The organism is Pseudomonas sp. MF06569 (genome assembly GCF_059862735.1).
In genome coordinates this window covers 107,736-194,793 of sequence record NZ_JCBCUZ010000007.1, presented here as the reverse complement: position 1 = coordinate 194,793, position 87,058 = coordinate 107,736, and the positions used below count along the sequence as shown (strand labels likewise).

Here is an 87,058-nt window from a genome sequence, read left to right as displayed (position 1 = left end):
CAGGGTGAAGCCTTGAGCTTGACTGAGCTGAATGATCGCGCGCTCTTCAACGCTGAGTTCGGAATAGGACATAGGGGCAGCACCGTACCGGAAAGGTCAGGTGTTGCACTCAGTTTTCGCGGCCGCCCATTTATTAAGGCTGAGCCACAGGCCATTGTAAATCGATCAATAACGGCCGGTAACTTTGCGGCCACTTCTGTGTTCATGTTGGATTACCCTTGAAAGGGTCACCCTTTTGCAGGGCTATTTTATAGTGAAGATATAGATGAGATATCTAATTGGCGTGTTGTTGTTGATGCTGGTCAATGTCGCCAGCGCTGTAGATTGTCAAGCGGGTGGTTCCGCCTGGACGAATGTTGAAGTTAATGATCTTAGAGCTGACGCTATCTTCTTCGGTGGTACTGTTGCTGTGGAAGGCGGGAGACTTGTGACGACTTTAGGTGTTGCCTGCAGGCAGCTAGGCGATGAGAGGGTGGAAATATGGACTGCTTACGATCCTGTTGCATTGGAATCGCGATATGCTCATTTCAAAACTGGCTTAAAATTGGATGGTAGTTATTACACATCACCTGTGCGCAGTATTCTTATAGGGGACCAGCTACTGGGGAATACATTGGTGGTTAGTAGAGGGAACCCTTATTTAACGGTTGATTCGCCGCCTAATGGTTATATTGAAATACCTGCGGGAGCCAAGGTGTTGACGTTTCGTCTGTGGGTAAAGGTCTTTAGAGGGGCAGTGAAAATCAAGGAGGTCTTTGCGCAAGTTCATGTGTATTCGAGGTTTGCAATCAATTTAAATCCCTCAACCTGTACGATTAATAACAACAACCCAATTAATGTGGACTTTGGTTCGGTGGATCCTGTTGCAATCGGGGGGGATATACCTGCCGGCACACCCTACAGGCAAGGTGTCACTTTGAATTATTCATGCCCTGAAAGGGGTATTGACTCACCCATAGATATCAAGCTGGTGGGGGCGGCCTCTTCGTTTAACTCAAGTGCCCTTGCCACAACTAACCCTAATCTTGCCACAGGCATGCATCGTCTCAGCGCATTAGTCCCTCCGGGAGGTTCTTTCAGGACTCGCATAACGAACAGTTCAGGTAGCGACACGGTGTTGTTTACGCTATTTCGCAAACCCGGCAGCTTCCCTGCCGCAGGGCCTTTCACGGGGAGTGCCACGCTGGTATTGAGTGTGCCTTGAACCTGGCCGGCTTGGGTCGGGGACAGTTAGGTGTGCCGCTGTTGTTGCTGGCAATGATGATGTTGCCCGTTGCGCCGTTTCTTGCCAATCGATCGTTCATGCCGTTTTTTACAGTGTTGTTTATATTAAAGAGGACTGTATGAGATATCTGACTGGGCTGATGTTGTTGATGCTGGTTCACGCCGCCAATGCACGCGATCCGGAGTGTCGGGTAAATGGCGGTAATTGGGTGGATGCGTCAATACACGGGTTTAATGTGTATGTTGATGTCAGTGCGAACATGGGCACCGGGAAAATCTTGTTGGATGGTTACACGATGGATTGCAGGCATGGAATGTCGATTTTCCCTCCCTTGACCCCCATTCAATACACAAGGACCGCTCTCAATGCGGTCAGGCTTGAACCCAGATACAGTAGTTACGGGGGAGGGTTAAATGTCGAGGGCGTCAATTATCCAATACCGATAAGGCTTGGTATTCTCCTCGCGGTACAGAGACTTGAATCTTATGTGAGTGTGTCGGGTCGGCCATATTTGAATATTTCAAGTGCGCCGGGGCAATACGTCAATATTAGATCAGGGGATAAAATTGCAATAGTTGAGTTGGACATGGCTATGTATTTATCCTCAACGTTTGTCAGGGGATATAATACATTTGTCAATGTGTTTGCCCGCAACTCACTCAACTTGAGTCCGTCCACCTGCACGATTAACAATAACAATCCCATAGATGTCGATTTTGGCTCCGTGGACCCGGTTGTGATCGGGGAAACGCCACTGGGCTCGCCCAACACACGAACGGTCACGCTCAACTATACCTGTCCTGACCCGGGTATTTACTCCCCCATAAACGTCACGTTCAGGGGAACTGCCTCCTCGTTCAACTCAAGTGCCCTTGCCACCAGCAATGCCAATCTGGCCACCGCCTTGCTGCGTAGCAATGTAGTCGTCCCTACAGGAGGTTCGTTCAGGGGCACTATCAGCAACAGTTCAGGGAGGGACACGGTCGTGTTTTCGCTTATTCGCAAACCTGACAGCTTTCCTGCCGCAGGACCTTTCACGGGGAGTGCCACGCTGGTAATGAGTGTGCCTTGAACCTGGCTGACGCGTGCGCAAACGAAGGTTTCAGTCGTATTGGCCAAAGTTGGAAGGTTTCTTGCACAGGCAGGCTCTACGGCGCACATGGCGTCAAAAGTTTGCTAAAGGTTTGTCGCAATGTCACTGGATCGCTCTCAGTTAATCAACACCGCGCGCAGCGGTCTGGCCGGCCTGGGTCGGGGACAGTTGGGTGTGCCGCTGTTGTTGCTGGTGATGCTGGCAATGATGATGTTGCCCGTTCCGCCGTTTCTGCTGGACGTGTTTTTCACCTTCAACATCGCGCTGTCGATTGTGGTGCTGCTGGTGTGCGTTTACGCCCTGCGGCCGCTGGACTTTGCGGTGTTTCCCACCATTTTGCTGGTCGCCACCCTGATGCGGCTGGCCCTGAACGTGGCCTCGACCCGGGTGGTGATGCTCCACGGTCATGAAGGTCACGCCGCCGCAGGCAAGGTGATCCAGGCCTTCGGTGAAGTGGTGATCGGTGGCAACTACGTCGTCGGTATCGTGGTCTTTGCGATTTTGATGATCATCAACTTCGTGGTCGTGACCAAGGGTGCCGGGCGTATCTCCGAAGTGAGCGCCCGCTTTACCCTCGACGCCATGCCCGGCAAGCAAATGGCAATCGATGCCGACCTCAACGCCGGTCTGATCGACCAGAACCAGGCCAAGGCCCGCCGTCAGGAAGTGGCCCAGGAGGCCGAGTTCTACGGCTCGATGGACGGTGCCAGCAAGTTCGTGCGCGGTGACGCCATCGCTGGTCTGCTGATTCTGTTTATCAACCTGATCGGCGGCATGGCCGTCGGTATCTTCCAGCACGGCATGACCTTCAGCGAAGCGGGCAAGGTGTACGCCTTGCTGACCATCGGTGACGGTTTGGTGGCGCAGTTGCCGTCCCTGTTGCTGTCTACCGCTGCCGCGATCATGGTGACCCGTGCTTCGGGCTCCGAAGACATGGGCAAGCAGATCAATCGCCAGATGTTTGCCTCACCCAAGGCACTCGCCGTGTCGGCAGGCCTGATGGCTGTGATGGGGATGGTGCCGGGCATGCCGCACTTTTCCTTTCTCAGCCTGGCCGCAGTCGCCGGTGGCGTCGCGTACCTGATGTGGAAGAAGCAGAACGTCGTCAAGGTCCAGGCCCTGCAGGAGGTCAAGCGCCAACAGGAGCTGTTGCCATCGCCTGCCCGCGCCCAAGAGACCAAGGAGCTGGGCTGGGATGACGTGACGCCCATCGACATGATCGGCCTGGAGGTTGGCTATCGGCTGATTCCGCTGGTTGACCGCAATCAGGGTGGCCAGTTGCTGGCGCGGATCAAGGGTGTGCGCAAAAAGCTGTCCCAGGATCTGGGCTTTCTGATGCCCACCGTGCATATCCGCGACAACCTCGACCTGGCCCCCAGTGCGTATCGCCTGACCCTGATGGGGGTGATCCTGGCCGAGGCCGAGATCTACCCGGACCGCGAGATGGCGATCAATCCGGGGCAGGTGTTCGGCACGCTCAACGGCATTACCACCAAGGATCCGGCCTTTGGTCTGGAAGCGGTGTGGATTGAGGTCAGCCAGCGCAGTCAGGCGCAATCGCTGGGCTATACCGTAGTGGACGCCAGTACGGTAGTGGCGACCCACCTTAACCAGATTCTGTACAAACACTCCCATGAGTTGATCGGTCATGAAGAAGTGCAGCAGTTGATGCAACTGCTGGCCAAGTCTTCACCCAAGCTGGCTGAAGAGCTGGTGCCGGGCATCCTGAGCCTGTCCCAACTGCTCAAAGTGTTGCAGGCCCTGCTGGCTGAACAGGTACCGGTGCGTGACATTCGCAGCATTGCCGAAGCCGTCGCGAACAATGCCCATAAGAGTCAAGATACTGCCGCTTTGGTTGCCGCGGTGCGGGTCGGGTTGTCGCGCGCCATCGTGCAAAGCATTGTAGGCGTTGAGTCTGAGCTGCCTGTGATCACCTTGGAGCCAAGGTTGGAACAAATATTGCTCAATAGTTTGCAGAAGGCCGGACAAGGCCAGGAAGAGGGCGTGTTGCTGGAGCCAAGCATGGCAGAAAAGCTCCAGCGCTCGTTGATCGACGCTGCTCAGCGTCAGGAGATGCAAGGTAATCCAGTGATTTTGTTGGTGGCAGGCCCGGTACGCGCGATGCTTTCGCGTTTTGGCCGTCTGGCGGTGCCCAACCTGCATGTACTGGCTTACCAGGAAATTCCTGACAACAAGCAGGTCACGATCGTTGCAACAGTAGGCCCTAACGGCTGAGGGTTTGGTTTATGCAAGTGAAGCGATTTTTCGCCGCCGATATGCGTCAGGCCATGAAGCTGATTCGTGATGAACTGGGGGCGGACGCCGCCATTATTGGCAACCGCCGGATAGCCGGGGGCGTTGAGTTGACCGCGGCCCTGGACTACAAGCTGTCCGCGCTGGCACCCCGTGTACCGAACATTGAGCTCGAAGAAGAGCTGCGCAAGACCCAGTCGCGGATTGTCTCGGCCCAGGCCGAGTTGAGCCTGCGCGGTGAGGGCGAGGCGGGGGACAACCGTCAGTTGTTTGCCGGTCTGCCGCTGACCGCCGCCGAGCCGTTGATCGAGCCGACCCTTGAAGAGCCGCCGCGCCCTGCACCTGCGCCAGCCGCACCGACCATTGATCAGCGCGCATTCGACAACATGCGTCATGAACTCAACGGTTTGCGCGAGTTGCTCGAAGTGCAGCTCGGCTCGCTGGCCTGGAGCCAGTTGCAGGATGCCAAGCCTGCCCAGGCCAATCTGTGGCGTCGCCTGCAGCGTATCGGCCTGTCCGGGCCGCTGTCCCGTGATCTGCTGGCGCAAGTGGCCGGCATCGAGGAGCCGCGTCAGGCCTGGCGGATGCTGTTGGCGCACCTGGCGCGCATGATTGCCACGCCTGAGCTGGAACCGCTGGAAGAGGGCGGTGTGATCGCGATGGTCGGTCCCGCAGGGATGGGTAAAACCACCACGCTGGCCAAGCTGGCGGCGCGTTATGTGCTCAAGTACGGCGCGCAGAACATTGCCCTGGTGAGCATGGACAGCTTTCGAATTGGCGCCCAGGAGCAACTCAAGACCCTGGGCCGGATTCTCAACGTACCGGTGACCCACGTGGCCCCCGGTCAGTCGTTGGGCCAGACCCTTGAGCCACTGGTGCGCAAGCGCGTGGTGCTGGTGGACACCGCCGGGCTGCAAGCCAGCGATCCGGCGTTGCGCCTGCAGCTGGAAAGCCTCGCGGGGCGAGGGATCAAGGCCAGAAATTATCTGGTACTGGCCACCACCAGCCAGAAACAGGTGCTGACGGCGGCGTACCTCAGTTACAAGCGTTGCGGGCTGGCCGGTTGCATCCTGACCAAACTGGATGAAACGGCAAGCCTGGGCGAAGTGTTGAGCCTGGCGATCAGCCACGGGTTGCCGGTGGCGTACCTCACCGATGGTCCAAGGATTCCGGATGACCTTCACCTGCCGCGCCGTCACCAGTTGGTGAGTCGCGCAGTGAGTGTGCAAATGCAGGAAGAACCCAGCGAAGAAGCCATGGCCGATATGTTCGCTGATATCTATCACAGCCCTCCCAAGCGGGTAGGCTGAGGTAGTCAAGATTACGTTGCAATGTACCTACATCTGATGGTCTGAAGGTTTTGTTCCAATGGGGAACGGGCAGCCAACGCATGTAGCCGCGTCTAAGTAAGACAAGGTAAAAAAAGATCATGGGCAGCATGCATCCCGTACAGGTGATCGCAGTGACCGGCGGCAAGGGTGGCGTCGGTAAAACTAACGTCTCAGTCAACTTGTCCATCGCATTGGCCGAGCTGGGCAGGCGCGTTCTGTTGATGGACGCGGACCTTGGACTGGCGAATGTCGATGTCCTGCTGGGCCTGACCCCCAAATTCACCCTGGCCGATGTGGTCGAGGGGCGTTGCGAGCTGCGCGATGTCTTGCTGCAAGGCCCTGGCGGGATTCGTATCGTGCCGGCGGCTTCAGGCACCCAGAGCATGGTGCAGCTGAGCCCGGCGCAACACGCCGGTCTGATCCAGGCCTTCAGCGACCTCGGCGACAATCTGGATGTGCTGGTGATCGACACCGCTGCCGGGATTGGCGAGTCGGTGGTCAGCTTTGTGCGCGCCGCCCAGGAAGTGCTGCTGGTGGTCTGCGACGAGCCGACATCGATCACCGATGCCTATGCGCTGATCAAGCTGCTCAATCGCGATTACGGCATGAACCGCTTTCGCGTATTGGCGAACATGGCCCAGAGCCCGCAGGAAGGGCGCAATCTGTTCGCCAAATTGACTAAAGTCACCGACCGTTTTCTCGATGTGGCCCTGCAATACGTGGGCGCCGTTCCGTATGACGAATGCGTGCGCAAGGCCGTACAAAAACAGCGGGCCGTCTACGAAGCGTTCCCGCGCTCCAAGTGCTCCCTGGCGTTTAAAGCCATCGCCCAGAAAGTCGACACCTGGCCGCTGCCCGCCAACCCCCGCGGGCATCTGGAGTTCTTTGTCGAGCGTCTGGTGCAGCAAGCAGGGGGGCGCTTTTAATGACCGCCAGTGGCTATCGCATGTACAGCAAGGCGTCCCGTGACAGCCAGTACGAGCTGATCGAGCGCTACGCCCCTTTGGTCAAGCGCATTGCCTATCACCTGTTGGCGCGCTTGCCGGCCAGCGTGCAGGTGGACGACCTGATCCAGGCCGGGATGATCGGGCTGCTCGAGGTGTCGGGCAAATACGACGCCACCAAGGGAGCGAGTTTTGAGACCTATGCCGGGATTCGCATTCGTGGCGCCATGCTCGATGAAGTGCGAAAAGGCGACTGGGCCCCGCGCTCTGTCCACCGCAATACGCGCATGGTCAGCGATGCAATTCGGGTAATTGAAGCAAAAACCGGTTGTGACGCTAAAGATCATGAAGTTGCGGCCGAACTCCAGTTAAGCCTTGATGATTATTACGCCATCTTGAATGACACCCTGGGCAGCCGTCTGTTCAGTTTCGACGACTTGTTGCAGGACGGCGAACACGAAGGGCTGCATGAGGATGGCGCAAGTGCTCACCCGGAGCCGTCCCGCGATCTGGAAGACGAACGCTTCCAGGGCGCGCTGGCCGATGCGATTGCCCATCTGCCCGAGCGTGAGCGGCTGGTGTTGGCGCTGTACTACGACGAGGAACTGAACCTCAAGGAAATCGGCGAAGTGCTGGGGGTCAGCGAGTCCCGTGTGAGCCAGCTGCACAGCCAGTGCGCAGCGCGGCTGCGTGCACGCCTGAGCCAGTGGCGAGCGCACTGACGGGAACACGCGTACTTATTGTGGGAGCGGGCTTGCTCGCGATGGGATCGACACGGTGAATCAGAAAAACCGCGCCGCCAGCATCGCGAGCAAGCCCGCTCCCACAGTCGATTCTGGCGGTGTTTGAAAACGAATTGATTGAATGGCGTGTCCCCAGACCGGGCGCGTTTAAGACTGCTTGGAGGTCGAATTGGACAAGAACATGAAAATCCTTATCGTTGATGATTTTTCAACGATGCGGCGGATCATTAAAAACCTGTTGCGTGACCTGGGGTTCACCAACACGGTCGAGGCGGACGACGGCATCACGGCGTTGCCGATCCTCAATCTGGGTCACATCGACTTTTTGGTGACCGACTGGAACATGCCGGGCATGACCGGTATCGAGTTGCTGCGCCACGTGCGCGCCGACGAAAAACTCAAGCACTTGCCGGTGCTGATGGTGACCGCCGAAGCCAAGCGCGAGCAGATCATCGAAGCCGCCCAGGCCGGTGTTAACGGCTATGTGGTCAAGCCGTTCACGGCTATCGCACTCAAAGACAAGATCGAGAAGATCTTTGATCGCATCGGTTGATCGGTTGCCTTGGGGGCGCTATGGAGCATAAAGAATCTACACAGGGCGATTTTGAGTCGACCCTGAAAAAACATGCTCACGAATTGGTCGAAAGCCTTGAAAGAGGCCAGTTTGGCGATGCAGTGCAGCTGATTCACGAACTCAACCAGACCCGTGATCGCGGGTTGTATCGCGAAGTCGGCAAACTGACCCGTGAACTGCACAGTGCAATTGTCAATTTCCATATTGATCCGAGCATGCCGCAAGCCGAAGAAGTGTCGCAGATCACGGATGCCACGGAACGCCTGGCTTATGTTGTGAAGCTCACGGAAGCGGCCGCCAATCGAACCATGGACCTGGTGGAAAACAGCACGCCGCTGGTCAACGGCCTGGGGCAGGAAGCCAAGGCCCTGAGTGCAGACTGGGGTCGCTTCATGCGCCGTGAAATCGGTGCCGAGGAGTTTCGCGAGCTGGCGCGTCGGGTTGACAGTTTTTTGACGCGTAGCGACGAGCAAAGTCAGGTCGTGTCCGCCAACCTCACCGACATCTTGCTGGCCCAGGATTTCCAGGACCTTACCGGTCAGGTCATCAAGCGGGTAACGCAACTGGTCACGGACGTTGAAAGCAATCTGCTCAAACTGGTGCTGATGGCCAGTCAGGTAGACCGCTTTGCCGGCATCGAACACGACCGTGATGCGTTGCGTGCTGAAAATAATTCGCAAAAAAACCAGGCCAAGGGTGAAGGTCCGCAGATTCATGCCGATACACGTAATGACGTCGTATCCGGTCAGGATGATGTAGACGATTTGCTGTCCAGTTTAGGTTTTTAGGACTCGATAGACGTGCGGGCGCTGTTGCCTGGCGTCGCGGGCCTTTCTCAAGGAGCACGTACATGAGCTTCGGCGCCGATGAAGAAATCCTTCAGGATTTCCTGGTTGAAGCCGGCGAAATTCTGGAGTTGCTGTCCGAGCAACTGGTCGAGCTGGAAAGCCGACCGGATGATGCGGACCTGCTCAATGCCATTTTTCGCGGTTTTCATACTGTCAAAGGGGGCGCCGGCTTCCTGCAGCTCCATGAATTGGTGGAGTGCTGTCACATCGCCGAGAACGTCTTCGACATCCTGCGCAAGGGTGAACGAGGCGTCGACGCGGAGTTGATGGACGTGGTGCTTGAGGCACTGGATGCGGTCAACGGCATGTTCAGCGAAGTACGCGAGCGCAGCCCGATCACCGCGGCGACCCCCGAGTTGCTGGCGGCGCTGGCGCGTCTGGCAGAACCTGCCACCGCTCACGTGGTTGCAGCACCTGAGCCTGTGCCGGTGGCGGTAGTCGCAGCCCCGGTGACGGATATCACCGACAGCGAATTTGAACAGCTGCTGGAATCCCTCGATGCGGTCAAGGCCGCTGCCCACGAGCCCGAGCCGGTTGTCCCGGCAGACATCTCGGCGGGTGACGAAATCAGCGACGCCGAATTTGAGTTGCTGCTTGACCAGTTGCACGGCAAGGGCCAGTTTTCTGCGGATGCCGCAGTGGTCGGCGCAGTGCCCGACGAAGCGCCAGCAGCCGTAGCTGAAGTCAGCAATGAAATCACCGACGATGAATTCGAGGCCTTGCTCGATCAACTACATGGCAAGGGTGCGTTCAACACCGACGCACTGGGCGCTGCGACCGCCGAGCCTGTTGCCGCGGCCGAGGAGCCAGCGGGCGACCCGAACCTGATCAGCGATCACGAATTCGAAGCCCTGCTCGATGAGATGCATGGTAAAGGCAAGTTCAGTCCGGACTCCGCAGCCGTTGTCGCTGCGGCTGTGCCCGCCAAACCGGTTGCGGCTGCGCGTGCCGCCCCGGCCCGGGCGGCAGCTGCACCGTCGGAAAAGCCCGTTGCCTCTGAGGCAGAAACCACCGTGCGGGTCGATACCGCACGGCTGGACGACATCATGAACATGGTCGGCGAACTGGTGCTGGTGCGTAACCGTCTGGTGCGCCTGGGCCTGAACAGCCATGACGAGGACATGGCCAAGGCCCTGTCCAACCTCGACGTGGTCACCGCCGACCTGCAAACCGCAGTGATGAAGACCCGGATGCAGCCGATCAAAAAAGTATTCGGTCGCTTCCCGCGGCTGGTGCGGGATCTGGCGCGTCAGTTGAAGAAAGAAATCAGCCTGGAATTGGTGGGCGAAGAGACCGACCTGGATAAAAACCTCGTCGAAGCCCTGGCCGATCCACTGGTCCACTTGGTGCGCAACGCCGTCGACCATGGTTGCGAAACCCCGGAAGAACGTGCTGCTGCAGGCAAGCCAAGCTGCGGTCGGGTGGTGCTGTCGGCAGAGCAGGAAGGCGACCATATCCTGCTGTCGATCTCCGATGACGGCAAAGGCATGGATGCCAATTTCCTGCGCTCCCTGGCGGTGAAAAAAGGCCTGATGGACAAGGACGCAGCCGATCGCCTGAGCGAAAGCGACTGCTACAACCTGATTTTTGCACCGGGCTTTTCCACCAAGACCGAGATCAGCGATGTGTCCGGACGTGGCGTGGGCATGGACGTGGTGAAAACCAAGATCGCTCAGCTCAATGGCTCGCTGAGCATCGAGTCGGTGCTGGGTCGTGGCTCGAAAATCGTCATCAAGGTGCCGCTGACCCTGGCGATCATGCCAACCCTGATGGTGATGCTGGGCAACCAGGCGTTTGCGTTCCCGCTGGTCAACGTCAACGAGATTTTCCATCTCGACCTGTCGCGCACCAACGTGGTCGACGGCCAGGAAGTGGTGATCGTGCGCGACAAGGCCCTGCCGTTGTTCTACCTCAAGCGCTGGCTGGTGGCGTCTGCCGCCCACGAAGAACAGCGCGAAGGGCATGTGGTGATTTTGTCGGTCGGTACCCAGCGCATCGGTTTTGTGGTCGATCAACTGGTCGGCCAGGAAGAGGTGGTGATCAAGCCGTTGGGCAAAATGCTCCAGGGCACGCCAGGCATGTCGGGCGCCACCATTACCGGTGATGGCCGTATTGCCTTGATTCTGGATGTTCCGAGCATGCTCAAGCACTACGCATCACGGCGTATTTGATTCTGGTGAGCCGGGGCTTTTGCGCCCCGCACCGCCTAACGGAGTGTTTATGGTAGTCAAGGTCCTGGTGGTGGATGATTCCGGTTTTTTCCGCCGCCGCGTCTCGGAAATTCTGTCGGCTGACCCGACGATTCAAGTGATCGGCACCGCCACCAATGGCAAGGAAGCCATCGATCAGGCGCTGGCGCTCAAGCCGGACGTGATCACGATGGATTACGAGATGCCGTTGATGGATGGCATCACGGCCGTGCGTCATATCATGCAGCGCTGTCCGACCCCGGTATTGATGTTTTCCTCGCTGACCCACGAGGGCGCCCGCGTGACCCTCGATGCGCTGGATGCCGGGGCGGTGGATTTTTTGCCGAAAAACTTCGAAGACATCTCGCGCAACCCCGAGAAGGTCAAGCAGATGCTGTGCGAAAAGGTTCACAGCATCTCGCGCAGCAACCGCCGAATGTCCAGCTACAGCGCGCCAGCGCCTGCGGTCTCAGCCCCTGCGCCTGTGCCTCGGCCTGCCCTTGGCGGTTTTGTGCCCCCCGCGCCGACCGCCTCGTTGCCCCCTGCGCGCACCACGCCGATTGCCAGCCGTGGCGCGCCTGCACCGGCATCAACGTCGGGCATGCCCAAGCGCAAGGCCTACAAACTGGTCGCCATCGGCACCTCGACCGGCGGGCCGGTGGCCTTGCAGCGGGTGTTGACCCAGTTGCCGGGCAATTTTCCGGCGCCGATTGTGCTGGTGCAGCACATGCCGGCGGCGTTTACCAAGGCGTTTGCCGAGCGCCTGGACAAGCTGTGCCGCATCAGCGTCAAGGAAGCCGAAGACGGCGACATCCTGCGCCCCGGCCTGGCCCTGCTGGCACCGGGCGGCAAGCAAATGATGATTGACGGTCGCGGCGCGGTACGCATCCTGCCGGGTGACGAGCGTTTGAACTACAAGCCGTGTGTGGATATCACCTTCGGTTCGGCTGCCAAGTCCTTTGGTGACAAAGTTTTGGCGGTGGTCCTGACCGGTATGGGCGCGGACGGCCGTGAAGGTGCCCGCATGCTCAAGCAGGGCGGCAGTCAGGTGTGGGCACAGGACGAAGCCAGCTGCGTGATTTACGGCATGCCGATGGCCATCGTCAAAGCCAACCTGGCCGACGCGGTGTACAGCCTTGATGACATCGGCAAACACCTGGTGGAGGCCTGCCACTGATGGATGTGCTCAGCCTGATTGGCATCATCATGGCGTTTGTCGCGATCATCGGCGGCAACTACCTGGAGGGCGGCCATCTCGGCGCCCTGGCCAATGGTCCGGCAGCGCTGATCGTGCTGGGCGGGACGGTGGGCGCGGCACTGTTGCAGTCGCCCATGAGCGCATTCAAGCGGGCGATGCAGACCGTGGTGTGGATCTTGTTTCCGCCGCGTATCGACATGGCGGGGGGCATTGACCGTGTCGTCAACTGGAGCCTGACGGCGCGCAAGGAAGGCTTGCTGGGCCTGGAAGGCGTGGCCGACACCGAGCCCGACAATTATTCGCGCAAGGGCCTGCAGTTGCTGGTTGACGGGGTTGAGCCAGAAACCATTCGCAGCGTGCTGGAGGTCGATTACATGACCCAGGAAAGCCGCGACATCGAAGCCGCCAAAGTATTTGAAAGCATGGGCGGTTATGCGCCGACCATCGGCATTATCGGCGCGGTCATGGGCCTGATCCATGTGATGGGCAATCTGGCCGATCCGGGACAACTGGGCAGCGGAATTGCGGTGGCGTTTGTGGCGACCATTTACGGGGTAGCCAGTGCCAACCTGGTGTTGCTGCCCATCGCCAGCAAGCTCAAGGCCATTGCCATGCGCCAGTCGCTGTACCGCGAAATGCTGCTCGAAGGCATCCTGTCGATTGCCGAAGGCGAGAATCCGCGCTCAATCGAACTCAAGCTTCAAGGCTTCACGGGTTAACTATGAGCCGTCGCCGTCGCCCTGCGGATGAACACATCAATCACGAGCGCTGGCTGGTGTCCTACGCGGACTTCATCACCTTGCTGTTTGCCTTCTTCGTGGTCATGTACTCGATTTCCTCGATCAACGAAGGCAAGTATCGGGTGATCTCCCAGGCGCTGGTGGGCGTGTTCAATGACACCGAGCGCAGCATCAAGCCGGTGCCCATTGGTCAGGAACGCCCGCTGACGGTCGCGCCTGCCGAACCCTTGATCAAAGACAGTGAACATACCGACGCGGGCCTTGGGCAAGTCCCCGATGACCCGCTTAAAACCATTGCCAATGACATCACCCATGCGTTTGGCGACTTGATCGCGTCCAAACAATTGACCGTGCGCGGCAATGAGTTGTGGGTTGAAATCGAACTCAACTCAAGCTTGCTGTTCGGCAGTGGCGACGCGATGCCCAGCAATGCAGCGTTCACCATTATCGACAAGGTGGCAGCGATCCTGAAGCCGTTCGAAAACCCGATTCACGTCGAGGGCTTTACGGACGATCTGCCGATCCGTACTGCGCAATATCCCACCAACTGGGAACTGTCGTCGGCACGCTCGGCGAGCATCGTGCGCATGCTGGCGATGCAGGGCGTGAACCCGGGGCGCATGGCGTCGGTGGGTTACGGCGAGTTCCAGCCGGTGGCCAATAACGCAACCCCGGAGGGGCGTGCGCTCAACCGTCGGGTGGTGCTGGTGGTGTCGCGTAACCTGGAGGTGCGTCGCAGCCTGACCGGTACGGGAACCGCCAACGCGACACCGGATGCCGCCCTCAAGCGTGCTGGCACACAAACTGCACCGCCACAGACACAGCCACTGGTTAGAGGGAATGCCGTCAATTCCCCGTCACCAACCCTATAGTCTCGGCCGGCACGCATGCAGCCGGGAGGAACAACTGAATGAGAGTCTGGGCAGTAGCCAATCAAAAAGGTGGGGTCGGCAAGACCACCACATCCATCGCTCTGGCCGGTTTGCTGGCAGAAGCGGGAAAGCGGGTGGTTGTGGTCGATCTCGACCCGCACGGCTCCATGACCAGTTATTTCGGGTATGACCCCGATGGTCTGGAACACAGCGTGTATGACCTCTTTCTGCATCAGGGCCAGGTGCCGGAAGGTCTGGCTGCGCAATTGCTGCTGCCCACCAGCCACGAGAAGATTGCCTTGCTGCCGGCGACCACCGCCCTGGCGACCCTGGAACGTCAGGCGCCGGGGCAAAGTGGCCTGGGCCTGGTGATTGCGCGCAGCCTGGCGCAACTGTGGCAGGACTATGACTACGCCATCATCGACAGCCCGCCGATCCTGGGTGTGCTGATGGTCAACGCATTGGCGGCCAGCCAGCAATTGATCATTCCGGTGCAGACCGAGCATCTGGCCCTCAAGGGCCTGGAGCGCATGGTCCACACCCTGCGCATGATCAATCGCTCGCGGGCGCAGGAACTGCCGTTTTGCATCGTGCCGACCTTGTTTGACCGCCGTACCCAGGCCTCGATGAGCACCTTGCGGGTGTTGCGCGACGTGTATCCCGACACCCTGTGGCAGGGCTTCATCCCGGTCGACACCCGCTTGCGTGATGCCAGCCGGGCAGGGCAGACGCCTTCGCAGTTCGATGACAAGACCCGGGGGGTAATCGCCTATCGTGCGTTGCTCAAGCACGTACTGACCCGCCAGCTTGCCCCTCAGGTGGCTTGAGGTGGACGGTTATTCAAGTATCGGTCCCGTGTGGCCGATAACGTCTACAAGTCTCTGTCGCGAGGCTGTTGAGTGGGGCACTTTATGACGCAGCCGATAGCACTTTCCAACCGCTCGCAAGTGGCGTTGCAGTCGTATCTGGACGACTTGCTGTTTGATGCAACCCAGGCGCTGGAGTCGGTTGAACCCGCTGCGCCGGAACTTGAACCGGCCACTGACGCGCCTGTTGAAGCGCCGCTGGCCATGCCGGTGGAACTCTCGCAAGTGGGCGTGCCCGCCGAAGCGCTGGCCCATCCGTTGGTCGAGGTTCATCGGCCAAGTGCGCCCGGTGCGCATTTGCCGATACCCGATGATGGCCGCCCCGCGTGGGCCGCAGAACCCTTCGAGTGCCTGCTGTTCGACGTGGCCGGGTTGACCCTGGCGGTGCCGTTGGTGTGCCTGGGTTCTATCTATTCGCTGGCCGGTCGTGAACTGACGCCGCTGTTTGGTCAGCCGGACTGGTTCCTGGGGATACTGCCGAGCCAGAGCGGCAAGCTCAACGTGCTGGATACCGCGCGCTGGGTGATGCCCGAGCGCTATCGCGATGATTTTCGCGAGGGCCTGCAATACGTTATTTCCGTGCAGGGCTACGAGTGGGGGTTGGCGGTGCATCAAGTCAGCCGCTCATTGCGCCTGCATCCGAACGAAATCAAATGGCGCTCCCAGCGTGGGCAGCGGCCGTGGCTGGCGGGCACCGTGATTGAACACATGTGCGCATTGCTGGACGTGGCGCAATTGGCCGAGTTGATTGCCAAGGGCAAGCAGTAATTATTTAAATCAGCGGTATTCAGTCAAGGGTTTGGTGTATGAAACAGTCAGCCGCACAACAAAGTAGTGAAGATCCAATCCTGCAATGGGTGACCTTCAAGCTGGACAACGAGACCTACGGCATCAATGTGATGCAAGTCCAGGAAGTGCTGCGTTACACCGAAATTGCCCCGGTCCCCGGTGCGCCTTCCTACGTGCTGGGCATTATCAACCTGCGCGGCAACGTGGTGACGGTCATCGATACGCGTCAGCGTTTTGGCCTCTACAACGCAGAAATCACCGACAATTCGCGCATCGTCATCATCGAAGCGGACAAACAAGTGGTCGGGATTCTGGTCGACAGCGTGGCCGAGGTGGTTTACCTGCGTCAGTCTGAAATCGAAACGGCGCCTAATGTGGGCAACGACGAGTCGGCCAAGTTTATCCAGGGCGTATGCAACAAGAACGGCGAACTGCTGATTCTGGTTGAGCTGGACAAAATGATGACCGAAGAAGAATGGTCGGATCTGGAGAACATCTGATTGATCCTTGAGGTGGCGGTAATCGTCCTGGGCCTGTTGTGGGCCGTGACCCTGTGGTTGTTCGTGAGCCATGTGCGCCGTCAGCGCGTGCTCGCGGCGCAGCAGGTTGCGGGCGATGAGCAGCGTGACCGGCGCCTCAGGGAACTGGCGCGGCGGCTGGACACCTACCAGAACGGCAATGTGCAAATGGGTGAAGACCTGCACGAGCTGCGCGCGGTGGTCGCCCCGTTGCCCGAGAAGCTGACCCAGCTGGAACAGCGCGACCCCACCAGCCTGTCGTTCAACCAGGCAGCGCGCCTGGTCAGCATGGGCGCCAGCGTTGACGAACTGACCCAGGCCTGTGGTTTGACTCAGGCCGAGGCCGAGTTGATGAGCAAGATGCACAAGGGCTGAACCTGCATCTGCATCTGATCCTGTGGGAGCGGGCTTGCTCGCGATAAGGTCGACGCGATTAAGTTGAAAGACCGCAGCGCCTGCATCGCGAGCAAGCCCGCTCCCACAGATCAGTTCATGGCGTCTTCTCCTGCAGCGCCTGTTTCAACGCTTCAATCATTCGCACCCTTGGCCCTTGTGCATGACTGATCAGCATAATCCTGCGGTCATAGCGTTCGTCACCCACAGGCTCCACGACACAACTGTCCGTCCAGCGCTCAATCCCCGACCAGCAAGGCACCAGGCTGACTCCCAACCCCTGCGCGGTCAGCAGGGCGATGGTTTCCAGCGCATCCAGATCCAGCAGGGCGGCTGGTTTGAGCCCCTGGTCTTGCAGGTACTGGACGGCATGGCGGCCCCCCCACGCATCCGGGTCATATTGGATATACGGGCAGTTTTGCAGGCGCGCGTCGATGCCCTGGGTTGAGTGCTCATTGGAGATAAACACCAAGGGTTCCTTGCGTAGCAATACCCCATCGAAGGTCTTGGCCAGCGTGAACGGCGGCGCGACCACTATCGCGGCATCCAGTTCGTTGGCCTCCAGCGCCTGATACAGCGAGCGGGATGTCCCTGGAACGATCACCGGTTTCAGTTGGGGAGTTGAGCGGGTCAGGCTGCGCAAGGCCTGGGGCAGAAGGCCCGTGAGTACCGTCGAAATCGCACCGATGCGCAAGGGACCGGTCAGGCCCAGGGCGTCGACGTCACTTGCCAGAAGCGCCACTTCATCGACGATGCTTCTGGCCCTGGGCAGCAATTCCACGCAGGCCAGGCTGGGCTTGGCCTCGTGGCCGACCCGCACCAGAAGCTGGAGCCCCAATTGCCGTTCGAGCGCCACAATACGCTGGCTGACCGCGGCAGCCGTCAGGTTTTCCAGGCGGGCCGCCTTGGCGATTGACCCGCATTCCACCACGGCGATCAGGCTTCTGAGATAGCGCGTATCCATAAGAATTTCTTTCTTTTATGGAAAAAATAACAGGTTATCTCTTTTGAATGGCGCACTGCATGATTTCCTGCAGGGGCATTGGGCTATTTCAAGTTTCAGGAGGTTACTGTGCAATCACTCTTTCATTTTGCTTATCACGTTCACGATCTGGGCTCGGCGCGCCGCTTTTACTGCGATGTGCTGGGCTGCGCGGAAGGTCGCAGCACTGATACGTGGCTGGACATCGATTTTTTCGGCCATCAATTGTCCTTGCACCTGGGTGAGCCGTTTGCCGTCAGCAACACCGGTAAAGTGGGCGATCACTGGGTGCCCATGCCGCATTTCGGGGTGGTGCTGAGCATGCCTGACTGGCTGGCCTTGAAAGAGCGTCTGATGGATCGCGGCGTGGAGTTTGTGCTGGAGCCGACCCTTCGTTTTGTCGGGACCCCGGGGGAGCAGGCGACGATGTTTTTCCTCGATCCTTCGGGCAACCCCATCGAGATCAAGGGTTTTACAGAGTGGGCGTCGGTGTATGCCCAGTAACGCAGTCATGAGCAGAGGTTGAATACAGCATGAGCTTTCTCGACACGGCGGACGCCCACTCGATTGCCGAACAGGTCCGTACCGCGCACCTGAGCCCCGGCAGAGTGGCCGAGCATTTTCTGAACCAGACAAACGCCCGTGAGTCTGCGATCCGGGCGTTCGTCGCCCTCGACCCGCAGGTGGTGCGCAAACAGGCACAGGGGCTGAGCAGCCCCGGGATCAACGGCTTGCTGGCCGGAGTGCCGATTGGGGTCAAGGACATCATTGATACCCGCGACCACCCCACGGGTTTTTACTCCCCGATCTATGACAACAACTGGCCGTCTCGCGATGCCCATGTGGTTGCGCTGCTGCGACAGGCGGGAGCGGTGATCATGGGCAAGACCCACACCACCGAGTTTGCCTATATGCAAACCGGGCCGACCCGCAATCCCCATGATCTGGACCGGACTCCAGGCAGCTCCAGTGCCGGTTCTGCTGCAGGCATGGCCGCGGGTTTCTTTCCTGTGGCGCTGGGCACGCAAACGGCGGGCTCGCTGCTCAAGCCTGCGTCCTATTGCGGGCTGTATGCGTTCAAACCTTCCTATGGGCTGGTTTCGCTGGAAGGGATCAAACCCTTGGCGCCCAGCTTCGACACGCTGGGCTGGTATGGCCGGTCGGTTCGCGACCTGGCGCTCGTCGCTCAGGTACTGGTGCCCGGTTTGCCGCAATCGGCTCGGGAGAGCGGCAGCAGGACGTTCGGGTTTTGTCGTACTGCGCGCTGGGACCAGGTGGACCCGATGGTGGCTGACGCTTTACTGGCGGCGGTCCAGAGGTTGAAGGCTGCAGGCCACACCGTGACCACAGTGGACCTGCCGGATGATTTTGCGAACGTGTTTGACGACCACCTGTTGATCAATGACTGCGAGGGCGCACGGTCGCTGTCCAAAGAGTGGCAATCGAGCCCTGAACTGCTGAGCCCGTCAGTGGTGGCCATGATCGAGCGGGCCAGGGGTACGACATGGGAGCATGAGTCAGCGGCCAAGGCTCGCCTGGCTGCGCAGGCACCGAGACTGCAGGCGATTTTTGCACCCTTCGATGGGATGCTGAGCGTTACCTGCGGCATGGTTGCGCCCCTGGGCCTGGAAACGACGGGTCCTTCGGACTTTTGCAAATGCTGGATGGCATTCGGGCTGCCTCAAATCAACATTCCCTTACCCAGGCAGCCGGGTGAACTGCCGGTGGGGTTGCAACTGATTGGTGGTTTTCGTCAGGACAGTGTGCTGCTTGAGGCTGCGCAGCAGGTGGACAGTGCCTTGCGATCGTGAGGGTGCCAAACCATGCCCTGTGGGAGCGGGTTTGCTCGCGAGGGTGTCGACACGGTTTGACTGACTGACCGCTGTGCCGTCGATCGCAGCCTTCGTTCCTCGGCAGCGACTACAAGGTCTGAGGCTGTCAGGGGGTGATATCCCGCTCTTGCGGCTCGGCATCCGGATCAAACCCTGTCGGGAATTTGCCTTTGAGCTGCCAGGCAAAGGCAATGATTTCTGCCAGGGTTCGGTACAACTCCTGCGGGATGCTGTCGCCCAATTCCATGCGCGCCAGTAATTTGACCAGCTCGGCATTTTCATAGATCGGCACCCCATGCTCGCGGGCCAGTATGAGGATGGCTTGCGCCAATTCATCGTCGCCTTTGGCGGTGAGGGTAGGGGCCTGTTTGCCGTCGTATTTGAGGGCTATCGCCTGGCGGGGTACGGACTCTGTGTTCATGCGGTTTCGTCCACCCAGCGTTGTTCCAGTCGGGTGTGGCCGCTCTGTGGCGGGGTGCCCTGGTGGCAGTCCAGATCGGTCACGCTCAACCCTGCGTCGTTCAAACGCTGGCGCAAGTCGCCCAGCTGGCTCTCGATCAAGTGCGCCGTAGAGGCCTGTTCGGCCCACAGCTGGCCCGACAGGTTGCCGCGCAGCAGCTGCGCCTGCACATGCAGCGGACCCAGAGGTGCGAGGTCGAAGGCCAGTTCTACCCGCCACAGCGGGTCCTTGATTTCCCGGGGCTCGGGTGTGTCTTGTGGCTCTTTTTCGGGCGGGTCTTCTCGCTGAAACTTGACCTGCAAAGGCACGATGTCGTGCGCATTGCGCATGGGGATTTCCAGTTGCCATGTGGTCAGCACGCCGCCATCGGCCGTGCGTCCGCTTTGCTCAAGACTCGACAACTGATGACTTTGCAGGCGTGAAATGGCCGCCGCTGCCAGTTTCAGCAAGTTTTCCAGGCTGTCTTCATGTTCGCCGCTCTGCACCGAACGCTGGGGCAGGGGGAAACCGCCCGGCTGCGGCTTGGCGCTGACCTGGCCGAGCATGCCCAGGGCATTGCGCACAAAGGTCGGCAGTGCCTGGGCCTGGGTGCTGGCAGCCATGCCGGGATTGAAACCGGTACTGGCCGGTACGCCGGGCAGAATCTGCGCAATCAGTCGCAGCAACGTGGCCTTCATGTCCGGAGCCAGTGCTTGTACCTGACCGCTGAGCAACTTGGCTTCCAGGAATGCGCCGCTGTTGAGCAAAGCACTGCTCAGTGCTTTGGGGCTGCTCAGTTGCGAGGGTGTAGGCAATTGAGCCAACAGCGTGTCGATAGAGGCACGTAGTTCAGGAGGCATCTGTGCGTTGGGCGGCAGTTTTTGCAGGGCGCCGAGCAGTCCCTCCAGTGACCCTTGGCGGCTTTGTTGGATTGCGAGTTGCTGCGTGACGGCCAGTTGCTCCTGGCGCCCACTGAGCGGGACAAAGTTCAGGCTTTGCGCATCGTGCACCCGGGCGCTCAACAAACTGCCGATCCGCAAAGGCTGCGGGCTGTCCAGGGTCAGGGTGCTGCCGCTCAAGGCGCTGTTGAGCAGTGTGACCAACGAGCGATAGATTGCCGGTTGCCCGGCGGGTTGGGCCAACGCCTGGGTGGTCAGCACTTTGCCCTGGAGCAGCGTGCCCACGGGGACTTGTTGCGTATCAAGGCGGGTCAGGGTGGCGACGCTGCTACTCAGTGCCTGTTGCAGGCTGATCGCAAGATTGCCTGCTGAAGGCTGGGTCACGGCCAACTGTGTGCCCACGGGCAAAGGAAAGTTGCTGCTGGCCTGGACGTTGGTTTCCCGACCACCGGCCAGGGTCAGCTTGAGCAGCAACTGGAACGCCAGATCGTTTTGCTTGAGCGATATCACTTCTGCCTGGGCACTTTGGCCGGGTCTTATCAGGCCTTCGGCAGGCTGTAACAACGTGAGCACTTCACCGCCCACAAGACCGGGGCGCAGACTACTGGGCGTGGTTTGTGGAATAGGTGGAATATTCATGTCGCCTTTCATCGTAACAACCTGTCGAAATTGCCCTCTTTAGCGTAGGACATGGCATGTATAATGCTGCCCCGTCGTTCAGAGGGCATGAAAACATTGCAATTGTTTGATCCAGCTCTCTGAAACCGGCCGCAAATGCATTTATTCTGCATCACTTTAACGGCCGCGCCTGAGCCGACTTGAACCGTGAAGGCCTCAATTACGTGACCAGCCCTCTTTTAGAAGCCGTATCGCTCGCCTGTGAGCGTGACTGGCGGATGTTGTTCGAGAACCTCGAATTGCGTCTGGCCAGCGGTGACATGTTGCAAATCAGCGGCCCCAACGGCAGCGGCAAAACCAGCCTGCTGCGATTGTTGGCGGGCCTGATGCAGCCGACGGCGGGGGAAGTACGCCTCAACGGTCAGGCCTTGAGCAGTCAGCGCCATGAACTGACGACCAACCTGCTGTGGATCGGCCATGCCGCCGGGATCAAGGATTTGCTCACCGCCGAAGAGAACCTGGGCTGGCTCTGTGCGTTGCACCGCCCGGCCACCCGCGAAGCGATCTGGACGGCACTGGCGGCGGTAGGGCTCAAGGGCTTTGAAGATGTGCCGTGCCACACCTTGTCGGCCGGCCAGCAGCGGCGTGTGGCGCTGGCCCGTTTGTATCTGGACAGCCCGCCGTTGTGGATCCTCGACGAGCCTTTTACCGCGCTCGACAAACAAGGCGTGGCGCAACTCGAAGAACACCTGGCCCGCCACTGCGAAAGCGGCGGCATGGTGGTGCTTACCACACACCATACGTTGAGCCGGATGCCGGCCGGTTATCGCAATATCGACCTGGGGCAGTGGGCTGTATGAGTGTGTTCGCAACGTTGGTAACGCGTGAGGCGCGCTTGCTGTTTCGCCGTCCGGCCGAGTTGGCCAACCCCCTGGTATTTTTTGCAATTGTGATCGCCATGTTCCCTTTGGCGGTCGGACCCGAGACTCAATTGTTGCAAACCTTGTCTCCGGGGCTGCTGTGGGTCGCGGCGCTTTTAGCGGTTTTGCTCTCGCTGGACGGGCTTTTTCGCAGTGATTTTGAGGACGGATCCCTTGAACAGTGGGTCCTTTCGTCGCACCCCCTGCCACTACTGGTCTTGGCCAAAGTGCTGGCACACTGGCTGTTCTCCGGCCTGGCGCTGGTCATCCTGTCGCCACTGCTGGCCTTGATGCTGGGGCTGCCGGTAGCCTGCCTGCCGGTGTTGCTGATGTCATTGCTGCTCGGGACGCCGGTATTGAGCCTGCTCGGGGCCGTGGGGGCTGCACTGACCGTTGGCCTCAAGCGTGGCGGCCTGCTGCTGGCGTTGCTGATTTTGCCTTTATATATCCCGGTGCTGATCCTGGGCAGTGGCGCCTTGCAGGCGGCACTCCAGGGCATGCCCGCAACCGGTTATCTGCTGTGGCTTGGTAGCCTGACCGCCCTGGCAGTAACCCTGACACCCTTTGCTATAGCTGCCGGCCTGAAAATCAGCGTCGGTGAATAATGAGGTCTGGTCCCCGTGGACCAGTAAAGACCCTGGCTGGCATGACACTCGACCTGTCGTGACCGGCACCGTGATGGAAACAGCGTGATGAACTGGACTTGGTTTCACAAACTCGGCTCGCCCAAATGGTTCTATGCCATTAGTGGGCGGCTGTTGCCGTGGTTAAGCATTGCTGCCGTGTTGCTGATCACCTGCGGGGTGGTCTGGGGCCTGGCGTTTGCGCCGCCGGACTACCAGCAGGGCAACAGTTTCCGGATCATTTATATCCATGTTCCGGCCGCCATGCTGGCGCAGTCCTGCTATGTGATGCTGGCGGTGTGCGGTGTGGTGGGCCTGGTCTGGAAGATGAAAATCGCCGACGTGGCGCTGCAGGCTGCCGCGCCCATCGGTGCCTGGATGACCGCCGTGGCGCTGGTCACCGGTGCCGTCTGGGGCAAGCCGACCTGGGGCTCGTGGTGGGTCTGGGATGCGCGCCTGACCTCGATGCTGATCCTGCTGTTTCTGTATTTCGGCCTGATTGCCCTGGGCAATGCCATCACTAACCGCGACAGCGCGGCCAAAGCCTGCGCGGTGTTGGCGATTGTGGGCGTGATCAATATCCCGATCATCAAGTACTCGGTGGAGTGGTGGAACACCCTGCATCAGGGCGCGACCTTCACCCTCACCGAAAAACCGGCCATGCCCATGGAAATGTGGATGCCGCTGCTGCTCACGGTGCTGGGCTTTTATTGCTTCTTTGGCGCAGTGCTGCTGTTGCGCATGCGCCTGGAAGTGCTCAAGCGCGAGGCCCGCAGCAGCTGGGTCAAGGCTGAGGTGTTGAAGGCACTGGAGGGCGCGAGATGAGTTTTGCTTCTTTTGGTGACTTCATCGCCATGGGCCATCACGGGGTGTATGTCTGGTCGGCCTACGGCATTTGCCTGGCGGTACTGGCGTTGAACGTGGCGCTGCCGATCATGGCGCGCCGACGTTATTTGCAACAAGAGGCGCGTCGTTTGCGTCGGGAGAATATGAAGTGAATCCGCTGCGTAAAAAACGTTTGATCATCATCCTGGCGATTCTGGTGGGTGTGGGCGCTGCCGTGGCCCTTGCCCTGAGCGCCTTGCAGCAGAACATCAACCTGTTCTATACCCCGACCCAAATCGCCAATGGCGAAGCGCCACTGGACACCCGTATCCGTGCCGGTGGCATGGTTGAAGCCGGATCGCTCAAGCGTTCGGGCGACTCGCTGGACGTACAGTTCGTGGTCACCGATTTCAACAAGTCCGTGACCATCACCTACCGCGGCATCCTCCCGGATCTGTTCCGTGAAGGGCAGGGCATCGTCGCGCTGGGCAAGCTCAATGCCCAGGGCGTGGTAGTGGCCGATGAAGTGCTGGCCAAGCACGACGAAAAATACATGCCGCCTGAAGTCACCAAGGCGTTGAATGAAAGCGGCCTGTCCGCGCCTGTGCCGGCGAGTGAGGGTAAGTACTGATGTCTGGACTCTATATTCCTGAATTGGGCCATCTGGCCATGATTCTGGCGCTGTGCTTTGCCATTGTGCAGGCCATCGTGCCGCTGCTGGGTGCCTGGCGCGGCGACAAATTGTGGATGAGCCTGGCGCAACCCGCCGCCTGGGGGCAGTTTGCCTTCTTGTTGTTCTCGTTCGGCTGCCTGACGTATGCCTTCATGGCCGATGATTTCTCGGTGGCGTACGTGGCGAGCAACTCCAACAGTGCGCTGCCGTGGTACTACAAGTTCAGTGCCGTGTGGGGCGCCCACGAAGGTTCGCTGCTGCTGTGGGCCATGATTCTGGGCGGCTGGACCTTCGCCGTGTCGATCTTCTCGCGGCAATTGCCGCAAGTGATGCTGGCGCGGGTGCTGGCGATCATGGGCATGATCAGCGTGGGCTTCCTGCTGTTTTTGATCCTGACCTCGGATCCGTTCGTACGCTTGCTGCCGCAGATTCCTTCGGACGGTAATGACCTTAACCCGCTGCTGCAGGACATCGGCCTGATTGTTCACCCGCCGATGCTGTACATGGGTTATGTCGGTTTCTCGGTGGCCTTTGCTTTCGCCATTGCCGCCTTGCTGGGCGGTCGACTGGACGCTGCATGGGCACGCTGGTCCCGCCCGTGGACCATCGTGGCGTGGGCCTTCCTCGGTATCGGCATCACCCTGGGTTCATGGTGGGCGTACTACGAACTTGGCTGGGGCGGCTGGTGGTTCTGGGACCCGGTGGAGAACGCCTCGTTCATGCCGTGGCTGGTGGGCACTGCCCTGATTCACTCGCTGGCCGTGACCGAAAAACGTGGCGTGTTCAAAAGCTGGACCGTGCTGCTGGCCATTGCCGCGTTTTCCCTGAGCCTGCTGGGTACTTTCCTGGTCCGTTCCGGCGTACTGACCTCGGTGCATGCATTCGCCTCCGACCCTGAGCGCGGCGTTTTCATCCTGATCTTCCTGCTATTTGTGGTGGGCGGCTCGCTGACCCTGTTTGCGTTGTGTGCGCCAGTGGTTAAAAGCCACGTCAGCTTCAAGCTGTGGTCGCGGGAGACCTTGCTGCTGGGCAACAACCTGGTGCTGGTGGTGGCCGCGTCGATGATTCTGCTCGGCACCCTGTACCCGCTGATTGTGGATGCCATCAGCGGCGCCAAGATGTCGGTGGGCCCGCCGTACTTCAACGCCATGTTCATCCCGCTGATGGGGTTGCTGATGGTGGTGATGGCGGTGGGCATGCTGGTGCGCTGGAAAGACACCCCGGTCAAATGGCTGTTGGGCATGCTGACCCCGGTGTTGCTGGGCAGCGCCGCGCTGTCGGCGATTGCCGGCGTGGCTTATGGCGATTTCAACTGGGCCGTGCTGACCACCTTTATGCTGGCGTCCTGGGTGCTGCTGGCCGGGGTGCGCGACATTGGTGACAAAACCCGTCACAAAGGCCTGATCAAAGGCGTACGCAGCCTGACCCGCAGCTACTGGGGCATGCAGATTGCCCACCTGGGTATCGCCGTGTGCGCCCTGGGTGTGGTGCTGTCGAGCCAGAACAGTGCCGAGCGCGATTTGCGCCTGGCGCCGGGCGAGTCGATGGAGCTGGGCGGTTATCACTTCATCTTTGAAGGTGCCAAGCACTTCCAGGGCCCGAACTTCACGTCGGACAAAGGCACCGTGCGTGTGATCCGTAACGGCAAGGAAGTCAGCGTGCTGCACCCGGAAAAACGCCTGTACACGGTGCAGAACTCGATGATGACCGAGGCCGGGATCGACGCCGGTTTCACCCGTGATCTCTACGTCGCCCTGGGCGAGCCCTTGGGCGATGGCGCCTGGGCGGTGCGGGTGCATGTGAAGCCGTTTGTCCGCTGGATCTGGTTTGGCGGCCTGCTCACAGGTTTTGGTGGATTGCTGGCAGCGATGGACCGTCGTTACCGGGTCAAGGTTAAAAGCCGCGTGCGTGAAGCATTGGGCATGACAGGAGCCACGGCATGAGACGCTGGTTGATGCTGATCCCCCTGGCCGTGTTCTTGGGCATGGCGTGGTTTCTCTACAGAGGCTTGTACCTGGACCCGACCGAGTTGCCGTCGGCGATGATCGACAAGCCGTTCCCGGCATTCAGCCTGCCTGCGGTGGAGGGCGACAAGGTCCTGACCGAGGCCGACCTCAAGGGCAAGCCTGCGCTGGTCAACGTGTGGGCCACCTGGTGCATTTCATGCCGGGTCGAACACCCGATGCTGACCAAGCTGGCAGAGCAGGGCGTGGTGATCTACGGCGTGAACTACAAGGACGTCAACGCGGACGCGAAAAAGTGGCTCAAGGAGTTCCACAACCCGTACCAGCTGGACATCGACGATGCTGATGGCACCCTGGGCCTGAACCTGGGCGTGTACGGCGCGCCCGAGACATTCCTGATCGACAGCAAGGGCATCATTCGCCACAAGTTTGTGGGTGTGATCGACGAAACCGTGTGGCGCGAGCAGCTTGCGGGCAAATATCAGGCACTGGTTGACGAGGCCAAACCATGAAGCGCTGGCTAGCCGCTGTGGTGTTCGGGTTGACGTTGACGGGTATTGCCCATGCCGCCATCGACACCTACGAGTTTGCCAACGACGCCGAGCGCGAGCGTTTTCGCGAACTGACCAAGGAACTGCGCTGCCCCAAGTGCCAGAATCAGGACATTGCCGATTCCAACGCACCGATTGCCACCGACCTGCGCCGCGAGATCTTCCGCATGCTGGGCGAGGGCAAGGACAACCAGCAGATCCTCGATTTCATGGTCGCCCGCTACGGCGATTTCGTGCTCTACAAACCGGCCCTGACCAGCAAGACGGCAGTGCTCTGGTTTGGCCCGCTGGCCTTGCTGGTGGGGGGGCTGGTAGTGATTGGCGTCATCGTGGGGCGCCGTCGTCGCACAGGTCAGACCGAAAGCTCGGACACACTTTCTGTCGAGGAGCGCAAGCGCCTCGACACTTTGCTGGATAAAACCAAAGATGATTGATTTCTGGCTCGCAGCAGGCTTGCTGCTACTCATAGCCCTCAGCTTTTTATTGATCCCGGTATTGCGTGGCCGCCGCGCCCAGCGCGAAGAAGACCGCACCGCATTGAATGTCGCGCTGTACCAGGAGCGTGTCGCCGAGTTGCAGCAGCAGCGCGAAGAGGGCGTGTTGACCCCCGAGCAATTTGAAACCGGCCGCGCCGAAGCGGCCCGCGAATTGCTCGCTGACACCGAAGGCGTTGCTCCGGGTCGGGTTTCCAGCCTGGGCAAGGCCATTCCGTTGCTGGCGGCTGTGCTGGTGCCGGTGCTGGGCTTGGGGCTGTACCTGCACTTTGGTTCCAGCGATAAAGTCGAACTGACCCGCGAGTTTTCGCAACCGCCGCAATCCCTTGAAGAAATGGTCGCGCGCCTGGAGCGTGCCGCTGCTGCGCAACCGGATTCGGCCGAAGGCCTGTACTTCCTGGGTCGCGCCTACATGGCGCAAAACCGTCCGGCGGAGGCGGCCAAGGTGTTCGAGCGCGCTGCCAACCTGGCCGGGCGTCAGCCTGAGTTGCTGGGCCAGTGGGCGCAGGCGAAGTACTTCGCCGACGACAAAAAGTGGAGTGACACGCTCCAGGCACTGACCGACGAAGCCCTCAAGGCCGACCCGAAAGAAGTCACCAGCCTGGGTCTGCTGGGCATTGCCGCCTTTGAAGAGCGGCGCTTCCAGGAGGCCATTGGCTACTGGCAGCGTTTGATGGATGAGCTGCCCGAAGGCGATGCTTCACGTTCTGCCCTCGAAGGCGGTATCGCCAAAGCCCGCGAGCAGCTGCAGGCCAGCGGCGCCAAGGTGGAGGCGGCGCCGGTGGCCAAGGCGATGGCGTCGATCAAGGTGAACGTCGATCTGGCGGATGCGGTCAAGGCCAGTGCCTTGCCGGGCGACAGCGTATTCATTTTCGCCCGTGCGGTATCCGGCCCACCGGCACCGCTCGCGGTCAAGCGCGTGACCGTTGCGGACCTGCCGATTACGGTTGAGCTGGGCGATGTCGACGCAATGATGCCGCAATTGAAACTGTCCAACTTTCCTGAAGTCCAACTGATGGCACGCATCTCCCGTGCTGGTCAGCCGACGGCGGGCGAGTGGGTAGGGCGTAGCCAGCCGTTGTCCAGCAGCACTCAAGAGCTGCAACAGCTGACGATCGACAGCCCGGACAAGTAAAATTGATGCAATTCATGTAGCCGCTGCCGCAGGCTGCGATAAGGGCCGAAGGACCTTTAAGGCCATCGCGGCCTGCGGCAGCGACTACAGATTCATCATTATCAATAAGAGACTTTTTCATGAATCCACTTGCACGCATCACCCTGCTCAGCCTGGTCCTTGGCCTGAGCGCCTGTGCGGTTCATCAGCCTTATGAGCCGACGGCGCCATCAACGCCGATGCCGCAGCCGACGCCCCAGCCTTCCGGTAAACCGCTGCCGGACATGCCGATCCCCAAGGCGCCGAAACCCTTGCCACGCACCTCGGCCACCTTCGCCCCGCCGCCGGGTGGCCCCAGCCACTGGGATGCGCGCATGGGCGTTTACGTGCTGGACAACCAGACCAACATTTTCTACCGCCAGCGTGCCTACTACCGTTGGGACAACGGCTGGAGCCGTTCGGTGAGCCCCAACGGGCCGTGGGAAGAGACTGACATCAGCGGCGTACCGCCAGGGTTGAGTCGGCAATTCAAGTAGTGCTCAACGGCGACCTTCGGGTCGCCGTTTTTGTTTGTGGTCGGACGTTGGGTGCCAACCAGCACAATTTGACTCGAATCTGTATACTTCACGTCCGTTCGCGTCAGGGCTTTACGCTTCTGATGTAGGACTTATCTCCCGGCACCTGCCGGCCATTGCTGCAAGCACCGGGCTCAACGTGCTAGCGCACGCTTTGCCTTTTGACCTGGGACGCCACTTGCGTTCCGTCACTTGCCAGCCATCACTCTGACAACCCACGGACCTCTGTCCGCTATCGCCTGCCTGTCAGGAATTCCGGGTTGTTGCGCTTGCCGATTCCTGGCCTTTCGTTGCGTCAGTAGCGATTGCGCGCACATAAAAAGGAGAAAGGAATGTTTCAACTTTCCACCCTCACTGTGTTGCTGCTTATGTTTTGTTTCTATGGCCTGACTTTTCTGGTTTCTTTGCGTGTGGGTCGCAAGGAAGAAAATGTCGACGGTTATATGGTTTCCAATAACTCCATCGGTTTTGGCATGTCAGCCGCCAGCATGACGGCCACCTGGATCTGGGCGGCATCGTTTTATGCCGCCGCCACTGCGGGTTACAAATTCGGGATCTCGGGGGCGCTGCACTACGGCTTCTGGGGCGCGCTGATGATTTTGTTCATTTACCCCTTTGGCCGGCGATTTCGGCAGCTGGCACCCAAGGCCCACACGCTCGCTGAAATCATGCATGCACGGCACGGGCGCTCCAGCCAGATGATTCTGGCGGGTTCCAATATTGTCGGAAGCCTCATCAGCCTGATGGTCAACTTCACCGCCGCCGGGGCGTTGGTGGCGGTGCTCTCGCCGCTTAGCTTTACCCACGGCGTTCTGATTGCGGGCGTGGGTATTCTCACCTACACCATCTGGTCGGGGTTTCGCTCGTCGGTGCTCACAGATTTCGGTCAGCTGTTCGCCATGATCTTCGCTGCCGTAGTGATCATTCCGATTATTTTCTTTCAGCTGGGCGGCCCGGAACTCTTTGCCCAGGGCATGCCGAAGATCACGCCCGAGCAAGCCAGCTTCTATTCCAAAACCGCGATTCTTGAACAGGGTGCACCGTACTTCGTCGCCGTGCTGGCCTACGCCATCGGTAATCAGACCATCGCCCAGCGCCTGTTTGCCGTGCGCGAGGATTTGATGAAGTCGACCTTCGTCACGGCCACCATCGGTTATGCCTCAATCGTGATCGGGCTTGGCATGCTGGGCTTTATGGCATTGCTGGCCGGTATCGAACCGCTGGACGGCGATCTCAACAACCTGATTCCGCAAATGGCTTCGACCTACTTGCCGCCTTTTGCGGTGGGGCTGTTTTTCATCATGGTGATTGGTTCGTTGTCATCCACTGCCGACTCGGATCTGTCCGCGTTGTCGGCACTGGTCATGACCGACGTGTATGGCAAGAACATCGCCAAGGGCAAGCCAAACCCCAAAACCATGTTGTTTGTGGGGCGCCTGACCATGGTGCTGGCAACGATGCTGGCAATGATTTTCGCCAGCATGAAACTCGACATTCTGACCATGCTGATTTTTGTCGGTGCGCTGTGGGGTGCCATCGTGTTCCCTGTCATCGCCAGCCTGTATTGGGAACGGATTACCAATGCAGCGTTTACCAGTGCGGCGATCGCAGGCTTTGTGATGTTTTTGGTCGCGCGGTTCGAGTTACTGGAGATGCAGGGTTTGGTGGCGCTGTTTTTCGAAGGTTGCGCCTCGATAGGCGGCGGGGTGGTGATCGGATTGATGGCATTCGGCTTCTTGGGTAAGCGCGCCGGGTTTGTGCTGGGTGCGCTGGCCTTTATGGTGTTTGCGCCCTTTGCGTTTGGTTTTTTACGTGATTACCCGGTACTGCTCAGCTCATTGACGGCCTATGGCGTCAGTACGGTGGTGTGTGTGCTGGTGAGTTTGCGCTCCAACCAGACATTTGATTTTGACTGCATCAACGAACGGGTGGTGGCTTTTCACCACAACCCTGAGCCTGACACTGAAAACGGAGCCTCCCCATGTCCAGTTTCGCTTTGACTGCTTATGTATTGATCTGGCCGGCCATCGCGGCCGTGGTGATGCTGACACTGTGCGTGAGCCTGTGGCGCGACATGCGCAAGGCCAGGCGTGACGGTACAGATCTGGTTTAACCCGTGTAACAGGGGTTAAGACGAGAAGGCCGCGATCTGCATGTACAGCCGATCGCGGCTTTTGTGTTTCTGCACACGCGACAAAATCGCGCCATTTTTCCCCTGATTGTGTAGGGTGCTACGGGTCGTTATCAGGAGCTGGCCATGAGCCCATTTGAATTCAAGCAAGTTGATGTCTTCAGTACGGTTGCACTCAAAGGCAACCCGGTTGCCGTGGTGTTGAACGCTGACAGCCTGACCGACGGGCAGATGGCCGACTTTGCGCGCTGGACCAATCTCAGTGAAACCACCTTCGTGCTCAAACCGCAAAATCCTGAAGCGGATTACCGCTTGCGCATCTTTACCACCCTGAAAGAACTGCCGTTTGCCGGGCACCCGACGCTGGGCAGCTGTCACGCCTGGCTGGAAGCCGGGGGCACGCCCAAGGGTGAAGAAATCATTCAGGAATGCAGCGCAGGCTTGATCAGAATCCGCCGCGACGCCGGGCAACTGGCCTTTACGGCGCCGCCTCTGCTGCGTACCGGCGCTGTCGAGAGTGAATTGCTGCAACGTATCTGTGGTGGCCTGGGCATCGAGTTGCAGGCGGTGGTGCTGGCGCGTTGGGTCGACAACGGTCCCGGCTGGGTGGCGCTGATGCTGCGCGACCGCGAGCAGGTACTGGCTTTAAACCCGGATTACGCACAATTGCTGGGCCTGTCCATCGGGGTGGTTGCGCCCTGGAATGCCGGGCGTGATGGTGATGAGGCGCAGTTTGAAGTGCGTGCGTTCTGTGCCGGTGAAGGCATGCCCGAAGACCCGGTCACTGGCAGCCTGAATGCCGGGCTGGCCCAGTGGTTGATCGGCGACGGTCTGGCCCCGGTGCGCTATGTGGCCAGTCAAGGGACGGCAGTGGGGCGAGCAGGGCGCGTAGCCATTGAGCAGATCGGCGACGATATCTGGGTGGGCGGTTCGGCAGTGACCTGTATTTCGGGTTGGTTGAGCATTTGAGCTGGACGGTTGCTTGACCTGTCAGAAGTTACAGGTCAAGCCCGGGTTACACGCTGATACATTGAGAGTATTCGAGCACGGTGCTCGGCGTTGATCAGGTTGGTCAACCTGTCCACGGAGCGTCCGCATGAGTACTCTTCTGCACTCCCGCACTCCGATGTTGAATGTCATCGACAGCCGTGGTCTGCCCGTACGCCAAGTGGCGTACTGGCGGTGTGATATGAGTGCTCCATGCCCCGAATCGAGGACGACCACCTGGCACTATGACGGCGCCGGGCATCTGGTGGAGCAACGTGATGCACGGCTCACACCACCGACGGGTCGAGCGAACCTGATCAGGCACTGCAGCTTGTCGGGGAACGAGCTGCTGGCGGACAGCGTCGACGCCGGGTGGCAAGCGGGATTAAAGGACGCTTGCACACAGGGGTTGGAAAGTTGGGATGGTCGAGGCAGAAATTGGCAGCAGGTTTACGATGATCAATTGCGTCTGATCGAGGTTCGTGAGCGCCAGGGCAGTGCCGATTTCCTGACGTGTGAACGGCTGAGTTATGGCAGTCACTCACCGTTTTTTGCCGATCACAATCAATGCGGGCAACTGATCCGTCACGATGATCCGTCGGGGGTTGAACGGTTCAAAAACTATGGGTTGACCGGCCAGGTTGTGGAACAAACACGCCAATTTGCAACGGGTACGGCGCAACCCGACTGGTCGCAGCCGCTTGCGGCGCTTGAGCTGGACGACGAGGCCACCACCCACTCGTTGTTTAACGCCTTGGGCGATCTGTGCGAGCAGGTTGACGCGAAGAATAACCGGCAGATCTTGCGTCAGAATGTGAGCGGCCGATTGGGCGAAGTGCAGTTGCAGCTGGAGAGTGACGCGATTGCGAAAGTGCTGCTCGGCGCCATTCGTTATAGCGCCCATGGCCAGGCAGAACAGGAAGTTGCCGGTAATGGTGTGATCAGTACGCGCAGTTACCGGCCTGAAAGCGGGCGGCTGGACAGATTGCATGTTCGTTCACCAGAAGGGGCTGCCCTGCAGGCGCTGCAGTATGAGTACGACCCGGTTGGCAATGTGCTGAGTATCGAGGACAAGGCCCAGCCGATTCGCTTTTTTGCCAATGTGGCCATCGAACCGCTCAGCCGATTTGGGTATGACTCGCTGTATCAATTGATCGAGGCCACCGGTTTCGAGGCCGGCGAAGCCAGCAAGGGGCCCGCTTCAGTTGCAGACCCGATGGCGCGTATGCCTTATCGCCAGACGTATCGCTACGACCCGGGTGGAAATTTATTGGAGCTGACCCACGCAGGCCCCCAACACCACGGTCATCGTTTAGTCGCTGCTGCCAGCAGCAACCGTTGTTTACCTGTGCGCGAAGGTGTGGAGCCGACCGAGGAGGATTTTCGTCGCGGGTTCGATGCGAGCGGAAACCTGTTGCAGTTACAGCCGGGCTGGAAACTGACCTGGAATTCGCGCAACCAGTTGAGCGAGGTGTATCCCGTTGTGCGCGAGGGTGGCGTCAATGACAGCGAGCGGTATGCCTATGACGCGCAGGGCAGGCGAGTGCGCAAAGTCAATGAGGCGCACACCCAGGCAGGCAGTGTGGTGAGCGAAGTGCGTTATTTGCCCGGCCTTGAGGTCCGGACCCGGTCGGCAACAGGCCAGCGGTTGTGGGTCATCGACATTGAAGCCGGTCACACCAGGGTGCAGGTGCTGCACTGGGAAAATGATCTGCCGCCTGGGCAGCTCAACGACAGCTGTCGTTACAGCTTCACGGATCATCTGGGGTCGTGCGCATTGGAAGTGGACGCGTTGGCGCGGGTGATCAGTCGCCAGGTCTATCACCCGTTCGGGACCACGGCTGTAAGCGAGAGGGGGGATTCGAGCGAAAACAGTTACCGCGCTCAACGCTATGCGGGCAAGGAACTGGATGCGACCGGGCTTTACTATTACGGGCTCAGGTATTACGCCCCGTGGTTGCAACGGTGGCTGAATCCGGACCCTGCGGGGAGCGTCGATGGCTTGAATCCGTATCGAATGGTCAAGAACAACCCGGTGCTGTACACGGATGTGCTGGGGCTGGTGCCTGAAGACTTTAACCGCACCGAAAGCGCGCCTGTCGCTGAGATGCCTGTTGCTGTCGCCCGCTCGCCAGGCCTGCTGTCGCTTATAGGGTCAGGCCTGGGCAGGTTCGGCCAGGACGTGTTCAACACGGTGCGCAGCATTGTGTCAGCGGTGAGCAGCGTTTATCGGCATGTGTATCGTTCTGTGCAGGGCGTTGCCCACGAGAAGTCGGTCACGCTCAATTATCCGGATTTCACGATTAAACAGTTCGAGTTGCACAGCCCTTCAGCGCCCAAGGAGTTAATGATTCTGGCGCACGGCAGGTTGCAGTCCCCGGTACACAAGATCTATTCGGCCAGCCATAACCTTAGTTTTTATACCCATCAGAATCAGGATATGTCCGCTGCCCCGAATGATTTTTACAGGTTCCAGGCCCGCAAAGTGGGGGTTGAACCTGTTGAGGAAATTCACGTAGGAGAAGAGTCGCGGGACTATAAGCTCATGCGGGCCCCTGAAGCTGAAAGTCGCGTGTCGTCGTTTTTTCATCAGGGGCAGTTGCTGAACTCTAAACCTGAGATCACGTCGTTGTCTGACCTGGGGAACCAGAACTTCCATGATGTGCTGACGATCAAGCCGGGAAGGGATATTTCGCTTAGCAAGATACTCAAGCAAGTGCCCGGCTATTCACAGGTGCACTGTTTCTTTTGCCGGAGCCGAAACGGCAGCCCGACGGCCTATGAGCCGTTTGCCAAAAGAACGCCTGCTGCGGGCCATTGACTGGAAAGGCTCAGCCCGAAGGCGCAGGTTTTACCCTCGTGGGGCAATAATTACGCCCCCTTGGCTTTCACCGCCCGTTTTGGCTTGGCCTTGCCGGTTGCGGCCTTGCGTTTCTTTTTCCAGGCAGGTGCCGCACCCGCCGGGCTGGCCGGGCCGCTGATGGTCAGCGTCAGGGCGCTGCAACGCTCGATGTGCTTGCTCATCCAGGCCGCCTGCTTGGCGACGAATACGTCGAGGGTCATTTCGCCGCTTTGCACCATGTCCAGTGCCTGTTCCCAGATGGCCGTGGTGCCGGGGTCGGCGATGGCGCGGGGCACGGCGTCGATCAGGCTGAAGGCGGGCGCCGTGGCGGCCAGGGCCTTGCCGTTTTTGATCAGGTAACCGCGATCCAGCAAACCCTGGATGATGCCTGCCCGGGTGGCTTCGGTGCCGATGCCGGTGGTGTCCTTGAGCTTTTGCTTGAGCAGTGGGTCTTGCACCAGCTTGGCGACGTTTTTCATCGCCTTGATCAGGTCGCCTTCGGTGAAGGGCTTGGGTGGCTGGGTCCACAGGTCTTTGAGGTTGACCCCGGCAATCGCGCAGTCCAGGCCTTCGCGCAATGCAGGCAACGGTTGTGGTGCCGGGGCTTCGCGGCCCTTGGCCGGGGCCAGGGCTTCGGGCAGTGCGCGCTTCCAGCCGGGCTCGACGATTTGCTTGCCGACGGCACGCACATTTTGTCCTGCGCAATCGAAGTCGGCCTGGGTGCGGTCGTATTCGTGGTTGGGCAGAAATTGCGCCAGGTAGCGTGCGCGAATCAGCGTATACACGGCGCGGTGTTTGCCGCTCAGGCGTTCAAGGTTTTTGGCAGCCGCCGTGGGGATGATGCCGTGGTGGGCGCTGACCTTGGCATCGTTCCAGGCCCGTGAACGGCGCTGGGGGTCCAGATGCGCGGCCAGTGCCCCCAATGCCGGGTCTGCGTGTTGCAGGGCGCTCAGGATCGACGGTGCTTCGCCGTGCTGGCTTTGTGGCAGGTAGCCACAGTCGCTGCGCGGGTAGGTGATCACTTTGTAGGTTTCGTACAGGGCCTGGGCGACGTCCAGGGTTTCCTGGGCGCCCAGGCCGAGTTTTTTTGAACACACCTCTTGCAGCGTGCCCAGGTCGAACGGCAAGGGTGCCACTTCACGCATGCGCTCGGTGCGCAGCTTGATCACCCGGGCGCTGCTGGCGCTATTCATCGCGGCGGCGGCCTGCTGTGCATGGGCCTGGTTGAGGCAGCGGTCCTGGTCGTCGCACGTGTCGGGATCCGCGCGCCATTGCGCGGTGAACAACTGCCCGTCGTGTTTGAGTTGCACATCAATGGCCCAGTAGGCCACGGGGATAAAGTCGCTGATGCTGCGATCACGGTCGACGACCAGGCGCAGCGTCGGGGTTTGCACCCGGCCCACCGGCAACACGCCCTGATAGCCGGACTGGCGACCGAGCAGGGTGAACAGGCGGCTCATGTTCATGCCGATCAACCAGTCGGCCCGTGAGCGTCCCAGTGCCGAGTGGTAGAGGTTGAAGGTTTCGGCCCCCGGTTTGAGTGCGGCCAGGGCCTTGCGAATGGAGGCGTCGTCCAGGGCTGACAGCCACAGGCGCTGGATCGGGCCGCGATAGCGGCAGTGCTCGACCAGCTCGCGGGCGATCATCTCGCCTTCACGGTCGGCGTCGGTGGCGATCACCAGTTCGCTGGCTTCCCCGAGCAGGCGCTTGACGGCCTTGAACTGGCTGGCGGTCTTGGGCTTGACGCGCATTTTCCATTTTTCGGGAACGATCGGCAGGTCGGCCAGTACCCAGCGTTTGTAGCGCTCGTCGTAGGCGTCGGGCGGGGCGGTTTCGAGCAGGTGGCCGATGCACCAGGTGACGGTGGCAGCGGGGCCGATCCAGCAGCCATCACCGCGTCGGCTGGCACCGAGTACGGCGGCGATATCTTTGGCCTGGGAGGGTTTTTCACACAAAAACAACCGCATCGCTCAACTCATTCAGGGTGCGCAGAAGACGCACAGCATGGGCAGAGACGGGCGCGAGGGCAAGTGTTTTTACTGGTTTTTTGTACAGCTATTGCGGGGAGGGTAATGCTCTTCCCGTAGTCGCTGCCGAGGCACGAAGGCTGCGAGCTTTTAACTTGCAGCGACGGGAGTCAGGAACTCGCAGCCTTCGTTCCTCGGCAGCGACTACGGCGCTGTCGAGGTTGGTGGGATTATTGACCGTTATAGATCTGGTCGAACACGCCACCGTCGTTGAAGTACTTTTTCTGCACGTCGCGCCAGTCACCGAAGGTTTTCTCAACCGACAGGAAGTCGACTTTCGGGAAGCGGTCGTTGTATTTGGCCAGTACTGCCTTGTCACGTGGACGCAGGTAGTTGTTGGCGGCGATTTCCTGGCCTTCAGGGGACCACAGGTACTTCAGATAGGCGTCAGCGGTTGCGCGGGTGCCTTTTTTGTCGACCACTTTGTCGACCACGCTCACTGGCGGCTCGGCTTCTGCCGATACGCTCGGGTAGATCACTTCGAACTGGTCGCGGCCAAATTCACGGGCAATCATTTCAGCTTCGTTTTCGAAGGTCACCAGCACGTCGCCGATCTGGTTGGTCATGAAGGTGGTGGTGGCTGCACGGCCACCGGTGTCGAGTACCGGCGCTTGCTTGAACAGCTTGGCGACAAAGTCTTTGGCCTTGGTTTCGTCACCGCCGTTTTTCAGCACATAACCCCAGGCCGAGAGGAAGGTGTAGCGGCCGTTGCCCGAGGTTTTCGGGTTGGGCACGATCACCTGTACGCCGTCCTTGAGCAGGTCAGGCCAGTCGTTCAGGGCTTTCGGGTTGCCTTTGCGCACGATAAACACAGTGGCCGAGGTGAACGGCGCGCTGTTGTCGGGCAGGCGTGTGACCCAGTTTTGCGGGACCAGCTGGCCGTTGTCGGCCAGGGCGTTGATGTCGGTGGCCATGTTCATGGTGATCACGTCAGCCGGCAGGCCGTCGATGACTGAACGGGCCTGTTTGCTGGAGCCGCCGAAGGACATTTGTATGTTGAGCTTTTCGCCGTTGTGCTCTTGTGCCCAGTGCTTCTGGAAGGCCGCGTTGTAGTCCTTGTAGAAGTCACGCATCACGTCGTAGGACACGTTCAGCAACGGCGGAGGAGTCGCTGCGTGAGCGACGCTGCCGAGGGCCAGGCCTACGGCCAGAATTGAAGCACTAAAGAGTTTTTTCACTGCGAATTCCTTGTTATGGAGAGCAATAAGGGCAATTTGCCAGCAACTATAGCGGCTGACGCATAGTCCTTAAAAGATTAAAAAGTGCTGTGGTTATGCATTTTTAGCAAAGAGTGCATTGCCGCAACGGGAACAAAAAGAAGCCGATTGTTCGTGGGTGTTTTTCTTGCAGGTGGGGCAGTCGTGCTTGAGCTGTTCGCCGCGCATGGCATTGGCCAGCTCGGCGGTGAAGATGCCGGTGGGCACGGCAATGATCGAGTAGCCGGTGATCATTACCATGGCCGAGATCACTTGGCCCAGCACAGTCTTGGGCACGATGTCGCCAAAGCCCACGGTCGTCAGGGTGACGATGGCCCAGTAAATGCTCACCGGGATGCTGGTAAAGCCGTTTTCCGGGCCTTCGACCACGTACATCAGGCTGCCGAACACCGTGACCAGGGTCGAGACACTGACCAGGAACACGATGATTTTCTGCTTGCTGCCGCGCAGGGCCGCGAGCAGGTAGTTGGCCTGGCTCAGGTAGGGTCGCAGCTTGAGGATGCGAAAAATGCGCAGCATTCGAATGATGCGGATAATCAGCAGGTACTGCGCGTCGCTGTAATAGATCGCCAGGATCCCCGGCACGATGGCCAGCAAATCCACCAGCCCGTAGAAGCTGAAGGCGTAACGCAGCGGTTTGGGGGAGCAATACAGGCGCAGGCCGTACTCGATGGCAAAGACAAAGGTAAAGCCCCACTCGATATAGGCCAGCATGTTGGCGTAGTCGCGGTGAATGCTGTTGATGCTGTCGAGCACCACCACCACCAGGCTGCACATGATGATCAGCAGCAGTGCGGTGTCAAAGCGCCGTCCTGCGGGTGTGTCGGCCTGGAAGACCATGATGTACAGGCGCTGGCGCCAATCCTTGTTGTCCATGCAGGTTGCTCGATGCCCAAATGTCAGAAGGTTCGAGTATTAACGCTCAATGCGCAACCTGCATTGTTCTTCAGCATCGGGTGCCTGGGGGCTGAGTATCCGTACGCTGGCATGTACCAACCAGCAACTGAGAATAAACGGCGCCGTTAATGGCGCAAGCCCCAGGGCGATAAACCCGGGTGTAAGCAACAGGGTGACGAGGATGCCGACTAATGGAAGCCACGGCCGACGTCGCTGCTGGCTCAGGGCCAATGCGGCGAGTACCGGGTTGTAGCCTGCCAGGCCGTCCAGTGCGGCGGCCGTGTCCTGTTGATAAAGCCCAAATGCCAGGCCCGCCAGAGAGCCCGTAATGGCCCATAGCGCCGCCCGATGACTGCTCAGGCACAGGCCGAGCACAATCAGCAGCCCGGCAACGGGGTGCTGTAGCAGCATCACTTGGGCCACGCCTTTGAACACGGCCTGTACCAGCGTCAGGCTGTTGACGGCCTGATCGGGGGTCAGGGCAGGGGCAGGGGTGTTGTTCAGGTGCAGCAAGATCCAGCCAAGTGCCACAAACGGCGCGGTATAGGCCAGCAGGCTTTGCCCGTGGGCGGCGCGTTTTAGCCACTGGTGGACGAGCATCGTGCTCAATCCTGCACTGGCAATAATCAGCAGGGGCAACAGGGCGGACCACTCCAGTTGGTGGCTCAACAGCAACCCCAGCAAGATGCCGTTGTAACTGTAGAGCCCGGCCTGGCGTTCGGCTTTGGGGTAGTCGCGACGTTGCGCGGTCAAGAGCCCCGCAACACCGCCCAGCAAGGCGCCACCGAGCAGGGTGGGAGCACTGAGCAGAATCGCCAGCAGGCACATCACTCCGCACAGCGGATGGCGCTGGAGGAAGATCTGGCTGAAACCGGCGCACAGGGCAGTCGCCCAGTCGGGGCAGGGGTGTGAACTCATGATTGTTACCTGGTAGTCGCTGCCGAGGCACGAAGGCTGCGAGCTCTTGATTGGCTCCCTGCATGATCAAGAACTCGCAGCCTTCGTGCCTCGGCAGCGACTACAGGTAGTGCGGTCTCCCCAAAAAAGGGCAGACCGGCGGGGTTACTTGTCGCGAATCGAGAAGTTGGCCATGTGTTCCAGGCCCTTGATCAGCGCCGAGTGGTCCCAGTTGCTGCCACCGATGGCGGCGCAGGTGCTGAACACTTGTTGGGCGTTGGCGGTGTTGGGCAGGTTGATCCCCAGTTCGCGGGCGCCTGCGAGGGCCAGGTTGAGGTCCTTCTGGTGCAGGCTGATACGGAAACCCGGATCGAAGGTGCCCTTGATCATGCGCTCGCCGTGGACTTCAAGGATTTTTGACGAAGCAAACCCACCCATCAGGGCTTCGCGAACCTTGGCCGGGTCGGCACCGTTCTTGGCGGCAAACACCAACGCTTCAGCCACTGCCTGAATGTTCAGGGCAACGATGATCTGGTTGGCCACCTTGGCGGTCTGACCGTCGCCATTGCCGCCGACCAGGGTGATGTTTTTGCCCATGCTCTGGAGCAGGGGAAGGGCGCGGGCGAAGGTTTTTTCGTCGCCGCCGACCATGATGCTCAGGCTGCCAGCCTTGGCGCCCACTTCACCGCCAGACACTGGGGCGTCCAGGTACTGCGCGCCCTTGGCGTTGATTTTTTCAGCGAAGGCTTTGGTTGCCGTCGGCGAGATCGAACTCATGTCGATCACCACCTTGTTCGGGCTCAGGCCTGCGGCGATGCCGTCTTCACGGAACAGCACGTCTTCGACCTGAGGGGTGTCCGGCACCATGACAATAATGAATTCGGCTTCCTGGGCCACTTCTCGCGGGCTGGCCAGGGCGATTGCGCCTGCGGCGACCAGATCGGCCGGTGCGGCGCCGTGATGGGTCGACAGAAACAGGCTGTGCCCGGCCTTTTGCAGGTTGCTGGCCATAGGCGAACCCATGATGCCTGTGCCGATAAATCCGATTTTAGCCATGACAAATCCTCTTGTTTTTCTTAGGGCGATTCAGAGTAGGTGGGCTGATGTGGGAGCGGGCTTGCTCGCGAGGGGAGCGCTGTGGAGTGACAGGTACACCGCGTCGTTGCCATCGCGAGCAAGCCCGCTCCCACAGAGTTACACCGCGTTATGGGTCTTGAGCCACGCCAGACCGGCTTCGGTGCTGGTCAGTGGCTTGTATTCGCAACCCACCCAGCCCTGATAGCCAATGCGGTCCAGGTGATCGAACAGGAAGCGGTAGTTGATTTCGCCAGTGCCCGGCTCATGGCGGCCCGGGTTATCGGCCAGCTGGATATGGTTGATGTGCCCCAGGTGCGTTTGCATGGTGCGGGCCAGATCGCCCTCCATGATTTGCATGTGGTAGATGTCGTATTGCAGGAACAGGTTGGTGCTGCCGACCTTTTCCTGAATGGCCAGGGCCTGTTTCGTGTTGTTCAGGTAAAAGCCCGGAATGTCGAGGGTGTTGATCGACTCCATGACCAGCTTGATGCCCGCCGCCTGAAGCTTGTCGGCCGCGTATTTGAGGTTGGTGACGAAGGTTTTTTCGATCAGCGCATCGTCTGCGCCTTGTGGGCGAATCCCCGCCAGGCAGTTGATCTGGTCGTTGCCCAGCACCTGGGCGTAAGCAATGGCCAGGTCAACCCCGGCACGGAACTCCTCGACCCGATCCGGATGGCAGGCGATCCCGCGCTCACCCTTGGCCCAGTCACCGGCCGGCAGGTTGAACAGCACTTGGGTCAGCTTGTTGGCATCGAGCTGCGCCTTGATCTCGGCAGAGCTGTAGTCGTAAGGGAACAGGTATTCAACGCCATGAAAACCAGCGTTGGCAGCCGCTTGAAAACGGACAAGGAAATCCTGTTCGGTGAACAGCATGGACAGGTTGGCGGCAAAACGCGGCATGGTGAACTCCTGCAAATAGGTGGCCCCTCTCCTTTAAAGAGAGGGGCAGTCAATTAATCCAGCATCGAAATGGCGGTCGGTGCATCGTTGCCCACCAGCGCCAGGTCTTCAAATTCGTTCACGGCGTTGATTTCGGTGCCCATCGAGATATTGGTCACGCGCTCCAGGATGATTTCCACCATCACGGGTACGCGGAACTCCTTGATCAGCTCCTGGGCCTTGCGCAGTGCAGGCTGGATTTCACTCGGTTCGAACACACGCAAGGCCTTGCAGCCCAGGCCTTGAACGACGGCAACGTGGTCAACGCCATAGCCGTTGAGTTCGGGTGCGTTGAGGTTGTCGAAAGCCAACTGAACGCAGTAGTCCATTTCAAACCCGCGTTGCGCCTGACGAATCAGCCCAAGGTAGGAGTTGTTCACCACGACGTGGATATACGGCAGGTTGAACTGTGCGCCCACGGCCAGTTCTTCGATCATGAACTGGAAGTCATAGTCGCCGGACAGCGCCACCACATTACGGTCGGGGTCGGCCTTGACCACGCCCAGCGCCGCAGGAATGGTCCAGCCCAGAGGGCCGGCCTGACCGCAGTTGATCCAGTGACGCGGCTTGTAAACGTGCAGGAACTGCGCACCGGCAATCTGCGACAAACCGATGGTGCTGACGTAGCACGTGTCTTTGCCGAACACCTGGTTCATCTCTTCGTACACGCGCTGGGGTTTGACCGGCACGTTGTCGAAGTGAGTCTTGCGGTGCAGCGTGGCCTTGCGTTGCTGGCAGTCTTGCAGCCAGGCGCTGCGGTTTTTCAGCTTGCCGGCGGCCTTCCATTCGCGGGCCACTTCAAGGAATACCTTGAGCGCGGAACCTGCGTCGGAAACGATGCCCAGATCCGGGTTGAACACGCGGCCGATCTGGGTTGGCTCGATATCGACGTGTATGAACTTGCGACCCTCGGTGTAAACGTCGACCGAACCGGTATGACGGTTGGCCCAACGGTTGCCGATGCCCAGTACCACGTCGGACTTGAGCAGGGTGGCGTTGCCGTAGCGGTGGGACGTCTGCAGGCCGACCATGCCCACCATCAGCGGGTGATCGTCGGCAATCGTGCCCCAGCCCATCAGGGTCGGGATGACCGGGATGCCGGTCAACTCGGCGAATTCCACCAGCAACTCGCTGGCGTCGGCGTTGATGACGCCCCCGCCACTGACCAGCAGCGGGCGTTCGGCCTGATCGAGCAGGGCCAGGACTTTTTCAGCCTGCAATCGGGTCGCCGATGGCTTGGCCAATGGCAGCGGTTCGTAGGCATCGATGTCGAATTCGATTTCGGCCATTTGTACATCGAACGGCAAGTCGATCAGCACCGGGCCGGGACGCCCGGAGCGCATTTCGTAAAAGGCTTTCTGGAAGGCGTAAGGCACCTGGCCTGGTTCCATCACGGTGGTCGACCACTTGGTGACGGGTTTGACGATGGTGGTGATATCGACTGCCTGGAAGTCTTCTTTATGCATCCGCGCCCGTGGTGCCTGGCCGGTGATGCACAGAATCGGGATCGAGTCGGCCGAAGCGCTGTACAGGCCCGTCACCATGTCGGTGCCTGCCGGGCCCGAAGTGCCGATGCACACGCCGATATTGCCGGCCTTGGTACGGGTGTAGCCCTCGGCCATGTGCGAGGCGCCTTCCACGTGGCGAGCAAGGACGTGATCGATGCCACCGACCTTTTGCAGGGCCGAGTACAACGGGTTGATTGCGGCACCCGGGATACCGAACGCGGTATCGACACCTTCGCGACGCATCACCAGAACGGCGGCTTCGATTGCTCTCATTTTGCTCATTGTTTTGTGCCTATTACGTTTTGTAATTGTATACAAGTGGCTGTTGAGCGAGTGTATTCATCCTCCGCGGTGCAGGTCAATGGCTTTTGTTGAATCTGTGACTGATGAGTCCCAGTCCCTGTATTCAGGCACTGTCGGTATTTTTTAAATGATTGGCTTATTAAAATTGTATACAAAACAATTTTATATTGTGTTCTATTGTCTGCATTGAATGCGCCTTGAAGCGGCGCGCGAAAGGCTTTCCATAACAAGATAAGGACGGCAACCATGAGTGCTTTAACCTTGAAAGTCGCTTTAGACCTTACTGCTCAGGCCTTGAGCACGGGGCGCCAGATCAGCGCGGCACCGTTAACGGTGGCGGTGCTCGACAGTGGCGGACATCTGTTGGCGCTGCAGCGCGAGGATGGCGCCAGCCTGTTGCGTCCCAGCATCGCGATTGGCAAAGCCTGGGGCGCGATTGCCCTGGGCAAGGGTTCGCGTTTGCTGGCGCTCGACGCACAGCAGCGGCCGGCGTTTTATGCCGCCCTTAACGGGATGGGGCAGAGCGACGTCGTACCGGCGCCTGGAGGGGTGTTGATCCGTGATCAATCGGGGCAAGTGGTCGGCGCGATCGGCATCAGCGGGGATACTTCGGACATCGACGAGCAGTGCGCGATCAGTGCAGTGGAAGCGCTGGGCTTGCGGGCGGATGCGGGGGTGGTGGTCTAACCGCAGAGACCGTATTGAGGCGGGGCGGACCTTGTGGGAGCGGGCTTGCTCGCGATGCAAACGGCGCGGTCCCTCAGGAGTGCGCGGTGATGCCATCGCGAGCAAGCCCGCTCCCACAGGTTTCGAAGAGGGGCTCAGTCTGGAGTACAACCCTTGAGCACCAGCCGGATGATGGTCTGGGTCGCGGCTTCGTAGTCGCTGTCTTCGAGTTTGGCCTTGCCGGTGATGGCGGTGATCTGCCAGTCAAAATCGGCGTAGGTCTGGGTCGCCGCCCAGATGCTGAACATCAGGTGATGGGGGTCGATCGGGGCTATCTGGCCACGGTCGATCCAGATCTGGATGCAGTCGATGTTGTGCTTGGCCTGGACGTTGAGCTGTTCGACCTGTTTTTCGCTCAGGTGCGGGGCGCCGTGCATGATCTCGCTGGCAAACACCTTGGAGGCAAACGGCAAGTCGCGTGAAATGAGGATTTTTGAGCGGATGTAATTGCTCAGCACTTCGTTCGGTTCGCCATCGGCATTGAACGGTGTCGAAGCCCGCAGAATCGGGTCAATAATGCTCTCAAGTACCTCGCGATAGAGGTTTTCCTTGGATTTGAAGTAGTAGTAGACGTTGGGCTTGGGCACGCCTGCCTTGGCCGCGATGTCGCTGGTTTTGCTGGCGGCGAAACCCTTGTCAGCGAACTCTTCGCTGGCGGCACGCAAAATCAGTTCTTTATTACGCTCGCGGATACTGCTCATAAACCCGATATGTCCTTGCCTGCTGGGGCGGTCGGGCATGGTAGCACCGGGCTTGCAAGTGGCTCAAGATTGCAGCTTTCGGGCTGTCACGCGCTATGCTTGTGGCCATTCAATCCTAAAGGACGTTTTTCTATGGCTGGCAGTAGCTTGCTGATGTTGCTCGACGATATTGCCGCCGTGCTCGATGACGTCGCACTGATGACTAAAGTGGCCGCCAAAAAAACCGCCGGGGTGCTGGGCGACGATCTGGCGCTCAACGCCCAGCAGGTCTCGGGCGTGCGGGCCGACCGGGAGTTGCCGGTGGTGTGGGCCGTGGCCAAGGGCTCGTTTCGCAATAAGCTGATCCTGGTACCCGCAGCACTGGCCATCAGCGCATTTGCGCCGTGGGCGGTGACACCGTTGTTGATGGTGGGCGGTGCATATCTGTGTTTTGAGGGTTTTGAGAAGGTTGCCCATAGCCTCACACACAGCAAGGCTGACGCCCAAAACCAGCGCCAGGCATTGCAAGAGTCGCTGGCCGGCGCTGAAGTCGACCTGGCGGCGTTTGAAAAGGACAAGGTCAAGGGCGCAGTGCGCACGGACTTCATTCTGTCGGCCGAAATCATTGCCATCACCCTGGGAATCGTCTCCGAGTCACCGCTGATGCAACAAGTGGTGGTGTTGTCGGGGATCGCGATTGTGATGACGATCGGCGTCTATGGCGTGGTGGGCGGTATCGTCAAGCTCGACGATGGTGGCTTGTACTTGAGCAAAAAAACCGGCGACGGTGCATGGCCGCGGTTCCAGCGCAGTTTTGGCCGCGGCGTGTTGAGCGCTGCGCCTTACATGATGAAAAGCCTGACAGTGATCGGCACGGCGGCGATGTTTATGGTCGGCGGCGGCATCCTGACCCACGGCGTACCGGCGCTGCATCACTGGGTTGAAGGCGTGGCCCAAGGCAGCGCGCAATGGCTGGGCGTGGTCTCGGCAATCGTGCCGACCTTGCTCAACGCCGTGGCCGGCATTATTGCCGGCGCAGTGGTGCTGGCGGTGGTGTCTGGTGTGAGCAAGGTCTGGCGCGCGGTCAAAGGCTAGGCCGCTATGGCGCGGGGTACGGTGCTGTCCTGCAGCAGGCGGTAGCCAAGCACGGCGAACAGCACCATCACGCCACCGGCAGCCAGGGACACGGTAAAGCCCGCCTGGGCGCCGTAAGCGTCCACCACCCAGCCACCCAGGACGGCGCCAAGGGCAACCCCCATGCCCAGGCCGGTAATCATCCAGGTCAGGCCCTCGGTCAGTTTGGCGGGCGGTACGATGTTTTCCACCAGGCCCATGGCGGTGATCAGGGTTGGCGCAAAAAACAGCCCGGCGACCAGCATTCCCACGGCCAGCGTCGCGACGCTGTCGACCCACATCAGTGGCACCATCGTGACCGATGTGGCCAGTGCCCCCAGCACAAACAGTTTGGGCAGCGGCATGTTCAGTTTGAGCGTGCCGAAGATCAGCCCGGCGACACAAGAACCGAAGGCGTACATCGACAGTACGATGCTGGCAGCCGCAGGCTGGCCCTGATGCTGGGCAAAGGCCACGCTGACCACGTCCACTGTGCCCACAATCGTCCCCAGCCCAAGCAAGGCCAGCAGCAGGATCACCACGGCGCCCTGGCGCAGTACGCTGCCACCGTGTTCGTTGCTGCGCGGATGTACCGGCGGTTCGGTCTTGCGTTGCAGCACAAACACGCTGACGCCAATGGCCAGCAGGATGGCTGCCGCCAGTGGCCCGGCCTGGGGGAACAGGGCGACGCTCAGGCCCACGGAAATCGGCGGGCCGATAATGAAGCTGACCTCATCGAGTACCGACTCGAATGAAAACGCGGTGTGCAATTTGGGCGAGCCGCGGTACAGCTCGGTCCAGCGTGCCCGCACCATCGCCGACATGCTGGGCATGCAGCCCGACAGTGCGGCGAACACAAACAGCGTCCAGTCCGGCGCGCCAAAATGGCTGCACAGCAGCAGGGCCAGCAGGCCGCTGACGCCAATGGCGGTGACGCCCGGCAGGATGCGGCTCTGGCCGTAGCGGTCGACCCAGCGTGAGATCTGCGGTGCCAGCAGGGCAGTGGCCAGGGCAAAGGTGGCGGCCACGCCACCGGCCAGCCAATAGGAGCCCTGCAACTGTGCAAGCATGGTGATGATGCCGATGCCGACCATGGATATCGGCATCCGTGCGATCAGGCCCGCGCCGCTGAAAGCCTTGGTGCCGGGGGCGCTGAAAATCTCGCGATAAGGGTTAGCCATACAAGCTCCGGAACATTGAGTGGACACACTGTGATTCTGTAGTCGCTGCCGCAGGCTGCGAAGGGAGCCGCGGAGCATTTTGGAAAACGGGTTGCAGAGCAACCCTTCGCAGCCTGCGGCAGCGACTACATATTTTCGTGAATGCTACATACGCGGCGTATGTAGAAATATACGCATACATGGCGTATGTCAATTAACATACGTCGTGTATCCCAAATTAAAGGTGGCAGGCATGGCGCCCAAAGCGCGGTCGCAAATGATCGAAGAAACCCGTGGCAAGCTGCTTGAAGCTGCACGGCTGGCCTTTGGTTCGGTGGGCTACGCCCAGACCTCGATGGATGAGTTGACGGCTTCGGTGGGCTTGACGCGCGGGGCGCTGTATCACCATTTCGGTGACAAAAAGGGTTTGTTTCAGGCGGTGGCCCAGCAAATCGATGCCGAGCTGGATGCGCAACTGGCCCAGGTGCTTGAGCAAGCCGACAGCCAGTGGCAAGGGTTTCAGGATCAGTGCCGGCTGTATCTGGAGATGGCCCTGCAAATCGAAGTGCAGCGCATTTTGTTGCGGGATGCGCCTTCGGTGCTGGGCTCGCAATACGTGCAGAACACTCAGTCAGTGTGCTGTCTGTCGATGGCGGCGATGCTGCAAGGCTTGATGGATACACACGTGATTCAACGCACCGACCCCGAGGCGCTGGCGCGCCTGATTCAGGGCGGCTTGATGGATGCGTCGTTCTGGATTGCCGAGGCCGACAACCCGCCGCAGCGTCTGGCGGCTGCGCTGGACAGCCTGGACCTGATGCTGCGGGGTTTGTTGCAGGTGCCCCAGGCGCGATAAGGCGCCCGGGGCTCGCGCATCAGAAGTGGTACTTGACCAGCAGGCTCGCAGTGTCCTGGTTGGTTTTGAATGAACCGCTGTCTTCGATGCCGTACTTGTTTTTCCAGTAGTCGTATTCAACACCGACGTACAACTGCTTGGCGCCCCAGCTCAATGCCTTGCCCAGGTCATATTTGATCTGCGGGTTGAAGTGCAGGTTGGCGTGGTAGGTGCCGCGTGAGTTCTGGTCGTTGTCCACCACCCAGTCCATGTAGCCGTCGATCAGCACATCGGAATTGCCCAAGGGCAGGGTGTAGGACCACACCGGGGTGATCTGCCAGACGCCTTTGCCAGCACGGTTGCCTTCAGGGAAGCGCTGGTAGAAGTTCAACTGGAAGTAGTCAAAGCCCGGCACGTTCAGGTCGAAACCGGGGCCGATCAGGTAGGCCTCGGTGTCGCCTTCGCCAAACTCGTAAGTCATGGCCAGCAGCACGTCTTTGATCGGGCCAAATTCAAACTTCTGGTCGAAGATTTTGCCGAACGACAAACGAGGCGTGAACTCGCCGTAATAGGTGTTCGGGCCAACGTTACCGTCTTCTTTGCCGTTGTAGAAAATGCGGTCGAGGAAGAAGAAGTTATCGCCGTACTTCCAGCTGTCAGCATGCTCGAAAGTGAGGGTTTGCTGAATCTTTGGATTGACCTGGAAGTCCTTGCCATACAAGTAAGTCAGGCTGTTGGTTTGCCATTGCAGCAGGTCGCCGGCGACTGCCGGAGCCCCGCCCAACATGCTCCCCGCAAGCATCAGGCTGGTAAGAGTGCGCTTCATTCGGTTAGCTCCAAAAAAGTAAAAAGTCGTGCAGTAGTGAGAACGTGGCGCTCTGTATTGGCGCCTTGGTCCGTGCTTAAAAACAGTCAGTAAGCCTTTGATTTAAAGGTTTAAAGTTGCCTCTTGAGTCAACTTTAAATGTTACTGGCGTTCGAGCGGGCGCGGAGAATACTGGCTCAGGCGTTTGCACTCAAGCGCTCTGTTATCACCCTGGGTGAGGGACAACAGAGCGTGCACTGTCTTTAACTTAAAAGTGGACTTTGATCAGGGCGCTGGCGGTGTTCTGGTTGGTGTCCAGGCGGCTGCTGCTTTCGATGCCGTACTTGTCCTTCCAGTAGCTGTATTCAATACCGACATACAGCTGTTTTTCACCCAGGTTCAGGGCCTTGCCCAGGTCATATTTGATCTGGGGGTTGAAGTGCAGGTTGGCGTGATAGGTGCCGCGTGAGTTCTGGTCGTTGTCCACCACCCAGTCCATGTAGCCGTCGATCAGCAGGTTGGAACGGCCCATGGGGATGGTGTAGGAAAACGACGGGGTGATCTGCCAAACCCCGGTACCAGGGCGCGGCCCTTCGGTATGACGACGATAGAAATTAAGGGTGAAGTAGTTAAAGCCCGGCACCGCCAGATCAAAGCCGGGGCCGATCAGATACGCCTCGCTGTCGCCTTCGCCGTACTCATAGGTCATGGCCAGCAGCACGTCCTTGATAGGGCCGTACTCAAGCGTGCGGTCGAAGATCTTGCCGAACGACAGGCGTGGGCTGAACTCGCCGTAGTAGGTGTGCGGGCCTTTGTTGGGGTCATCCTTGCCGTTGTAGAAAATGCGGTCGACAAACAGGAAGTTGTCGCCGTATTTCCATTTGTCGGCATGTTCGAAAGTGACGGTTTGCTGGATCGAAGGGTTGATCGCGAAATTCTTGCCGTACAGGTAAGTCAGGCTGTTGGTTTGCCACAGAAACAGATCACCGGCCATTGCCTGGCTGGCAGCCAGAAACCCACCCGCGAGCGTGACGCCCCAGTGTTTGCAGTTCATGGATAACTCCCTTTTATTATTGTTTTGTGTCAGATGCTGGCAAATCTGTGGGAGCGGGGTTGCTCGCGACTCAGGCACTGCGGTTGTTCAGGTAAACCGCGGTGATCCGATCGCGAGCAAGCCCGCTCCCACAGGTCAGTGCTGATGCACGTGCCCGCTCATGGCTGCGCGCTCGGCGCCGCCCAGTACGTTGAACATCAGGTTCAGGCATACCGCGCTGACGGCGGCCATGGCGATGCCGCTGTGGGTGATGGGGTCCATCCACAGTGGCAGGTGGGCGAAGAACTCGGGGCGTACCACCGGGATCAGGCCCATACCGATGCTTACGGCCACCAGCAATTGATTGCGGCGGTCGGCAATGTCGGCTTCCTGGAGGATCTTGATGCCTGTGGCCGCGACCATGCCGAACATGGCGATGGCTGCGCCACCCAGAACCGCAGGCGGAATCGAGGCCACCAGATACGCCGCCTTGGGCAGCAGGCTCAGGGTGATCAGAAAGACACCGGCCATGATCGTCACCGAGCGGCAACGCACGCCGGTCATCTGCACCAGACCAATGTTCTGGGCGAATGAGGAGTGGGTAAAGGTGTTGAAGAAACCTGCAATGAACGACGCCCCGGCATCACACAGCAAGCCGCGACGCAGCATGCGTGGAGTGACTTCCTGGTCGGTGATTTTGCCCAGTGCCAGGAACATCCCGGTGGACTCGACAAAAATGATCACCACCACCAGGCACATCGAAAGGATCGGGGCCAGATGAAATTCCGGCATGCCGAAGTGCAGTGGCGTGACGACCTGAAGCCAGGGGGTGTTGTCCAGGCCGGAGAGGTCGACCATGCCAATGGCGCCTGACAGGACATAGCCCAGAGCCATGCCGATCAATACCGAAATGTTGACCCAGAAGCCACGCATGAAGCGGTTGATCAGCAGGATGGTTCCCAGCACCAGTGCCGCAATGGCCAGGTACGTCGGGGAACCGAACTGCGCAGCAGCACTGCCGCCACCGGCCCAGTTGACCGCAACGGGGAACAGGGACAGGCCGATCGATGTAATCACGGTGCCGGTGACCAGGGGTGGAAAGAAGCGAACCACCTTGGACATGAACGGCGCAATGATCATCCCGAAAAAGCCTGCGGCGATGGTCGCGCCGAAGATCCCGGTCAGGCCGATGCCCGGCATCCCGGCCATTGCCACCATGCTGCCGACGGCCGCAAAGCTGGCCCCCATCATGACGGGCATGCGAATACCCATGGGGCCGATCCCCATCGATTGCACGATGGTGGCGACACCCGCCACCAACAGGTCGGCGTTAATCAAAAAGGCGATTTCTTCCCGACTCAGGCCTGCGGCCTGTCCGATGATCAGCGGCACGGCCACGGCGCCGCCATACATCAGCAGCACATGCTGCAAACCGACCAGGATCAGTTGCAGCATGGGTAGCCGCGCCAGCGGGGGCGGCGCGGTTATGGCGGGTATGCGCGGTTCGGTTAAATCGGACATGCAACACCTCGGTCATTTTTTATTGTTGTGAGCTAGTGGTGTGTACTTGCGGGCGCAACCAGGCTGCGCCCGCAAAGTATGTGCATCAGTTGGTCTGGGCTCCCGCACTGATCCAGGCGCCAATCAGGTCACGTTCCTGCTGGGTCATCTGGGTGATGTTGCCCAGCGGCATGATCGGGGTGGCGACGGCCTGGGCCTGAATACGTGGGGCCATGAGCTTGATCTGCTGCGCGGTGTCGAACATCACGCCTGCCGGGGCTGCACTGAACAGCGGGCTGGTAGGGGTGGCGGAATGACAGACCGTGCAGCGTTCCTGGATCACCGAGTGGACCTTCTCGAAATCGACGGTGGCCACCGGTGCTGCCGGGGCAGCGGGCGCGGTGACCGGGGCCGGAGCATCCGCGGCTTTGACACCGCCTAGCGCGGTTTCTGGAAGCGGCTGGTACTTGATGACCTTGGCCGTTTCGGGCGCGGTCGACACCGGTTTTGGACCGGTGACGTAAGCCAGGCAGATCATGCCCAACGCTGCCACAGGCAAGGTCCAGGCATATTTGTGGCTGTCATGACGGGTGTTGAAGTAATGACGCACCAACACCGCCAGCACCGCAATCCCGGCCAGGATCAGCCAGTTGTACTGGCTGCCATAGGTGCTCGGGAAGTGGTTGCTGATCATGATGAACAGCACCGGCAAGGTGAAGTAGTTGTTGTGTCGCGAACGCAGCAGGCCTTTGGCCGGAAGGGCTGGATCGGGGCTGCGGCCTTCCTTGATAGCGGCTACCAGAGCGCGTTGTGCGGGCATGATGGTGCGGAACACGTTACCGACCATGATGGTGCCGATAATGGCGCCCACATGCAGGTAAGCACCGCGCCCGCTGAACACCTTGCTCAGGCCGAACGCTGCCGCAACCAGCAACACAAACAGGACGAAACCGAGCAACGCCGGGCGCTTGCCCAGGGCGGAGTCGCAGAGAAAGTCGTAAACGAACCAGCCGGCGATCAGCGAACCGATCCCGATTGCCACTGCTTCGGGACCGCTCAGGCTGCTGCCGGGAGCAATCAGGTACAGCGCGGGGTTGAAGTAGAAGACCAGGCAGAGCAGGGCGATGCCTGACATCCAGGTGAAATAGGCTTCCCATTTAAACCAGTGCAGGTTTTCCGGCATGGTGGGTGGGGCCAGCTTGTATTTTTCGAGGTGGTAAATGCCGCCGCCGTGAATCGCCCATAGATCGCCTGCCAGGCCATCCTTGGGGTTGGCACGGTTGAGATTGTTCTCCAGCCAGACGAAATAAAACGATGCGCCGATCCAGGCCACACCAGTGATCATATGAATCCAGCGCACGCTCAGATTCAGCCATTCCATTAGATGTGCTTCCACAGTCTTTACCTCTTGCCCGTCACTCTTTTATGAGTGTTGGACCTTCTCTTATTGGTGGGGGGCGAGGAACAGCAACTGATCCTCTTTAAAGAAATGCTCATCGCAGTTATTGCCTGTGCCACTGCGATCAACCACCAGGAAGTCATCCCGCTTTTCGATCGTCAGCACCGGATGGTGCCAAACGCCGCGATGGTAATTAATGCCCTGCCTGCCATTACTGACAAAGGCGCGGACCAAGCCTGATACAGGTTCATCGCCAAGTGGCGCGACCACGATCAGAAAGGGGTTGCCGAGCAGCGGTATAAACGCCTGACTGCCCAGCGGATGGCGCTCCAGCATGCGAACGGTAAATGGCATGTCCTGCGCCTCGGCGCGGAAAATGCTGATGATCGCCTTGTCTTCTGGCGTAGCCGTTTCGACTTCTGCCAGACGGTGAAAGCGCATGGTCGAACCGTTATTGATCATGAAGTGGTCGCTGCCATCGGTTTCAATCACATCGCCGAAAGGGGCGAAGGCTTCTTTGGTCAGCGGTTCAATCATCAATGTGCGCATGGTGGTCTTCTTATTCGGGTTTCTGTCAGGTCATCGTGTTGCTTTTGTTGTCGCTGCCGCAGGCTGCGAGCCCTGGGATGAAGCGCAGGGCCTTGAGATAACGGGTTGCTCCGCAACCCTTCGCAGCCTGCGGCAGCGACTACAGGCTCAGCATTACTTCGCTACTTTGCCCAGTACGCGAATGCGGCTTACACCACCGTCCGGGAACAGGTTCAGGCGAATATGGGTAATCGGGCCGAGGTTTTTGAGTTGCTCGCTGTAGGTGTGCTCAGCGTGCATTTCCATTTTTTGACTCGGCAGCAGCTCACGCCAGAACAGCGACTGGGTTTCGATCTGGCTGTCGGTACCGCCCTTGACGAACGCGCCCTGGATCGAGCAGCTGTCGGGGTAGTTGCCTTTGAAGTGCAGGGTGTCGACGATGATTTTTTCAATCTCGCCTGCATGGCCCAGCGCCACGATGACCCAGTCATTGCCCGGAGTACGGCGGCGTGCGGTTTCCCAACCGTCGCCCATGTTGATGCCGCGGCCCGGGTTGAGGATGTTGCTCATGCGGCCGAAGTGTTCGTCGGAGCAGGCGAGGGCGCGGCCACCGTTGAGGGCGGCTGCCAGGTCGATCTGCTCGTTGTCACCCACTGCCGACCAGTCACGGAACGGCACGCCATACACGCGCAGACGCGCTACGCCGCCATCCGGGTAGATGTTGAAGCGCAGGTGGCTGAAGGCCTGGTCATTGCTGATTTCGTGGTAGTGATGGCTGTTGCCTTGCAGCTCGACAGCCGACAGCACTTCAACCCACTGGGTGTTTTCGTTGGGTTCGCCCGAGGCCAGGAAACAGGCTTCCAGCGAGGCAGACGGCGGAAAGTTGCCGGTGAAGAATGAAGTGTCGATGTCCACACCCTTGATCGAGCCCGGAACGCCCAGGCGGATCACTGCGCTGTCATAGCCTTCGAAGCGCTTGCGGCGGGACTCCCAGCCGTCCATCCACTTGCCGTTGTCATCGAAAACGCCCTCCTTCCATACGGCCGGGGTCGGCTGGAACAGGCGGTTGGCGTCGGCGAACCAGTCATCGGTGACCGAAACGATTTTGGTGCCCAGGCGGGCATCGGCCAGGTTGACGAACTTCTCGAAAGGTACGGCGTAAGCTTTCATTCTTCTTGTCTGCCTTTAATTAAGTGGCTGGAGATGCGTCACCGGCACGTGCCGGTTCGGCTTAGAGCTGGAGTAATCGGAACAGGGCAATTTTGTTGATTTCTGCCAACGCGCATTTGAACTCGACGTCTGCCGGGTTATGGATGCGGGTCTCGAACGCGGCGAGGATCTGGTGCCTGTCGCTGCCTTTTACCGCCATGATGAAGGGAAACTTGAACTTGGCTTTGTAGGCCTCGTTCAGCTCGGTGAAGCGTTGAAACTCTTCGGCCGTGCATTGGTGAATACCGGCGCCAGCTTGTTCATGGGTGCTGGCTTCGGTGAGTTGGCCCTGGACGGCTGCTTTGCCGGCCAGGTCCGGGTGAGCATTGATCAGTGCCAGCTGGCTGGCGTGATCGGCGCTCAACAAAATGTCACTCATGCGCTGGTGCAGGCTTTCGATGGTGTCGACGCTGCTGTCCAGGCCCAGGTCGTAAGCTTTTTCGGCTACCCAGGGCGAGTGTTCGTAGATATCGGCAAAGGCTGCCACGAACGCTTCACGGCTCAGTTGTGAAGGCTTGAGGGTCTTGAAGGCGCTCATTTGGCGGTCTCTGCAACAAAAGGGTGGGTGGCGTGCCAGTGGCGGGCGATGTCCACGCGGCGGGTGAACCAGACCTGTTCATGACCCTTGGCGTATTCAATGAAACGCTTGAGGGCGGCGAGACGCGCAGGGCGGCCAATGAGGCGGCAATGCAGGCCGATGGATAGCATTTTCGGCGACTCTGCGCCTTCGGCGTACAGCACATCGAAAGCATCCTTGAGGTACTGGAAAAATTGCTCGCCGGTGTTGAAACCCTGCACCTGGGTGAAGCGCATGTCATTGGTGTCCAGGGTGTAAGGGATCACCAGATGCGGCTTGCCGGTAGGGTTGTTGGGTTCCCAGTAGGGCAGGTCGTCGTCATAGGTGTCGCAGTCGTACAGGAAACCGCCTTCTTCCATCACCAGGCGACGGGTATTGGGGCCGGTGCGGCCGGTGTACCAGCCCAGCGGGCGTTCACCGCTGATTTCGGTGAGGATGCGGATGGCTTCGAGCATGTGTTCACGCTCAAGGGCTTCATCCATGTACTGGTAGTCGATCCAGCGATACCCGTGGCTGCAAATCTCATGTCCGGCAGCAACCATGGCGCGGATCACGTCCGGGTGGCGCTGGGCGGCCATCGCCACGGCAAATATGGTCAGCGGGATGTCGAACTCGCGAAACAGTTTGAGTACACGCCACACGCCTGCGCGGCTGCCGTACTCGTACAAGGACTCCATGCTCATGTTGCGCTCGCCTTGCAACGGCTGCGCCGAGACCATTTCGGACAGGAACGCTTCAGATTCCTTGTCGCCGTGCAGGATGTTGCGCTCGCCGCCTTCTTCGTAGTTGAGTACGAAAGACAGGGCGATACGGGCGTTGTCCGGCCAATGCGGGTGCGGAGGGTTTGGACCGTAACCAATCAGGTCGCGTGGGTAGTCAGCGCTCACTACAGTCTTCCTTATTGTTTGTGTTAACAGTCGATTGGCCAGACCTGGCGTCACTGCGATGGCTTGATTGTATACAACTTTATAATCTATTTGTAACCCTGATTTTTTCTATTTCTACCATGCTTCGCGCCTGAAAGGTACTTGCAAGAAACCTGCCTGATTGGTCAGCTTATGGATAAGAAGTCTGCTAACCCTGCGGCTTTGACAGGAAATACCGTGCAGGCGGTGCGGCTCAAGGGCTGGCTGAAATTGTGCTTTTTAATTGTGTACAATTTTTTTGATAAATGTCTTAATCGTGTTCTCGCTGATGCTTTTGGTGCGCCAAAGGGGTGCAGTGGCCATTTTTTTCACCGACTCGGGAGGTCGCACAATCTATGGGACGTTTGACTACGCACGTTTTGGATGCCGCACATGGCTGTCCGGGCAGCTCGATCAAGGTCGAGTTGTATCGGGTTGAAGGTTCGGGGCTGGAGTTGGTCGCTACAGCGCTGACCAATAGCGATGGCCGCTGCGACGCGCCGTTGCTGGAAGGGGATACGTACCGTTCGGGGGTTTACCAGGTGCAGTTCAGTGCCGGTGATTACTACCGCGCGCGGGGTGTGAAATTGCCGGAGCCGGCGTTTCTGGATGTGGTGGTACTGCGTTTCGGGATCAGTTCCGAGCAGGATCACTACCATGTACCGCTACTGATTTCGCCGTACAGCTACTCGACTTATCGCGGTAGCTAGAAGATATCGATCTGCGCATGTGGTTATTTGCCCGCTCACACTGCGGGCTTTTTTTTGCCTGTCTACAAATGACTTGTGGGAACGGGCTTGCTCGCGATGGCATCTTGTATCGCGAGCAAGCCCCCTCCCACACAGGCGGTGCTGTATCAGCGGCTCAGCAGTGACGCCGTTCCCGCTACACCAAACAACCCGGCGCTGATGCGGTTAAACCAGCTCTGGCCCTTGCCGCTGCGCAGATAGCCCGCCGCACCATGGGCGCCAAGGCCGTAGGCCAGCTTGCACAGCAGGTCGAGTACGGTCCAGGTGGCGATCATCACCAGCAACTGGTTGAGGAAGGGCAGGTCGGGGTTTAGGAACTGCGGAAGGAAGGCAGCAAAGAACAAAATGTCTTTCGGATTGCTGGCGCCCAGTACAAACGCGCGCCCGAACAGGGCGCTGAAGCGCGGTTTTGGTGCGGCTTCAGGCACGTTGGTGACTGTGGCCGGCTGGCGCGATTGTTTCCAGCTTTGCCAGGCCAGATAAAACAGATACAGCGCGCCGACGATTTTCAGGGCGCTGAAGAGTTTTTCCGAGGCCAGCAACAAAGCCCCCAAACCCAGTGCCGAAGCACTGAGCAGGCAAATCGAGGCAAATACACCCCCCAGAAACGCCGGGTAAGAACGGCGCAAGCCGTAGTTCAAACTGTTGCTGATCATCAATAACGACAAAGGCCCCGGAATCAGGATTACCACCAATGCCGCGCTGCTGAACAGCAGCCAGGTTTCCAGACTCATCACTTCCTCCCATAGCACAAAGGCCCCGCGTCATTGGCGGGGCCGGTTGATATCGCCCGGTTTACAGGTAAATAAACTTGGCGATGAAAATAGCGCAGAGCACCCACAGGCTGACAGAAATTTCGCGGTATTTACCGGTGCCTGCCTTGAGTGCGACATAGCTGATAAAGCCCAGGGCAATCCCGTCGGCGACCGAGAAGGTCATTGGCATCATGATCATGGTCACAATGGCCGGGATGCAGTCGGTGGGTTCGTCCCAGTTGATGTGCTGCATGCCGCCCATCATCAGCATCGCGACGTAAATCAGGGCGCCTGCTGTGGCATAAGCGGGGATCATGCCAGCCAGGGGGGCGAAGAACATCGCGGCAACAAACAGCACGCCCACGGTGACGGCGGTGAGCCCGGTCCGACCGCCTGCCGCGACCCCTGCGGCGCTTTCGACATAGCTGGTCACGGGTGGCACGCCAACCACGGCGCCGAACACGCTTGAGGCGCTGTCAGCCTTGAGTGCCCTGGACAGATTTTCGATCTTGCCGTCAGCCTTGACCAAGCCGGCACGCTGGGCCACGCCCATCAAGGTGCCGGCAGTGTCGAACATGTGTACAAACAGGAAGGCCAGCACCACGCTGATCATGCTGATATTGAACACACCCTTGAGGTCCATCGCCATCCAGGTCGGAGCCAGGCTTGGCGGCGCAGACATGATGCCGTTGTAGTGCACCAGATCCAGGCCCCAGCCCGCGAGAGTGACGGCGATAATGCTGATCAGGATCGCGCCGAACACGCGGTGGTAGCTAAGAATCGCAATCATCAAAAAGCACACGGCGGCCAGCAGCGGCGCCGGGTCGCGCAGGGAGCCGAGCTTGATCAGGGTGGCCGGGCTATCGACGATGATGCCCGAGGTTTTCAGGCCGATGATCCCCAGAAACAAACCGACCCCCGCACCCATTGCATAACGCAGGCTGGCAGGAATGCTGTTGAGCAGCCATTCGCGCACCCGTGACAGGGTCAGAATCAGAAACAGTACGCCAGAGACAAAGACCGCGCCCAGGGCGGTCTCCCAGCTGTAACCCATCGTCCCGACCACCGTGTAGGTGAAGAACGCATTCAGGCCCATGCCTGGCGCCAGGCCTACGGGCCAGTTGGCGTAGAGCCCCATTAACAGGCTGCCCAGGGCAGCGGCGATGCAGGTCGCCACAAAGGCTGCGCCGTGATCAATGCCCGCGTCGGCCATGATGTTGGGGTTGACGAAGATGATGTAGGCCATGGTGATAAAGGTGGTCAGCCCGGCGATCAGCTCGGTCCTGACCGTGGTGCCATGCAGCGACAGTTTGAACAGGCGCTCCAGCCAGCCGCGGGAGGAGGGGGGAGAAAGTTCAACGGCGGGTACTTCTGACTTTTGGCTGTCCACGGTTTTTCCTCAGGCTTTTATTGTTTTTAAGGGCACTGGTGAGGCGTGCAGCATTTTTCTGACCTTTGGGTCAAGAATGCAGGCGAGATGAATTATGCTTTTGTATACAAAAAAAGCAAATAATGTTTTCTGGATTGTGGCCGAAAGTGATGGGTGGAAGTGGGCTTGTTGTGGGAACCCTGCTTCAGTATCCAGGCTAGGGCTGGCGGCTTTGGCCCAGGGCATGATTGATCGCCAGCCAGCCATTGACGGCGTCGTCACCGGCCTGGGCGAACACCCGTTGCAGCAGTTTGACCTGCTCGCGGCGCAGGTTTTTCTCGAAGGTGACGCCGTCAGCGGTCAGCTCCAGCAGGCGTTTGCGCTTGTCGGTCTCGGGCGCGACGCTGCGCACCAGATCCATTTCGATCAGCTGGCGTAATGGCGTATTGAGGGCTTGTTTGCTTACGCCCAGCAGCGTCAGCAGTTCCTTGACGCTTACACCGGGATGGTGGGCGATAAAAAAAACGATGCGCTGATGCACCCGGCTCAGCCCACGGCGCGCCAGCATTTCGTCTGCCTTGGCAGTAAACGCTTGATAGCCAAAGAAGAAGGCTTCCATGGCGGCACGCTGAGTGGTCGGATTTTTAAGGTCAAGCATATTGACGTATCTAGGCTTCGCGGCGTAGTTTCGGTCAACCAGTTTGACTTATTTCCAATTACTTCCGCTACCGGTGATCTGTATGGCCTTCTCCGAACGTGTTTCCCGCCTGAAAAGCTCTTTGATTCGTGAAATTCTGGCTGCGGCCCAACGTCCGGAAGTCATGTCTTTCGCTGGCGGGCTACCGGCTGAAGCCATGCTGCCCAAGGTCGACTGGACCGACATGCCGGCCTCGATGGGTCAATACGGCATGAGTGAAGGCGAGCCGGCACTGCGTGAAGTACTGGCCGCAGAGGCCCGCGCATTGGGCGTTGATTGCGATGCGAGCCAGGTCATGGTGCTGAGCGGTTCGCAGCAGGCGCTGGACCTGGCAGCCAAGCTGTACATCGACAAAGGCACTGAAATCATGCTCGAAGCGCCGACCTATCTGGCGGCGCTGCAAATCTTCCAGCTGTTCGGTGCCGAGTGCCTGACGTTCCCGCTGCAAGCCGACGGCCCGGACCTGGCTGCCTTGCGTGTGCAGCTGGAAAAACACAGCCCGGCCTTCATCTACCTGATCCCGACGTTCCAGAACCCGTCTGCCGTGCGTTACAGCGAAACCAAGCGCGACGCCGTAGCGGCCTTGCTCGACGAGTTCGGCGTCACCCTGATTGAAGATGAGCCGTACCGCGAACTGAACTTTGACGGCGGCAGTGCCACGCCGATTGTCAGCCGCCTGAAAAAAGCCAGCTGGATCTACACCGGCACCGTGTCCAAGACCCTGTTGCCGGGCTTGCGCGTCGGCTTCCTGATTGCCAGCCCTGATCTGTTCCCCCATTTGCTGCGCCTCAAGCAATCGGCTGACCTGCACACCAACCGTGTTGGCCAATGGCAGGCTTTGCAGTGGATCGGCACCGAGAAAATGACCAACCACCTGGCCGAGCTGCGTGACTTCTACCGCGTGCGCCGTGACGGTTTTCAGCTGGCGCTGGAAGAGCACTTCTCGGACCTGGCGGACTGGCACGTGCCACAGGGCGGCCTGTTCTTCTGGTTGACCCTCAAGCAGCCGTTCGACACCCGTACGTTGCTCAAGCCTGCGCTGGAGCAGAACGTGGCATTCATGCCGGGTGAACCGTTCTTCGCCAACCCGGACCAGAACGTAGGCAGCCTGCGCCTGAACTTCAGCCACATCGACCCGGCGCGTCTGCACGAAGGCCTCAAGCGCCTGGCTAACGTTATTCGTCAGGCTCAGGCCGCTCAAGCGGCCTAAAGGAGGCACGATGCTCAAGGTTTATGGCGATTACAATTCGGGCAACTGCTACAAGATCAAGCTGATGCTGCATTTGCTGGGCATTGAGTATCAGTGGTTCGCGGTGGATATCCTCAAGGGCGAAACACAAACCCCGGATTTCCTGGCGAAAAACCCGAACGGCAAAGTGCCAGTGCTGGAGCTGGAAGACGGCACGTGCCTGTGGGAGTCCAACGCGATTCTCAACTACTTGGCCGACGGCAGCGAGTTTTTGCCGGCTGAGCCGCGTTTGCGCACTCAGGTGCTGCAATGGCAGTTTTTCGAACAGTACAGCCATGAGCCTTACATTGCGGTGGCAAGGTTTATCCAGTTTTACCTGGGGTTGCCGCAAGAGCGTCTGGAGGAGTACCGCGCACTGCAAAAGCGCGGCTACAAGGCGCTGGATGTGATGGAGCAACAGCTTAATCGCACCCCGTACCTGGTGGGTGAGCAGTACTCGATTGCTGACGTGACGTTGTACGCCTACACCCATGTGGCCGATCAGGGCGGCTTTGATCTCAGCGGCTATCCTGGCATTCAGGCCTGGCTGCAAAGGGTGGCAAGCCATCCGCGGCATGTGGGGATGCTCGATTGAGCTGATCGCCCATAAAAAAACCGGCCTTGAGCCGGTTTTTTTATGGGCGGGGGCGTGATTTTTAAACGTTGGCAAAGCGCTGGTTCAGGTACTCAATGATCACCTTGGAGTCGTACATCCAGGTGGTCTTGCCGTCTTCTTCAATGCGCAGGCAAGGCACTTTGATCTTGCCGCCTTGCTCCAGCAGGGTCTGACGGTCCTGCTCGTTGTTTTTCGCATCCCGCAGGGCGACCGGCACATTCAGGCGGCGCAACGTGCGGCGGGTTTTCACGCAGAACGGGCACGCGTGGAACTGGTACAGGGTCAGGCTTTTTGCAGCTTGATCGACCAGCGCCTGAGCGGCTGCCGGGCGCTGCTTTTTGCTGGGCCGGGTAACAAAATCGCCAGCGATGATGAGCTGACCCAGGCCTACGCGAAGCGCTTTGATAAACACAGTAAAAGCCTCATGGGCAAGTAAGAAGGGGCGCAGCTTACCTGAAAACAGGCAGACGAAAAAAAACCGGCGATAAACGCCGGTCTTTTTCGGGTCGCCAATTACTTGATCAAGCTGAGAAACTCGCTACGGGTGGCGGCGTTTTCGCGGAACTCACCCAGCATCACCGATGTAATCATCGACGAATTTTGCTTCTCGACACCGCGCATCATCATGCACATGTGTTTGGCTTCAATCACCACGGCAACGCCCAGGGCGCCGGTGACTTGCATCACTGCGTCGGCGATCTGGCGGCTCAGGTTTTCCTGGATCTGCAGGCGGCGGGCGTACATGTCGACAATGCGCGCCACTTTAGACAGGCCCAGCACTTTGCCGCTCGGAATGTAAGCCACGTGGGCTTTGCCGATAAACGGCAGCAGGTGGTGTTCACACAGCGAGTACAACTCGATGTCTTTTACCAGCACCATTTCGCTGTTGTCAGAGCTGAACAAGGCACCGTTGGTGACTTCTTCCAGGGTTTGTTCATAGCCACGGCAAAGGTACTGCATGGCTTTGGCTGCACGCTTTGGCGTATCCAGAAGGCCTTCACGGGAAACGTCTTCGCCGAGTTGACCGAGGATCGCGGTGTAGTTTTGTTCCAATGTCACAGGGCTATATTCCATGCGGGTTTCATAGTGGCACCTCGTCGGGTCGTGCCAATTTTGTACCAATCATGCTGTTTTCGAGTTTCCCGAGCTCGCTCCAGTCTGTGCTGGAATTGAGCCATCTAGCGTAAGTCGAGAGCAACATCTGCACGCCGTGGCCAAGCTGATTGGCGATAAACGCAGGGTTCATGCCTGCCATGAGGCACATGGTAGCGTAGGTATGGCGACAGTTGTATTGTCGGCGCACTTTGAGGGCCAGATTTGATGGCGCTTCTTGAAAATAAGCCCGACTCGACCGGCGCGCGCTCAACCAATCATCGTGACCACCGCCAGCCTGGCCCGTGAGTTTTTGGCGCATGGCCCGGTTACAGTGTCAGCGCCTGGGTTCTGGCCTGAACCACGGCGTGTATCACCTGGGAGACGCTGGCCATATCTTCACTGGTTAATACATCGAGGGTCTTGAGTGCTTCACTAAAGCCTTCTGCGCGCTCACTGGCCAGGCGTACCTGCAGGCTGTTCCTGGCGCTCTTTATTGCATTCAGTTGACGGTGTAAACCGACCCTCACCGCGTCCGGCATACAAATAGTGATAAAGGACCCAACCCCTTTGCTGTAGCGTATGTTCATCGCTTTATAGACTCAATCCATGTGATTTTAAAGCGAGCGCTAACTGTGTTCTATTGGAGGCGCCCGTCAAGTTCAGTATTTGTGAAATATAGAGTTTTACTGTATTTGGCGTAATGCCCATGTCGCTGGCGATTTCGTAGTTTGTTTTACCTTCGCTGACAAGTTGTGCCGCTTGCAGTTGGCGAGGTGATAACTTACTGAATAAAAATTCCTTATAGTCCGTTTGTTCGGTGTCCGATGGGCTACTGGTATTTCTTGCACGGGGCGGATGGGCCTTTTTAATATCTGAATGTATGTCGATTATTGAATTTATCAGGCCTTGCAAACGCCTGCCCAAGGCCTCGGTGCTCTGATTGTGTGCTGCGCTGTCTGTTTGCTTTTCTTCGAGTTTTTTCAGGGTCTGAAGCAGCGAGTCGGGGTTGACAGGCTTTTGGTGGTAGTCGGAGAAACCTTCGCGCAGAGCACGGACCAGATCCTTTTTTTCGCCCTGGGCGCTTAGCAGGACGGCATCGAAGACGCGATGCTTCTTGGAGTATTGCTTGAGCCTCTGGATGAGTTCTATGCCGTCGAAACCGGGCATCAGCAAGTCGCACACCACCAAGGCGATCGACGGGTCTTCGTTGAACAGGTCAATGGCCTGGCGGCTACTGTAACTGGGGATGCAGGTGAACCCGTTACTCTCAAGAAATTCACACATCTCTTCAACGATAAGCGGTTGGTCGTCGACAACTAATATGCGTGTTTTGGGAGGGTGTGGGGTCACAAAAAGGTTATCCATTTGTGGAGGGCTAAATAAGCGCCGATTACCCCGTATTATCCAGCAGGTTAATAGGCGAGGGTAGCCATACTTTTTGCATAGTTAGATAGTTTAATGGGGGGCGAAGTTTAGCGAGTCGTCAGGATTGGAGAGGGCGGATAAAGTACATATTTATTGAGCAGTTAGTGGATAACTGCTCGACTTGACCGCTTTGCCTGAGGCGAAGCGGGTTTAAACCCTTGCAGAGCGTGTTATTCGTCTCGACCTTCCATCATGGTGCGTTTGAGCATCACATACACCGCGCCGGCACCGCCATGTTTGGCCTGGCAAGAACAGAAGCCCAGTACCTGTGAGTGCTGGCGCAGCCAGGTATTGACGTGACTCTTGATCATTGGACGTTTGCCGTCCAGGCGTACGGCCTTGCCGTGGGTGACGCGCACGCAGCGCACTTCAAGCCGGGTGGCTTCGCTGAGGAATTCCCAAAGGGTTTCGCGGGCTTTTTCGACGGTCATGCCATGCAGGTCAAGGCTGCCTTCGAAACTGATCTGGCCCAGCTTGAGCTTGCGCATCTGGCTTTCTTGCACGCCATCACGGGCCCAGCTCAGTTGATCTTCGGGGCCAACATCGATCACGAATTGGTCTGACAGGCCGTCGATGATGGTCGCATTGGTGCGCACAGTGGCTGACTGACGCAGTTTTGCCAGCTGTGCACGGTCAGCTTTGGGTTTGCCGGTGTCCGCCCGATCATGCTTGATCGGTTTAACGCCGCGAATCTCGTTTTTGAACAGGGAAAAATCGTCGTCTTGCATGTCAGCCTCCGTGAAGGGCGGCTAGTTTACCCAAGTCGACGACAATCGGGCGGCGGATGTGCGTCAGTCTTGTTTTTTCATCAGGTGCGGGGCCATGTTCAGGCCCAGTGGCTGACGCATCAGGCGACGGCGACGACGCCACATCCAGACGCCCAGCCAGCAGACCAGTATGCCAAGCACCAGTACCAGTGTTGCACCCGCCGGGCTGGCATTGAGCTCACCCAGGGCGCCGGGGCGACCAATCAGGCTGGCGGCACCTGCCACCAGCAACAGCGCGCCCACTAGCGCAATCAGCGCGGCAAACACCAGTACCAGGCGTGAGCGCCAGTCACGGTGTGCCTTGGGGCGTAAGCGTCGAGCATCAAAACCATCGGAGATCTTCATTCCGATCTTTCCTTAAAGGGTATCGGCCCTTCGACAGGGAATTGGGCAGGTTGTTCCTGGGAGGGGGGAAACATGAAGCTGCGTGCAGGTGGACGGTCTTTATTGATGGGCGGTTGCGCAGGCCGCCCGTCAGAAGCCGATTCAGATCAAATCAGGTTTTTAGTCAGGGTCAGGGTGGCGAAGTTATCGTTCATGATCGCCATCTCGGCTTTCTGAACCTGCTCTGCGCTGATAATGCCGTCCGGGGTAGGCAAGTCTCGGGTGGCGCAGGCATCTTCGACCAGGGTGCAGCGCAGGCCATAGTCCTTGGCTGCACGTACGGTGGTGCTGACGCTGGAGTGGCTCATGAAGCCGCAGACGATCACATCCAGGGAACCCAGGTTCTCCAGTGCTTTTTGCAAGCCTGTGTCATTGAAGGCGTTGGGCATGCGTTTTTCGATAATCAGCTCATCGCCCTGGGGTTCAAGGCCTTTGATGAACGCGCCTCGTTCGCCCTGCGGGTCGAACATGCCGCCAACGGTGCCCAGGTGACGGATATGGATCACCGGGCGCTTGGCCTTGCGGGCAGCCTCCAGCAAAAGGGCGATGTTGGCAGTGGCAGCGTCCATGCCGGACAAGGCCAGGGGCCCGTTCAGATATTCGTTTTGCGCATCGATGATCAGCAGGCTGGCATTGCTCAGATTGGCCGCGGCATAACCACGTCCAGTGAGTTGAAACATCGTCTTTAAAGCGGGCATTCGGGGGCTCCTTTGAATGGGGCTTTTGAGACATTCTCCACTGGCGGAGCGTTTATGTGAATGGCCTGTCGTGCAAGCGGTGTGGTTGCTGGCCTGTAGCGATGTCAAGGAGTAACGCAGAAAGGTAAAAATGTACAAATTGGAGCGATTTCAGGTTTTTCATGGACGTGTTCTGACGTTTTAAAACAGCGGGGTGTGTAGACCGGTGGCCTGCCTTTGGCGCGTCGAGGTTTGGCTGTTAGAATCGCCAATCGATTTTGAGGAGTAAGACCATTGATCACTTCCCGCCTGCGCACTTTGCGCGACCATATTCGCTGGGCCGTTAGCCACTTTCATGGGGAAGAGCTGTTCTTTGGTCATGGCACCGACAACGCTTGGGACGAAGCCCGTCAACTGGTGTTGGGTGCACTGAACCTGCCGTGGGAAATCGCGGACAGTTATCTCGATTGCCGCCTTGAAGACGATGAACTGGTCAACCTGCAGCATTTGCTCAAGCGCCGCATCGAAGAGCGGGTACCAACAGCCTATCTGCTGGGCGAAGCGTGGTTCTGCGGGATGTCGTTTATCGTTGATGAGCGCGTACTGATTCCGCGCTCACCCATTGGTGAGCTGATCGAAAAACGTTTTGAGCCGTGGCTGGGGACTGAGCCGGCGCGCATTCTTGATCTGTGCACCGGTTCGGGCTGCATCGGTATTGCCTGTGCCTATGAGTTCCAGAACGCCGAAGTGGTGCTGGCCGACCTGTCGTTTGAAGCCCTTGAAGTGGCTAACCAGAATATTGAGCGTCACGGCGTTGACGAGCGCGTATACACCGTTCAGGGCGATGGCTTTGATGGTTTGCCGGGGCAGCGCTTCGACTTGATCGTGTCCAACCCGCCGTATGTCGATGCTGAAGATTTCGCCGACATGCCTGCCGAGTACCAGCATGAACCGGAGTTGGGCCTGGCTTGCGGCGATGATGGTCTGAACCTAGTACGCCGGATGCTGGCCGAGGCGGCTGACCATCTGACCGAAAAAGGCCTGCTGATTGTTGAAGTGGGCAACAGCCAGGTTCACGTCGAGTCGCTGTACCCGGAAGTCGACTTTGCCTGGCTTGATTTCGAGCGTGGTGGTCACGGGGTGTTCATGCTGACCGCCGAGCAGTGCCGAGAGCATCAGGCGCTGTTCGCTTCGCGGGTTTGATGGCAGGCGAGTAGCAGCTGCCGAGGAACGAAGGCTGCTACGGATTGCGACCTGCTTCAGCGGTGTGTCGCAATCCAGATCAACAAGCCTGCCTGGAACACTGAAAAGGCCACCAGGCAGGTGATGGTAAAACGCAAGCCGGTCTCTTCGCGCCGGTGCCTGCTGAGTTTTTCTTCCTTGTCCCGCAGCTTCACATCTTGCTCCTGCAGGTTCTGCTCAGCCTGCTGGAGCATTTGCGCGGCATCAAGAATCTCCAGGATCTGAAGTTTCTCGACGTTCCAGCTGTCCAGTAATTCGCCTGCCTGTACGTCTTCCAGTCGTGCTTTCAGAAACTGGGCATCGGCATACACCACATCAAACCCGTGCACGCGCAAAAAATGGTCGCGGCGCAGGCGGCTGTCTTCGTTCAGGGCGTCCCTGCTGGGCAGGTCGATCCCGTCAATGCGGTACTGGGCCCACCTTTTTTGCACCCATTTTGCAGCTTGAGCCAGTAAGAAGCGGCCTACTCCGCGGTTCAGGGGTTCAATCTGCAGGCCGCGTTCAGGGCTCAAGCGCACGCGGTGAGTCAGGTGGTCGACCCACACATCGAGATGATTTTGCTCCTCGCGTACCCGCTGGCCAGGCAAGGAGACAGCCAGTCGCAGCAGGCTGAGTTCCTTGCTGTTGCGCTCGGCATACCCGAACTGCACAAAGCGCAGGGGGCGTGCCCCGGTGCTGCGGTCTGTCTGCAGAGGGGCGAGGCGCAGCATTCTGAAATGCTCGGGCTGCACGTCAGCCCAAGGCAGGGGCGGCGCCTCGGGCGCTGCCGGTGCCTCAGTCCCGGCGGGTTGTGATGGGGTGTCGCTCATAGCGGCTCAATCCTGTGCTAGCCCGAAATGTCAGCAAAGCAAAGGCGGCCGACACCGGTTTATCGGCCGTTATGCGCAGGACTGTAGGGCTGGCCGGCGTTCACTTTCGTGATAAAGCGCACAGTTCGATCGCCCAGCTCTCCCGCCAGACGCTGATTGGGGTCGTTGTAGGACTGTACCTGGCGCTTCATGTCCATTGGCACGATCCGCATCACGTGGTTCATGCCATTGATCAGCGTCAGAACGGCATCGGGCTTGGCCGCCTTGAGCAGGCGTGCATCCTTGACCTCAACCTGGATGTCGTGAGTGCCCTGAATGATCAGCGCCGGCATTTTCAGTGCGGCAAAGGCGGTAGCAGGGTTGTAGCGCAGAAGGCTGATCATGTACGGCTGCACGCTGGGACGGAACACCAGTTGCAGGTCGTCAGGCACGTTATCGTCGGTGCGACCGGCCTCGAGGGAGCTGATCAGCTCGAAGCTGCGTTTGAGCAGTGCCGGTGGCAGATGATTGCGTTGCAATTGTTCGCGCAACAAGACGCCCACCGGACGTCCCGTCCCCGCAATGGAAATCACCCCGGCGGCGCCAATCCTGGGCGCTGCGAGGCTTGCGATCAATGCGCCTTCACTGTGTCCGAGCACAAACACCTTGCCAAAGCGCGGGTCGCTTTTGAGCTTCTCGCCCCAGGCCACCGCGTCGGTGACATATTGATCCAGGTTCAACTGTCGCTCATCAGGCCCGGCTGGCCGGCTTTGGGCAATGCCGCGCTTGTCGAAGCGCACGCTGGCGATATTGCTCTGGGCCAGACGCCATGCCAGTTTTTTCAGGGCATCATTGCGCCCTCCCATGGGGTTGTTGCCGTCGCGGTCGGTCGGGCCGGAACCCGCAATGATCAGCACCACAGGTACGGGCTTGTCGCTCTTGGGCAATACCAGCGAGCCATACAGCGTGCCGGAGCCGGTATCCAGCTCAATGGGCCGCAGCAAGACATTGGAAGGGGGGGCTGCCAGGGCCTGGGAGCCAAAGCCAAGCAAGGTCAGTGCAAAGAAGAGTATTCGCAGCATCATAGCGCCATCATTGTCTAGTGTGCCGGTTGGACAAACCCGGATGAGTAAGGTTCGAGGATGAACTACGGAGGTAGCCTGCGTATACTGGCGCATTTGGTTATCTGGGATCTGTTCAACTTCTGTTGTGGCTGCAACACAACTTGAACCGATTTCGGGCTGAACTTTATCGGCTGATTTTCGCGGAGCGCCCTGCATGTCCGGCAATACCTACGGCAAGCTGTTCACTGTCACCACCGCTGGCGAAAGCCATGGTCCGGCGTTGGTCGCCATTGTTGATGGCTGCCCGCCAGGGCTGGAGCTGTCCCTTGAAGACCTGCAGCGTGATCTGGATCGACGCAAGCCCGGCACCAGCCGTCATACCACCCAGCGCCAGGAAGCCGACGAAGTCGAAATCCTTTCCGGGGTATTTGAAGGTCGCACCACCGGTTGCGCCATCGGCCTGTTGATCCGCAACACCGACCAGAAGTCCAAGGACTACTCGGCGATCAAGGATCTGTTTCGTCCGGCCCACGCCGATTACACCTACCACCACAAATACGGCGAGCGGGATTACCGCGGTGGCGGTCGCAGCTCGGCCCGTGAAACGGCGATGCGTGTGGCCGCAGGTGCCATTGCCAAAAAGTACCTGGCAACCCAGGGCATCGTGATTCGCGGCTACATGAGCCAGCTGGGCCCGATCGAAATCCCGTTCAAGACCTGGGACTCGGTTGAAGAAAACGCCTTTTTCAGCCCTGATCCAGACAAAGTGCCGGAGCTTGAGGCCTACATGGATCAGCTGCGTCGTGATCAGGACTCGGTCGGTGCCAAAATCACCGTGGTCGCCGAAGGTGTGATTCCGGGTCTGGGCGAGCCGATTTTCGACCGCCTGGACGCTGAACTGGCCCATGCGCTGATGAGCATCAACGCGGTCAAAGGCATCGAGATTGGCGCCGGCTTTGCCAGCGTTGCCCAGCGTGGCACCGAGCACCGCGACGAGATGACTCCCGAAGGCTTCCTCAGCAACAACGCGGGCGGCATTCTGGGCGGGATTTCGTCCGGCCAGCCGATCGTTGCGCATTTGGCCCTCAAGCCAACATCGAGCATCACCACCCCGGGCCGCTCGATCGACGTGCATGGCAATCCGGTGGACGTGATCACCAAGGGCCGTCATGACCCGTGTGTAGGCATTCGTGCCACACCGATTGCCGAAGCCATGATGGCCATCGTGCTGATGGACCACCTGCTGCGTCATCGTGGGCAAAATGCCGACGTGCGTGTAAGCACGCCTGTGCTGGGCCAGCTGTAATGCAAGGGTTGCTGGGCGCCACGGTCTGACGGCCGTGGCGACACTTCCTTACTGGCGCCTGTCCGGGTTCTATCTTTTCTATTTCGCCTTGCTTGGCGCGACAGCGCCGTTTCTGGCGCTGTACTTTCATCACCTCGGCTTCTCCAGTGCGCGCATAGGCGAACTGGTGGCCATCCCGATGCTGATGCGCTGCGTGGCCCCCAATCTGTGGGGCTGGCTTGGCGACTACACCGGCCAGCGGCTGTTGATTGTGCGGCTGGGCGCGCTCTGCACCTTGCTCAGCTTTGCCTTGATTTTCGTCAGCCAGAGTTATGCCTGGCTGGCACTGGTGATGGCGCTGCACGCGTTCTTCTGGCACGCCGTATTGCCGCAATTCGAAGTCATCACCTTTGCCCACTTGCGCGAGCAGCCTGAGCGTTACAGCCAGATTCGCCTTTGGGGCTCGATCGGTTTTATCCTCGCGGTGGTGATTCTGGGGCGCCTGTTTGAGTGGCTGAGCCTGGACATCTACCCCGTAGCGCTGATCGTGATCATGGGCGGCATTGTGCTGTGCAGCCTGTGGGTGCCGAACGCGCAACCTTCCAGTCAGGGGCGTGCAGCCGTCGTGGGCGGCTTTTTAAAGCAATTGTGCAGCCCCGGTGTACTGGCGTTTTATGCCTGTGTCGCGTTGATGCAAATGAGCCACGGGCCGTATTACACCTTCCTCACCCTGCACCTCGAAGACCTGGGTTACAGCCGGGGCGTGATCGGTCTGCTCTGGGCCCTGGGGGTGGTCGCCGAAGTGCTGATGTTTTTGGCCATGCGCCGCATCCTGCTCAAGTTCTCAGTGCGCCGGGTGTTGATGTTCAGTTTCATGCTGGCCGCCGTGCGCTGGCTATTGTTGGGTTCTTTTGCCGAGCACCTGTGGGTATTGCTGCTGGCGCAGCTGCTGCATGCCGCCACTTTCGGCAGTTTTCACGCCTCGGCCATGACCTTTGTGCAGCGCAGTTTTGGCCCGGGCCAGCAAGGGCAGGGCCAGGCCTTGTACGCCACCCTGGCCGGGATTGGCGGCGCAGTGGGGGCGCTGTATTCCGGTTATAGCTGGAACACCCTGGGTCCCACCTTCACCTTTAGTATGGCAAGCGTCGCAGCCCTGACCGCAGCCGTTATCATTGCCACTCGATTGAAAGAGGACAGGCACTGAGCCTTGCCCGCAACAGCCGAATGCACGCCCAAGCCAAGGAACCCCGTCCCATGAGCAGCCTGTCCGTTTACCACGTATCGAGCCCTGAATTACCCAACAAGGTGCTGACCCACTTTGAAGACATCGTTTCTACACTGGCCGAACAGGGCGTGGTTTTTGATCGCCTGCCAACCACAACACCGATCCGGCCGGGCGCCAGCCAGGACGAAGTGGTCCAGGCCTGCCGTGAGCCGATTGATCGGCTGATGAGCGAACACGGCTGCTCCAGCCTTGACGTTGTCAGCGTCAGCAGCGAACACCCGCAAAAAGCCGAGTTGCGCGCCAGGTTTCTGGACGAGCATCGTCACGGTGCTGATGAAGTGCGATTGTTTGTCGCCGGGCGTGGGCTGGTTTCGCTGCACATCGGTGATTATCTCTATGCAGTGCTGTGCGAACGCAGCGATCTGCTCTCGGTGCCTGCCGGCATGGCGCAATGGTTTGATATGGGTGAGCACCCACACCTTGTAGCCATCAGAATGTTCGGCAATACCCAGGGTATGGTTGCTCATCCGACGGGAGCAGACATCGCCAGCCATTTCCCGGGCCTTGATGATTAAGGCGACCGAATCGAGCACAGCAAAAAGCCAGCGATCGCTGGCTTTTTTGCATCAGGCATTCGGTATCAGCGGGTGTGGTAGGTCGGCAGAGCGAAGCGGTGCTGGCTTTGCAGCAGGGAAATCGTTGGCAGTTCGCTGGCAGTGCCGGCGAGGTCACGGCGAATGGCGCTGATGGCCCACGTCAATTGTTCTGCGGTATGCAACTGCGCGTAGGAGATTGTGCGCTGGGTCTGTTTTCCATCGCTGTCACACAGGGTCAATAGCACGCCGCCATCCGGACGGGGTTTGACGGTCACTGTGTAGTTGGAGAACAACGATGCGAATTTTTCCTGGATCAGGCTCATGTGTTTGGCTCCATAGCTCTTGAAGGGCTTCTATGGAGGAGAGGTTGCAGCGATTGTGCCACTATTCTTTTTTTAAAAAACCCTTATAAATCAATAGTTTAAATTTTATGAAAAATGTACTTGTCGTGCATTTTGCATGAAGGGCCATCGTGCATCCTGCATTTTGCCCAGTTGATATGAGCGTCTGAGCGTCGATTGATTGTTTCTATGGTCATGTTGCGAAGAAAAGGGATGACACCTTTGCTCCGTCTCAGGAAACTAGGTTTTTTTGTAGCGAAGGTGGAGCTTTACATGTCAGACAACAAGCCAGCAGATCAAGCCCGGCAGATGAGCCCTGAAGAGGCCGCCGACTTTGCCGAGCAGGTGTTCAACAAGGCGCGCGACGGCGATGCTGCGATGCTGGCCGCTCTGTTGAGCAAGGGATTGCCGGCCAACTTGCGCAATCACAAGGGCGATACCTTGCTGATGCTGGCCAGCTATCACGGGCACGTAGAGGCAGTTAAGGTGCTGCTCGAGCACAACGCCGATCCCGAAATCCGCAATGAAAACGGCCAAAGCCCGATTGCCGGTGCAGCGTTCAAGGGTGACCTGCACATGGTCAAAACCCTGGTTGAGGGCGGCGCACAAGTCGAAGGCGCTTCGTTTGATGGCCGGACCGCGTTGATGATGGCCGCCATGTTCAATCGCACCGAGATCATTGATTACCTGATCAGCAAGGGTGCAGATCCCAAGGCCAAGGATGCCAATGGCATCACGGCACTAGATGCGGCCAAGACCATGGGCGCAACCGACGCTGTGGCCAAACTCGAGAAGCTGTCGGGCTGATTGCCCTTGAAGGGCGCAATTGTTATATCCTGCGCGCCCTTAAATTTCCTTGTGACAGGCCTCGCCCATGAAAACCACTCTCGTTGAACTCATCAGCAAAATCAGCTCTGGGTGCATGGGCGACGACGAAATCGCCACAATCGCTGATGAGGCGGCTCAAGCTTACGCTGATCAGGCAGGCTTTCTGGCCGCCAATCCGGACATCAACTACGACGACAGCTTCCCTATCCCTCTGGGCGAGTGGGTGATTGTGGGTAGCTTGCCGGACACGGTGTTGTTCCAGGCAGATACGTACATGGATCTGTTTGCCCAGATCGTAGCCTCGTTTGGCCCGGACGTAGCGTTCAATATCAAGCCCAAGCAGTTGGCCAAGACCGAGCCGCTGACAGCGCTTAACCGGATCCAGATCCAGATGGGCAGCATGAGCGCCGAGAAGGGGGGTTATGTGCTGTTGAACCTGAGCCAGCCACTGGATGACGAGATTCAAGTGGTACTGGTGTATGGCAACGACGTGCCTCGCGTGCTGGAGTTGTGTGCCCAGGCGGGTATCGCGGCAGCGCCTTCGCTCGAAGCCTTGAAGGTTGCCGTGCACGTCTGAAGCCATGCCTGTGCAATAAAAAGCGGAACCCTGGCTGCGGGTGACTATCCTATGTGCACACGTACTCACTCAGGAGCGTCATCATGGGTTCAACGTTTAATGGTCTGATCGGTTTGATCATTCTGGCTCTCGATATCTGGGCCATCATCAACGTGCTTAAAAGTGGTGCGGGTACCGGGGCAAAAATCCTCTGGATCTTGCTGATTCTGTTCCTGCCGGTGTTGGGGCTGGTCATTTGGGCCATCGCCGGGCCGCGGGGTAATGTGCGGATTTAAGCTGCTGCGCGATCAATCGGCGGTGCTGATACTCAACGGCGACGCAATGACTGGAAAGGGCCTGATGGCCCTTTCTTGTGTATCAAGATGTGCTTTGAACGAAATTTTCACGGAAACTTTAAGACAATTCGCACGCAAATTTTCGGCTTCACTACGTGTAAACGCCTCTAGTCCGGTGTTTAGCGGTTAGTGTCGGGCCAAATCCTGCGTAAAGAAGAGCGATGTTCCAGTGGAAATCCACGGGTGATCATGCAACATTTCCCCCCCCTATGAGTGACCTCTCTGCCTGTGCCAAAGCGCATGGGTGCCAAGGGCAGGGCAATGCTCAATAAAGCCACTTCAACTTGAACCAATGGGTCCTAAAACGACATGGCAAACCCGGACGCCCCAAGCCAACAACATGCTGCCACGCGTGTGTTGCAACCGACCGTCAAATCGCATCTGGCGTTTACGCTGCTCTGTGCCTTGATCATGATGGTGATGTTCACCCTGCTACGGGTGGCATTGCTGGTTTATAACCGGGAAATGATCCTCGATACCCCGGCCTCGACTTTCCTCGAAGCGTTCGCCAACGGCCTGCGTTTCGACTTGCGCATTGTCGTTTACTTCAGCATTCCACTGCTGTTGGCGCTGCTCAGTGTCAAGACAATGGCCATGCGCGGGGTGCTGCGTTTCTGGCTGCTCGCTGCCTCCAGCCTGGCACTGTTTTTGGGCCTGATGGAGATGGACTTCTACCGTGAATTCCATCAACGCCTGAACGGCCTGGTCTTCCAGTACGTCAAGGAAGACCCGAAAACCGTCATGAGCATGTTGTGGTACGGCTTTCCGGTAGTGCGTTACCTGTTGGCCTGGGCCGTAGGCACCGTGATCCTGTACTTCGCATTCCGTGGTGCAGACCGCGTAACCCGTCCAAGTGCTGGCGCAGTTGCCTCGGGCACTTCGCGCGCTGTAGCGCCGTGGTATGGCCGTGTTGCCGTGTTCATGGTGCTGCTGCTGGTGTGTGTGGTTGCGGCTCGCGGCACCCTGCGTCAAGGGCCTCCGCTGCGCTGGGGTGATGCCTACACAACGGATTCCAACTTCGCTAACCAGTTGGGTCTCAACGGCTCCCTGTCCCTGATTGCTGCTGCCAAAAGCCGCTTCGGTGACGACCGCACCAATATCTGGAAGGCCACGCTGGAAGAGCCTGTGGCCCAGCAGACCGTGCGCGACATGCTGCTGACCGAACACGACAAGCTGGTCGATCCGGATACGGCCCCTGTGCGCCGTGACACCACGCCGCCTGCGGAAAAAACCCTGCCGATCAAGAACGTTGTTGTGATCCTGATGGAAAGCTTCGCCGGTCACTCGGTGGGCGCGCTGGGTCGCCCGGGCAATATCACGCCTTACTTCGACAACCTGTCCAAGGAAGGCTTGCTGTTTGAGCGCTTCTTCTCTAACGGCACCCATACCCATCAGGGCATGTTCGCCACTATGGCCTGCTTCCCGAACCTGCCGGGTTTTGAATACCTGATGCAAACCCCGGAAGGCAGCCACAAGTTGTCCGGCCTGCCGGAATTGCTGAGTGCCCGCAAGTTCGATGATGTGTATGTCTACAACGGTGATTTTGCCTGGGACAACCAGTCGGGCTTCTTCAGCAACCAGGGCATGACTACTTTTGTGGGTCGTAACGATTTCGTTAACCCTGTGTTCTCGGACCCTACCTGGGGCGTATCTGACCAGGACATGTTCAACCGTGGCCTCGAAGAGCTGAAAAAGCGTGAAGGTAAAGAGCCTTTCTATGCGTTGCTGCAAACCCTGTCCAACCACACGCCGTATGCCTTGCCTACGCCGTTGCCGGTTGAGCCGGTGACGGATCGTGGTTCGCTCAACGAGCATTTGACTGCGATGCGTTACTCCGACTGGGCGTTGGGGCAGTTCTTCGAAAAAGCGCGTAAAGAGCCGTACTTCAAGGAAACCCTGTTTGTCGTGGTCGGCGACCACGGGTTCGGCAACGAACAGCAAATTTCCGAGATGGACCTTGGGCGTTTTAACGTGCCATTGCTGCTGATCGGGCCTGGTATTCAGGAGAAGTTCGGTGCCCGAAATGACACCGTGGGGACTCAGGTCGATATCGTGCCGACTATCATGGGTCGTCTGGGTGGCGAGTTCCGTCAGCAATGCTGGGGCCGTGACCTGCTGACCCTGCCAGAAGGTGACAAGGGCAGCGGTGTGATCAAGCCGTCCGGCAGTGACCAGACCGTGGCGATCATCAGTGACGACTACTTGCTGGTTCAACCCAAGGATATGCCGGCCAAGGTTTGGCAATACAAATTGGGCGCCAATGCTGACGCAAAAGTGGTAACCGATTCGCCTGAAGCGACCGAGCTCAAGACAAAGCTCGAATCCTTCCTGCAAACCGCTACCAAAAGCCTGCTGGATAACACCGCAGGCGTGGCTGATCCCAAGTAATCAGCCCGATAAATAAAAAAGAGGCCTCAGGGCCTCTTTTTTATTGCGTTGCAGACGTCAGATCTTGCCGAGCAAGAGCAATATCAACAGCACTACCAGCACGGTCCCGATAATGCCCGAGGGGCCGTATCCCCAGCTTTTTGAGTGCGGGAACACCGGCAGTCCGCCGACTAACAGCAAAATAAGAACGATCAGAAGAATTGTGGTCATGAATATTTCCTTCTTTTTTGTGTTGCGCCGATAGGCAGTTTTTTGGGGCGCCGCTTGAGAAGCAGGGGTGGGCAGTGCTTATAAAATCCGACTCGAGCGCAAGGTAAATAATTCAATTTTTATTCAGGGCGGTCTTAAAAGACTTCGACCTTGATCACCACCAGACCCGCAGGTAGGGTGGCGCGCTGCATATCTGGAGACACGCGCATGCTCAACTACGTATGGTTTTTTTTGGCAGCTCTGTTTGAAATTGCAGGTTGCTATGGATTTTGGATGTGGTTGCGCCAGGGCAAAAGCCCATGGTGGGCGTTGCCGGCGATCGTGAGTCTGGTGTTGTTTGCCTTGCTGCTGACCAAGGTCGAAGCGGCTTATGCCGGGCGTGCCTATGCCGCCTATGGCGGGATTTACATTGTGACGTCCATTGCCTGGCTGGCGGTCGTTGAGCGCATTCGACCATTGGGTTCAGACTGGATTGGGGTAGGGTTGTGTGTGATTGGCGCCACCATCATCTTGCTGGGGCCGCGCTTTTCAAGCCCGTAAAAGCCTTGTTCGCCCGTTAGTCTGTAGGAGGTATCCGAGGAAGTAGTAGGTGTGAGCTGAATTCATTTGTAGGGATTGATGGGTAGTTTTACGCAGTGCAGTCTTTATGCCTACTCAGATCCTAGGATGACAGCCATGCAGATACTTAGTCGTGCCGCAAGCGAGCGTATTTCAATCGGATCAGAAATAACGCTGTGCGTTATTGCCGTAAACGGTACAAGCGTGCGCCTGGGGGTCGAGGCCCCCAGGGACATCAGTGTTCATCGCGATGAAATCTATAAGCGGATACGAGACCGCAATGCTGGGCGCCTTGCCAGCGGCGAACTTGCAAAGGATTAATCAAAGAACTCTTTTGGCACTGCATGCTTGGGCATCAGTTGGCACTGTTGGCTTTCCAGGTCGAAAAAAATAACCGCTTGCCCTTTGCTCAGCGCATGTCGGACACGCAGCACGCGAGTTTCCTGAGGCGTGTCATCGCCGTTGTCAGTGCCATCACGGCTTACGAAATCTTCGATCAGGCGGGTGAGGGTGTCGGGTTCAAGCTGGTCGTAGGGAATGAGCATGGTGTGGTCTCGCAAAAAGGCAGAGTCGGGTGGCCGGCAACAGGTTTAAATCGATGTGTCACGATTGTCCCAATAGCGCTGTGCCAGCTCAAAGGCTTGCTCCCGGGGCGTGCCCAGCCCTCGCAATGCAAGGGCCATCGTCGACAACAGGGCCAGTTGGGGGTAGCTGTCTTCGACTTCGCCACGCCAAAGCGCCTTGAGATGTTCCGGCTCCAGCGATGGGGGTTTGACATGGCGTTGTGATGACAAGGCGGGCCACTCTTCATCCCAGCTCACGCCTGCCGTTGTGCCGTAAAGATGGCTTGATGTGTCGGGATTGATTTCGACTTCGCCGCCATCACCCTTGATCACGATGCTGGTGTCTCCCAGCAAGCCACTGGCTTCTCGGTGCACGCTTTGATAGCCCGGATGGAAGATGCTTTGCAGGCCGCAGCGAGCACTCAGGGGGTTGAGAATGCGTGCCAGGGAGTGGATCGGCGAGCGCAGGCCCAGGGTGTTGCGCAGGTCTATCATGCGCTGCAATTGCGGCGCCCAGTCCTGCAGTGGCATAAACGCCGGATTGCCTGTGTCCAGCGCTTCATTGACGCTCTGCCAGTTGCGGCACAGCGGGATGCCAAGCACCTCAAGCAGCTGCTCGCTGTACATTCGGCCCGCCGTATGAGCGCCTCCGCCATGCATGAAGATGCGCACGCCGTTCTGGGCCAGGCACTTGGCGGCCAGCAGATACCAAGGCAAGTGGCGCTTTTTGCCTGCATAAGTCGGCCAATCGATGTCGACCTTGATCACGGGTGCTGCCAGGCGCTCCCTGACGGCCTCGGTGAAACCTGCCATTTCTTCTGAGCTTTCTTCCTTGTGCCGCAATAACATCAGAAAGGCCCCCAGCTGGGTGTCTTCTGCCTTGTCGTCGAGCAGCATGCCCATTGCCTCGCGAGCTTCTTCGCGGGTCAGGTTGCGGGCACCCCGTTTACCTTTGCCCAGGATGCGTACAAATTGAGCAAACGGGTGTTCGGCCGGAGTTTCGAGAGTCAGCGCAGCGGGAGTGTTCATAGGCAATTGGTCGGCTTGGGCAGGCCCGCCAGCTTGGCGGCGAGTTTGGCTGGGGTGCCATTAAACAGTCGGTTGAGGTGCAAGCTGTTGCCTTTGTCGGGCCCCAGTTTCAGAGCGGTGTACTTGATCAGTGGGCGCGTGGCAGGAGACAGCTGGAACTCTTGATAGAAGCTGCGCAACAACTCAAGGATTTCCCAGTGTTCGGGGCTTAGCTCGATGCCCGTTTGTGCGGCCAGTGCCTGGGCGACTTCGGCAGACCAATCGTTGAGGTCCAGCAGGTAGCCGTCTTTGTCCAGTTCGATGCTTTTGCCGCTGAGAGTAAGCACATTCATAGCCAGGTGTTGACCTTGTCATAACGAATCGACAGCTCGACGAAGGCTGGGTAATCAACGCCCGTTGCCCATGTCGGGCATTTGAGGTTGCGCACCTGCAAGTCCTCTTCAAGGATAAAAACGGTTTTTTCTTCCAGGGATGTGAGGGCGCTGCCTTGTAGCTGCAGGGCGTATACCCCGTCGCCGCACAGCAGCACGGCATCTTCACTGCCCAGCAAGCGCAGGCAGCTGCCCAGGCGGGTGTCTGAAAAAGGTGAGTGGCTCACAACGTGTAGGGTCGACATCAGAGGGTGATCACTTGGTCATAACGGTCAATGACTGCACGCACTTCATCTGCTGACAGTGGCTGTACGTCAGCGACTGCAAGCCCTGCGGGCGAGATTCCACGCTCGTCAAGGCTGTGGCGGCAAGCATACAGATCCTCAACGCCAAACATGGCCAGGGCTTGCAGGTTGGCGGTGAGGTTTTTTTGTTGAAGGGCGCCGGCGTTTTGTTCTGGCACGAGCTGGAAAGTACCGTCATCCATAAACAGCAGGCCAATAGGCAAGTCAAATGCACCGCCCGCCAGAACGATATCCAGTGCTTCTTTTGCCCCCGGGCCAGACCACGGTGCCTGGCGGCTGATAATCAACAGTGACTTGGGCATTTCAAGGCCCTCCGAAGCTGATCAGTCGATCGGCAGATTGAATGGCGTCGTGTAATTGCCCCAGTCCGGACAATTCCCACGGTGCTTTCAGGTTGACCCCCGGGCGCTGATAGCGCGTTGCTTCGTCTTCATTCAGCACGCCCCGGCGCAAGGCTGCGGCAATACACACCACACCATCGAGCTGATGCTGACTGACGAAGGTCGCCCATTGTTGTGCGATGTCCTGTTCGTCCTGGGGCGTCACGATATTGCTCGAAGCACTGTGAACACCGTCTTGATAAAAGAACAGCCGGACAATTTCATGGCCGCCCGCCAGTGCTGCCTGGGCAAAACGCAGGGCGCGACGGGAGGAGGGCGCATGGGCTGCCGAATAAAGGGCAATGGCAAATTTCATGGTGGGCTCTGTCAGCAAATCTGCGGTAATGATAAAGCCAGATGCCCAAAGATGCTTGCAGCAGACAACAAAAAGCCCGCCGAAGCGGGCTTTTGTGTAGCGGTTGTTGATCAGTCGTCGCGGCTCATGATGCCGAAAATTTGCAGCAGGCTGATGAACAGGTTGTAGATCGAAACATACAGGCTGATGGTCGCCATGATGTAGTTGCGCTCGCCGCCATGAATGATGGCGCTGGTCTGGAACAGGATGCAGACCGAAGAGAACAATACAAAACCTGCGCTGATCGCCAGTTGCAGGCCGCTAATCTGGAAGAAGAAGCTGGCCAGCGTCGCGCCCAGCAGAACAAAGAAGCCGGCAGTGATGAAGCCGCCCAGGAAGCTCATGTCCTTGCGGGTGATCAGCACGTAGGCTGACAGGCCACCAAATACCAGAGCAGTCATCGCAAATGCCGAGCTTACTACTTCAGCGCCGCCCTGCATGCCCAGGTAGCGGTTGAGAATCGGGCCCAGCAGGAATCCCATGAAACCGGTCAGGGCAAAGGCGGACACCAGGCCCCATGCCGAATCACGCAGCTTGTTCGTCAAGAAGAACAGGCCGTAGAAACCGATGAGTACAACAAAAATATTTGGGTAGCCGACTCGCATCTGCTGCGAGACGTAAGCCATCACACCGCTGAAAGCCAGGGTAAGAGCCAGCAAACCGTACGTGTTGCGCAGGACGCGGCTAACCTCTAGCTGCTCGGCCTGCACGCTGTTATTAACTGCGTAATCCTGTTCGCGCATGGCGATACTCCTGTGGTTAGAAATGTTAAGTAGCAAAGATCATAGCAGAGGCTCTGAAACAAGGGATCAAGAGAGTTTGACAACGTGTTTCATTCAGGTATTATGGCGCCCGAAACAACGGTAGGGGGTAGGGCTTGTTGCTTTAAAGCGGCGGTCCTGAAAGTCGTAGACTGTAACAGGTCCATGATTTTTTTATCCCGGGTGCTTTCCAATAGCACGCTGGCGGTGATTCATTTGAAGTACGGGAAATTGGCAGAGTGGTTGAATGCACCGGTCTTGAAAACCGGCGAACGTTAATAGCGTTCCCAGGGTTCGAATCCCTGGTTTCCCGCCAAATTTAACAACAAAGCCTCGATTATTCGGGGCTTTGTTGTTTCTGGGATTTGGCTCGGAACATGGAAGTAAATGCACGAGTTCCGAAACTTTAGGGCATGAGTTCCGAAACTTTGCCTATTTGGATGGCTTGGCGGTCGCGCCAATCCGCCGGTAAACCCTCTTCGTGATCTCCTGTTTGCTGTGGCCAAGCAGTAGGCTTGCATCGCCGATATCGAGGATTTCCGAAGCAGCCTTAGGCCTGATGTCGCGAAACTGAAACCCACTAATCTTGGCTGCCAGCATCGGGTCGCCTTGTTCTATTGCCTTCGCGCAAGCCTTCTCCCTTGCCTTGTCCCAGCGCAAGCGCAGCATTCCCTTCGTCATCCTCTTGCCGTGTTTGCTTATCAGCAGGTATTTGGATGAGTGGTGCGCATTCCTTTCGGTAATTTCCCTGATCAATTTCCCTAGGCTGTTTTCCCCTGACTCGGTGCACATCAAAATCCTCAGTTTCAGCCCGGTCTTGCCCTGCGTAACCAAGTAGTAATCTCCCTCGGTATCGTCGCTGCGCATGATGATCACGTCAGCGGGCCGCTGGCCGGTTAAATAGCCAAGGTCCATTGCCTCTTTGAGTTCAGGTTCCGCCATCCCGTAAACGGCATCCCACACGACCGCGTTAGCGTAGTAATCGCGCGGCATTTCTTTGTTCTTCCTGATGCCCTGGCAAGGGTTTTCCCGCTCGGTCAGCCCCCACTCTCGCGCCATGTTGAATACATGTGAGAGCAGGGCGATCTCCCGGTTTGCCCTGACCTTAGCAGTGCGCGCATCGCGGTAGCCGGCGATATTGGCGGGGGTAATCGAGTCTATGGGTGCTCCGTCGAAGGTTGGTCGCAGCTGTTTGAGCTCTGCCAGGTTGTCTTTCTGGGTGCGCTCCCCCTTTTTTGGTATGACGTCGCGCTCGTACCTGTCGAAGATTCCTTTCATCACAGTCAAGTCTGCCGGCTTTTCCTTCGCTTCCAGCTCGGCCCACTTCAAGCGGGCTTTACTTAAGTCGCTTCCCAGAGGGATCTCCTTGCCAGAAGCATCCTTGTAGTAATAGCCAATCCACACTTTGCCGTTCTTGCGCGGGCGCTTGCGCCTTACCATCCCTGGTGGCAAGTCTCTGTTTTCCATATTGCGGGGGCGCATATCAATTCACTCTAGAGAAATCAGGTGTCCAGGTAGGAGCTGCTGGCGGGGGTGTCTGGAGTGTCAGGTCCGGTGAAATTATTCCGAGCTTCATGCGGGCGAACATCCGGCCAACGAGAGGGCGACCACCGCGGCTTTCGATAAAGACCCAGTTGCGAGCCTTGAGCCATTGGCGCTGATAGCCACGGTGTTTGTAGCCGGTAAGGTCGGCCAGCTCTTCCTCGGAGAGGATTTCAGTTTCCATGGGCGTGTCTCCATGCCGCCGCGCTGGGCGGCAGAAGGTGGGTTATCGGGTGGCTTTGGCCATGGCAGTGTCCGCGATCTTCATTGCTGCCTGGGCTTCGCTCACATAGGCGGGGTCAAAGCCACCAGCCAAATGAATCGTTCCTTGGCATGCCCGAAGATTCTCACGGGTGATCTTGAGCGCCTCAACGAGCTCTTCGACAAGTGCTCGCTCTTCACGGCCTATATCCCAGAAACGCTGGCCCCAGTGATCTGCCGGTGGTGGACTGGTGTTCTGAGCGCCAAGAGCCAAGGCCCCAACAATCGCGTCGCAGAGGTCTCGCTTGTAGGCATTGTCGCCGTCGATGCTCAGGCCGCGTCGGCGCAGAGAGCTGACAACTTCGTTGTCATCGAGACCTTGATCTTTGAGGATGATGTCTTCCTCGGGCTTGCCTGGGGTGTATATCACCAGCGCTATCTTGGCGCCGGGTAGGCAGTGAGCACTGATCTTTACGAGTGCGTCGTTTGCTACCTGGTGGAAACGCTGAAGGACTGCAGACATAGGGATACCTCGCCCGCCGATCATCGGCAGGCTTATAGAATTTTGTAAGGGAAACCTAAAAGCGACTAAATGGTTAGCTCATGACCGAATGGGACGCGAAACCCTGAAGCGTTGCGGTGGCCACCGCCTCCGTACTGGCTGGCTATTTCAGAAACGTCCATACCTTCATCAGTGCTGCGCAGGCTGAACACTCGCCCGGTGGGCGTATCCCAATAGCAGGCTGCGAATGGTTCGCCCTGCGCCATCAAGTGACCGGCATCACTGGTCAATGTGTAGGGCAGGGATGCTGCCGGCACGTTAATGCCTCCGATCACCAATCGCCGCTTCGTCACGCCCACCAGCTCTGCTACATCCTTGTGATGCTTGCGCTCAATTGCGGCCCCATCGGATACCAGGGTGAGTACATCAGCGGCCATAAGTTGGTCCCATACTTCAAAGTCGTAGGGGTAGCTGAACAGGTTGGCTTGGATCTCCCGCGTTCCTTCAAGCTTGAACAGCCAAAGGTCGCGATCTTCGATGTGCCGCAGTAACTGAGGGGGCTCTTGGCCTGGGAAGTAGTGATCCCACGCGAGCATTGCCCCGCTTCTGTTCATATCGAAACAGCAGGCGATCGATGGGCCGTTTTGTGAGTTGGCCATGTCGTGCGCTGTTTTCCATCCGAGTAGTGGGGTCCCGTCATCGCGCCGGGTATCTTCTTCAATGCCTGCGTGGAATGGCTCAAAGCGCCCCAAATCTTCGGCCGCGCTCTTGTGATGGTCGAGCACGATTATGCTTTTCGCTCTCCACGCGAGCTCCGCCAGTACGTCGTACTTGTAGCTGAAGTCGACGAGAACAACGTCTTTTCCAGCTACATCCGGTGGCTCTTGGCCGTATACACCAGGTACAAACTCGACATTAGCCCCAAGGGCTTTACGAACTACCCATGCTGCACCGAAGCCATCGGCGCAGTTGCCGTGGTAGATGCACATGGTTTTCGATTTATTTTCAGGCATGACTTCGTCCTTGCCGCTAAAACGGCTCACTTGGAGTTTGGTGGGATGCAGAGGTGAAGAGTACGGGCGTACTTCTATGCAGCTGGGGTTACCGCTTTCATTTCGGCTGTCGCGTTATTGCGCCAGTTGGTCGGGTCTTTCAGGTAATGCCCGAACATCCAGTGAATGACTGCCGCTTGTTCGTGCTCGGCCTTCTCGGGGATTTTGTGGCCTAGGCGGCGCAGGCCTTGTGCGTAGTGAATGCACTGGAAGCACATCAGACCAAAGATCCAGCGCAACTCGGCGGTTAGCTCAGGTGGTGACGAGAGGGTATCGATACGCTCATCCGCCGCGGTCAGCCGTTCCTGCAGATCATTTGCTCGGCGCCAAAGATCGAAGTCAGGCACCGGCTTACCGGCCATGCGGTGCTCAAGCATCGCCCAGACTAGGTGGTATTCAGGCCAGTCACGCTCAACAACTACGCTTTCAATCGTCTGAATTCCTTCGCCGTGAAGGTATGCGCGCAGGTGTTTTTCCTGCATATGCGTAAGCTTTTTGAGCTTGACCACTATGTAGCGATCTTCTCGCTGGAATTTACTCATTACTGCTTCTCCCGTGCGCGCCGCTCAACCGCTTCGGCCTGGCGCAACTTGCTGCATTTAGTGTGGTTTCCGTGGGCGCGCGACCTGTTGCATTTGTCGCAGATCGTTTGTAGGTCGAGCTGCCCCATGGGTGCGCCGCGTATCTGAACTGTTCGGCGGAGGGCGATCACATTGCCTCCTTCAAGAGATCAATGACCTACTTGATCCCGCTGGCATGACTTGATGGCTGGCCCGCAGCGGTCAGGGTCAGATTGCGGATAGTGCTGGCCACCACAAGCGGGTTACGAATTGATGATCCTAGCGACCTCACTACGTCGACGGCGTAACTCCTGCCTTCCAGCTCCATGACGCGGTTGATAGGGCCAGTGATAACGAGTTCGGGTAACTGCGGCTTGATCGTTGCAGGGGCGATCGGAGTCGCGGCGGGTAGTTCACGGGCACGATCAAGCGCCCGCTGTGCGATTGAGTTCATTGGGTTGCCTCGGGGTTAATCGTTGCGGGCGATGCCCGCCAGATCGCCGTCGCGCAGGACGGCAGTTTCTTTCAGCTCCAGCAGGATCGCCGCAGCGTGTTCGCGGTTGATGGCGTAGAGGTAAACACTGAAGGTGCCTTCTTCGGTCTTGAAGTCGACAGGGTAGAGCCGCCACTGCAGGCCATTGACCACGGCGACCTGAGAAAGAGAAATTGCTTGTCGGTTCATGCTTTCTCCATGCGATAGCGTGATTTTCAAAGCAGGAGTATTAATTAGCCCTTGGTGATAACCATGGGTGGGTGCGATGAGTGCGAAAACCGATGTTGCGGCGATCCGGATAATCGGCGAGGAGGTAGTTCGATTGTTAAGCCTTCCAGATGACATGCTTGAAGACGAGGCTTCTGAAGGACTCCAGCTGATCGCAGCACTTGCGCAGTGGCGGGATGAACTCGCCAAGCCTTTGCCAAAGTCAGCCGATCAACGCTTTCGATAAGTTTTGGTCAGCGCTGCATTGACACTGTTGCCGCGCCTGAGTACGACCCGACCTAATGCTGCTCGGTCTTTCTCGCTATGGCTGGCCTGGCTGAGCAGCCCAAAGTAACTGTTGGCTGTCTCGCGCAGATCCTCGGCGGGGGCTTCGGCCGTTCGTTTGAGTGCTTGGGCCAGAGCCCGTTTGCGAGTGGTGCGCCGCCATGGCTTGATCACATGCCCAACGAAGTCGACACCGCGATCAACCGGTTGCAGGATGGTTTTGGTTGGGTTCAACCGAGCACCCAGTGTCATCAGGAATGACTCGACCTCAGCGTGCCAGGCATTGAGCTGCTGCGGTGACTCATGCAAGAACACAAAGTCATCGACGTAGCGGATGTAATGCTTGGCCCTTAGCCGATGCTTAGCAAACTGATCCAGCGCATCCAGATAGACGTTGGCGAAGAACTGCGAGGACAGATTGCCGATGGGTAGTCCGAGGTGAGAAGGCTGAGCGGCGAGACGTTTGTGCTGCGGTACCAGATCAAACAGGTGTCGCGGGCTCCTGGTTTCGAAGTTCTCGCGCGGGTCGTGCAGCAGGATCTGCTCAGCAAGAGCAAGCCACCACGGCTCAGTGATTTTTGCGGCCAGCTGCCGGCGAAGTACCTGCTTATCGATCGCTACGAAGAAGTTGGCCAAGTCGCACTTGAGGTAAAAGATCGGCTTTGACCAGTTCTCACTGGCACTCCTGATCTTTGACTCAAGGCGCTTAGCGGCGTAAAGCGTGCCTCGACCCGGGATGCAGGCGCAGCTATCGGCTATGAAGCTGGCATAGAAGCGCGGGGCCACATGGTTGTACAGCAGGTGGTGCACAACCCGATCCCGGAAGGCTGCTGCCCAAACTTCACGGGCTTTTGGGCGGGTGACTACAAAGCA

98 protein-coding genes, 1 tRNA gene and 2 pseudogenes (1 of these 101 running past the window's edge) are annotated in these 87,058 nt (G+C 58.6%); 51 read left to right on the top strand and 50 right to left on the bottom strand.

All coding sequences use genetic code 11. The features are described 5' to 3' along the window. The 17 genes and pseudogenes from AC19YQ_RS10170 to AC19YQ_RS10090 all read left to right on the top strand — a co-directional run. Positions 1-222 (top strand): annotated as a pseudogene (locus AC19YQ_RS10170) (hypothetical protein); the annotation flags it as partial. A gap of 43 nt (positions 223-265) precedes the next feature. Next, complete coding sequence (locus AC19YQ_RS10165) at positions 266-1,204, top strand: fimbrial protein (protein ID WP_500595053.1); 939 nt, start codon at positions 266-268, stop codon at positions 1,202-1,204. 139 nt (positions 1,205-1,343) lie between these two features. Further along, positions 1,344-2,297, top strand: coding sequence for a fimbrial protein (locus AC19YQ_RS10160; protein ID WP_500595052.1), 954 nt, complete (start codon positions 1,344-1,346; stop codon positions 2,295-2,297). 126 nt (positions 2,298-2,423) lie between these two features. Next, entirely contained in the window at positions 2,424-4,553 is a 2,130-nt protein-coding gene (gene flhA, locus AC19YQ_RS10155) for a flagellar biosynthesis protein FlhA (protein WP_133076257.1), read from the top strand. A gap of 11 nt (positions 4,554-4,564) precedes the next feature. Beyond that, complete coding sequence (gene flhF, locus AC19YQ_RS10150; protein WP_095021423.1) at positions 4,565-5,881, top strand: flagellar biosynthesis GTPase FlhF; 1,317 nt, start codon at positions 4,565-4,567, stop codon at positions 5,879-5,881. 119 nt (positions 5,882-6,000) lie between these two features. Beyond that, positions 6,001-6,828 (top strand): flagellar synthesis regulator FleN, encoded by an 828-nt coding sequence (fleN, locus tag AC19YQ_RS10145; RefSeq protein WP_095028721.1) that lies wholly within the window; start codon positions 6,001-6,003, stop codon positions 6,826-6,828. Beyond that, positions 6,828-7,568, top strand: coding sequence for an RNA polymerase sigma factor FliA (gene fliA, locus AC19YQ_RS10140; protein WP_019828842.1), 741 nt, complete (start codon positions 6,828-6,830; stop codon positions 7,566-7,568). The genes fleN and fliA overlap by 1 nt, the downstream gene beginning before the upstream one ends. A gap of 202 nt (positions 7,569-7,770) precedes the next feature. Further along, positions 7,771-8,142 (top strand): chemotaxis response regulator CheY, encoded by a 372-nt coding sequence (locus AC19YQ_RS10135; RefSeq protein ID WP_019828845.1) that lies wholly within the window; start codon positions 7,771-7,773, stop codon positions 8,140-8,142. A 20-nt stretch (positions 8,143-8,162) separates the two neighbouring features. Continuing rightward, entirely contained in the window at positions 8,163-8,951 is a 789-nt protein-coding gene (locus tag AC19YQ_RS10130) for a protein phosphatase CheZ (protein WP_133076019.1), read from the top strand. A 62-nt stretch (positions 8,952-9,013) separates the two neighbouring features. Next, the gene (locus AC19YQ_RS10125) at positions 9,014-11,182 is read left to right on the top strand and encodes a chemotaxis protein CheA (RefSeq protein WP_500595051.1); all 2,169 of its coding nucleotides are present in this window, start codon (positions 9,014-9,016) and stop codon (positions 11,180-11,182) included. 49 nt (positions 11,183-11,231) lie between these two features. After that, complete coding sequence (locus AC19YQ_RS10120) at positions 11,232-12,377, top strand: protein-glutamate methylesterase/protein-glutamine glutaminase (RefSeq protein WP_500595050.1); 1,146 nt, start codon at positions 11,232-11,234, stop codon at positions 12,375-12,377. Next, positions 12,377-13,117, top strand: coding sequence for a flagellar motor protein (locus AC19YQ_RS10115; RefSeq protein WP_133076022.1), 741 nt, complete (start codon positions 12,377-12,379; stop codon positions 13,115-13,117). Before AC19YQ_RS10120 ends, AC19YQ_RS10115 begins: the two co-directional genes overlap by 1 nt. A 2-nt stretch (positions 13,118-13,119) precedes the next feature. Next, positions 13,120-14,010 carry a flagellar motor protein MotD gene (gene motD / locus AC19YQ_RS10110; protein ID WP_219261014.1) on the top strand — a complete coding sequence of 297 codons (891 nt, stop codon included), beginning with the start codon at positions 13,120-13,122 and terminating at the stop codon, positions 14,008-14,010. Between the two features lie 38 nt (positions 14,011-14,048). Then, on the top strand, positions 14,049-14,837 hold the full coding sequence (locus tag AC19YQ_RS10105) for a ParA family protein (RefSeq protein WP_133076024.1): 789 nt from the start codon (positions 14,049-14,051) through the stop codon (positions 14,835-14,837). A gap of 84 nt (positions 14,838-14,921) precedes the next feature. Further along, positions 14,922-15,644, top strand: coding sequence for a CheW domain-containing protein (locus AC19YQ_RS10100; RefSeq protein ID WP_133076025.1), 723 nt, complete (start codon positions 14,922-14,924; stop codon positions 15,642-15,644). A gap of 38 nt (positions 15,645-15,682) precedes the next feature. Continuing rightward, the gene (locus AC19YQ_RS10095) at positions 15,683-16,165 is read left to right on the top strand and encodes a chemotaxis protein CheW (protein ID WP_133076026.1); all 483 of its coding nucleotides are present in this window, start codon (positions 15,683-15,685) and stop codon (positions 16,163-16,165) included. Next, positions 16,166-16,558, top strand: coding sequence for a DUF2802 domain-containing protein (locus tag AC19YQ_RS10090; RefSeq protein ID WP_133076027.1), 393 nt, complete (start codon positions 16,166-16,168; stop codon positions 16,556-16,558). It abuts the gene before it with no gap. Positions 16,559-16,673: 115 nt separating this feature from the next. Here AC19YQ_RS10090 and AC19YQ_RS10085 read toward each other — a convergent pair whose 3' ends face one another. After that, positions 16,674-17,540 (bottom strand): LysR substrate-binding domain-containing protein, encoded by an 867-nt coding sequence (locus AC19YQ_RS10085; RefSeq protein WP_500595049.1) that lies wholly within the window; start codon positions 17,538-17,540, stop codon positions 16,674-16,676. 108 nt (positions 17,541-17,648) lie between these two features. Between AC19YQ_RS10085 and AC19YQ_RS10080 the strand changes: the two genes are divergently transcribed. Both AC19YQ_RS10080 and AC19YQ_RS10075 read left to right on the top strand, forming a co-directional pair. After that, positions 17,649-18,062 (top strand): VOC family protein, encoded by a 414-nt coding sequence (locus AC19YQ_RS10080; protein WP_339476766.1) that lies wholly within the window; start codon positions 17,649-17,651, stop codon positions 18,060-18,062. 29 nt (positions 18,063-18,091) lie between these two features. Then, on the top strand, positions 18,092-19,369 hold the full coding sequence (locus tag AC19YQ_RS10075; RefSeq protein WP_500595048.1) for an amidase: 1,278 nt from the start codon (positions 18,092-18,094) through the stop codon (positions 19,367-19,369). Between the two features lie 127 nt (positions 19,370-19,496). Here AC19YQ_RS10075 and AC19YQ_RS10070 read toward each other — a convergent pair whose 3' ends face one another. Next, on the bottom strand, positions 19,497-19,811 hold the full coding sequence (locus AC19YQ_RS10070; RefSeq protein WP_500595047.1) for an EscU/YscU/HrcU family type III secretion system export apparatus switch protein: 315 nt from the start codon (positions 19,809-19,811) through the stop codon (positions 19,497-19,499). Next, positions 19,808-21,379: a flagellar hook-length control protein FliK gene (fliK, locus tag AC19YQ_RS10065; protein ID WP_500595046.1), complete on the bottom strand. Its 1,572-nt coding sequence runs from the start codon at positions 21,377-21,379 to the stop codon at positions 19,808-19,810. The genes AC19YQ_RS10070 and fliK overlap by 4 nt, the downstream gene beginning before the upstream one ends. A gap of 245 nt (positions 21,380-21,624) precedes the next feature. Between fliK and ccmA the strand changes: the two genes are divergently transcribed. From ccmA to AC19YQ_RS09995, 14 genes are all read left to right on the top strand, one after another. Continuing rightward, on the top strand, positions 21,625-22,206 hold the full coding sequence (ccmA, locus tag AC19YQ_RS10060; RefSeq protein ID WP_374105687.1) for a cytochrome c biogenesis heme-transporting ATPase CcmA: 582 nt from the start codon (positions 21,625-21,627) through the stop codon (positions 22,204-22,206). Then, positions 22,203-22,871 (top strand): heme exporter protein CcmB, encoded by a 669-nt coding sequence (gene ccmB / locus AC19YQ_RS10055; protein ID WP_133076033.1) that lies wholly within the window; start codon positions 22,203-22,205, stop codon positions 22,869-22,871. The genes ccmA and ccmB overlap by 4 nt, the downstream gene beginning before the upstream one ends. An 84-nt stretch (positions 22,872-22,955) precedes the next feature. After that, positions 22,956-23,714 carry a heme ABC transporter permease gene (locus tag AC19YQ_RS10050; protein ID WP_219261020.1) on the top strand — a complete coding sequence of 253 codons (759 nt, stop codon included), beginning with the start codon at positions 22,956-22,958 and terminating at the stop codon, positions 23,712-23,714. Beyond that, a complete protein-coding gene (gene ccmD, locus AC19YQ_RS10045; RefSeq protein ID WP_133076035.1) occupies positions 23,711-23,887 on the top strand; it encodes a heme exporter protein CcmD in 177 nt (58 codons plus the stop codon). The genes AC19YQ_RS10050 and ccmD overlap by 4 nt, the downstream gene beginning before the upstream one ends. Beyond that, positions 23,884-24,345, top strand: coding sequence for a cytochrome c maturation protein CcmE (gene ccmE / locus AC19YQ_RS10040; protein WP_133076036.1), 462 nt, complete (start codon positions 23,884-23,886; stop codon positions 24,343-24,345). Before ccmD ends, ccmE begins: the two co-directional genes overlap by 4 nt. Then, positions 24,345-26,330: a heme lyase CcmF/NrfE family subunit gene (locus tag AC19YQ_RS10035; protein ID WP_500595045.1), complete on the top strand. Its 1,986-nt coding sequence runs from the start codon at positions 24,345-24,347 to the stop codon at positions 26,328-26,330. The genes ccmE and AC19YQ_RS10035 overlap by 1 nt, the downstream gene beginning before the upstream one ends. Beyond that, positions 26,327-26,863 (top strand): DsbE family thiol:disulfide interchange protein, encoded by a 537-nt coding sequence (locus tag AC19YQ_RS10030; RefSeq protein WP_133076038.1) that lies wholly within the window; start codon positions 26,327-26,329, stop codon positions 26,861-26,863. The genes AC19YQ_RS10035 and AC19YQ_RS10030 overlap by 4 nt, the downstream gene beginning before the upstream one ends. Next, positions 26,860-27,336, top strand: coding sequence for a cytochrome c-type biogenesis protein CcmH (locus tag AC19YQ_RS10025; protein WP_133076039.1), 477 nt, complete (start codon positions 26,860-26,862; stop codon positions 27,334-27,336). The genes AC19YQ_RS10030 and AC19YQ_RS10025 overlap by 4 nt, the downstream gene beginning before the upstream one ends. Further along, entirely contained in the window at positions 27,329-28,531 is a 1,203-nt protein-coding gene (gene ccmI / locus AC19YQ_RS10020; protein ID WP_339476748.1) for a c-type cytochrome biogenesis protein CcmI, read from the top strand. The genes AC19YQ_RS10025 and ccmI overlap by 8 nt, the downstream gene beginning before the upstream one ends. Positions 28,532-28,650: 119 nt before the next feature. Then, entirely contained in the window at positions 28,651-29,046 is a 396-nt protein-coding gene (locus tag AC19YQ_RS10015) for a hypothetical protein (protein ID WP_500595044.1), read from the top strand. 371 nt (positions 29,047-29,417) lie between these two features. Beyond that, entirely contained in the window at positions 29,418-31,085 is a 1,668-nt protein-coding gene (locus tag AC19YQ_RS10010) for a sodium:solute symporter family protein (protein ID WP_339476743.1), read from the top strand. Further along, positions 31,067-31,198: a putative transporter small subunit gene (locus AC19YQ_RS10005; protein ID WP_219261025.1), complete on the top strand. Its 132-nt coding sequence runs from the start codon at positions 31,067-31,069 to the stop codon at positions 31,196-31,198. The genes AC19YQ_RS10010 and AC19YQ_RS10005 overlap by 19 nt, the downstream gene beginning before the upstream one ends. A 144-nt stretch (positions 31,199-31,342) precedes the next feature. Further along, positions 31,343-32,185, top strand: coding sequence for a PhzF family phenazine biosynthesis protein (locus AC19YQ_RS10000; RefSeq protein ID WP_500595043.1), 843 nt, complete (start codon positions 31,343-31,345; stop codon positions 32,183-32,185). A 127-nt stretch (positions 32,186-32,312) separates the two neighbouring features. Further along, positions 32,313-35,024, top strand: coding sequence for an RHS repeat domain-containing protein (locus tag AC19YQ_RS09995; RefSeq protein WP_500595042.1), 2,712 nt, complete (start codon positions 32,313-32,315; stop codon positions 35,022-35,024). A 50-nt stretch (positions 35,025-35,074) separates the two neighbouring features. Here AC19YQ_RS09995 and AC19YQ_RS09990 read toward each other — a convergent pair whose 3' ends face one another. The 7 genes from AC19YQ_RS09990 to gcl all read right to left on the bottom strand — a co-directional run bounded on the left by AC19YQ_RS09990 (position 35,075) and on the right by gcl (position 43,889). Continuing rightward, positions 35,075-37,012 (bottom strand): DNA topoisomerase III, encoded by a 1,938-nt coding sequence (locus tag AC19YQ_RS09990; RefSeq protein ID WP_339476736.1) that lies wholly within the window; start codon positions 37,010-37,012, stop codon positions 35,075-35,077. Between the two features lie 230 nt (positions 37,013-37,242). Continuing rightward, entirely contained in the window at positions 37,243-38,250 is a 1,008-nt protein-coding gene (locus AC19YQ_RS09985; RefSeq protein WP_133076045.1) for a sulfate ABC transporter substrate-binding protein, read from the bottom strand. A 93-nt stretch (positions 38,251-38,343) separates the two neighbouring features. After that, positions 38,344-39,165, bottom strand: coding sequence for an ion transporter (locus AC19YQ_RS09980; RefSeq protein WP_133076046.1), 822 nt, complete (start codon positions 39,163-39,165; stop codon positions 38,344-38,346). 39 nt (positions 39,166-39,204) lie between these two features. Next, positions 39,205-40,104, bottom strand: a complete 900-nt coding sequence (locus AC19YQ_RS09975) for an urea transporter (RefSeq protein WP_500595041.1) — start codon at positions 40,102-40,104, stop codon at positions 39,205-39,207. 144 nt (positions 40,105-40,248) lie between these two features. After that, entirely contained in the window at positions 40,249-41,139 is an 891-nt protein-coding gene (locus AC19YQ_RS09970) for a 2-hydroxy-3-oxopropionate reductase (RefSeq protein WP_046809691.1), read from the bottom strand. 138 nt (positions 41,140-41,277) lie between these two features. After that, positions 41,278-42,060 (bottom strand): hydroxypyruvate isomerase, encoded by a 783-nt coding sequence (gene hyi / locus AC19YQ_RS09965; RefSeq protein ID WP_500595040.1) that lies wholly within the window; start codon positions 42,058-42,060, stop codon positions 41,278-41,280. Positions 42,061-42,113: 53 nt separating this feature from the next. Continuing rightward, entirely contained in the window at positions 42,114-43,889 is a 1,776-nt protein-coding gene (gene gcl / locus AC19YQ_RS09960; RefSeq protein ID WP_326397663.1) for a glyoxylate carboligase, read from the bottom strand. 267 nt (positions 43,890-44,156) lie between these two features. Here gcl and AC19YQ_RS09955 point away from each other — a divergent pair, with 267 nt between their 5' ends. Further along, positions 44,157-44,597: a GlcG/HbpS family heme-binding protein gene (locus AC19YQ_RS09955; RefSeq protein WP_048360808.1), complete on the top strand. Its 441-nt coding sequence runs from the start codon at positions 44,157-44,159 to the stop codon at positions 44,595-44,597. Positions 44,598-44,731: 134 nt separating this feature from the next. On the opposite strand, the gene AC19YQ_RS09950 is transcribed toward AC19YQ_RS09955, so the two are convergent. Continuing rightward, entirely contained in the window at positions 44,732-45,337 is a 606-nt protein-coding gene (locus tag AC19YQ_RS09950) for a TetR/AcrR family transcriptional regulator (RefSeq protein WP_219261031.1), read from the bottom strand. Positions 45,338-45,469: 132 nt separating this feature from the next. Between AC19YQ_RS09950 and AC19YQ_RS09945 the strand changes: the two genes are divergently transcribed. Next, on the top strand, positions 45,470-46,411 hold the full coding sequence (locus tag AC19YQ_RS09945) for a DUF808 domain-containing protein (RefSeq protein WP_500595039.1): 942 nt from the start codon (positions 45,470-45,472) through the stop codon (positions 46,409-46,411). Here AC19YQ_RS09945 and AC19YQ_RS09940 read toward each other — a convergent pair. After that, positions 46,408-47,610 (bottom strand): MFS transporter, encoded by a 1,203-nt coding sequence (locus AC19YQ_RS09940; protein WP_339478231.1) that lies wholly within the window; start codon positions 47,608-47,610, stop codon positions 46,408-46,410. The two genes, AC19YQ_RS09945 and AC19YQ_RS09940, sit on opposite strands and share 4 nt — an antisense overlap. Before the next feature lie 232 nt (positions 47,611-47,842). On the opposite strand from AC19YQ_RS09940, the gene AC19YQ_RS09935 reads away from it, so the two are divergent. After that, the gene (locus AC19YQ_RS09935) at positions 47,843-48,445 is read left to right on the top strand and encodes a TetR/AcrR family transcriptional regulator (RefSeq protein ID WP_133076054.1); all 603 of its coding nucleotides are present in this window, start codon (positions 47,843-47,845) and stop codon (positions 48,443-48,445) included. A gap of 19 nt (positions 48,446-48,464) precedes the next feature. Here AC19YQ_RS09935 and AC19YQ_RS09930 read toward each other — a convergent pair whose 3' ends face one another. The 8 genes from AC19YQ_RS09930 to puuE all read right to left on the bottom strand — a co-directional run bounded on the left by AC19YQ_RS09930 (position 48,465) and on the right by puuE (position 56,362). After that, positions 48,465-49,250, bottom strand: a complete 786-nt coding sequence (locus AC19YQ_RS09930; RefSeq protein ID WP_133076055.1) for an outer membrane protein OmpK — start codon at positions 49,248-49,250, stop codon at positions 48,465-48,467. Between the two features lie 247 nt (positions 49,251-49,497). Continuing rightward, positions 49,498-50,283, bottom strand: a complete 786-nt coding sequence (locus AC19YQ_RS09925) for an outer membrane protein OmpK (RefSeq protein ID WP_133076056.1) — start codon at positions 50,281-50,283, stop codon at positions 49,498-49,500. Between the two features lie 135 nt (positions 50,284-50,418). Then, a complete protein-coding gene (locus AC19YQ_RS09920) occupies positions 50,419-51,783 on the bottom strand; it encodes a nucleobase:cation symporter-2 family protein (RefSeq protein ID WP_339478227.1) in 1,365 nt (454 codons plus the stop codon). Between the two features lie 85 nt (positions 51,784-51,868). After that, on the bottom strand, positions 51,869-53,158 hold the full coding sequence (locus tag AC19YQ_RS09915; protein WP_133076058.1) for a urate hydroxylase PuuD: 1,290 nt from the start codon (positions 53,156-53,158) through the stop codon (positions 51,869-51,871). A 48-nt stretch (positions 53,159-53,206) separates the two neighbouring features. Next, positions 53,207-53,710: an ureidoglycolate lyase gene (locus AC19YQ_RS09910; protein ID WP_133076059.1), complete on the bottom strand. Its 504-nt coding sequence runs from the start codon at positions 53,708-53,710 to the stop codon at positions 53,207-53,209. 153 nt (positions 53,711-53,863) lie between these two features. Continuing rightward, complete coding sequence (alc, locus tag AC19YQ_RS09905) at positions 53,864-54,859, bottom strand: allantoicase (protein WP_019826615.1); 996 nt, start codon at positions 54,857-54,859, stop codon at positions 53,864-53,866. 61 nt (positions 54,860-54,920) lie between these two features. Further along, positions 54,921-55,436, bottom strand: a complete 516-nt coding sequence (uraD, locus tag AC19YQ_RS09900; protein WP_500595038.1) for a 2-oxo-4-hydroxy-4-carboxy-5-ureidoimidazoline decarboxylase — start codon at positions 55,434-55,436, stop codon at positions 54,921-54,923. Next, on the bottom strand, positions 55,433-56,362 hold the full coding sequence (gene puuE, locus AC19YQ_RS09895; RefSeq protein WP_133076061.1) for an allantoinase PuuE: 930 nt from the start codon (positions 56,360-56,362) through the stop codon (positions 55,433-55,435). The genes uraD and puuE overlap by 4 nt, the downstream gene beginning before the upstream one ends. 374 nt (positions 56,363-56,736) lie before the next feature. Between puuE and uraH the strand changes: the two genes are divergently transcribed. After that, positions 56,737-57,090, top strand: coding sequence for a hydroxyisourate hydrolase (gene uraH / locus AC19YQ_RS09890; protein ID WP_133076062.1), 354 nt, complete (start codon positions 56,737-56,739; stop codon positions 57,088-57,090). A 146-nt stretch (positions 57,091-57,236) separates the two neighbouring features. On the opposite strand, the gene AC19YQ_RS09885 is transcribed toward uraH, so the two are convergent. From AC19YQ_RS09885 to AC19YQ_RS09875, 3 genes are all read right to left on the bottom strand, one after another. Then, complete coding sequence (locus AC19YQ_RS09885; RefSeq protein WP_019826607.1) at positions 57,237-57,863, bottom strand: LysE family translocator; 627 nt, start codon at positions 57,861-57,863, stop codon at positions 57,237-57,239. A gap of 61 nt (positions 57,864-57,924) precedes the next feature. Next, positions 57,925-59,274: an NCS2 family permease gene (locus AC19YQ_RS09880; RefSeq protein ID WP_219261035.1), complete on the bottom strand. Its 1,350-nt coding sequence runs from the start codon at positions 59,272-59,274 to the stop codon at positions 57,925-57,927. A 196-nt stretch (positions 59,275-59,470) separates the two neighbouring features. Continuing rightward, the gene (locus tag AC19YQ_RS09875) at positions 59,471-59,911 is read right to left on the bottom strand and encodes a MarR family winged helix-turn-helix transcriptional regulator (protein ID WP_019826601.1); all 441 of its coding nucleotides are present in this window, start codon (positions 59,909-59,911) and stop codon (positions 59,471-59,473) included. An 82-nt stretch (positions 59,912-59,993) separates the two neighbouring features. Here AC19YQ_RS09875 and AC19YQ_RS09870 point away from each other — a divergent pair, with 82 nt between their 5' ends. Beyond that, a complete protein-coding gene (locus AC19YQ_RS09870; protein WP_133076065.1) occupies positions 59,994-61,160 on the top strand; it encodes an aminotransferase-like domain-containing protein in 1,167 nt (388 codons plus the stop codon). A 10-nt stretch (positions 61,161-61,170) separates the two neighbouring features. After that, positions 61,171-61,773: a glutathione S-transferase family protein gene (locus AC19YQ_RS09865; protein ID WP_500595037.1), complete on the top strand. Its 603-nt coding sequence runs from the start codon at positions 61,171-61,173 to the stop codon at positions 61,771-61,773. A gap of 61 nt (positions 61,774-61,834) precedes the next feature. Here the strand turns inward: AC19YQ_RS09865 and AC19YQ_RS09860 are convergent, their stop codons facing one another. The 8 genes and pseudogenes from AC19YQ_RS09860 to AC19YQ_RS09825 form a co-directional block, all read right to left on the bottom strand. Beyond that, positions 61,835-62,206 (bottom strand): glutathione S-transferase N-terminal domain-containing protein, encoded by a 372-nt coding sequence (locus AC19YQ_RS09860; protein ID WP_133076067.1) that lies wholly within the window; start codon positions 62,204-62,206, stop codon positions 61,835-61,837. Between the two features lie 101 nt (positions 62,207-62,307). Beyond that, the gene (gene folE, locus AC19YQ_RS09855; RefSeq protein WP_019826593.1) at positions 62,308-62,853 is read right to left on the bottom strand and encodes a GTP cyclohydrolase I FolE; all 546 of its coding nucleotides are present in this window, start codon (positions 62,851-62,853) and stop codon (positions 62,308-62,310) included. Between the two features lie 22 nt (positions 62,854-62,875). After that, a pseudogene (locus AC19YQ_RS09850) lies at positions 62,876-63,094 on the bottom strand (site-specific integrase); the annotation flags it as partial. A 121-nt stretch (positions 63,095-63,215) separates the two neighbouring features. Then, positions 63,216-63,476: a hypothetical protein gene (locus AC19YQ_RS09845; protein WP_339478212.1), complete on the bottom strand. Its 261-nt coding sequence runs from the start codon at positions 63,474-63,476 to the stop codon at positions 63,216-63,218. Positions 63,477-63,480: 4 nt separating this feature from the next. Beyond that, complete coding sequence (locus AC19YQ_RS09840; protein ID WP_339478209.1) at positions 63,481-64,239, bottom strand: response regulator; 759 nt, start codon at positions 64,237-64,239, stop codon at positions 63,481-63,483. 245 nt (positions 64,240-64,484) lie between these two features. After that, positions 64,485-65,042, bottom strand: coding sequence for a Smr/MutS family protein (locus tag AC19YQ_RS09835; RefSeq protein ID WP_133076070.1), 558 nt, complete (start codon positions 65,040-65,042; stop codon positions 64,485-64,487). A 63-nt stretch (positions 65,043-65,105) separates the two neighbouring features. Then, a complete protein-coding gene (locus tag AC19YQ_RS09830; RefSeq protein ID WP_219261037.1) occupies positions 65,106-65,426 on the bottom strand; it encodes a hypothetical protein in 321 nt (106 codons plus the stop codon). Between the two features lie 146 nt (positions 65,427-65,572). Then, positions 65,573-66,163 carry a cysteine hydrolase family protein gene (locus AC19YQ_RS09825; RefSeq protein ID WP_133076072.1) on the bottom strand — a complete coding sequence of 197 codons (591 nt, stop codon included), beginning with the start codon at positions 66,161-66,163 and terminating at the stop codon, positions 65,573-65,575. A 273-nt stretch (positions 66,164-66,436) separates the two neighbouring features. Between AC19YQ_RS09825 and prmB the strand changes: the two genes are divergently transcribed. Beyond that, positions 66,437-67,345, top strand: a complete 909-nt coding sequence (gene prmB, locus AC19YQ_RS09820) for a 50S ribosomal protein L3 N(5)-glutamine methyltransferase (protein WP_326427168.1) — start codon at positions 66,437-66,439, stop codon at positions 67,343-67,345. A 56-nt stretch (positions 67,346-67,401) separates the two neighbouring features. Here the strand turns inward: prmB and AC19YQ_RS09815 are convergent, their stop codons facing one another. Together AC19YQ_RS09815 and AC19YQ_RS09810 are read right to left on the bottom strand one after the other, a co-directional pair. After that, the gene (locus AC19YQ_RS09815; protein ID WP_500595035.1) at positions 67,402-68,193 is read right to left on the bottom strand and encodes a hypothetical protein; all 792 of its coding nucleotides are present in this window, start codon (positions 68,191-68,193) and stop codon (positions 67,402-67,404) included. A 59-nt stretch (positions 68,194-68,252) separates the two neighbouring features. Then, a complete protein-coding gene (locus AC19YQ_RS09810; RefSeq protein ID WP_500595034.1) occupies positions 68,253-69,257 on the bottom strand; it encodes an alpha/beta hydrolase in 1,005 nt (334 codons plus the stop codon). A gap of 193 nt (positions 69,258-69,450) precedes the next feature. Here AC19YQ_RS09810 and aroC point away from each other — a divergent pair, with 193 nt between their 5' ends. The 3 genes from aroC to AC19YQ_RS09795 are packed head-to-tail and all read left to right on the top strand — an operon-like array spanning position 69,451 to position 72,321. After that, complete coding sequence (gene aroC / locus AC19YQ_RS09805; protein ID WP_019826578.1) at positions 69,451-70,542, top strand: chorismate synthase; 1,092 nt, start codon at positions 69,451-69,453, stop codon at positions 70,540-70,542. Between the two features lie 34 nt (positions 70,543-70,576). Continuing rightward, positions 70,577-71,725 (top strand): MFS transporter, encoded by a 1,149-nt coding sequence (locus AC19YQ_RS09800; protein ID WP_219261038.1) that lies wholly within the window; start codon positions 70,577-70,579, stop codon positions 71,723-71,725. A 50-nt stretch (positions 71,726-71,775) separates the two neighbouring features. Beyond that, positions 71,776-72,321: a 1,2-dihydroxy-3-keto-5-methylthiopentene dioxygenase gene (locus tag AC19YQ_RS09795; protein WP_500595033.1), complete on the top strand. Its 546-nt coding sequence runs from the start codon at positions 71,776-71,778 to the stop codon at positions 72,319-72,321. A gap of 65 nt (positions 72,322-72,386) precedes the next feature. On the opposite strand, the gene AC19YQ_RS09790 is transcribed toward AC19YQ_RS09795, so the two are convergent. After that, complete coding sequence (locus tag AC19YQ_RS09790) at positions 72,387-72,665, bottom strand: DUF3509 domain-containing protein (RefSeq protein ID WP_019826575.1); 279 nt, start codon at positions 72,663-72,665, stop codon at positions 72,387-72,389. 291 nt (positions 72,666-72,956) lie between these two features. Here AC19YQ_RS09790 and AC19YQ_RS09785 point away from each other — a divergent pair, with 291 nt between their 5' ends. The 4 genes from AC19YQ_RS09785 (at position 72,957) to AC19YQ_RS09770 (ending at position 76,811) form a co-directional block, all read left to right on the top strand. Then, positions 72,957-73,490, top strand: a complete 534-nt coding sequence (locus AC19YQ_RS09785; RefSeq protein WP_133076079.1) for an ankyrin repeat domain-containing protein — start codon at positions 72,957-72,959, stop codon at positions 73,488-73,490. A gap of 67 nt (positions 73,491-73,557) precedes the next feature. Further along, entirely contained in the window at positions 73,558-74,088 is a 531-nt protein-coding gene (locus AC19YQ_RS09780; RefSeq protein ID WP_339478195.1) for a hypothetical protein, read from the top strand. An 83-nt stretch (positions 74,089-74,171) separates the two neighbouring features. After that, the gene (locus tag AC19YQ_RS09775) at positions 74,172-74,363 is read left to right on the top strand and encodes a PLDc N-terminal domain-containing protein (protein ID WP_133076081.1); all 192 of its coding nucleotides are present in this window, start codon (positions 74,172-74,174) and stop codon (positions 74,361-74,363) included. 369 nt (positions 74,364-74,732) lie between these two features. Continuing rightward, positions 74,733-76,811 carry an LTA synthase family protein gene (locus AC19YQ_RS09770; RefSeq protein WP_500595032.1) on the top strand — a complete coding sequence of 693 codons (2,079 nt, stop codon included), beginning with the start codon at positions 74,733-74,735 and terminating at the stop codon, positions 76,809-76,811. Positions 76,812-76,868: 57 nt separating this feature from the next. Here AC19YQ_RS09770 and AC19YQ_RS09765 read toward each other — a convergent pair whose 3' ends face one another. Further along, positions 76,869-77,027 carry a DUF3309 family protein gene (locus AC19YQ_RS09765; RefSeq protein ID WP_133076084.1) on the bottom strand — a complete coding sequence of 53 codons (159 nt, stop codon included), beginning with the start codon at positions 77,025-77,027 and terminating at the stop codon, positions 76,869-76,871. Positions 77,028-77,228: 201 nt separating this feature from the next. Here AC19YQ_RS09765 and AC19YQ_RS09760 point away from each other — a divergent pair, with 201 nt between their 5' ends. After that, positions 77,229-77,561 (top strand): YnfA family protein, encoded by a 333-nt coding sequence (locus tag AC19YQ_RS09760; RefSeq protein ID WP_133076085.1) that lies wholly within the window; start codon positions 77,229-77,231, stop codon positions 77,559-77,561. Positions 77,562-77,639: 78 nt separating this feature from the next. After that, a complete protein-coding gene (csrA, locus tag AC19YQ_RS09755; RefSeq protein ID WP_442800233.1) occupies positions 77,640-77,900 on the top strand; it encodes a carbon storage regulator CsrA in 261 nt (86 codons plus the stop codon). Here the strand turns inward: csrA and AC19YQ_RS09750 are convergent. The 7 genes from AC19YQ_RS09750 to AC19YQ_RS09720 all read right to left on the bottom strand — a co-directional run bounded on the left by AC19YQ_RS09750 (position 77,897) and on the right by AC19YQ_RS09720 (position 81,325). Further along, complete coding sequence (locus AC19YQ_RS09750) at positions 77,897-78,124, bottom strand: YheU family protein (protein WP_016781468.1); 228 nt, start codon at positions 78,122-78,124, stop codon at positions 77,897-77,899. The genes csrA and AC19YQ_RS09750 overlap by 4 nt on opposite strands. Positions 78,125-78,169: 45 nt before the next feature. Next, complete coding sequence (locus AC19YQ_RS09745; RefSeq protein WP_500595031.1) at positions 78,170-79,171, bottom strand: glycosyl transferase family protein; 1,002 nt, start codon at positions 79,169-79,171, stop codon at positions 78,170-78,172. Continuing rightward, complete coding sequence (locus tag AC19YQ_RS09740; RefSeq protein WP_133076088.1) at positions 79,168-79,503, bottom strand: TusE/DsrC/DsvC family sulfur relay protein; 336 nt, start codon at positions 79,501-79,503, stop codon at positions 79,168-79,170. Before AC19YQ_RS09740 ends, AC19YQ_RS09745 begins: the two co-directional genes overlap by 4 nt. After that, positions 79,500-79,787, bottom strand: coding sequence for a sulfurtransferase complex subunit TusB (gene tusB, locus AC19YQ_RS09735; protein WP_133076089.1), 288 nt, complete (start codon positions 79,785-79,787; stop codon positions 79,500-79,502). The genes AC19YQ_RS09740 and tusB overlap by 4 nt, the downstream gene beginning before the upstream one ends. Further along, positions 79,787-80,149, bottom strand: a complete 363-nt coding sequence (tusC, locus tag AC19YQ_RS09730; RefSeq protein WP_500595030.1) for a sulfurtransferase complex subunit TusC — start codon at positions 80,147-80,149, stop codon at positions 79,787-79,789. The genes tusB and tusC overlap by 1 nt, the downstream gene beginning before the upstream one ends. 1 nt (position 80,150) lies before the next feature. Next, positions 80,151-80,543 carry a sulfurtransferase complex subunit TusD gene (tusD, locus tag AC19YQ_RS09725; protein WP_500595029.1) on the bottom strand — a complete coding sequence of 131 codons (393 nt, stop codon included), beginning with the start codon at positions 80,541-80,543 and terminating at the stop codon, positions 80,151-80,153. A 110-nt stretch (positions 80,544-80,653) separates the two neighbouring features. After that, positions 80,654-81,325, bottom strand: coding sequence for a Bax inhibitor-1/YccA family protein (locus AC19YQ_RS09720; protein ID WP_338579340.1), 672 nt, complete (start codon positions 81,323-81,325; stop codon positions 80,654-80,656). A 243-nt stretch (positions 81,326-81,568) separates the two neighbouring features. Here AC19YQ_RS09720 and AC19YQ_RS09715 point away from each other — a divergent pair. Next, a tRNA-Ser gene (locus AC19YQ_RS09715) sits at positions 81,569-81,659 on the top strand. Between the two features lie 116 nt (positions 81,660-81,775). Here the strand turns inward: AC19YQ_RS09715 and AC19YQ_RS09710 are convergent. The 7 genes from AC19YQ_RS09710 to AC19YQ_RS09680 all read right to left on the bottom strand — a co-directional run bounded on the left by AC19YQ_RS09710 (position 81,776) and on the right by AC19YQ_RS09680 (position 85,882). Continuing rightward, a complete protein-coding gene (locus AC19YQ_RS09710; protein ID WP_500595028.1) occupies positions 81,776-82,825 on the bottom strand; it encodes a tyrosine-type recombinase/integrase in 1,050 nt (349 codons plus the stop codon). 1 nt (position 82,826) lies between these two features. After that, the gene (locus AC19YQ_RS09705) at positions 82,827-83,069 is read right to left on the bottom strand and encodes a DUF4224 domain-containing protein (protein ID WP_500595027.1); all 243 of its coding nucleotides are present in this window, start codon (positions 83,067-83,069) and stop codon (positions 82,827-82,829) included. Between the two features lie 42 nt (positions 83,070-83,111). Next, positions 83,112-83,609 carry a hypothetical protein gene (locus AC19YQ_RS09700; protein ID WP_500595026.1) on the bottom strand — a complete coding sequence of 166 codons (498 nt, stop codon included), beginning with the start codon at positions 83,607-83,609 and terminating at the stop codon, positions 83,112-83,114. Positions 83,610-83,674: 65 nt separating this feature from the next. Next, entirely contained in the window at positions 83,675-84,601 is a 927-nt protein-coding gene (locus AC19YQ_RS09695; protein ID WP_500595025.1) for a phosphohydrolase, read from the bottom strand. Positions 84,602-84,675: 74 nt separating this feature from the next. Beyond that, entirely contained in the window at positions 84,676-85,182 is a 507-nt protein-coding gene (locus tag AC19YQ_RS09690; RefSeq protein WP_500595024.1) for a hypothetical protein, read from the bottom strand. Positions 85,183-85,378: 196 nt separating this feature from the next. Beyond that, on the bottom strand, positions 85,379-85,654 hold the full coding sequence (locus AC19YQ_RS09685; protein ID WP_500595023.1) for a hypothetical protein: 276 nt from the start codon (positions 85,652-85,654) through the stop codon (positions 85,379-85,381). Between the two features lie 15 nt (positions 85,655-85,669). Next, positions 85,670-85,882, bottom strand: a complete 213-nt coding sequence (locus AC19YQ_RS09680; protein ID WP_500595022.1) for a hypothetical protein — start codon at positions 85,880-85,882, stop codon at positions 85,670-85,672. A gap of 76 nt (positions 85,883-85,958) precedes the next feature. Here AC19YQ_RS09680 and AC19YQ_RS09675 point away from each other — a divergent pair, with 76 nt between their 5' ends. After that, complete coding sequence (locus tag AC19YQ_RS09675) at positions 85,959-86,147, top strand: hypothetical protein (protein ID WP_500595021.1); 189 nt, start codon at positions 85,959-85,961, stop codon at positions 86,145-86,147. Here AC19YQ_RS09675 and AC19YQ_RS09670 read toward each other — a convergent pair. Beyond that, positions 86,132-87,058, bottom strand: partial view of an RNA-directed DNA polymerase gene (locus AC19YQ_RS09670; RefSeq protein ID WP_500595020.1) — the 3' portion only. 234 nt of this gene lie beyond the right edge of the window; 927 of the gene's 1,161 nt are visible here — the last part of the coding sequence; its start codon lies beyond the right edge, outside the window; the stop codon is at positions 86,132-86,134. The genes AC19YQ_RS09675 and AC19YQ_RS09670 overlap by 16 nt on opposite strands.

Coding starts and splice junctions, on each gene's coding strand:
- AC19YQ_RS09685 (WP_500595023.1), bottom strand. CDS start 85,654: ATGAACTCAATCGCACAGCGGGCGCTTGATCGTGCCCGTGAACTACCC.
- AC19YQ_RS09760 (WP_133076085.1), top strand. CDS start 77,229: ATGCTCAACTACGTATGGTTTTTTTTGGCAGCTCTGTTTGAAATTGCA.
- AC19YQ_RS09740 (WP_133076088.1), bottom strand. CDS start 79,503: ATGAATGTGCTTACTCTCAGCGGCAAAAGCATCGAACTGGACAAAGAC.
- AC19YQ_RS10135 (WP_019828845.1), top strand. CDS start 7,771: ATGAAAATCCTTATCGTTGATGATTTTTCAACGATGCGGCGGATCATT.
- AC19YQ_RS10075 (WP_500595048.1), top strand. CDS start 18,092: ATGAGCTTTCTCGACACGGCGGACGCCCACTCGATTGCCGAACAGGTC.
- ccmD (WP_133076035.1), top strand. CDS start 23,711: ATGAGTTTTGCTTCTTTTGGTGACTTCATCGCCATGGGCCATCACGGG.
- AC19YQ_RS10105 (WP_133076024.1), top strand. CDS start 14,049: ATGAGAGTCTGGGCAGTAGCCAATCAAAAAGGTGGGGTCGGCAAGACC.
- tusB (WP_133076089.1), bottom strand. CDS start 79,787: ATGTCGACCCTACACGTTGTGAGCCACTCACCTTTTTCAGACACCCGC.
- AC19YQ_RS09970 (WP_046809691.1), bottom strand. CDS start 41,139: ATGGCTAAAATCGGATTTATCGGCACAGGCATCATGGGTTCGCCTATG.
- AC19YQ_RS09675 (WP_500595021.1), top strand. CDS start 85,959: ATGAGTGCGAAAACCGATGTTGCGGCGATCCGGATAATCGGCGAGGAG.
- AC19YQ_RS09790 (WP_019826575.1), bottom strand. CDS start 72,665: ATGAGCCTGATCCAGGAAAAATTCGCATCGTTGTTCTCCAACTACACA.
- AC19YQ_RS10010 (WP_339476743.1), top strand. CDS start 29,418: ATGTTTCAACTTTCCACCCTCACTGTGTTGCTGCTTATGTTTTGTTTC.
- AC19YQ_RS09870 (WP_133076065.1), top strand. CDS start 59,994: ATGGCCTTCTCCGAACGTGTTTCCCGCCTGAAAAGCTCTTTGATTCGT.
- AC19YQ_RS09690 (WP_500595024.1), bottom strand. CDS start 85,182: ATGAGTAAATTCCAGCGAGAAGATCGCTACATAGTGGTCAAGCTCAAA.
- AC19YQ_RS09920 (WP_339478227.1), bottom strand. CDS start 51,783: ATGTCCGATTTAACCGAACCGCGCATACCCGCCATAACCGCGCCGCCC.
- AC19YQ_RS09925 (WP_133076056.1), bottom strand. CDS start 50,283: ATGAACTGCAAACACTGGGGCGTCACGCTCGCGGGTGGGTTTCTGGCT.
- gcl (WP_326397663.1), bottom strand. CDS start 43,889: ATGAGCAAAATGAGAGCAATCGAAGCCGCCGTTCTGGTGATGCGTCGC.
- AC19YQ_RS09980 (WP_133076046.1), bottom strand. CDS start 39,165: ATGGACAACAAGGATTGGCGCCAGCGCCTGTACATCATGGTCTTCCAG.
- flhF (WP_095021423.1), top strand. CDS start 4,565: ATGCAAGTGAAGCGATTTTTCGCCGCCGATATGCGTCAGGCCATGAAG.
- AC19YQ_RS09780 (WP_339478195.1), top strand. CDS start 73,558: ATGAAAACCACTCTCGTTGAACTCATCAGCAAAATCAGCTCTGGGTGC.
- AC19YQ_RS09995 (WP_500595042.1), top strand. CDS start 32,313: ATGAGTACTCTTCTGCACTCCCGCACTCCGATGTTGAATGTCATCGAC.
- AC19YQ_RS09705 (WP_500595027.1), bottom strand. CDS start 83,069: ATGGAAACTGAAATCCTCTCCGAGGAAGAGCTGGCCGACCTTACCGGC.
- AC19YQ_RS10100 (WP_133076025.1), top strand. CDS start 14,922: ATGACGCAGCCGATAGCACTTTCCAACCGCTCGCAAGTGGCGTTGCAG.
- AC19YQ_RS09750 (WP_016781468.1), bottom strand. CDS start 78,124: ATGCTCATTCCCTACGACCAGCTTGAACCCGACACCCTCACCCGCCTG.
- AC19YQ_RS10025 (WP_133076039.1), top strand. CDS start 26,860: ATGAAGCGCTGGCTAGCCGCTGTGGTGTTCGGGTTGACGTTGACGGGT.
- AC19YQ_RS10120 (WP_500595050.1), top strand. CDS start 11,232: ATGGTAGTCAAGGTCCTGGTGGTGGATGATTCCGGTTTTTTCCGCCGC.
- AC19YQ_RS09745 (WP_500595031.1), bottom strand. CDS start 79,171: ATGAACACTCCCGCTGCGCTGACTCTCGAAACTCCGGCCGAACACCCG.
- AC19YQ_RS10125 (WP_500595051.1), top strand. CDS start 9,014: ATGAGCTTCGGCGCCGATGAAGAAATCCTTCAGGATTTCCTGGTTGAA.
- AC19YQ_RS09910 (WP_133076059.1), bottom strand. CDS start 53,710: ATGCGCACATTGATGATTGAACCGCTGACCAAAGAAGCCTTCGCCCCT.
- AC19YQ_RS09785 (WP_133076079.1), top strand. CDS start 72,957: ATGTCAGACAACAAGCCAGCAGATCAAGCCCGGCAGATGAGCCCTGAA.
- AC19YQ_RS09885 (WP_019826607.1), bottom strand. CDS start 57,863: ATGAGTCTGGAAACCTGGCTGCTGTTCAGCAGCGCGGCATTGGTGGTA.
- AC19YQ_RS09795 (WP_500595033.1), top strand. CDS start 71,776: ATGAGCAGCCTGTCCGTTTACCACGTATCGAGCCCTGAATTACCCAAC.
- AC19YQ_RS09865 (WP_500595037.1), top strand. CDS start 61,171: ATGCTCAAGGTTTATGGCGATTACAATTCGGGCAACTGCTACAAGATC.
- AC19YQ_RS10030 (WP_133076038.1), top strand. CDS start 26,327: ATGAGACGCTGGTTGATGCTGATCCCCCTGGCCGTGTTCTTGGGCATG.
- AC19YQ_RS09680 (WP_500595022.1), bottom strand. CDS start 85,882: ATGAACCGACAAGCAATTTCTCTTTCTCAGGTCGCCGTGGTCAATGGC.
- AC19YQ_RS09930 (WP_133076055.1), bottom strand. CDS start 49,250: ATGAAGCGCACTCTTACCAGCCTGATGCTTGCGGGGAGCATGTTGGGC.
- AC19YQ_RS10115 (WP_133076022.1), top strand. CDS start 12,377: ATGGATGTGCTCAGCCTGATTGGCATCATCATGGCGTTTGTCGCGATC.
- AC19YQ_RS09770 (WP_500595032.1), top strand. CDS start 74,733: ATGGCAAACCCGGACGCCCCAAGCCAACAACATGCTGCCACGCGTGTG.
- alc (WP_019826615.1), bottom strand. CDS start 54,859: ATGAAAGCTTACGCCGTACCTTTCGAGAAGTTCGTCAACCTGGCCGAT.
- ccmB (WP_133076033.1), top strand. CDS start 22,203: ATGAGTGTGTTCGCAACGTTGGTAACGCGTGAGGCGCGCTTGCTGTTT.
- fliK (WP_500595046.1), bottom strand. CDS start 21,379: ATGAAAGGCGACATGAATATTCCACCTATTCCACAAACCACGCCCAGT.
- tusC (WP_500595030.1), bottom strand. CDS start 80,149: ATGCCCAAGTCACTGTTGATTATCAGCCGCCAGGCACCGTGGTCTGGC.
- AC19YQ_RS10160 (WP_500595052.1), top strand. CDS start 1,344: ATGAGATATCTGACTGGGCTGATGTTGTTGATGCTGGTTCACGCCGCC.
- AC19YQ_RS09835 (WP_133076070.1), bottom strand. CDS start 65,042: ATGCAAGACGACGATTTTTCCCTGTTCAAAAACGAGATTCGCGGCGTT.
- AC19YQ_RS09700 (WP_500595026.1), bottom strand. CDS start 83,609: ATGTCTGCAGTCCTTCAGCGTTTCCACCAGGTAGCAAACGACGCACTC.
- AC19YQ_RS09875 (WP_019826601.1), bottom strand. CDS start 59,911: ATGCTTGACCTTAAAAATCCGACCACTCAGCGTGCCGCCATGGAAGCC.
- AC19YQ_RS09845 (WP_339478212.1), bottom strand. CDS start 63,476: ATGAACATACGCTACAGCAAAGGGGTTGGGTCCTTTATCACTATTTGT.
- AC19YQ_RS10165 (WP_500595053.1), top strand. CDS start 266: ATGAGATATCTAATTGGCGTGTTGTTGTTGATGCTGGTCAATGTCGCC.
- AC19YQ_RS10015 (WP_500595044.1), top strand. CDS start 28,651: ATGAATCCACTTGCACGCATCACCCTGCTCAGCCTGGTCCTTGGCCTG.
- AC19YQ_RS09950 (WP_219261031.1), bottom strand. CDS start 45,337: ATGAGCAGTATCCGCGAGCGTAATAAAGAACTGATTTTGCGTGCCGCC.
- AC19YQ_RS10000 (WP_500595043.1), top strand. CDS start 31,343: ATGAGCCCATTTGAATTCAAGCAAGTTGATGTCTTCAGTACGGTTGCA.
- AC19YQ_RS10005 (WP_219261025.1), top strand. CDS start 31,067: ATGTCCAGTTTCGCTTTGACTGCTTATGTATTGATCTGGCCGGCCATC.
- AC19YQ_RS09825 (WP_133076072.1), bottom strand. CDS start 66,163: ATGCCCGCTTTAAAGACGATGTTTCAACTCACTGGACGTGGTTATGCC.
- ccmA (WP_374105687.1), top strand. CDS start 21,625: ATGTTGTTCGAGAACCTCGAATTGCGTCTGGCCAGCGGTGACATGTTG.
- AC19YQ_RS09955 (WP_048360808.1), top strand. CDS start 44,157: ATGAGTGCTTTAACCTTGAAAGTCGCTTTAGACCTTACTGCTCAGGCC.
- AC19YQ_RS09720 (WP_338579340.1), bottom strand. CDS start 81,325: ATGCGCGAACAGGATTACGCAGTTAATAACAGCGTGCAGGCCGAGCAG.
- ccmI (WP_339476748.1), top strand. CDS start 27,329: ATGATTGATTTCTGGCTCGCAGCAGGCTTGCTGCTACTCATAGCCCTC.
- uraH (WP_133076062.1), top strand. CDS start 56,737: ATGGGACGTTTGACTACGCACGTTTTGGATGCCGCACATGGCTGTCCG.
- AC19YQ_RS10095 (WP_133076026.1), top strand. CDS start 15,683: ATGAAACAGTCAGCCGCACAACAAAGTAGTGAAGATCCAATCCTGCAA.
- AC19YQ_RS09990 (WP_339476736.1), bottom strand. CDS start 37,012: ATGCGGTTGTTTTTGTGTGAAAAACCCTCCCAGGCCAAAGATATCGCC.
- uraD (WP_500595038.1), bottom strand. CDS start 55,436: ATGAGCGCCTTCAAGACCCTCAAGCCTTCACAACTGAGCCGTGAAGCG.
- fleN (WP_095028721.1), top strand. CDS start 6,001: ATGGGCAGCATGCATCCCGTACAGGTGATCGCAGTGACCGGCGGCAAG.
- AC19YQ_RS09695 (WP_500595025.1), bottom strand. CDS start 84,601: ATGCCTGAAAATAAATCGAAAACCATGTGCATCTACCACGGCAACTGC.
- AC19YQ_RS09815 (WP_500595035.1), bottom strand. CDS start 68,193: ATGAGCGACACCCCATCACAACCCGCCGGGACTGAGGCACCGGCAGCG.
- AC19YQ_RS09975 (WP_500595041.1), bottom strand. CDS start 40,104: ATGAGTTCACACCCCTGCCCCGACTGGGCGACTGCCCTGTGCGCCGGT.
- AC19YQ_RS09810 (WP_500595034.1), bottom strand. CDS start 69,257: ATGATGCTGCGAATACTCTTCTTTGCACTGACCTTGCTTGGCTTTGGC.
- AC19YQ_RS10085 (WP_500595049.1), bottom strand. CDS start 17,540: ATGGATACGCGCTATCTCAGAAGCCTGATCGCCGTGGTGGAATGCGGG.
- AC19YQ_RS10130 (WP_133076019.1), top strand. CDS start 8,163: ATGGAGCATAAAGAATCTACACAGGGCGATTTTGAGTCGACCCTGAAA.
- motD (WP_219261014.1), top strand. CDS start 13,120: ATGAGCCGTCGCCGTCGCCCTGCGGATGAACACATCAATCACGAGCGC.
- AC19YQ_RS09710 (WP_500595028.1), bottom strand. CDS start 82,825: ATGCGCCCCCGCAATATGGAAAACAGAGACTTGCCACCAGGGATGGTA.
- AC19YQ_RS09935 (WP_133076054.1), top strand. CDS start 47,843: ATGGCGCCCAAAGCGCGGTCGCAAATGATCGAAGAAACCCGTGGCAAG.
- aroC (WP_019826578.1), top strand. CDS start 69,451: ATGTCCGGCAATACCTACGGCAAGCTGTTCACTGTCACCACCGCTGGC.
- fliA (WP_019828842.1), top strand. CDS start 6,828: ATGACCGCCAGTGGCTATCGCATGTACAGCAAGGCGTCCCGTGACAGC.
- AC19YQ_RS09775 (WP_133076081.1), top strand. CDS start 74,172: ATGGGTTCAACGTTTAATGGTCTGATCGGTTTGATCATTCTGGCTCTC.
- AC19YQ_RS09940 (WP_339478231.1), bottom strand. CDS start 47,610: ATGGCTAACCCTTATCGCGAGATTTTCAGCGCCCCCGGCACCAAGGCT.
- AC19YQ_RS09830 (WP_219261037.1), bottom strand. CDS start 65,426: ATGAAGATCTCCGATGGTTTTGATGCTCGACGCTTACGCCCCAAGGCA.
- AC19YQ_RS10070 (WP_500595047.1), bottom strand. CDS start 19,811: ATGAACACAGAGTCCGTACCCCGCCAGGCGATAGCCCTCAAATACGAC.
- csrA (WP_442800233.1), top strand. CDS start 77,640: ATGGGTAGTTTTACGCAGTGCAGTCTTTATGCCTACTCAGATCCTAGG.
- hyi (WP_500595040.1), bottom strand. CDS start 42,060: ATGCCGCGTTTTGCCGCCAACCTGTCCATGCTGTTCACCGAACAGGAT.
- tusD (WP_500595029.1), bottom strand. CDS start 80,543: ATGAAATTTGCCATTGCCCTTTATTCGGCAGCCCATGCGCCCTCCTCC.
- AC19YQ_RS10035 (WP_500595045.1), top strand. CDS start 24,345: ATGTCTGGACTCTATATTCCTGAATTGGGCCATCTGGCCATGATTCTG.
- AC19YQ_RS09945 (WP_500595039.1), top strand. CDS start 45,470: ATGGCTGGCAGTAGCTTGCTGATGTTGCTCGACGATATTGCCGCCGTG.